General features: G+C 64.6%; 99 protein-coding genes and 4 tRNA genes (2 of these 103 running past the window's edge). 42 read left to right on the forward strand and 61 right to left on the reverse strand.

Annotated elements, in window-relative coordinates:
- Positions 1–747, forward strand: partial view of a type III PLP-dependent enzyme gene (locus Sj15T_RS04435; protein ID WP_013040050.1) — the 3' portion only. The gene continues 447 nt to the left of window position 1, outside the view; 747 of the gene's 1,194 nt are visible here — the last part of the coding sequence; its start codon lies beyond the left edge, outside the window; the stop codon is at positions 745–747.
- A gap of 74 nt (positions 748–821) precedes the next feature.
- On the opposite strand, the gene Sj15T_RS04440 is transcribed toward Sj15T_RS04435, so the two are convergent.
- The 7 genes from Sj15T_RS04440 to Sj15T_RS04470 are packed head-to-tail and all read right to left on the reverse strand — an operon-like array spanning position 822 to position 8,696.
- A complete protein-coding gene (locus Sj15T_RS04440) occupies positions 822–2,027 on the reverse strand; it encodes a class I SAM-dependent RNA methyltransferase (RefSeq protein WP_013040051.1) in 1,206 nt (401 codons plus the stop codon).
- Positions 2,024–3,418, reverse strand: coding sequence for an NAD(P)H-hydrate dehydratase (locus tag Sj15T_RS04445; protein ID WP_081440690.1), 1,395 nt, complete (start codon positions 3,416–3,418; stop codon positions 2,024–2,026). The genes Sj15T_RS04440 and Sj15T_RS04445 overlap by 4 nt, the downstream gene beginning before the upstream one ends.
- Positions 3,418–3,774, reverse strand: coding sequence for a hypothetical protein (locus Sj15T_RS04450; RefSeq protein ID WP_013040053.1), 357 nt, complete (start codon positions 3,772–3,774; stop codon positions 3,418–3,420). The genes Sj15T_RS04445 and Sj15T_RS04450 overlap by 1 nt, the downstream gene beginning before the upstream one ends.
- A gap of 16 nt (positions 3,775–3,790) precedes the next feature.
- Positions 3,791–4,507: an N-formylglutamate amidohydrolase gene (locus tag Sj15T_RS04455; RefSeq protein ID WP_013040054.1), complete on the reverse strand. Its 717-nt coding sequence runs from the start codon at positions 4,505–4,507 to the stop codon at positions 3,791–3,793.
- Complete coding sequence (locus Sj15T_RS04460; RefSeq protein WP_013040055.1) at positions 4,504–5,403, reverse strand: 4-(cytidine 5'-diphospho)-2-C-methyl-D-erythritol kinase; 900 nt, start codon at positions 5,401–5,403, stop codon at positions 4,504–4,506. The genes Sj15T_RS04455 and Sj15T_RS04460 overlap by 4 nt, the downstream gene beginning before the upstream one ends.
- Positions 5,390–7,012, reverse strand: a complete 1,623-nt coding sequence (locus Sj15T_RS04465; RefSeq protein WP_081440691.1) for a tetratricopeptide repeat protein — start codon at positions 7,010–7,012, stop codon at positions 5,390–5,392. The genes Sj15T_RS04460 and Sj15T_RS04465 overlap by 14 nt, the downstream gene beginning before the upstream one ends.
- Positions 7,013–7,043: 31 nt before the next feature.
- Positions 7,044–8,696 (reverse strand): electron transfer flavoprotein-ubiquinone oxidoreductase, encoded by a 1,653-nt coding sequence (locus Sj15T_RS04470; protein WP_013040057.1) that lies wholly within the window; start codon positions 8,694–8,696, stop codon positions 7,044–7,046.
- A 139-nt stretch (positions 8,697–8,835) separates the two neighbouring features.
- Between Sj15T_RS04470 and Sj15T_RS04475 the strand changes: the two genes are divergently transcribed.
- The 3 genes from Sj15T_RS04475 (at position 8,836) to moaB (ending at position 11,866) form a co-directional block, all read left to right on the forward strand.
- Positions 8,836–9,540 (forward strand): uracil-DNA glycosylase family protein, encoded by a 705-nt coding sequence (locus Sj15T_RS04475; protein ID WP_013040058.1) that lies wholly within the window; start codon positions 8,836–8,838, stop codon positions 9,538–9,540.
- Positions 9,541–9,650: 110 nt separating this feature from the next.
- A complete protein-coding gene (locus Sj15T_RS04480) occupies positions 9,651–11,339 on the forward strand; it encodes a lytic transglycosylase domain-containing protein (protein WP_253720704.1) in 1,689 nt (562 codons plus the stop codon).
- A complete protein-coding gene (gene moaB / locus Sj15T_RS04485; protein WP_013040060.1) occupies positions 11,339–11,866 on the forward strand; it encodes a molybdenum cofactor biosynthesis protein B in 528 nt (175 codons plus the stop codon). Before Sj15T_RS04480 ends, moaB begins: the two co-directional genes overlap by 1 nt.
- Before the next feature lie 22 nt (positions 11,867–11,888).
- Here moaB and Sj15T_RS04490 read toward each other — a convergent pair whose 3' ends face one another.
- A complete protein-coding gene (locus Sj15T_RS04490) occupies positions 11,889–12,398 on the reverse strand; it encodes a YbjN domain-containing protein (protein ID WP_013040061.1) in 510 nt (169 codons plus the stop codon).
- 81 nt (positions 12,399–12,479) lie between these two features.
- Between Sj15T_RS04490 and Sj15T_RS04495 the strand changes: the two genes are divergently transcribed.
- Entirely contained in the window at positions 12,480–13,547 is a 1,068-nt protein-coding gene (locus Sj15T_RS04495; protein WP_013040062.1) for a PA0069 family radical SAM protein, read from the forward strand.
- Between the two features lie 98 nt (positions 13,548–13,645).
- Here Sj15T_RS04495 and dnaE read toward each other — a convergent pair whose 3' ends face one another.
- Positions 13,646–17,182 (reverse strand): DNA polymerase III subunit alpha, encoded by a 3,537-nt coding sequence (gene dnaE / locus Sj15T_RS04500; RefSeq protein WP_013040063.1) that lies wholly within the window; start codon positions 17,180–17,182, stop codon positions 13,646–13,648.
- Between the two features lie 127 nt (positions 17,183–17,309).
- On the opposite strand from dnaE, the gene Sj15T_RS04505 reads away from it, so the two are divergent.
- On the forward strand, positions 17,310–19,118 hold the full coding sequence (locus tag Sj15T_RS04505) for a diguanylate cyclase (protein WP_013040064.1): 1,809 nt from the start codon (positions 17,310–17,312) through the stop codon (positions 19,116–19,118).
- On the opposite strand, the gene Sj15T_RS04510 is transcribed toward Sj15T_RS04505, so the two are convergent.
- Positions 19,104–19,793 carry an ABC transporter ATP-binding protein gene (locus tag Sj15T_RS04510; protein ID WP_013040065.1) on the reverse strand — a complete coding sequence of 230 codons (690 nt, stop codon included), beginning with the start codon at positions 19,791–19,793 and terminating at the stop codon, positions 19,104–19,106. The genes Sj15T_RS04505 and Sj15T_RS04510 overlap by 15 nt on opposite strands.
- Positions 19,786–21,036 carry a lipoprotein-releasing ABC transporter permease subunit gene (locus Sj15T_RS04515; protein ID WP_041385869.1) on the reverse strand — a complete coding sequence of 417 codons (1,251 nt, stop codon included), beginning with the start codon at positions 21,034–21,036 and terminating at the stop codon, positions 19,786–19,788. Before Sj15T_RS04515 ends, Sj15T_RS04510 begins: the two co-directional genes overlap by 8 nt.
- A 539-nt stretch (positions 21,037–21,575) precedes the next feature.
- Between Sj15T_RS04515 and Sj15T_RS04520 the strand changes: the two genes are divergently transcribed.
- The gene (locus tag Sj15T_RS04520; protein ID WP_007685769.1) at positions 21,576–22,040 is read left to right on the forward strand and encodes an Hsp20 family protein; all 465 of its coding nucleotides are present in this window, start codon (positions 21,576–21,578) and stop codon (positions 22,038–22,040) included.
- 54 nt (positions 22,041–22,094) lie between these two features.
- On the opposite strand, the gene Sj15T_RS04525 is transcribed toward Sj15T_RS04520, so the two are convergent.
- The 8 genes from Sj15T_RS04525 to ccmC form a co-directional block, all read right to left on the reverse strand.
- Positions 22,095–24,023, reverse strand: a complete 1,929-nt coding sequence (locus Sj15T_RS04525; RefSeq protein ID WP_007685768.1) for a potassium transporter Kup — start codon at positions 24,021–24,023, stop codon at positions 22,095–22,097.
- Between the two features lie 142 nt (positions 24,024–24,165).
- Positions 24,166–24,801 carry a cytochrome c biosynthesis protein gene (locus tag Sj15T_RS04530; RefSeq protein WP_013040069.1) on the reverse strand — a complete coding sequence of 212 codons (636 nt, stop codon included), beginning with the start codon at positions 24,799–24,801 and terminating at the stop codon, positions 24,166–24,168.
- A complete protein-coding gene (locus Sj15T_RS04535; RefSeq protein WP_007685764.1) occupies positions 24,798–25,208 on the reverse strand; it encodes a cytochrome c-type biogenesis protein in 411 nt (136 codons plus the stop codon). The genes Sj15T_RS04530 and Sj15T_RS04535 overlap by 4 nt, the downstream gene beginning before the upstream one ends.
- A complete protein-coding gene (locus tag Sj15T_RS04540; protein ID WP_013040070.1) occupies positions 25,205–25,732 on the reverse strand; it encodes a redoxin family protein in 528 nt (175 codons plus the stop codon). The genes Sj15T_RS04535 and Sj15T_RS04540 overlap by 4 nt, the downstream gene beginning before the upstream one ends.
- Positions 25,729–27,669: a heme lyase CcmF/NrfE family subunit gene (locus tag Sj15T_RS04545; RefSeq protein ID WP_013040071.1), complete on the reverse strand. Its 1,941-nt coding sequence runs from the start codon at positions 27,667–27,669 to the stop codon at positions 25,729–25,731. Before Sj15T_RS04545 ends, Sj15T_RS04540 begins: the two co-directional genes overlap by 4 nt.
- Positions 27,670–27,681: 12 nt before the next feature.
- A complete protein-coding gene (ccmE, locus tag Sj15T_RS04550) occupies positions 27,682–28,128 on the reverse strand; it encodes a cytochrome c maturation protein CcmE (RefSeq protein ID WP_013040072.1) in 447 nt (148 codons plus the stop codon).
- Complete coding sequence (locus Sj15T_RS04555) at positions 28,125–28,265, reverse strand: hypothetical protein (RefSeq protein ID WP_013040073.1); 141 nt, start codon at positions 28,263–28,265, stop codon at positions 28,125–28,127. The genes ccmE and Sj15T_RS04555 overlap by 4 nt, the downstream gene beginning before the upstream one ends.
- Positions 28,266–28,269: 4 nt before the next feature.
- Entirely contained in the window at positions 28,270–28,992 is a 723-nt protein-coding gene (gene ccmC / locus Sj15T_RS04560; RefSeq protein WP_013040074.1) for a heme ABC transporter permease CcmC, read from the reverse strand.
- Between the two features lie 200 nt (positions 28,993–29,192).
- On the opposite strand from ccmC, the gene purF reads away from it, so the two are divergent.
- Both purF and Sj15T_RS04570 read left to right on the forward strand, forming a co-directional pair.
- Positions 29,193–30,653: an amidophosphoribosyltransferase gene (gene purF, locus Sj15T_RS04565; RefSeq protein ID WP_007685751.1), complete on the forward strand. Its 1,461-nt coding sequence runs from the start codon at positions 29,193–29,195 to the stop codon at positions 30,651–30,653.
- A gap of 81 nt (positions 30,654–30,734) precedes the next feature.
- Positions 30,735–31,445, forward strand: coding sequence for an SDR family NAD(P)-dependent oxidoreductase (locus Sj15T_RS04570; RefSeq protein WP_013040077.1), 711 nt, complete (start codon positions 30,735–30,737; stop codon positions 31,443–31,445).
- Positions 31,446–31,668: 223 nt separating this feature from the next.
- On the opposite strand, the gene Sj15T_RS04575 is transcribed toward Sj15T_RS04570, so the two are convergent.
- On the reverse strand, positions 31,669–32,934 hold the full coding sequence (locus Sj15T_RS04575; RefSeq protein ID WP_013040078.1) for a cyclopropane-fatty-acyl-phospholipid synthase family protein: 1,266 nt from the start codon (positions 32,932–32,934) through the stop codon (positions 31,669–31,671).
- 4 nt (positions 32,935–32,938) lie between these two features.
- Entirely contained in the window at positions 32,939–34,345 is a 1,407-nt protein-coding gene (locus Sj15T_RS04580) for a deoxyribodipyrimidine photo-lyase (RefSeq protein WP_049775150.1), read from the reverse strand.
- 192 nt (positions 34,346–34,537) lie between these two features.
- Here Sj15T_RS04580 and Sj15T_RS04585 point away from each other — a divergent pair, with 192 nt between their 5' ends.
- The 9 genes from Sj15T_RS04585 (at position 34,538) to Sj15T_RS04625 (ending at position 44,572) form a co-directional block, all read left to right on the forward strand.
- Positions 34,538–35,023 (forward strand): RNA pyrophosphohydrolase, encoded by a 486-nt coding sequence (locus Sj15T_RS04585; protein WP_025771997.1) that lies wholly within the window; start codon positions 34,538–34,540, stop codon positions 35,021–35,023.
- A 44-nt stretch (positions 35,024–35,067) separates the two neighbouring features.
- Entirely contained in the window at positions 35,068–35,967 is a 900-nt protein-coding gene (locus Sj15T_RS04590) for a DUF481 domain-containing protein (RefSeq protein ID WP_007685746.1), read from the forward strand.
- A gap of 73 nt (positions 35,968–36,040) precedes the next feature.
- Positions 36,041–37,264 (forward strand): hydrolase, encoded by a 1,224-nt coding sequence (locus Sj15T_RS04595; protein WP_013040080.1) that lies wholly within the window; start codon positions 36,041–36,043, stop codon positions 37,262–37,264.
- Positions 37,261–38,280, forward strand: coding sequence for an arginine N-succinyltransferase (locus Sj15T_RS04600; RefSeq protein WP_013040081.1), 1,020 nt, complete (start codon positions 37,261–37,263; stop codon positions 38,278–38,280). The genes Sj15T_RS04595 and Sj15T_RS04600 overlap by 4 nt, the downstream gene beginning before the upstream one ends.
- Positions 38,277–39,536: an N-succinylarginine dihydrolase gene (locus tag Sj15T_RS04605; RefSeq protein WP_013040082.1), complete on the forward strand. Its 1,260-nt coding sequence runs from the start codon at positions 38,277–38,279 to the stop codon at positions 39,534–39,536. Before Sj15T_RS04600 ends, Sj15T_RS04605 begins: the two co-directional genes overlap by 4 nt.
- 25 nt (positions 39,537–39,561) lie before the next feature.
- Positions 39,562–39,786, forward strand: a complete 225-nt coding sequence (locus tag Sj15T_RS04610; RefSeq protein WP_013040083.1) for a hypothetical protein — start codon at positions 39,562–39,564, stop codon at positions 39,784–39,786.
- 46 nt (positions 39,787–39,832) lie between these two features.
- A complete protein-coding gene (locus tag Sj15T_RS04615; RefSeq protein ID WP_013040084.1) occupies positions 39,833–41,284 on the forward strand; it encodes a cobyric acid synthase in 1,452 nt (483 codons plus the stop codon).
- Positions 41,285–41,471: 187 nt separating this feature from the next.
- Entirely contained in the window at positions 41,472–43,193 is a 1,722-nt protein-coding gene (locus Sj15T_RS04620; protein ID WP_081440641.1) for a type I secretion system permease/ATPase, read from the forward strand.
- On the forward strand, positions 43,190–44,572 hold the full coding sequence (locus Sj15T_RS04625; protein ID WP_013040086.1) for an HlyD family type I secretion periplasmic adaptor subunit: 1,383 nt from the start codon (positions 43,190–43,192) through the stop codon (positions 44,570–44,572). The genes Sj15T_RS04620 and Sj15T_RS04625 overlap by 4 nt, the downstream gene beginning before the upstream one ends.
- 10 nt (positions 44,573–44,582) lie before the next feature.
- On the opposite strand, the gene pelF is transcribed toward Sj15T_RS04625, so the two are convergent.
- The 8 genes from pelF to Sj15T_RS04665 are packed head-to-tail and all read right to left on the reverse strand — an operon-like array spanning position 44,583 to position 57,818.
- Positions 44,583–46,076 (reverse strand): GT4 family glycosyltransferase PelF, encoded by a 1,494-nt coding sequence (pelF, locus tag Sj15T_RS04630; RefSeq protein ID WP_013040087.1) that lies wholly within the window; start codon positions 46,074–46,076, stop codon positions 44,583–44,585.
- Positions 46,073–47,044, reverse strand: a complete 972-nt coding sequence (locus Sj15T_RS04635; protein WP_013040088.1) for a hypothetical protein — start codon at positions 47,042–47,044, stop codon at positions 46,073–46,075. Before Sj15T_RS04635 ends, pelF begins: the two co-directional genes overlap by 4 nt.
- Positions 47,041–47,988, reverse strand: coding sequence for a hypothetical protein (locus tag Sj15T_RS04640; protein ID WP_013040089.1), 948 nt, complete (start codon positions 47,986–47,988; stop codon positions 47,041–47,043). Before Sj15T_RS04640 ends, Sj15T_RS04635 begins: the two co-directional genes overlap by 4 nt.
- Positions 47,988–49,505 carry a hypothetical protein gene (locus tag Sj15T_RS04645; protein WP_013040090.1) on the reverse strand — a complete coding sequence of 506 codons (1,518 nt, stop codon included), beginning with the start codon at positions 49,503–49,505 and terminating at the stop codon, positions 47,988–47,990. The genes Sj15T_RS04640 and Sj15T_RS04645 overlap by 1 nt, the downstream gene beginning before the upstream one ends.
- On the reverse strand, positions 49,502–51,241 hold the full coding sequence (locus tag Sj15T_RS04650) for a hypothetical protein (protein WP_013040091.1): 1,740 nt from the start codon (positions 51,239–51,241) through the stop codon (positions 49,502–49,504). The genes Sj15T_RS04645 and Sj15T_RS04650 overlap by 4 nt, the downstream gene beginning before the upstream one ends.
- Positions 51,238–52,101 carry an endo alpha-1,4 polygalactosaminidase gene (locus Sj15T_RS04655; protein WP_013040092.1) on the reverse strand — a complete coding sequence of 288 codons (864 nt, stop codon included), beginning with the start codon at positions 52,099–52,101 and terminating at the stop codon, positions 51,238–51,240. The genes Sj15T_RS04650 and Sj15T_RS04655 overlap by 4 nt, the downstream gene beginning before the upstream one ends.
- A complete protein-coding gene (gene pelG / locus Sj15T_RS04660; protein ID WP_013040093.1) occupies positions 52,098–53,507 on the reverse strand; it encodes an exopolysaccharide Pel transporter PelG in 1,410 nt (469 codons plus the stop codon). The genes Sj15T_RS04655 and pelG overlap by 4 nt, the downstream gene beginning before the upstream one ends.
- A gap of 15 nt (positions 53,508–53,522) precedes the next feature.
- A complete protein-coding gene (locus tag Sj15T_RS04665) occupies positions 53,523–57,818 on the reverse strand; it encodes a cadherin domain-containing protein (protein WP_013040094.1) in 4,296 nt (1,431 codons plus the stop codon).
- Positions 57,819–58,385: 567 nt separating this feature from the next.
- Between Sj15T_RS04665 and Sj15T_RS04670 the strand changes: the two genes are divergently transcribed.
- On the forward strand, positions 58,386–59,288 hold the full coding sequence (locus Sj15T_RS04670; protein ID WP_013040095.1) for an endo alpha-1,4 polygalactosaminidase: 903 nt from the start codon (positions 58,386–58,388) through the stop codon (positions 59,286–59,288).
- A gap of 28 nt (positions 59,289–59,316) precedes the next feature.
- Here the strand turns inward: Sj15T_RS04670 and Sj15T_RS04675 are convergent.
- Both Sj15T_RS04675 and Sj15T_RS04680 read right to left on the reverse strand, forming a co-directional pair.
- A tRNA-Arg gene (locus tag Sj15T_RS04675) sits at positions 59,317–59,393 on the reverse strand.
- 144 nt (positions 59,394–59,537) lie between these two features.
- Positions 59,538–59,614: transfer RNA gene (locus Sj15T_RS04680), tRNA-Arg, on the reverse strand.
- 139 nt (positions 59,615–59,753) lie between these two features.
- Between Sj15T_RS04680 and Sj15T_RS04685 the strand changes: the two genes are divergently transcribed.
- Positions 59,754–60,254, forward strand: coding sequence for a hypothetical protein (locus tag Sj15T_RS04685; protein ID WP_013040096.1), 501 nt, complete (start codon positions 59,754–59,756; stop codon positions 60,252–60,254).
- 37 nt (positions 60,255–60,291) lie between these two features.
- Here the strand turns inward: Sj15T_RS04685 and ppdK are convergent, their stop codons facing one another.
- The 3 genes from ppdK to Sj15T_RS04700 all read right to left on the reverse strand — a co-directional run bounded on the left by ppdK (position 60,292) and on the right by Sj15T_RS04700 (position 66,394).
- Positions 60,292–62,994, reverse strand: a complete 2,703-nt coding sequence (ppdK, locus tag Sj15T_RS04690) for a pyruvate, phosphate dikinase (RefSeq protein ID WP_013040097.1) — start codon at positions 62,992–62,994, stop codon at positions 60,292–60,294.
- Positions 62,995–63,136: 142 nt separating this feature from the next.
- A complete protein-coding gene (glyS, locus tag Sj15T_RS04695) occupies positions 63,137–65,413 on the reverse strand; it encodes a glycine--tRNA ligase subunit beta (protein WP_041386387.1) in 2,277 nt (758 codons plus the stop codon).
- 93 nt (positions 65,414–65,506) lie between these two features.
- The gene (locus tag Sj15T_RS04700) at positions 65,507–66,394 is read right to left on the reverse strand and encodes a glycine--tRNA ligase subunit alpha (protein ID WP_013040099.1); all 888 of its coding nucleotides are present in this window, start codon (positions 66,392–66,394) and stop codon (positions 65,507–65,509) included.
- Positions 66,395–66,569: 175 nt separating this feature from the next.
- Here Sj15T_RS04700 and Sj15T_RS04705 point away from each other — a divergent pair, with 175 nt between their 5' ends.
- From Sj15T_RS04705 to Sj15T_RS04750, 10 genes are all read left to right on the forward strand, one after another.
- Entirely contained in the window at positions 66,570–67,484 is a 915-nt protein-coding gene (locus Sj15T_RS04705; protein ID WP_013040100.1) for a TraB/GumN family protein, read from the forward strand.
- A 1-nt stretch (position 67,485) separates the two neighbouring features.
- Positions 67,486–68,370: a TraB/GumN family protein gene (locus Sj15T_RS04710; protein ID WP_013040101.1), complete on the forward strand. Its 885-nt coding sequence runs from the start codon at positions 67,486–67,488 to the stop codon at positions 68,368–68,370.
- A 122-nt stretch (positions 68,371–68,492) separates the two neighbouring features.
- On the forward strand, positions 68,493–69,107 hold the full coding sequence (locus Sj15T_RS04715) for a 50S ribosomal protein L25/general stress protein Ctc (RefSeq protein WP_007685708.1): 615 nt from the start codon (positions 68,493–68,495) through the stop codon (positions 69,105–69,107).
- Between the two features lie 143 nt (positions 69,108–69,250).
- On the forward strand, positions 69,251–69,820 hold the full coding sequence (gene pth, locus Sj15T_RS04720; protein ID WP_013040102.1) for an aminoacyl-tRNA hydrolase: 570 nt from the start codon (positions 69,251–69,253) through the stop codon (positions 69,818–69,820).
- Between the two features lie 336 nt (positions 69,821–70,156).
- Entirely contained in the window at positions 70,157–71,785 is a 1,629-nt protein-coding gene (locus Sj15T_RS04725) for an alpha-D-glucose phosphate-specific phosphoglucomutase (RefSeq protein ID WP_013040104.1), read from the forward strand.
- 202 nt (positions 71,786–71,987) lie between these two features.
- Entirely contained in the window at positions 71,988–72,665 is a 678-nt protein-coding gene (locus tag Sj15T_RS04730) for a DUF2490 domain-containing protein (protein WP_013040105.1), read from the forward strand.
- A gap of 77 nt (positions 72,666–72,742) precedes the next feature.
- A complete protein-coding gene (gene ychF, locus Sj15T_RS04735) occupies positions 72,743–73,843 on the forward strand; it encodes a redox-regulated ATPase YchF (protein ID WP_013040106.1) in 1,101 nt (366 codons plus the stop codon).
- Positions 73,844–73,849: 6 nt separating this feature from the next.
- Positions 73,850–74,374, forward strand: a complete 525-nt coding sequence (locus Sj15T_RS04740) for a DNA-deoxyinosine glycosylase (RefSeq protein WP_013040107.1) — start codon at positions 73,850–73,852, stop codon at positions 74,372–74,374.
- Positions 74,375–74,420: 46 nt separating this feature from the next.
- Complete coding sequence (locus Sj15T_RS04745; RefSeq protein WP_013040108.1) at positions 74,421–75,692, forward strand: ectonucleotide pyrophosphatase/phosphodiesterase; 1,272 nt, start codon at positions 74,421–74,423, stop codon at positions 75,690–75,692.
- 51 nt (positions 75,693–75,743) lie between these two features.
- On the forward strand, positions 75,744–76,208 hold the full coding sequence (locus Sj15T_RS04750) for a MaoC family dehydratase (RefSeq protein ID WP_013040109.1): 465 nt from the start codon (positions 75,744–75,746) through the stop codon (positions 76,206–76,208).
- A 2-nt stretch (positions 76,209–76,210) separates the two neighbouring features.
- Here Sj15T_RS04750 and Sj15T_RS04755 read toward each other — a convergent pair whose 3' ends face one another.
- Both Sj15T_RS04755 and mutL read right to left on the reverse strand, forming a co-directional pair.
- Positions 76,211–76,723: a hypothetical protein gene (locus Sj15T_RS04755; protein WP_013040110.1), complete on the reverse strand. Its 513-nt coding sequence runs from the start codon at positions 76,721–76,723 to the stop codon at positions 76,211–76,213.
- Positions 76,724–76,805: 82 nt separating this feature from the next.
- On the reverse strand, positions 76,806–78,578 hold the full coding sequence (gene mutL / locus Sj15T_RS04760) for a DNA mismatch repair endonuclease MutL (protein ID WP_013040111.1): 1,773 nt from the start codon (positions 78,576–78,578) through the stop codon (positions 76,806–76,808).
- Positions 78,579–78,726: 148 nt separating this feature from the next.
- On the opposite strand from mutL, the gene Sj15T_RS04765 reads away from it, so the two are divergent.
- The 7 genes from Sj15T_RS04765 (at position 78,727) to Sj15T_RS04795 (ending at position 85,085) form a co-directional block, all read left to right on the forward strand.
- Positions 78,727–79,773, forward strand: a complete 1,047-nt coding sequence (locus Sj15T_RS04765) for a rod shape-determining protein (RefSeq protein ID WP_007685698.1) — start codon at positions 78,727–78,729, stop codon at positions 79,771–79,773.
- Between the two features lie 12 nt (positions 79,774–79,785).
- The gene (gene mreC, locus Sj15T_RS04770; RefSeq protein WP_013040112.1) at positions 79,786–80,703 is read left to right on the forward strand and encodes a rod shape-determining protein MreC; all 918 of its coding nucleotides are present in this window, start codon (positions 79,786–79,788) and stop codon (positions 80,701–80,703) included.
- On the forward strand, positions 80,700–81,227 hold the full coding sequence (locus tag Sj15T_RS04775; protein ID WP_013040113.1) for a hypothetical protein: 528 nt from the start codon (positions 80,700–80,702) through the stop codon (positions 81,225–81,227). The genes mreC and Sj15T_RS04775 overlap by 4 nt, the downstream gene beginning before the upstream one ends.
- On the forward strand, positions 81,224–83,293 hold the full coding sequence (mrdA, locus tag Sj15T_RS04780; protein WP_013040114.1) for a penicillin-binding protein 2: 2,070 nt from the start codon (positions 81,224–81,226) through the stop codon (positions 83,291–83,293). Before Sj15T_RS04775 ends, mrdA begins: the two co-directional genes overlap by 4 nt.
- Positions 83,290–84,402, forward strand: coding sequence for a rod shape-determining protein RodA (rodA, locus tag Sj15T_RS04785; RefSeq protein WP_007685691.1), 1,113 nt, complete (start codon positions 83,290–83,292; stop codon positions 84,400–84,402). The genes mrdA and rodA overlap by 4 nt, the downstream gene beginning before the upstream one ends.
- A gap of 125 nt (positions 84,403–84,527) precedes the next feature.
- A tRNA-Lys gene (locus tag Sj15T_RS04790) sits at positions 84,528–84,603 on the forward strand.
- Positions 84,604–84,875: 272 nt separating this feature from the next.
- Positions 84,876–85,085 (forward strand): AlpA family phage regulatory protein, encoded by a 210-nt coding sequence (locus Sj15T_RS04795; protein ID WP_013040115.1) that lies wholly within the window; start codon positions 84,876–84,878, stop codon positions 85,083–85,085.
- Positions 85,086–85,623: 538 nt separating this feature from the next.
- Here Sj15T_RS04795 and Sj15T_RS04800 read toward each other — a convergent pair.
- The 10 genes from Sj15T_RS04800 to Sj15T_RS04845 all read right to left on the reverse strand — a co-directional run bounded on the left by Sj15T_RS04800 (position 85,624) and on the right by Sj15T_RS04845 (position 96,133).
- Positions 85,624–85,699: transfer RNA gene (locus Sj15T_RS04800), tRNA-Lys, on the reverse strand.
- A gap of 294 nt (positions 85,700–85,993) precedes the next feature.
- Positions 85,994–86,668 (reverse strand): lytic transglycosylase domain-containing protein, encoded by a 675-nt coding sequence (locus tag Sj15T_RS04805; protein ID WP_253720630.1) that lies wholly within the window; start codon positions 86,666–86,668, stop codon positions 85,994–85,996.
- A complete protein-coding gene (locus tag Sj15T_RS04810; RefSeq protein ID WP_013040118.1) occupies positions 86,665–87,201 on the reverse strand; it encodes a restriction endonuclease in 537 nt (178 codons plus the stop codon). The genes Sj15T_RS04805 and Sj15T_RS04810 overlap by 4 nt, the downstream gene beginning before the upstream one ends.
- A 14-nt stretch (positions 87,202–87,215) precedes the next feature.
- Positions 87,216–90,173 (reverse strand): MobF family relaxase, encoded by a 2,958-nt coding sequence (gene mobF, locus Sj15T_RS04815; protein WP_013040119.1) that lies wholly within the window; start codon positions 90,171–90,173, stop codon positions 87,216–87,218.
- Positions 90,170–92,239: a type IV secretion system DNA-binding domain-containing protein gene (locus Sj15T_RS04820; RefSeq protein ID WP_013040120.1), complete on the reverse strand. Its 2,070-nt coding sequence runs from the start codon at positions 92,237–92,239 to the stop codon at positions 90,170–90,172. Before Sj15T_RS04820 ends, mobF begins: the two co-directional genes overlap by 4 nt.
- The gene (locus Sj15T_RS04825) at positions 92,236–92,535 is read right to left on the reverse strand and encodes a CopG family transcriptional regulator (protein ID WP_013040121.1); all 300 of its coding nucleotides are present in this window, start codon (positions 92,533–92,535) and stop codon (positions 92,236–92,238) included. Before Sj15T_RS04825 ends, Sj15T_RS04820 begins: the two co-directional genes overlap by 4 nt.
- A 567-nt stretch (positions 92,536–93,102) precedes the next feature.
- Positions 93,103–93,324, reverse strand: a complete 222-nt coding sequence (locus tag Sj15T_RS04830; RefSeq protein ID WP_013040122.1) for a hypothetical protein — start codon at positions 93,322–93,324, stop codon at positions 93,103–93,105.
- Between the two features lie 364 nt (positions 93,325–93,688).
- Positions 93,689–94,327 (reverse strand): hypothetical protein, encoded by a 639-nt coding sequence (locus Sj15T_RS04835; protein WP_013040123.1) that lies wholly within the window; start codon positions 94,325–94,327, stop codon positions 93,689–93,691.
- A gap of 352 nt (positions 94,328–94,679) precedes the next feature.
- Positions 94,680–95,396: a hypothetical protein gene (locus tag Sj15T_RS04840; protein WP_253720631.1), complete on the reverse strand. Its 717-nt coding sequence runs from the start codon at positions 95,394–95,396 to the stop codon at positions 94,680–94,682.
- 401 nt (positions 95,397–95,797) lie between these two features.
- A complete protein-coding gene (locus tag Sj15T_RS04845) occupies positions 95,798–96,133 on the reverse strand; it encodes a hypothetical protein (RefSeq protein ID WP_013040126.1) in 336 nt (111 codons plus the stop codon).
- A 456-nt stretch (positions 96,134–96,589) separates the two neighbouring features.
- Here Sj15T_RS04845 and Sj15T_RS04850 point away from each other — a divergent pair, with 456 nt between their 5' ends.
- Entirely contained in the window at positions 96,590–96,826 is a 237-nt protein-coding gene (locus Sj15T_RS04850) for a hypothetical protein (protein WP_013040128.1), read from the forward strand.
- 211 nt (positions 96,827–97,037) lie between these two features.
- Here the strand turns inward: Sj15T_RS04850 and Sj15T_RS04855 are convergent, their stop codons facing one another.
- Positions 97,038–98,273 carry a DUF2493 domain-containing protein gene (locus Sj15T_RS04855; RefSeq protein WP_013040129.1) on the reverse strand — a complete coding sequence of 412 codons (1,236 nt, stop codon included), beginning with the start codon at positions 98,271–98,273 and terminating at the stop codon, positions 97,038–97,040.
- Between the two features lie 80 nt (positions 98,274–98,353).
- Positions 98,354–98,872, reverse strand: a complete 519-nt coding sequence (locus Sj15T_RS04860; RefSeq protein ID WP_013040130.1) for a DUF736 domain-containing protein — start codon at positions 98,870–98,872, stop codon at positions 98,354–98,356.
- 903 nt (positions 98,873–99,775) lie between these two features.
- Here Sj15T_RS04860 and Sj15T_RS04865 point away from each other — a divergent pair.
- The 4 genes from Sj15T_RS04865 to Sj15T_RS04880 all read left to right on the forward strand — a co-directional run bounded on the left by Sj15T_RS04865 (position 99,776) and on the right by Sj15T_RS04880 (position 102,024).
- Entirely contained in the window at positions 99,776–100,261 is a 486-nt protein-coding gene (locus tag Sj15T_RS04865; protein WP_013040133.1) for a hypothetical protein, read from the forward strand.
- A gap of 481 nt (positions 100,262–100,742) precedes the next feature.
- A protein-coding gene (locus tag Sj15T_RS04870; protein WP_253720632.1) for an IS630 family transposase occupies positions 100,743–101,683 on the forward strand; the annotation gives its coding sequence in 2 pieces (ribosomal slippage) (positions 100,743–101,088 and positions 101,088–101,683; 942 coding nt in all).
- Positions 101,680–101,814 (forward strand): hypothetical protein, encoded by a 135-nt coding sequence (locus Sj15T_RS04875; RefSeq protein ID WP_269076457.1) that lies wholly within the window; start codon positions 101,680–101,682, stop codon positions 101,812–101,814. Before Sj15T_RS04870 ends, Sj15T_RS04875 begins: the two co-directional genes overlap by 4 nt.
- 45 nt (positions 101,815–101,859) lie before the next feature.
- A complete protein-coding gene (locus tag Sj15T_RS04880; RefSeq protein WP_154651060.1) occupies positions 101,860–102,024 on the forward strand; it encodes a hypothetical protein in 165 nt (54 codons plus the stop codon).
- Positions 102,025–102,153: 129 nt separating this feature from the next.
- Here Sj15T_RS04880 and Sj15T_RS04885 read toward each other — a convergent pair whose 3' ends face one another.
- From Sj15T_RS04885 to Sj15T_RS04945, 13 genes are all read right to left on the reverse strand, one after another.
- Positions 102,154–102,453 carry a hypothetical protein gene (locus tag Sj15T_RS04885; protein ID WP_013040137.1) on the reverse strand — a complete coding sequence of 100 codons (300 nt, stop codon included), beginning with the start codon at positions 102,451–102,453 and terminating at the stop codon, positions 102,154–102,156.
- A 70-nt stretch (positions 102,454–102,523) separates the two neighbouring features.
- On the reverse strand, positions 102,524–103,399 hold the full coding sequence (locus tag Sj15T_RS04890; RefSeq protein WP_041385885.1) for a hypothetical protein: 876 nt from the start codon (positions 103,397–103,399) through the stop codon (positions 102,524–102,526).
- Between the two features lie 356 nt (positions 103,400–103,755).
- Positions 103,756–104,832 (reverse strand): hypothetical protein, encoded by a 1,077-nt coding sequence (locus Sj15T_RS04895; RefSeq protein ID WP_041386396.1) that lies wholly within the window; start codon positions 104,830–104,832, stop codon positions 103,756–103,758.
- A gap of 683 nt (positions 104,833–105,515) precedes the next feature.
- Positions 105,516–107,177 (reverse strand): ATP-binding protein, encoded by a 1,662-nt coding sequence (locus Sj15T_RS04900; RefSeq protein WP_013040142.1) that lies wholly within the window; start codon positions 107,175–107,177, stop codon positions 105,516–105,518.
- Between the two features lie 326 nt (positions 107,178–107,503).
- Positions 107,504–108,007: a hypothetical protein gene (locus Sj15T_RS04905; protein WP_013040143.1), complete on the reverse strand. Its 504-nt coding sequence runs from the start codon at positions 108,005–108,007 to the stop codon at positions 107,504–107,506.
- 71 nt (positions 108,008–108,078) lie between these two features.
- On the reverse strand, positions 108,079–108,300 hold the full coding sequence (locus Sj15T_RS04910; RefSeq protein ID WP_013040144.1) for a hypothetical protein: 222 nt from the start codon (positions 108,298–108,300) through the stop codon (positions 108,079–108,081).
- A 190-nt stretch (positions 108,301–108,490) separates the two neighbouring features.
- Entirely contained in the window at positions 108,491–108,802 is a 312-nt protein-coding gene (locus Sj15T_RS04915) for a hypothetical protein (RefSeq protein ID WP_013040145.1), read from the reverse strand.
- The gene (locus Sj15T_RS04920) at positions 108,799–109,176 is read right to left on the reverse strand and encodes a hypothetical protein (protein ID WP_013040146.1); all 378 of its coding nucleotides are present in this window, start codon (positions 109,174–109,176) and stop codon (positions 108,799–108,801) included. The genes Sj15T_RS04915 and Sj15T_RS04920 overlap by 4 nt, the downstream gene beginning before the upstream one ends.
- 149 nt (positions 109,177–109,325) lie before the next feature.
- Positions 109,326–110,153 (reverse strand): hypothetical protein, encoded by an 828-nt coding sequence (locus Sj15T_RS04925; RefSeq protein WP_013040147.1) that lies wholly within the window; start codon positions 110,151–110,153, stop codon positions 109,326–109,328.
- Positions 110,154–110,259: 106 nt separating this feature from the next.
- On the reverse strand, positions 110,260–111,018 hold the full coding sequence (locus Sj15T_RS04930) for a PRTRC system ThiF family protein (RefSeq protein WP_013040148.1): 759 nt from the start codon (positions 111,016–111,018) through the stop codon (positions 110,260–110,262).
- Positions 111,008–111,661 carry a PRTRC system protein A gene (locus Sj15T_RS04935; protein ID WP_013040149.1) on the reverse strand — a complete coding sequence of 218 codons (654 nt, stop codon included), beginning with the start codon at positions 111,659–111,661 and terminating at the stop codon, positions 111,008–111,010. Before Sj15T_RS04935 ends, Sj15T_RS04930 begins: the two co-directional genes overlap by 11 nt.
- Positions 111,662–111,663: 2 nt before the next feature.
- Positions 111,664–112,497: a PRTRC system protein B gene (locus Sj15T_RS04940; RefSeq protein WP_013040150.1), complete on the reverse strand. Its 834-nt coding sequence runs from the start codon at positions 112,495–112,497 to the stop codon at positions 111,664–111,666.
- A gap of 7 nt (positions 112,498–112,504) precedes the next feature.
- On the reverse strand, positions 112,505–113,407 hold the 3' portion of the coding sequence (locus Sj15T_RS04945; protein ID WP_253720633.1) for a hypothetical protein. Its footprint extends 132 nt past the window's final position; only the last 903 of its 1,035 coding nucleotides appear in the window; the start codon falls outside the window, past its right edge; its stop codon occupies positions 112,505–112,507.

Genomic DNA, 113,407 nt, shown 5'->3' on the forward strand with positions numbered 1-113,407 from the left:
CTCGCCTCCAAATTCGGCGCGGAACTGGGCGAAACCCGCGAACTGCTGATGGCCACCCGCCAGGCCGCCGACGCGCTGGGCATCTGCTTCCATGTCGGCAGCCAGGCCATGTCGCCCCAGGCCTATAGCGACGCCATAGAGCGCGTCCGCGCCGCGATCGTCGATGCGGCCGTCACAGTCGACATCATCGATGTCGGCGGCGGCTTTCCGTCCATCTATCCAGGCATGGAGCCGGTCGCGCTCGAAAATTATTTCGACGCGATCCACCGCGGTTTCGAAAGCCTGCCGATCAGCTATTCGGCTGAACTGTGGTGCGAGCCTGGCCGTGCCCTTTCCGCCGAATATAGCTCGGTCGTCGTGCGCGTCGAACGCCGTCGCGGCACCGAACTCTACATCAACGACGGCGCCTATGGCGCGCTGTTCGACGCAGCGCATATCGGTTGGCGCTTCCCCGTGGCCCTGCTGCGGGAGGAAGAGAGCGAGGCGGAACTGACCGGCTTCTCCTTCTATGGCCCCACCTGCGACGACATGGACCATATGGTCGGCCCCTTCATGCTGCCGGACGACGTGCAGGCGGGCGACTATATAGAGATCGGCATGCTGGGCGCCTATGGCGCTGCGATGCGCACCGGCTTCAACGGCTTCACGTCCGAAGCTGTCGTCGAAGTGGAGGATGAGCCTATGGCCAGCCTCTATGTCGACGCCGTCCCGGTCCGCCGTCGCGCCACTGTCATCAAGCTGGGGTAGAGGCTCAGGCCTCCCCCTGGGGAGAGGATGCAAGGCCCCTCGCCGCACTCCCCCGCGGCGGGGGGCTAATGCGCTCAGCGCCGGAAGATGCCGACCAGTTCCACATGGGTGGACCAGCGGAACTGCCCCACCGGCCGAACCCGCTCCAGCCTGTAGCCGCCAGCGACCAGATGCGCCGCGTCCCGGGCAAAGCTGGCAGGGTTGCAGGAGATATAGGCGATGACCGGCACGCGCGATGCGGCAAGCTGCATCACCTGTTCCTGCGCTCCGGCACGGGGCGGATCGATGACGATTCCCGCGAAACGATCGATCTCCGCGGGCGTCAGCGGCCGCCGGAACAGATCGCGATGATCCGCCGCCATGCGGCGCTGCGCGCGATTGGCAGCCGATTTGAGGGACAGGACCAGATCGCGCGCCGCCTCCGCCGCATAGACCGGCCGCCCTTGCCCCAAGGCCAGCGCGAATGTGCCGAGGCCGCAGAAAAGATCGGCAATGGCGCCCTGTGCCGGCATGGCCGCGCCTGCTTCCCGCACCAGCGCGGCTTCGCCGTCGGGCGTCACCTGAAGGAAGGCGAAGGGCGGAAAGGCGACCGGCACGCCGCCGAAGCTGACCGTGACCGGCTCCGGCTCCCAGCGGGTCTGCGGACCTTCGCCTTCGTCGATGGTCAGCCGAGCCAGCCCATGGTGCTGCGCGAAGGCCAGGAGCGCCTCATCGGCGGCAAGTCCTTCGATCCGCACGCCCTCCAGCAAAAGGTCCACGCCCTGGTCGGTCAGCGACATGCGAACATGCGCGGCGCGCTTTTCCGGCAGGACGAGGGCGCACAGGCTCCTCAGCGGCGCCACCAGCGCGAACAGCCGGGGATCGAGGATTTCGCACATAGTCAGGTCGACCAGCACATGGCTGCCCGACTCCGCAAAGCCGATGACGACCTTCCGGCCCTGCCGGATCGCCCGCAGCGATGCGCGTCGGCGGACCTTGGGCGGGGAGATATGGGGCGGCAGGAGCATGCCCGGCTCCACCCCCTGCCCCGCCAAGGCACCCGCGACGCGCGCCGTCACGAACTCCGCGTAGCTCGCATCGTCGACATGCTGCAACTCGCATCCGCCGCAGGTCGGGAAATGCGCGCATGGCGGGTGGGCATGATGCGGTCCCGGCAGGATGCCGCCGTCCGCAGCGATCCGGTCGCCGGGCGCGGCGAGCGGAACATGGCGGCCCTGGGCGGTCACGCCGTCGCCCTTGGCAGCGATGCGGACGATGATGTCGGTGTCGAGGTCGGTCACAGGCGGGAGGCGATAGCCGCTGGCAGCTCCACAAGCAAATCGTCCGCGATGAAAGCCGCGCCCGCCCGCCGGGCGGCCTCCGCGTGCAGCCACAGCGCCTCGCACGCCGCCCGAAATCCGTCGCCCGTGACGGCAAGCCGAGCAGCGACCAGTCCCGCGAGCACATCGCCCGTTCCCGCCGTCGAAAGCCAGGAAGAACCGGGAGGCGACAGGACGGCGCGTCCATCCGGCGCGGCGACGATGCTGTCGCTGCCCTTGTAGATCAACGTCGAGCGGGACCGTCTTGCCGCCTCCAGCGCCCGCTCCACCTTGCTGCCCGGCAGATTTCCGAACAGGCGGACGAATTCGCCTTCATGGGGGGTGAGGACAGCGCCCGGCGGAACGGCATTCAGCCCCTCCTCCGCCAGCAGGACCAGCGCATCGGCGTCCAGAACGAGCGGGTGCCCGGCCGCAAGCACCGCCGTCAACCGATCCGAAGCGCCCTTCCCGCGTCCCAGCCCCGGGCCGGCCAGAACCGCCCTGAACCGGCCATCATTCAGCCTATGCGCCACATCCTGCGCTGCATCGGTCCGCTCCGCGATAATGGCGCCCGGCCCTTCCTGGACCTGGCCCTGAACCAGGTGCCGGACCATGCCCGACCCTCCATGCGCGGCCGCCTGGCTTGCGAGCAGCCCGGCGCCGGCCATCTCGCCGCCGACCACGGCGACCAGTCCACGGCTATATTTATGCGCGGCCGGGCCTGGGCGATGCAGTTGCGGGGGAGCGAGCCGGTGCATCTTCGCATGGGACGTCTCGATGCCGATGTCGGCGCAGACCAGCCGCTGCCAGCATGTTGCGGCAGGCTGCAACATATGCGCCGGCTTGAGAGCGCCCAAGGCAATGCAGACGCCCATGCCGGGCACATCGGACAGCAGTTCGCCCGTGTCCGTCTGCACGCCGCTCGGCAGGTCCAGGGCATAGCTGAAGCTCGCCTGTTCGGCGAGGGCGCGCAGCTTCGTCGCGACCTCCGCGTCCAGTCCACGCGACAGGCCGGTGCCGAACAGAGCGTCCACGATCTGCGTCGCCGGCGCGGCGTCGAGGAAATTCTCGACCGGGCCGCCCCACGCCTCCCGCGCCTTCATGCTGGAGTCCGTCCGGCTTTTGCCCAGCGCCGCGACGCGCACGGCCACGCCCCGCGCCCGGAGCAGCCGCGCGATCACGAACCCGTCGCCGCCATTGTTGCCGGGGCCGCAAAGGACCAGCAGGTCGCGCTTCCCGCCTGCCCGCCAGACGATCTCCGCAGCGGCGGCTCCCGCCCGCTCCATCAGCATATATTCGGGAATGCCGGCGGCCATGACGGCCTGTTCCGCCTCCCGCATCTCGGCGCCGGTCAGGATCGCATGGCCGCGCATCATCTCTTCCCTTCGGACAAGCGGGCGGGAAAGCGATAGCGGTCCTGTCCGACGCTCAACTCGATTGCGCCCTTGCCGGCGACCAGAATGCTTGCCTCCTCCGCTCCGTCCGCCGGCGCGATCCCGCGCCCGTCATGGACTATCCGGAAGCGCCGAAAGCCACCGTCGGCATGGCGCACCGTCAACAGTTCCCCATCCCGTTCGACGGGGCAGTCCTCGCTCCATTCGGCGCCCGGGCCGATCGCGCAGGAGATCAGTTCCCTTCCCTTGCCGGCCAGCTCTCCAGCCCCCAACGAACCGCCGCATCCGGCCAGCGCCAGGCATGTGAGCAGGCTCATCAGGGCGCGCCGCCTCATCATTCCATCCCGCCCGTCATGCGAGCCGGCCGCGGCATTCGAGCACCACTGGAGCCAATATGTCGGCAAATCGCCTTTGCCCGTCCGCGTCACCGACCAGGTCCTGCCGCATCTCTATGCCCAGATAGGGAATGCCGTTCCCCTCTGCATGGCGGTTCATCGTGGCGTTCAGCACCTTGCCCGAATAGGGCAGTTGATCCCCCACCTTCAGCCCCGCCGCCTCCAGCATGGGAATGGCGATCCGCGCCGCCCTGTCGTCCCGGTTGTAGAGGACGCCGATGTCCCAGGGGCGCTTCTGGCCGGGATCGCTGGCGAGGCGGGGCGTGAAGCTGTGGACCGACAGGATGAACGGCGACGCCATGCGCTCCAGCAGCCGCGCGACATGATGATGATAGGGATGATGGAACCGCATCATCCGGTCGGCCAGGTCGGCATGGCGGTTGCCCGGAACGGCATGGCCGTCGCTCATCACGGGCAGCAGGCCGGGCGCATCCTCTTCCCGGTTGAGGTCGATGACGAGCCGCGAAACGCCGCCCAGCACGGCCGTGCAGCCCAATTGCCGCGCCAGCAGCGCGCTGACCTCCGCCACGCCGATGTCGACGGCGATATGATCGGCCAGCAACGCTGAGTCGATCCCAAGGTCGATGTCCGCCGGAACATGCGCCGAGGCATGATCGGCAATGATCAGGACATTGAGATCGCCGCCATCGATCTGGGTAAAGGCCTCGCTCATGCCGCCCTGATCCTCGTTTCCGCGACCCACCATCCGTTCCGAGCCGCACGCAAGGCTGCCGCCGCCTCCGCCATCTGCCGATCCGTATCGAACAGGGCGAAGCAGGTCGCGCCCGATCCCGACATGCGGGCAAGGCGCAATCCGGCGCAGGTCTTCAACGCCGCCAGCACATCGGCGATCACCGGGGCTGCGGCCATGGCGGGAGGTTCCAGATCGTTGCGCCCGTCGCTGATCAGCTGCTCCAGCCCCCCTGCCGCAAGCGGCCCCCGGTCGCGTCGATCCCACCCGCCGAAGACCTGCGCGGTCGACAGCGCCACGCCCGGATTGACGAGCAGGATCGGCATGGCGGACAGGCCCTCCATGGCCTGCGGCTGCAATATCTCGCCGCGTCCACGCACCATTTGCGGGATGCTGCCGATGCAGGCGGGAACGTCCGACCCCAATGACAAGGTGATGCGTTCCAGAAGCTGGGGCGCCACGGGCGCGTTCCAGAGCCGCATCAGCAACCGCAACGCCGCCGCGGCATCGGCGGAACCGCCGCCAATGCCCGAGGCGACGGGCAGGACCTTGGTCAGCCGCAGGTCGGCGCCGGGACTGTCCCCCAGATGGTCCTGCAATGCGCGGGCCGCCCTGATCACCAGATTGTCCGGCCCGCCATCCAGCAGAGGTCCGAACGGCCCGTCCATCTCCAGCCGGATTTCCCCATCCGCGCGGATGCGGCCCGTCAGCCTGTCGCCCAATTCGGTGAAGACGAACAGGCTTTCCAGCGCATGATAGCCGTCCGCCCGCCTTTCCCGGACATGGAGCGCCAGATTGATCTTGGCGAAGGCGGTTTCGACCAGTTCGCCCGCTTCCACCGGGCGGGCGGCGGCATGCTCCGCTTCAACGTGCGGCATATTCGGGCTTCATCCCCTCTCTCGCCTTGGCGGCCAGTCGTTGCGCCGTTTCTCCCTCGGCGAAGACGGCCGCGGCGCGCCAGGCATAGCGCGCCTCATATCGCCGCCCGGCAGCCCAGAGCGCATCGCCCAGATGCTCATTGATCGTCGCGTCGGAGGGCGCGCCGGCCGCTGCCCGCTCCAGCATCGGCACGGCGGCATCGATGTCCCCGGTCAAGAACTGCGCCCAACCGAGGGAATCGGTGATCGATGCGTCCTGCGGCTTCAGCGCGCTCGCCTTTTTCAGCAACTCCAGCGCCGCGTCCATATTCTGCCGCCGCTCGATCTGCGCATAGCCCAGATAATTGAGTATGGCGGGTTCGTCTGGGGCCAATCTCGCCGCCCGCTCCAGCACGGCGCGCGCCTCGTCCCATCGCGCGCCCTGTTCCAGCGCGCTGCCCTCGAACAACAGCAGCGCCCAGGGGACGGCATCGCCCGAATAGCTGGCCTGCGCCGTGCGGAAGGCGGATGCGGCAGCCCGGTAATCCTTCTCCTGCATCAGCAACTGGCCCAGGCGGACATGGCGCTCCGGCTCTGCATTGGGCACGGCGGCCAGGGTACGGGCAAGGACGATCGCCTCCTGCCGCTGTCCCGCCGCCGCCAACGCCTCGACCAATTCGGCCTGCGCCAGCGCGCCATGCCAGCCGGTGCCGGGAACCATGCGGGCCTCCTCGACGGCATAGGCCGCATAGCCGCCCCGGCCCAGCAAATCGGCGGCGACGATGCGGGGCGTGGCCCCGGCAGGATCGGCAAAGGCGGCGATGCGGGCCAGCCTGATGCCCAGCGACCCCGTGCTGCCGTCCGAGGATATGTCGGTGGCCAGCCGGGTAAGCAGCCGGGCGAAACCCTGTCCCGCCGTCAGCGCTCTGCCATGGAACGAAAGCGCCTTGCCCCGCGCAATGTCCTCGCGGGCCAGCGCGAAATTGGCGTGGGTTTCGGGCAGAAGCGCCAGCGCCTCCGCCCTGGCGCCCCGCGCCGCCAATTGTCCCGCGAAGATCAGCCGCAGTTCGTCCGCCTCCGCCGTCCGCAATGCAAGGGCGCGGTTGATCGCTGGCCGGGCGGCCTGAAGATCGCCGCCGCGAAGCGCCTGCAGCGCCAGATGCTCGTCAAGATAGCGCTTTGCGAGCGACGCGAAGCGGTCGGCGGGATCGATGACGGGCGCCGCATAGCGCCCCTCGCCCACCGAAATCCAACTGCGCATGATCGGCGCCAGAAAGGCGAAATTGCCCTCCGCCACCAGGCGATCGACGATCAGGCGGGCGCCTGCCCAATCCTTGCGGTTCAGCGCGTCCGCGATCTGGAGCAGCGTGCCGTCGCGGGGCAGCATGCCCTCCCCCTCCAGCACGGCGGCGGAGCGCAGCGCCAGCGCCATGTCGCCGCTGATCACCGCCTGGAAATAGGAGCGCCGGGCGACATCCAGGCTGCCGGGATCGCCCGCCAGCGCCTGCCGATAGCTGGTCAGCGCAAGGCCGGGAGCGCCGTCGTCATCGGCCAGGCGCCCCCGCATATAGGCATGCAATGCGCCGCCCGGGTCCACCGATGCGCCCGCCACGGCGGGCAGCGCCAGCAGGATCACAGCAAATGCCTGTTGAGGTAGACGCCTACATGTTCGGATAGTTCGGCCCTCCACCGCCTTCGGGCACGACCCAGTTGATGTTCTGGGTCGGATCCTTGATGTCGCACGTCTTGCAGTGGACGCAATTCTGCGCGTTGATCTGGAAGCGGGGTTCGCCCTCGTCCAGCCCGACCACTTCATAGACGCCCGCCGGACAATAGCGTTGCGCCGGCTCGTCATAAAGGGGGAGGTTGTAGGAAATCGGGATTTCCGGATTTTTGAGCTGGAGATGGACCGGCTGGTCCTCCTCATGGTTGGTGTTGCTGAGGAACACCGACGACAGCCGGTCGAAGCTGATCACGCCGTCGGGCTTGGGATAGTCGATCTTCCTCGACACGTCCTTGCGCCACAGCTTCTCCGCGTCGGGCTTGTGCTTCATCGTGAAGGGCAGGCCGATCTTCAGCGTGCGCATCCACATGTCGATGCCCGCCAGCACCGTGCCGATGCTGTTGCCGAACTTCGACAGCAGCGGCTCGGCATTCTTGACCAGTTGCAGCTCGGTCGCGATCCAGCTCGACCGCAGGTTCGCCTCATAATCGTCCAGCACGTCGCTCGACCGTTCGGCCTGGATCGCCGCGAAGGCGGATTCCGCCGCCAGCATGCCCGACTTCATCGCCGTATGCGTGCCCTTGATGCGGGGCACGTTGACGAAGCCCGCCGAACAGCCGATCAGCGCGCCGCCGGGGAAGGCCAGGGTCGGGATCGACTGCCAGCCGCCCTCGTTGATCGCCCGCGCGCCATAGGAAACGCGGCGGCCGCCCTCCAGATATTTGCGGATTTCCGGATGCTGCTTCCAGCGCTGGAACTCCTCGAACGGGTAGAGATAGGGGTTGCGATAGCCCAGCCCGACGACGAAGCCCAGCGCCACCTGCCCATTGGCCTGATGGTAGAGGAAGCCGCCGCCATAAGCGTCCGTCAGCGGCCACCCCTGGGTATGAATGACGAGGCCCGGCTTGTGCTTGGCGGGATCGATGTCCCACAATTCCTTCATGCCCAGGCCATAGACCTGCGGCTCGCTGTCGGCGTCGAGCGCGAACTGGCGCTTCAATATCTTGGTCAGATGGCCGCGCGCCCCCTCCGCAAAGAAGGTGTAGCGGGCATGCAGTTCCAGTCCCGGCTGATAGTCGGGCTTGCGATTGCCCTCCCGGTCGACGCCCATGTCGCCGGTCGCGACGCCCTTCACCGACCCGTCCTCATGGTAGAGGATTTCCGCCGCCGCGAAGCCGGGGAAGATTTCCACGCCCAACCCTTCGGCCTGTTCGGCCAGCCAGCGGCAGAGATTGCCAAGCGACCCGGTGTAGGTGCCCTTGTTGTGCATCCAGCCCGGCGTCATGATGTGCGGCATGCTGATCTTGCCGCCCTTGCTGAGGAACCAGTGCTGGTTGTCCGTCACCGGCACTTCCGCCATAGGGCAGCCCATGTCGCGCCATTGGGGGAGGAGCTCGTCCAGCGCCTTGGGGTCCACCACCGCGCCCGACAGGATATGGGCGCCGATTTCCGATCCCTTCTCCAGCACGCAAACCGACAATTCCCGCCCGGCCTCGTTCGCGAGCTGCTTCAGCCGGATGGCCGAAGACAGCCCCGCCGGCCCTCCGCCGACGATGACGATGTCATAGGGCATCGAATCCCGTTCGCTCATAATCCCTCCATTCCGTCGACGCCGTGGGTTTCCCTCCCGATCCGGTCGCCGCGCTACCCAAACGTTTTACCACTGAGGGCGATGAAGAAACTTGACCACGGCGTCAACCTCTGGCCCAAGACAATCAATGCGGGGATTAATGCGGGAAAATCTGGCGGACGCCGCCAATGCCTATATGGCGTGGTGGAGCCTGGCCGGCGTGGATTGCGCCATGGGGGAGGAGCCGACCAATTGGTTGCGTCCCCTTCAACAGTCGGCGCGGATACGCGCTGCCGTTCCCGAAGGCGGTCCCGCCCAGCCGAGGCCCCAGTCGCTCGAATCCTTCCTGACCTGGCTTGCGCAGGATGCCGCGCAGCCGGAACGGCGCTGGCCGGGCGCCGCGATCATGCCCGCCGGACCCGTCGACGCTCCGCTCATGGTCATCACCGACATGCCCGATCCGGCGGACATCGGGGCCGGAACGCTGCTCAGCGATCGCGCGGGACAGTTGTTCGACGCCATGTTGCGGGCGATCGGGCTCCAACGGCAGGACGTCCACCTCGCGTCCCTTTTCCTGTCCCGCCCGCCGGGCGCAATGGTGGAGGCGTCGGACCTGTCGGCGGCCGCGGCGCGCATGCGCACATATGTGATGCTTGCCGCCCCGCGAAGATTGCTGTTGCTGGGCGACCGGACGATCCGCACCCTGTTGCCCGCCACGGATTCAGGTTCACGGGTTTTTAACCATGACGGCGGCACCTTACCCGTCTTCGCCACATTTCACCCGCGTTTGCTGCTTGGCCAGCCCGCGGCAAAGGCGGAATGTTGGCATGTGCTGCAAGGTCTGATCGAGGAAATGGCTAAGTGATTCGCGCAACCACCCTTTCGTCCTGCGCGGCGGCGATGGCTTTCGCCGCGATCGCCGCTTCTCCGGCGAACGCCGACACGGCGGTTTCGGTTTCCGCGATTTCCAGTGACATGTCCTTATCGCCTCTCCGGTTGAATGACGCCGACAAGGGGCGGTACGGCGCCATATATGCGGCTTTGCGCGATCAGAAATGGATAGACGCGAAGGCGATGATCGGCGCGCTGGACGCGCAGGACGCTTTCCGCCCGGTCGCCCTGGCCGAACTTTACCTCGCCAGGAATTCGCCCCGGGTAGAGCTGTTCGATCTGCTCGACCTCATCGACAAGGCGCCGTGGCTGGACAAGGCGGATCAGCTTTCCCGGCTGGCGCAGAAGCGCGGCGCCACGATCCTGCCGGTCCTGCCCCAGGTGCAGAAGATGGTCTGGCTGGGCGGCGCGCCCCGCCGCGAATATGTCGCGGCGGTGAAGACCGATGCGCTGGCCCAGGCGCTGGTCGGCCAAATCCAGCCGTTCATCAAGAATGACGATCCGGCCGGCGCCGAAGCCTTGCTCGCCACGGGCGAGGCCGGGCTGACGCCGGAAGGCCTCACCGAAGTGCGGCAACGCGTCGCCTGGGCCTATTATATCGAGAGCGACGACGCCAATGCCCGGCGCATGGCGGCTAAGGCGCTTGAAAGCCGGAGCGGCGGCGATTGGGCGGTGCAGGCCCATTGGACGACCGGCCTTGCGGCTTGGCGCCAGAATGACTGCCGCGCCGCCGCCCCCGCTTTCGCCAATGTCGCGGCGCTGGCGGGCAACAGCGACATGCGGGCCGCCGGCGCCTATTGGTCGGCGCGCGCCTATATGGTGTGCGGAGAGCCGGAACGGGTCGAAAATCTGCTGAAGACCGCCGCTCGCTCGGAAGAGAGCTTCTATGGCCTGCTGGCGCGCGAAACGCTGGCCGTGCCGCTGGGCGGCGCGCCCTCCGCGCCGCGCTTCGGCGCAGCGGAATGGCAGCAGCTCAAGGACAGCCCGAATGTGCGGGCGGCGATCGCCCTGTCCGCCATCGGCGAAACGGCGCGGGCCGACCAGATTCTCCGCTATCAGGCGAAGATCGGCGGGACCGGCCAATATGATGCGCTGATCCGGCTGGCGGGTGCGCTCAGCCTGCCGGAAACGCAGCTCTGGCTCGCCCATAATGGTCCCGTGGGCAAGCAGCCGGGCAGTTTCGCCCGCTTCCCCGCTCCCGATTGGCGGCCGGACGGCGGATGGCGGGTCGACCCCGCGTTGATCTATGCCCATGCGCTCCAGGAATCGGGTTTCCGTCGGGATGTCGTGAGCAGCGCGGGCGCCAGGGGGTTGATGCAGGTGCTGCCCAGTACGGGCAACCTGATGGGACTTTCAGCCTCCGACCAATTGTTCGTGCCGTCCACCAATATGGAATATGGCCAGCGCTATTTGGAAAATCTGCGCGACATGGGCGCGACCGGAGGGCTGCTGCCCAAGGTGATGGCCGCCTATAATGCCGGGCCGATGCCGGTCGAGCGCTGGAACAGCGAAGTGAAGGACAATGGCGATCCGCTGCTGTTCATCGAATCCCTGCCCTATTACGAGACGCGCGCCTATGTGAACATCGTGATGCGCAATTATTGGATGTACCAGATCCAGGCAAAGGGCAGCGCGGAATCGCTGGCTGGAATGGCGCAGGGACTCTGGCCGACCTTCCCCGGAGCGAAGGGCACGCGCCTGGTGCGCCTGACGCCCAGGAAACCGATCGCCAGCGCCAGCATCGCCGCCAGCATCGCGGGCGGTTCCGACTGATGCCGATCGACGAAAGCCGGCCCTTCCTGCCGGTCCAGATCGCATTGCTGACGGTGTCGGACAGCCGCACGGCCGCCGACGACCGTTCGGGCGACATTCTGGCGGATCGCATCGCCGCCGCCGGTCATGTCCTGGCCGACCGACATATCGAGCGGGACGAACGATCGGCCATCGTTGCGCGCCTGCATGCCTGGATCGACGATCCGCAGGTCGATTGCATCATCACCACGGGCGGAACGGGCGTCACGGGGCGCGACGTCACGCCCGAAGCGCTGGCGCAGGTGCAGGACAAGGAGATTCCGGGCTTCGGGGAACTGTTCCGCTGGCTCAGCTACCAAGGCATCGGCACGTCCACCATCCAGTCGCGGGCGACCGCCTGCGTGGCGCGGGGCACCTATATCTTCGCGCTGCCCGGATCGACCGGCGCGGTGAAGGACGCTTGGGACGGCATCCTTGTCAGCCAACTCGACAATCGCTTCCGGCCCTGCAATTTCGTGGAACTCATGCCGCGCCTGACCGAGCGCTGAAACATCGCCACGCCTTGCGGCCTTATTTGGCCGGCGCGGGATTTTCCTTGAAGAATTTGCTCGCCTCACCCAGCATGACCGTCCACCAGTCGATCACATCCGCAAAATTCTTCTGGTTGAGCCCGCCCACCGTCGTCACGTCATAGGCGACCGCCAGCGATCCGTCGTCCCAGACGGACATCTGCGCGAACCTCTTGTCCTTGTTCCATTTATTGGCCAGTTCAGGCGTATTGCCGCCGTCATCCTCGAAGCTCACCTGAAATTGCAGCGAGCCGCAATGGAGCGTCTGTTCGCATTCGTAGAAGAAGATCGAATAATCATAGCCGCTCGCGGCGCTTTCGATCTTCGGATTGCCGGTTTGCTTGCTCTTGCTCAACAGCGCCTTGTATCCGGCGGCTTGGAGCGCCTTCACCACCGTCTGCGGATCGCTCGCGCATACCAACCCGGCGCCGCAGGCCTCCCTATCGGCGGTCAGGCCAGGCGTGGCCAGCGCCGCCATCCACAAGCTCGCCGCGACGATGATCTTCCGCATGATACCCCCTTTTCGACAGGTTTCAGATGAACCGGCGGATAGGGTCTTGTCAATATGTTCTCTCTATGTTCTAATTATGGGATGACGGCGGAGAAAGGCAGAGGCGCTACGGTCAACGGCGACAGCCGACGCTTCAACCTGCCTGAGCGGACGGCCGACGGCGATTGGCTGGATAATTTGGCCAACATAGACGGAGCACCGCCGAGACGGCGCACGGAGGTGACCGTCGAACGCCCCCGCACCATCATCAGCCGCAACAATTCCCCCGACATCGCCTTCAGCCAGTCGATCAATGCCTATCGGGGATGCGAACATGGCTGCATCTATTGCTTCGCGCGTCCCACCCACGCCTATCACGACCTGTCGCCGGGTCTCGATTTCGAAACCCGGCTGTTCGCCAAACCCGATGCGGCAGCGCTGCTCCGCAAGGAGCTTTCCAGAAAAGCCCATCTGGTAAGTCCGATCGCGATGGGCACCAACACCGATCCCTATCAACCGATCGAACGGGATTGGAAAATCACGCGGCAATGCCTTGAAATATTATGGGAATGCCGGCATCCAGTCTATATCACGACCAAGTCCCACCGCATAATGCGGGACATTGATCTGCTGACCCTGATGGCAGGGAAAAGGCTGGTCGCGGTGATGATTTCGGTGACGTCGCTGAATCCCGCCACGGCCCGGACGCTGGAACCGCGAGCGCCGCATCCGCTCCGCCGCGTGGAGGCGATCCGGGCATTGGCGCAGGCGGGCATACCCGTGGTCGCCAGCATATCGCCGATCATCCCCGCCATCACCGATCACGAAATAGAGGATATTGTCGCCTGCGTCGCGTCGGCCGGCGCGCTGGACGCCAGCTATATTCCCGTCCGCTTGCCGCATGAAGTCGCCCCGCTGTTTCGCGCCTGGCTGGAGGAACATCATCCCGACCGCGCGGCCAAGGTGATGGCGATCATTCGCGACATAAGGGGCGGTCGCGACAACGACCCCGACTTCGGCAGCCGGATGCGGGGACAGGGAGTGTGGGCCGACCTGATCCGCACCCGCTTCCAGAAGGCACGGAAACGGGCTGGATTCACCGGCGAACGAGTGACGTTGCGCACCGATCTGTTCCGAAGGCCGGAGGGTGACCAGATGAGCCTGTTCTAGGCCCATCCTGTTGCTTCAAATCCAGCTGCGGGAACTGGGTTCCTTCCTTCGCAGGAACAAGGGGGAGGACATGGCAGGCTCCCCGACCGGAGGAGGGCTTAGCCCGCCACCAGCCGCAAGCCGGAACGCCGGTTGCGGGCGCGATAGCCGTCCGCTTTGGCTTCCATCCGCTCGAACGACCCGATGCGCAGGCCCGCTATCGTCGCGATGCTGTCGACCTGATCCGCGCCGATCAGATAATCGTCGCCCAGGAACAAGCGCGCGGCTTTGCCGCCGCCCACCGGCGCCCGCAGGAAGACTTCGCTCCGCCCTCCCCTGGCGCTCGCCAGAATCTGCGCCAGCACTCCGATTGCGGCTGCATCGCTCACATCGACCACCAGTTCCATGCGGGAATTGTTGGCGAGTTGGCGGAAAGGCTCGATCCCCCGAATCGTCACCCGCGGCGTTTCCTCGCCCGGCAGCCGGTCCAGTTCCACCATCAGCAGCGCGCAATCACCCTCCCGCGCCATATCCTCGATAGCCCTGCAGGCATCCTCATCGAAGCAGCTCGCCTGAAACTGACCGCTGCTGTCGGAGAATGTGGCGGCGGCATAGCGCGCCCCCCGCCTGGTTTCGCGCCAGCGCACATCCTCGACCATGGCGGCCATCACGCCATTGGCCCGGCCGCCTTCCGCCACGGGTTCCGCGCATATCGCGCCATAGCTCTTTGCGCCCCGCGCCTCCGCCAGATGCCGGTAGCGATCCACCGGATGGGCGGAGAAATAGAAGCCGAAAGCCTCCTTTTCCTGCGCCATGCGGTCCGCCGTCGACCAGGTCTGGTGCGGCGGGACGCGCACATCGGCATGCGGCGTTTCGACATCGCCGAACAGGCCGCCCTGTCCGCTTTCCCGCGCCTCCGCGGCGCTGGAAGCTACGCTGAGGATCGTTTCCGCGGCCGCATGGACTCCGGCCCGGTCGGGATGCACGCCGTCAAAGGCGCCCGCCGCCGCCAGGCTTTCCAACTGCCGCCGGTTGAGCAGGCGCGGTTCGATCCGGTCGGCGAAATCGTCCAGCGACTTGAACGACCCGCCAGCCTCCCGCTCGGCCACAAGCTGTTCCATCGCCTTCTCGCCCACGCCTTTCAGCCCGCCCAGCGCATAGCGCACGGCAAAGCCCAGGCGCGGATCGTCGCCTTCGCAATCGACCGCTTCGACCGAGAAGTCCGCGAGGCTGCGGTTGATGTCCGGCGCCAGGCAGGTCAGCCCCATGCGCCGCATATCGTCCACGAACACCGTCAGCTTGTCGGTCAGGTGGATGTCGAAAGCCATGGACGCGGCGTAGAATTCCGCCGGATAATGCGCCTTCAGCCAGGCGGTCTGATAGGCGAGCAGCGCATAGGCGGCGGCGTGCGACTTGTTGAAGCCATAGCCCGCGAACTTGTCGATCAAGTCGAACAGTTCGTTCGCCTTGGCCGCCGCGATGTCGCTTTTCGCGCACCCTTCGACGAAGCGGGCGCGCTGCGCGTCCATCTCCGCCTTGATCTTCTTGCCCATGGCGCGCCGCAGGAGGTCGGCGTCGCCCAGCGAATAGCCCGCCAATATCTGGGCCGCCTGCATCACCTGTTCCTGATAGACGAAGATGCCGTAGGTTTCTTCCAGGATCGGTTTCAGCAATATGTGAGGATATTCAATCTCTTCCTGCCCGTTCTTGCGACGGCCGAACATCGGGATATTGTCCATCGGACCCGGCCGGTAGAGCGACACCAGCGCGATGATGTCCCCGAAATTGGTTGGACGCACGGCGGCCAGCGTCTTGCGCATGCCCTCCGATTCCAACTGGAACACGCCGACCGTGTCGCCGCGCTGGAGCAGTTCGTAGACCGCCGGATCGTCCCAGCCGAGCGAATTGAGGTCGATCTCCACGCCCCGTCCGGCCAGCAGTTGCACCGCCTTCTGCAACACCGACAATGTCTTGAGGCCAAGGAAGTCGAACTTCACCAGTCCCGCGCCCTCGACATATTTCATGTCGAACTGAGTCACCGGCATGTCCGAACGGGGATCGCGATAGAGCGGCACCAGTTGCGACAGCGGCCTGTCCCCGATCACTACGCCCGCCGCATGGGTGGAACTGTGGCGCGGAAAGCCCTCCAGCTTCATCGCATAGTCGATCAGCCGCTTGACCTGCGCGTCATTGTCATATTCCGCCCTGAACTCCGCGACGCCGTTCAGCGAGCGTTCCAGCGTCCATGGATCGGTCGGATGGTTGGGCACCAGCTTGGCCAGGCGGTCGACCTGGCCATAGCTCATCTGCAGCACCCGGCCCGTGTCCTTCAGCACGGCCCGCGCCTTCAGCTTTCCGAAGGTGATGATCTGCGCCACATGGTCCGCGCCATATTTCTGCTGGACGTAGCGGATCACCTCCCCCCGCCGCGTTTCGCAGAAGTCGATGTCGAAATCCGGCATGGAGACGCGTTCCGGGTTCAGGAAGCGTTCGAACAGCAGCCCCAGTTGCAGCGGATCGAGATCGGTGATGGTCAGCGCCCAGGCGACGACCGATCCCGCGCCCGAACCGCGGCCCGGCCCCACCGGAATATCCTTATCCTTCGCCCATTTGATGAAATCGGCGACGATCAGGAAATAGCCCGGAAAGCCCATCTGGATGATGATGTCGGTTTCAAATTTCAGCCGCTCGAAATAGGGCTTGCGCGCTTCCTCGTCGGCGATGCCGGCCTTGGCCAGCCGCGCCTCCAGCCCTGCCGTCGCCTGCTCGCGCAGCATCTTCGCCTCGCCCTCTATGTCGCCGGCCAGGCTGGGCAGGATGGGCTTGCGCTTGGGGGCGGCGACGGCGCAGCGCTGCGCGACCACCAGCGTGTTGGCGAGCGCTTCGGGCAGATCGTCGAACAGCCGCTTCATTTCCGCCGCCGGCTTCATCCAGGCGTCGGGCGAACTGGTCCGCCGGTCGGGCGTCTCGACATAGGCGCTGTCGGCGATGCAGAGCATCACGTCATGCGCCTCGTGAAAATGCGGCTCGGCAAAACAGGTCGGGTTGGTCGCCACCAGCGGCAGGTCGCGGGCATAGGCCAGGTCGAGAAGTTCCGGTTCCGCCTTCCCTTCGATCGGGTCGAAGCGGCGGCAGATTTCGATATAGAGCCGGCCGGGGAACAACGCTTCCAGCCGCTTGGCATAGGCAAGCGCCGCTGCCGGCTGATCCTCGGCAAAGAGCCGTGCCAGAGCGCCCTCTCCCCCGGCGGTCAGGGCGATCAGGCCGTCGGTCCGCCCCTCCAGCATGTCGAGGCTGATATGCGGCACTTCTTCGACCGGGCGGTCGAGATGCGCCATCGACACCAGCGCGCAGAGATTGTCGTAGCCGGCGGCATCCTGCGCATAGAGGGCGATCCAGTCATGCACGGGCGCCGCATTGGCCGGCCGGTCCGGCCGCGAAACGCCGACCATCGCGCCGATGATCGGCTGCACCCCCTCCCCCTTGCAGGCGTCGGAAAAGGCCATGGAGCCGTACAGGCCGTTGCGGTCGGTGATGGCCGCGGCGGGAAAGCCCAGGGCCTTGGCCTGCTTCGCGATCTTCTTGGGGTCTATCGCCCCTTCCAGCATGGTGAAGGATGAAAAGACGCGAAGGGGGACGAAACCGGCATGAGGCATGTCCTCATCTAGGCATTGCCGCCGATTCGACGCCAGCCCCCGCTTGCAGAAAGTCGTGGGTAAAATCGCGCCGGCACGGGCCGATGGTTAACATATCGCCAATAATTGGGCGCTAGGCTGGGCGATCATGCGACTGTCCACCATTACCAACTACGCCTATGGCGCCACCGTAGCCCTCACTCTGGCTTCAGGGGCGGTCATGCTGATGGCCTCCGGCGCCGAGGAGAAGGAGCGGGCCGCCGTCGAGCAGCGCGCCGTGTTCGACCAGATGACCGCCGCGCTGGTGGAAGATGCATATCGGCTGACCGAACAGGCGCGCGCCTATGTGATCACGGGCGATCCGTCGCATATCATCGCCTATCGCCGGGAAAAGGCGGCGCTCCGCTCGGTAGAGCAGCGCATCACCCACCTCCGCGACCGGGGGGCCAGCATCAGCGAACTCGCGGCGTTGCAGCAGGGGCTGCATTGGGCCGATGCGCTGACCGACGAACAGGAAGCCGCCATCGACGCCGCCGGAAAGGGGGATCGGGAAACGGCGCGCGCCATAGTGTTCGGCGACGAATATGGCCGGGAACTCGATCGCGTTTCGGCCCAGATCGGCAAGTTCCAGTATATGCTGGACCAGCGGACGGAAAACACCGTTCGCCAGGCAACCGAAGCGGCCCGGCTGTGGCGGCTGATGTCGGAAATCATGATGGGCGCGACCGCCCTGCTGTTCCTGTGCGTGCTCTACTTCATCCTGAAGCAGCGCATATTGCGCCCGGTGGTGCGGCTGAGCGATGTCGTGACGCGCCTGGCCGCGCAGGATTATGCCGTGGTGCCGCCGGATTTCCCGCAGGTGGACGAGATCGGCGACATGGCGCAGGCCATCCGCATCTTCCGGGAAAACGGCCTGGAAAGGCAGAGGCTGGAGCAGGAACGCGATGCGGACCGGATCACGCGCGACCAGCTTTCCCGCATGACCCAGCGCTTGCAGGGATGCGACAGCACCGGCGGCCTTGTCGAGGTCGTCCGGCGCTTCGCGCCTGAGATCGCCCCGGGCTTTGCCGGGCGGCTCTACATCCACGACACGCGCCGCAACATGATGGTGCAGGCCTGCGACTGGCTGTCGCCCCGGCAATCGGGCGAGGAATTTCCGCCGACCGCCTGCTGGGCGTTGCGGCGCGGACAGATTCACAAGCCGGCCGGGGATCTGGTCGACATACCCTGCGAGCATCTGGCCGAAGGCGCGGAGGTCCGCACCATCTGCATACCGCTGACGGCGCAGGGGGAGAGCATCGGCCTGCTCTATGTCGAACAGCCTGAGGACCGGACCGCCGACCAGATCGGCCGCACCGAGAAATATCTGGAGATGCTGGCGGAGAATATCGGCCTTGCGCTCGCCAATCTGCGGCTGCGCGATGCGTTGCAGCAGATGGCGATGGCCGATCCGCTGACCGGCCTGGCCAACCGGCGCCGCTTCGACGCGGTGTTCAAGGAACTGGTGGTCCGTGCCGAAAGCGCCCTGACGCCGCTGGCCTGCCTGATGGTGGACATCGACCATTTCAAGCGGTTCAACGACACCCATGGCCATGATGCGGGCGACGCCGTGTTGCGCGCTGTTGGCGGCGTGCTGGACGACGCGTTGCGGGAAAAGGATTGCGCCTTCCGCCTGGGCGGGGAGGAGTTCGTGCTGCTGATGCCGGGCTTCGCGCAGGATCAGGCCATCGACCGCGCCATCCAGGTGCAGCAGAAATTGCAGGAACTGCGCGTCGAGCATCGCGGCGAGGAACTGGGGCCGATCACCGCCTCCTTCGGCCTGGCCGTCTTCCCCGATCATGGCAAGGCGGAAACCCTGGTCCGCACGGCGGATGCCGCGCTGCTTCGGGCGAAGAATCAGGGGCGCAACCAGATCGTCATTGCGACGGTCCGGGATGCGGCGTCACATCCCGCCTGAACTTTCCTCCAGCAGCCCTTCGTGAAGGCGGACGACCCTGTCCATCTTCTCAGCCAGTCTTTCATTGTGCGTCGCGACCAGCGCAGCGGAGCCTTCCTCCCGCACCAGCCGCAGGAATTCGGCCAGAACCACATCGGCGGTCCGCTCGTCCAGATTGCCGGTGGGCTCGTCCGCCAGGACGAGGGCGGGCCGATTGGCCAGCGCCCGCGCCACGGCAACGCGCTGCTGTTCGCCGCCGGAAAGCTGGCTTGGCCGATGTTCCAGCCGATGGCCAAGCCCCAATGACCCCAGCAGGGATTCGGCGCGGGCACGGGCCGTCGACATCTCCGCATCGCGGATCACCTGCGGCAGGACGACATTCTCCACCGCGTTGAAGTCCGGGAGCAGATGATGGAACTGATAGACGAAGCCCAGCGCATCCCTGCGCAGCCGCGTCCGCCCGTCATTGTCGAGCTTCGCCGCTTCCTCGCCCGCGATGCGGATCGATCCGTCGAAGCCGCCCTCCAAAAGGCCGACCGCCTGGAGCAGCGTCGATTTTCCCGATCCCGATGGGCCGAGCAGCGCCACGATCTCGCCCTGAGCCACCGACAGGTCGACGCCGCGCAACACCTCTATGGTGACGCCGCCCTGGGTGAAGCTGCGCCTGAGGCCTGCGACCTTCAATATCTCATTCATAGCGCAGCACCTGCACGGGATCGGTATTGGCGGCCTTGAACGCGGGATAGAGCGTCGCCAGGAAGCTGAAGACCAGCGCCATCAGGCAGATGATGGCGATCTCCACCGGATCGGGCTTGGCCGGCAATTCGGTGAGGAAGCGGATAGAGGGATCCCAGAGATTCTGGCCGGTCAGGAACTGGATCGCGTTCACCACGCTCTGGCGGAAGAACAGGAAGGTGAAACCCAGCACCATGCCCGCCGCCATGCCCAGCGATCCTATCGTAACGCCCACGGTCATGAAGATCTTGACCAGCCCGGCGCGACTCGCCCCCATGGTCCGCAGGATCGCGATGTCGCGCGTCTTGGCGCGTACCAGCATGATGAGCGAGGAGAGGATGTTGAACACCGCCACCAGCACGATGATCGACAGCACCACGAACATGGCCACCCGTTCCACCGCCAGCGCTTCGAACAGCGACGCATTCATCTGCCGCCAGTCGGTGACGATCGCGCGTCCCGCGACCTTGCCGGCCAGCGGTTCCAATATGGCGGAGACCTGATCGGCGTTGATGGTCTCCACCTCTATCATGCTGACGACGTCGCCCAGCAGCAGCAGGGTCTGGGCGTCCTCCACCGGCATGACGACGAAGGCCTTGTCATAATCGTAGATGCCGACCTCGAAAATGGCCGCCACCTGATAGGAAACCTGTCGCGGCACCGTGCCGAAGGGCGTAGAGCGGCCCGCCGGATTGATGATGGTAAGGCTGTCGCCCAACTGGATGCCCAGATTTTCCGCCAGCCGCGACCCGATCGCCACCTTGCCGCCATTGGGCGTCAGCGCGCCCAGGTTGCCCGCCACGACCTTCGCCTTCAGCGTCGCATTGTTGCGGATGTCGTTCACGGTCATGCCGCGCACCAGCACCGCTTCCACCCGGCCCTGAAAGCTGCCGAGCAAGGGCTGCTCGATCAGCGGCGTGGCGCTGGTCACGCCGGGCGTCGCCTTGGCCTCCTTCAACACCGCCTTCCAGTCGGGCAGGCGGCCGCCATAGCCCTGGACGACGGCATGACCGTTCAGGCCCACGATCTTGTCGAACAGTTCGGCGCGAAAGCCGTTCATGACGCTCATCACGATGATCAGCGCCGCCACGCCCAGCATCACGGCGACCAGGCTGATGCCGGCGACGAGGAAGATGAATCCCTCCCCCTTGCCGGGCAGCAGGTAACGCCTGGCGATCATGCGTTCGTATCGGGACAGAATCATGACGGCGCGAATGGCCTCTCGATGGGAACAGGCAGCCCGTCTAGCATGCTATCGACCGACGGCAAGCATTGCCGGATTGTTGCAGCGGAGCCACAGCCTCGCGGGGAAAATCACATGTCCCGGAAATAGCCCGTGACAGCGGCCTGCTCTATACATAGCACAGGCGACGAAGCACAGGTAAATGGCCGTGGTTCAGGGATACTGCATCCCGCTTTGAGCTTAGGGGGCTGAGAAGCGGTCGAGGCAGGCCAAGGGGGAGACGAGCAATCGTCCATTAGTACCCGGGTCGTGGAAGCACGGCCCGGGTACTTTTCTTTTCAGGGTCTGTCGATCATCCGTCGGGACGTTCCAAAGCGGATGAACGCGGCTCGGCATGGCCTTCCCCGCACATCGAAAATCCCGTCGGCAGACCACTTGAAACCCTCCTCCATCGAACCATATCAAACCCGTCCAGCCGCCAGATGGGGTTGGACATGGTACCGCCGGATGCCTTGTTTCGGGTCCGGCATGTTCATTTTGCTCTTTGGGAGATTATGACAATGCGTGGTTTTGACCTTACCCCCTATCGCCGCTCGACCGTGGGCTTCGACCGTCTGTTCGACCTGATCGAAAACAATGCGCGGTTGCAGCAAGGCGACAATTACCCTCCGTTCAACATCGAACGGATTTCCGAAGATCGCTATCGCGTCACCCTGGCCGTCGCGGGCTTCCGCACGGACGAGATCGACATCACGGCCCAGCAGAACCTGCTCCAGGTCACCGGGCGCAAGGAAGAATCGCAGGGCGGCGACCGCTCTCGCTTCCTGCATGTCGGCATCGCCAACCGCAGCTTCGAGCGCCGTTTCGAACTCGCCGATTTCGTGCGGGTCGAAAAGGCCGATCTAGCTGACGGCCTGCTGACGATCGAACTGGTGCGCGAGGTTCCGGAGGCGATGAAGCCGAAGAAGATCGCGATCAACGGCGGTCAGCTCGTCGAGATCAATGCCGATCGCGACGCGGCCTGATCCGCTTGCATCGAAAATGGGGCGCGGCAGTTCTGCCGCGCCTTTTTTCGTGGGTCAGATCTCGACCTGGCTGCCCAGTTCGACCACGCGGTTGGTCGGCAGCCGGAAGAATTCCATCGCGCTTTCCGCGTTGCGCAGCATCCAGGCAAAAATCTTCTCGCGCCATAGCGGCATCCCCGGCTTGGCCGACGGCAGCAGCGTCTGCCGGGCAAGGAAGAAGCTGGTGTCCATCATCCTGAACGCCTGACCGCAGCCGGTGACGTTCTTGAGCGCGGCGGGAACGTCCGGCTCCTGCATGAAGCCATATTGCAGGACGAGCCGGAAGAATCCGCGGCCCAGATCCTCCAGCTTGCAACGCCCGTCATCTTCCACCACGGGAACGTCCTTGATCTTGACGGTCAACAGGATGACGCGCTCATGCAGCACCTTGTTGTGCTTGAGATTATGCAGCAGCGCATGGGGAACGCCATCGGGAGTGGAGGTCATGAAGACCGCCGTGCCGGGCACGCGGACTGCGCTGTTCGCGGCAGAGGCGACGAAGACGGGAATCGGCATGGCCGCTTCGCGCAGCCGGTCCTGAACCAGCCGGCGCCCGCGCGACCAGGTGGTGAGGAGCGTGAAGATCACGAAACCGATCAGCAGCGGGAACCAGCCGCCGTCGGGCACCTTCGTGAAATTGGCGGCCAGATAGGCGCCGTCCACCAGGAACAGCACCGACAATAGCGGCGCCGAATAATACCAGCGCCATTTCCACAGCCGGTAGAGCAGCACCGTCAGCAGCACATTGTCGATGAACATCGCGCCGGTGACGGCGATGCCATAGGCGGCGGTGAGGTTCGAGGATGTCTGGAACACCAGCACCAGCAGGATCACCATGACCATCAGCCCCCAGTTGATGAGGGGGATGTAGATCTGGCCGGCCGTCGACGCGCTGGTATGCGCGATCCGCAGGCGGGGCATGAAACCGAGCTGGATCGCCTGTTGCGTGACGGAAAAAGCGCCGGAGATCACCGCCTGGCTGGCGATGATCGCGGCCAGCGTCGCCAGGCCCACCAGCGGCAATTGCGCCCATTGCGGCGCCAGATAGTAAAAGGGGCTGTGAAGGGCGGCGGCGCCCTCCCGAAACAGTAGAGCGCCCTGCCCCATATAGTTCATCATCAACGCGGGCAGGACGAAGGCCAGCCAGGACACGCGGATCGGGCTGCGCCCGAAATGCCCCATATCGGCATAGAGCGCTTCCGCGCCCGTCACCGCCAGCACCACCGCGCCCAGGGCGAGGAAGGCGGGCAGCGGGTCGGTGACGAAGAACATGACCGCCCAATAGGGGTTGAAGGCGTGCAGGATGCCCGGCGTCTTGACGATGCTGATGATGCCCAGAACCGCGATGGTCAGGAAATAGAACAGCATGATCGGGCCGAACAGCGACGCGACCCGGTTCGTCCCCAATCCCTGTATCCAGAACAGGCCGAGCAGGATGAGGACCGCCGCCGGCAGGATCAGGGGTGCAAGGCTGCTGTTGTAGACGGCTAGCCCCTCGACCGCCGACAGCACCGAAACGGCGGGCGTGATCATCGAGTCGCCGTAGAAAAGGGACGTCGCGAACACGCCGAGCAGGACGATGCCGCGCGACCATCGCTGCGTCTTGGTCTGGCCGTTGATCAGGGCGAGCAGGGCCAGGCTGCCTCCCTCCCCCTTGTTGTCGGCGCGCATGATGACCGTGACATATTTCAGCGTCACCACCAGCATCATCGACCAGAACATCAGGCTGATGACGCCCAATATATGGTCGGGGTCGAGTTCCAGATGGTGGTGCCCGGCGAAGGTTTCGCGGAACGCGTAGAGCGGGCTGGTGCCGATGTCGCCGAAGACGATGCCGATCGCGCCGACGACCAGCTTCACCGTCGCCTTCTGTCCGGCATGGCCGTGATCATGGACGCCTTCGTCATCGGCGCGCGCGGCGCCGCCGGTGATCTCGTCAGCCATGAAGAAAATGCCGAATTGTCATGATCTTTGGACACCCGAACGGGGAAGCGGCCCGTCTTGTCATTCCATAAGCCCCCGCAAACCGCCGCGCCCTATCACGGCTCCAGGGTGGTGGCAATGATGGTGCTGCGGCTTCGACGGCCTATCGGCCTTCAGCCCCGAGCATGGCGTCGATACGCGCAATATTGGCTTCGAGTTCCTTCTTGACCTCGCTTCCTTCGGGGGCGCTGGCCGCCAGCGGCGCCCAGAGGGCGCGGGCCTCCTTGAGCTGCCCCGCGCGGGCGAGCGCCAGCCCGTAGAAATAGCGCGGCGCCGGACCTTCGGGATCGATGGCCATCGACCGGCGATAGGCGAAATCGGCGGCGGGAGACAGCACGCCGCCCGCATGCGCGACCAGCGCATTGCCGAAGCCGAGCCACAGATTGGGATCGTCGGGCGTCTTGCGAAGGCCTGAAAGCAGGACGTTCGCCGCCTCCTTCGTCTTCCCCTGTCGGCCCAGGCCGTCCGACAGCATCAGCCACTGGCCCGCCTGGCCATAGCGTTCGGCAAGGCCCCGGCGCTGTTCGGCCAGTTTCTCGTCGAACGCCGCGCCGCCCTTGTCCGCAGCCTGCCGGGGCGAGCCGGCCAGTCCGGGCCGGCCCTGCCAGGCATAGCCGGCCAGGCCCAGCAACAGCGCGGCGGCGGTGATTTCCCAGGCCGACCTCGGCACCCGGCCGACAAGGACAAGCGCCATGCTCACCAGGACCAGCAAGCCGCCGGCGATGATCCAGCCGGTCATGCCCGCCTCCTCCGCTTGATCCGTCCGCGCAGCAGCAGCAGGCCCAACCCCAGCAGGATCAGCGGCGCGGCCCAGAGCGGCCAGAGGATCGGTTCGGCGGTCGGTTCATAGCTGACCCAATCGCCATAGCGCTCGATCAACCAGGCGCGGATATGCTCAGGCTCCTCCCCCGCCATGATGCGCTCGCGAATCTGGGATCGCATGTCGCCGGCCATGCTGGCATTGCTGTCGGCGATCGACTGGCTCTGGCAGGTGAGGCAGCGGATCGTTTCCATCAGCGCGCGCGCCTTCTTCTCCAGCGCCGGGTCCGCTATCTGGCGGTCGGCATAGGGCGCAGGCGGCAAAGCGGATTGCGCAAGGACGGGCGCGCTCAGCGCCAGCGCCAGCAGAGCGACCAACATCCTCATTGCGCTTTCCTCAGCCGGTCGAGGATCATCGGCACGTCATCCTCGCGAATGTCGCCCACATGCTGATAGGCGATGCGGCCCTTTCCATCGATGATGAAGCTTTCCGGCACGCCCGAAGAACCCATGGCGATCTGCACCTCGCTCCGCGCATCCAGGCCGATGCGGGAATAGGGATTGCCGTATCGCTGGAGGAAGGCGTCGACGTCGGGCCGGGCATCGCGGATGGCGATGGCGTCGATCTCCACCCCGGCCTGCTTGAGCGCCAGCAATTGCGGCGCCTCCGCCGCGCAGGGCACGCACCAGCTTGCGAAGATGTTGAGCAGGCGCGGCTTGCCGGTCGCCAGTTGCGAGCTTGCCAGCGGCGGCCGGTCGCTCGCGGCGGCGGGCAGGGCGAAGGCGGGCAGCGGCTTGCCGACCAGCTTCGAACTGATGATCCGGTCGTCCGGGCGCAGCAGCCCGCTCGCGAACAGCCCGAAAAAGCCGAGGAACAGCGCCAAAGGCAGCCAGATCAGCATCTTCCTCATGCAGCGGCCTCCAAGGCCCTGCGCGCCCGCCATTTGAGCAGCCATCCGCGCCGTTCGCGCCCGACCAGCGCCAGCGCGCCGCCCAGGGCGATCAGGAAGCCGCCCAGCCAGATCAGCGTCACAAAGGGCTTCCACCAGATGCGGAGCTGCCATCGGCCTTCATCCGCTTCCTGCCCCAGCACCACGTAAAGCTGGCCGTTCCAGCGCGTCAGCAGGGCGGCCTCCGTCGTCGTGGTCGGCGGAGAAGCGAAGAAGCGCGACTGCGGATGGATCAGGACCGGCTCGCCGCCATCCCGGCTGGCTTCCATGTCGGCCTGGAGCGCGGTCCAGTTATCGCCCGCCATCGGCAGGATCTGCTTGAATCGAAGCGTCCAGCCCGCCGTCTCCATCGTGTCGCCGGGGCGGGCGGCCACCAGCTTCTCCACCGTGAAGGCCGAATCGCAGGCCATGCCCGCCAGGCTGACCGCGCAGCCCAGATGGGCGATCACCATGCCCCAGGTGAAGAGGGGCGTCCGGCGCAGGTTGCGCTTCCAGAGGGGCGCCACGCTCCCCACCGCGACCGCCAGGGCGATCACCAGCCCAAGGAAGGGCAATATGCCGATCCGTCCCCAGGCCAATGCCGCCAGGGCAAGAAAGACCAATCCCGCCACGACCGCCGGGACAGCCACGCGCCGGGCCACCTCCCGCATCCGGTCGCGCCGCCAGCGGGTGAGCGGCCCCAGGACCATGACGATCATCAATGCCAGCGCAATGGGTCCGGCGATGCGGTCGAAATAAGGGGCGCCTACCGACACCTTGTGCCCGAACGCTTCGGTCAACAGCGGATAGAGCGTGCCGATCAGCACCAGGCCCAATATCACGGACAGCAGCAGGTTGTTGACGACCAGCATGGTTTCCCGGCTGACCAGTTCGAACGGCGCGCCTTCGCGGACCGCGCCCACCCGCCAGCCGAACAGCGCCAGCGCCCCGCCGATATAGATGCCGAGCAACGCCAGGATGAAGGTTCCTCGCTCCGGATCGACGGCAAAGGCATGGACGCTGGTCAGGATGCCCGACCGGACGAGGAAAGTGCCGACCATCGACATGGAGAAGGCGACCACCGCCAGCATCACCGTCCAGGCGCGTAGGGCGTCGCGGGTCGCCAGCACCGTCACGCTGTGCAGCAGCGCCGTCGCCGCCAGCCAGGGCATGAGCGAGGCGTTTTCCACCGGATCCCAGAACCACCAGCCGCCCCAGCCCAGTTCATAATAGGCCCAATAGCTGCCCGCCGTGATGCCGAGCGTCAGCAATATCCACGCCCCCAATACCCAGGGCCGCATGGCGCGGGCAAAGGCCGCGTCGACCTGCCGGGTCAGCAGCGCGCCCACGGCAAAGGAAAAGGCGACGGACAGGCCGACATAGCCGAGGTAAAGCGTCGGCGGGTGGAAGGCGAGACCGGGATCCTGCAACAGCGGGTTAAGCCCCTGCCCGTCCGCCGCCGGAGGATCGATCCGCGCAAAGGGGTTGGAAGCGAAAAGCAGGAAGGCATAGAAGCCGAGGCTGATCGCCGCCTGCCCCCCAAGGGTCGCCATATGCGTCTCGCGCCGCAAGGCCCTTTCGAACAGGGCGACGGCGGTCCCCGCCACGCCCATGACGGTGACCCAAAGCAACATCGACCCCTCATGATTGCCCCAGGTTCCGGCGAATTTGTAGAGCCAGGGCTTCATGGAGTGGCTGTTGGCGGCGACCAGCAGGACCGACATGTCGGATCGCAGGAACAGCGCGATCAGCAGCGCGAAGGCCGCCGCCGTCAGCACCCCTTGCGCCACCGCGACAGGCCGCACGGCGCCGAGCAGTTCGCTCTTGCCCCCCGCCAGCCCAATCGCCGCCAAGGCCAATTGAAGTAACGCCAGCGACGCGGCGAGCCATAATGCGGCCAAGCCCGCTTCAGCGATCATGCGCGCCCCGCTTCACCGATCGGCCTTCATCTTGCGGCTTTTCTCGTCATATTGCATGCCCTCCAACTCGCGCGGCATGTAGCGCTCGTCATGCTTGGCCAGCAAATTGGTCGCCTGGAAGGTGCCCGCGGCGTCGAAGGCCCCCTCCGCGACGACGCCGGAGCCTTCGCGGAACAGGTCGGGCGTGATGCCCTTGAAGTTCGCCGGAACGGTCGCCTTGCCGTCGGTGACGTCGAAACGGACCGTGACGCCGTCGTCGGCGCGCTTCAGGCTGCCCTTGACCACCATGCCGCCCAGCCGGATCGCCTTGCCCGGCTCGACGCCCTTGGCCTTCACGTCATTGGGCGCGTAGAAATAAGCCGCCTCGTCCTTCAGCGCGGACGCGGCCAGCAATCCCGCGCCGATCAGCGCGGCCAGGGCCGCCACGGCCAGGATCAGCCTTTGATGCTTCGCCTTCATGCCCGATCCGCCGATGTCGCGTCCGCCGATGCCCTGCTTTCAGCGCTGCGCATCGCGCGCCAACTGAACAGGCTGATGAGGCCGGTGCCCAGGAAGGTCAGCGCATAGGCGCCGATGACGAAAGCCCACTGGTTCATGTCCTCACCCCCGCGCCAGCCTTTGCATGCGCGCTTCGATCTTGTTCCGCGCTAATATGGCGCGCATGCGCATCAGCACGATCGCGGCGAAAAGCAAGGTAAATCCGACCAGCGTGAAACCCAGCGGCCAAAGCAGCGCCGCATCGATGCTCGACCCGCGCAGCGTGATGCTGGGCCCCTGATGCAGGCTGTTCCACCACAGGACGGAGCGGTTGATGATCGGGATGTTGATCGCGCCGACCAGCCCGAAAATGGCGGTCACGGGGCTGACCCCGCCATTACCCTGGCGCGCGCTGGCATTGGCGAGCGCGATGTAGCCCAGATAGAGGAAGAACAGGACCAGCATGGATGTCATGCGCCCGTCCCATTCCCACCAGGTTCCCCAGGTCGGGCGTCCCCAGATCGATCCGGTGATGAGGCAGATCGCCGTGAAGAAAGCGCCGGGCATGGCGACGGCCCGTCCCGCGACGGCGGCCAGCGGATGGCGCCAGACAAGCTGCATGAGGGCGGCCAGGGCGATGCCGGTCCATCCCCCCATGCCCAGCCAGGCGGCGGGCACGTGGATGTAGAGGATGCGCACCGTATCGCCCTGAAGATAATCCGCCGGCGTCACGAACAGGCCGCAGCCCGCGCCGGCGAGCAGCAGGATCAACCCCGGCCAGAACAACCAGGCGGTCAACGGCCGGGCAAATTTGAGGAAGCGTGCGGGATTGGCGAAACGATGCATGAGAAGAGGCTATTAGCCTTCCCAATGGCTCAAGGCCAGTAGGCCTTTTTCCCAATTTGGTCGCCGGAAAACAGCGGCTGGTCAGCGCCATGTCCCTTTTTTGTGACGGGCAGGCGACAAATCTTCCCCGAGGCACTATATGCGCGCAAAAGCCGCCCCGTTGGGTGCGGACAGGATCGGCAGTGGACCATCAAAAACCCATGTTTACGACCAACCCGTTCGACGACGACAAACTGCGTGAGGAATGCGGCATTTTCGGCGTCTTCAACGCTGAAACCGCCTCCGCCATGGTGGCCCTTGGCCTTCACGCGCTCCAGCATCGCGGCCAGGAAGCCGCGGGCATCACCAGTTGGGACGGCCATGACTTCCACACCCACCGGGCGATGGGACATGTGGCCGGGAATTTCGACCGCGACGAGGTGATTCGGGGCCTTCCCGGCACCGCCGCCTGCGGCCATGTCCGCTATTCCACCACGGGCGAGACATCGCTGCGCAATGTCCAGCCGCTTTATGCGGAACTGAGTTCGGGCGGTTTCGCCGTCGCGCATAACGGCAACATCTCCAACGCGATGAAGCTGCGCCGGGAACTGATCCGCCGCGGTTCCATCTTCCAGTCGACGTCGGACACCGAAGTCATCATCCACCTGGTCGCCACGTCCACCTACCGCACCCTGCTCGACAAGTTCATCGACGCGCTGAAGCAGGTCGAGGGCGCCTATTCGCTGATCGTCATGACGCCCGAAGGCATGGTCGCCTGCCGCGATCCGCTGGGCATCCGGCCGCTGGTGATGGGCAAGCTGGGCGATTCGATCATCTTCGCGTCGGAAACCGTCGCCTTCGACGTGGTCGGCGCGGAACATGTTCGTTCGATAGAGCCGGGCGAACTGGTCATCGTCACCCATGACGGCGAAGTGCGCAGCCACCGCCCCTTCGGCGAGACGCACGCCCGCCCCTGCATCTTCGAACATGTCTATTTCAGCCGTCCCGATTCGGTGGTCGACGGCTCCAGCGTCTATTCGGTGCGCAAGGCCATCGGCGCGCAACTCGCCATCGAAAACCCGGTCGAGGCGGACTTCGTCATTCCCGTGCCCGACAGCGGCGTTCCGGCAGCCATCGGCTATGCCCAGCAATCGGGCATTCCCTTCGAACTGGGCATCATCCGCTCGCACTATATCGGCCGCACCTTCATCCAGCCGGGCGACAAGGTCCGCCATCTGGGGGTGAAGCTGAAGCATAACGCCAATCGCGCCCTGATAGAGGGCAAGCGCATCGTCCTGATCGACGATTCCATCGTCCGCGGCACGACTTCCCTCAAGATCGTGCAGATGATGCGCGAAGCGGGCGCCAAGGAAGTGCATATGCGCATCGCCAGCCCGCCGACCCGGCATAGCTGCTTCTACGGCGTCGACACGCCGGAACGGACCAAGCTGCTGGCGCATCGGCTGGACATTGGCGGGATGCAGGACTTCATCCATGCCGACAGCCTGTCCTTCATCTCCATCGACGGCCTGTACAAGGCGTTGGGAGAGGCGAAGCGGGCCGACATCCGGCCGCAATATTGCGACGCCTGCTTCACCGGCGACTACCCCACCACGCTGACCGACCAGGACGAAGCGGTGGTGCAGAACCAGCTCGAACTGCTGGCCGAGCGGGTGGTCTGAACGCCTTTCCTGTTGCCAGTCGGACGGCCCGACGCCTTGCGGCCTCGGGCTCGTTCCTTCCTGACCCCATGAGGGATATTCATGTCGACTGAACCTCTTTCCGGTAAGCTCGCCCTCGTCACCGGAGCGAGCCGCGGCATCGGCGCCGCCACGGCGGAAGCGCTGGCGGCCGCTGGCGCCCATGTCATCCTGACCGCCCGCACCACCGGCGGGCTGGAAGAAGTGGAGGATCGCATTCATGAGGCTGGCGGCCATGCGACTATCGCGCCGCTGGACCTGATCGACGGCGAAAGCATCGGGCGGCTGGCCCATGCCATTTCGGGCCGCTGGCAGGCGCTGGACATATTGGTGCTGAACGCGGCGACGCTGGGCAGCCTGGCCTCGGTTCCGGCCATCGACGCCAAGGAATTCGCCCGGTTGCTGACGCTCAACGTGGCCGCGCCGCAGGCTCTGATCGCCGCGTTCGACGGCATGCTGCGGGCGAGCGGCGATGCGCGGGTGGTGGCGATCACCTCCTCGGTCGGCGCGCAGCCGCGGGCTTATTGGGGCGCTTATGGCGCTTCCAAGGCGGCGCTGGAAACGCTGGTCGGCGCCTATGGCGAGGAAGTGAAGAACATCTCCGCCATCCGCACCCATATCGTCGATCCCGGCGCGACGCGCACCGCCATGCGCGCGCGGGCCTTTCCGGGGGAAGACCCGGCGACGCTCAAGGAGCCGGCTGTCGTGGGCCGGGCGATCCTCGATCTGGTGATTGCCGACACGCCTGACGGATACCGGGCGCGAATCGATTAGAGGCCAAGCCTTGGACAGGACTGGAGTTGGCCATCCAAGCATTCCCCTCCCGTAAACGGGAGGGGTTAGGGGTGGGCGCGAGCGGAGCGAGCTTCTGACTTGGCCGTTGCAAAACAACGCTGATGTCGCGCCAGCCCACCCCCTAACCCCCTCCCGCTTGCGGGAGGGGGGATGTCCGCTAACCACCCGCTGCGGCCACTGGCCAAACCGAATTCCTCCTGCGCTAAGCCGGCTTCACCAGCGTAACCTGCGCCACATCAATCGTGCCGCCGCGAAACCCGCCTTCGCAATACATCAGATAATAGCGCCAGAGATCGACGAAATGTTGATCGAAACCGGCTGGCAGCAATCCTTTGTCGACCACCCGGTCGAAGCGCTCCCGCCAACGCCGCAGCGTTTCGGCATAGTGCAGGCCGAAGCGGCGCACATCGCGCCATTCCAGGCCCCTCGCTTCGGCTAGCGCCCGAAAGCGGCTTTCCGAAATCAGCATGCCTCCGGGGAAGATATAGGTCTGGATGAAATCCGTCCCCTGGGCATAGCCTTCGAAGATGGCGTCATCGATCAATATATATTGGATCGCCGCCCGCCCGCCCGGTTTGAGCAGGCGCTCGATCGCCTCGACATAGGCCGGCCAGTAGCGTTCTCCCACCGCCTCCACCATCTCCACGCTGGCGATGGCGTCATATTGCCCCTGGGCGTCGCGATAATCCTGCAGGATTATGTTCGCGCCCGATCCCAGCCGGTCACGGGCGTAATGCGCCTGCTCGACCGAGAGGGTCAGCCCGTCATAGCGTATCGGGCAGCGGGCCATCGCCTGTTCGGCCAATCCGCCCCAGCCGCAGCCGATCTCCAGCAGCGAATCGCCCTCGCCAAGGTCGAGCCGGTCGAGAATGGCGTCGACCTTCCGCTGCTGCGCCCGCTCCAGGCTTTCGATCCGGTCGTCGGGGTCGCGGAACAGGCCGCTGGAATAATGCATGCCCTTGTCGAGCCATAGTTGATAGAAATCATTTCCCAGATCGTAATGATAGGCGATGTTGCGCCGCGAACCGCTGCGGCTGTTGCGGCGCGCCCAATGGATCGCCCGGCCGATCCAGCGCGTCGGGCCGTGCGGCCGGGCGACATTGCCCAGGCTGGCGGCATTGGCCATGAAGAGGGCGAACAGCGGAACCGGATCGGGACTGGTCCACTCCCCCCGCGCCCAGGCCCGATACCAGCCCGCCGATCCCCCCGCGATCAACCGAAGCAGCGCCCGCCAGCGCAGCAGATGAACCTCGCATTCCGGCCCCGCCGCCCGACCGCCCAGCAAGCGGCGCCCGCCATCCGGCAGGATGGCGAGCAAAGACCCTCGCTCCAGTCCCAGGTCGATGCGGTCGAGCAATATATGGAACTGCCGGGCGGCGACGCGATCCGGCCAGCCGCGATTGGGGCGATCCAGCGGCCGCCTGACCGGCACTGCCGCCCGGCCGCGACGGGGTTCAATGACGTTCATGCCGTCATCCTGCCCGATGGTTTATCGCGCCGCAATCATGGCTTATCCGGCGCCACGCGGCGAGAGCCCGTTCCCGACCTTCCCGATGGTCGATGCACTTGGCCGGATAATCGGCCGGGCGCGCGTCGTGCGCTTCGGGGTCGTGGATGACGTCGTCGTTCAGATGCGCCAGTTCCGGCACCCATTTCCGGATATAGTCGGCGGCCTCGAACTTTTCCGACTGGGTCAGGGGCGCCATGATCCGCGAGAAGATATTGGCATCCACGCCGCTGCCCGCGACCCATTGCCAGTTGACGCTGTTATTGGCGTAGCTCGCATCGACCAGCGTATCCCAGAACCAGCGCGCCCCATGCCGCCAATCGATCAGCAGATGCTTGATCAGGAAGCTGGCCGCGATCATGCGCACCCGATTGTGCATCCAGCCCGTCGTCCAGAGCTGCCGCATGCCGGCATCGACGATGGGATAGCCCGTGCGCCCGGTCTTCCACGCCGTGAAATCGACCCCTGCCTCGCGAAGGTCGCGCCAGGGCATGGCGTCGAAGGCCGGCCGCGCATTTTCCGATCCATAGGCAGGCATGGCCCATATCTGCGTATGGGCATAGTCGCGCCAGATCAGTTCCTTGAGGAAGGTCGTCGCGTTGCCGGGCGCTCCGGCGACCTGGCGCCAGACCTGGGCCGGGGAAACCTCCCCGAAATGAAGGTGCGGCGACAGGCGAGAGCTTCCCTCCCGCGACGGCAGGTTCCTGGCCCTGTCATAGTCGGCCGCCTCGTCCAGAAAGGCGGCGACGTTGGCCCGAGCCCCCGCCTCCCCCGGAGTCCAGTCGCGGGAAAAGGCCGCCGCCCAATCCGGCGCGGTCGGCAAAAGCCCCCACCGATCCAGCGAATCGCCCTTCGGCCATTGCCCCGGCGCGTCGATGCGCGAAGGGGCGCGGACCGGCTCGGCCGGCGGCATATGATCCATAACGGCGCGGGCGAAGGGCGTGTAGATCCTATAGCTGTTTCCTCCGCCCGTCCGCACCGCGCCGGGCGGCAGCAACAACGCGCCGTCATGCAGGCAAAGGTCCAGCCTCTTGCCAAGCGCCTTTTCCGCATTGCGCCACCAGGGTTCGTAATGATGCAGCGCGTGAACGCGCCTCGCGCCCGTTTCCTCGGCGATCTGGACGATCTGGTCGACGCAGTTTCCCTGCCTCAGCACCAGGCGCGATCCCTTCTTCCGAAGATCGTCGTCCAGGCTCCTGAGGCTGTGGTGCAGCCACCAGCGCGAGGCCCCGCCCATCTTCCATTGGCGCGGCGCCTGATCGTCCAGCACATAGAGGGGGATCACCGGCCCTTCCTGCACGGCGGCGCCCAGCGCGGCCTGATCGGCAAGGCGCAGATCCTGGCGAAACCAGAGGAGTACGGGGTCCGACATGCGACCGGGCATGCCATGGGCCGACCGATGTTCCAAGTCCCCGCCCATTTGAAGCGATGCGGAGCACAAATCGCCGCGTCCGGATTTTTCCGCCATGGACGCGCGGCTCCGCGCCGCTTATTCTTGCACTGCACAAAGCGACGAGCCGGTAGCCTCCGGCCGGCTTGTCGGGATTAACGACCAGGGACTATGATGGCGTCGATGCCGAATGATTCAGAACTCGCCTACCGGCCATGCGTGGGCATCATGCTCGTCAACATGGAGGGCAAGGTTTTCGTCGGCCAGCGGATCGACAATGCGGTCGAAGCCTGGCAGATGCCGCAGGGGGGCATTGACGACGGCGAAGACATGAAGGCCGCCGCCCTGCGCGAACTGAACGAGGAAACCGGCATCCTTCGCGAGCATGTGGAGATCATCGCCAAGGCGCGGGAAGAGCATTTCTACGACCTGCCGCCGGAACTGATCGGCAAGCTGTGGGGCGGCAAATATCGCGGCCAGCGGCAATATTGGTTCCTCGCGCGCTTTCTGGGGGCGGACGAGGACATCGACATCCAGACCACGCACCCGGAATTCCGCGAATGGAAATGGACCGATCCGGAAAGCCTGCCTGACCTGATCGTGCCGTTCAAGCGCAAGCTGTATCGGGATATTCTCCAGGAATTCAGGGATTTGATCTGAAAACAAGGGTTAAAATCGACCGCCATGCCGGTATGAGAAGGCGCATGCGTTACTGGCTGGCCCTTGTTTCCTTCTTCCTCTCCACCCCGGCGCTTGCCGATTATCCCGTGCTCCTGCCGCCATCGGTGCGCGAAATGCTGGAAGCGGCCATCGCCAACGGCAATGAGACCGAGATCGCGACCGTCGCCAAGATCGCCAAGCAGACCAATCCCGGGTCCGCCGACGAGATCCAGCGCATGGTCAACAGTTGGAAGGAACGGACCAGGACCACGCGGGAAACCGTGATCCGCGAAGCGCGCTTCACGGAATTGTGGACCGGCAAGATCGAAGCCGGCGGGTTCCGCTCCACCGGCTCGACCAGCGAAATCGGCATCAGCGCCAGCGCCGCGGTCAAGCGCAGCGGCATCCAATGGTCGCACAAGCTGGCCGCCAGCGTCGATTACCGGCGCGCCAACGGCGTGACCTCGCGCGAGCGCTACACCGCCAGCTATGAGCCGCGCTACGAATTCGATCCCAGGGGCTTCGCCTATGGGCTGACGCAGTTCGAGCGGGATACGTCGATCGGCTATGACGCGCGCTACACCGCCTCGGCCGGCATCGGTTACAAGCTGATCGTCAGCGATCCGGTCGACCTCTCGCTGGATGCCGGTCCTTCGATCCGCCATGCCGAATATGTGACCGGCGAGCAGGAGACCAAATTGGGCGCCCGCGCGTCCATGGACCTTGCCTGGCGGCTGACCCCCGCGCTGACCTTCAGGCAAACCGCCTCCGGCTATGCGGAAAGCGACGTCTATACGCTGAATTCGTTGACCTCGCTGGTGACGAAGGTGGGGACGCGCTGGTCGGCGGCCTTTTCCTACAATGTGCAGTATGAATCGGAAACGCTGCTGTCGGCACGCGACTCCGACACGATGAGCCGCCTGACCCTCACCTATGATTTCTAGGCCGTAAGCTCATAATGGCGACTTTAGGAGCCGGGGGTGGAGGCGCGCCTTCCGCTCTGATAGGGTCGCCAGAATGAGAGGCATTTCGTCGTTCGAACGGAGCGTCATGGAAAGCGCCGCAGACGCGCCCATGCTCGCCCAGACTGAAAAATGGGCGGCGGTGAACAGCGGGTCGCGCAATCTTCCCGGTCTTGCCGCCATGGCCGCCATGCTTGCGGACGCCTTTGCCGGCCTGCCGGGCGCGATGTCCCTTGTCGATCCCGCGCCGGTCAAGACGGTCCGGCCGGACGGGCGTCTGGCAATGGTCGCGCATGGCAGCCACCTGCGCCTATCGGTCAGGCCGGAGGCTCCGGTGCAGATCCTGCTCACCGGCCATATGGATACGGTCTTCCCGGCCGACCACGGCTTTCAGGCGCTGCGATGGATCGATCCGGCAACGCTGAACGGACCGGGCGTCGCGGACATGAAGGGCGGGCTGGCCGTCATGCTGGCGGCCCTGCGCGCCCTGGAAACCGCACCGAACGCAAGGCGGCTGGGCTATGACGTCATCATCAACAGCGATGAGGAGGTCGGCAGCCCCTCCTCCGCGGCGCTGTTCAGGCAAGTCGCGACGGGCAAGATCGCGGCCTTCACCTATGAACCGGCGCTGCCCGACGGCACGCTGGCGGGCGCCCGCGCCGGCAGCGGCAATTTCGCCGTCATCGTCACCGGACGGAGCGCGCATGCCGGGCGCAATCCGCAGGACGGCCGCAACGCGCTGCTGGCGGCGGCGGACCTCGCGCTGCGGCTGAAGGCGGCGAGCGGCGGCGGCTTTTCCTGCAATCCTTCGCGGATCGAGGGCGGCGGCCCCAATAATGTCGTGCCGGATCACGCCGTCCTCCACGTCAATTTCCGCCCGAAGACCCCCGCCGACGAGCAGGCGGCGGACGAACTGCTGAAGGACGCCATGGCGCGGGTCGCGCAGGAGCATGAGGTGACGCTCCACCGGCATGGCGGCTTCGGCCGCCCGCCCAAGCCGATGGATGCGCGGGCGGAAGCGTTGTTCGGGTTCGTGCGGCAATGCGGCGCGGATCTGGGCCTTTCCATCGCCTGGCGGGATACCGGCGGGGTGTGCGACGGCAACAACATCGCGGCCTGCGGCGTGCCCGTGGTCGACACAATGGGCGTGCGCGGCGGCAATATCCACAGCGATCTGGAATATCTGGTCGTCGACAGCCTGGCCGAACGGGCGCAATTGTCGGCCCTGGCGCTGCTCCGCATGGCCGAAGGGCGTTTCACGAAGGGGATGAAGGCGTGAGTTTCTTCATGCGCACCGCGCGCGCCGGCGATTTGCAGACCCTTTATGAAATGGCGAAGCTGACCGGGGGCGGGTTCACCAACCTGCCGCCGGACCGGAAGTCGCTGGCCGCCAAGCTGGAGCGGACGGAGCAGGCGCTGGCCCGGCAAGGCGAAGGGGTCGAGGACGAACTGATCGTCATGGTGCTGGAAAACGCCCAGACGGGTCAGGTTCGCGGCACCTGCCAGATTTTCAGCAAGGTCGGGCAAAACTGGCCCTTCTATTCCTATCGGCTGGGCGTTCTCACCCAGCATAGCCGGGAGCTTTCGCGCACCTTCCGGGCGGAGATGCTCTCGCTGGTCACCGATCTGGAGGGGTCGACGGAAGTCGGCGGCCTGTTCCTGCATCCCCGCGAGCGCGCGGAGGGGCTGGGCCTGCTGCTGGCGCGCAGCCGCTATCTCTACATCCGCAACCATCGCGCCCGCTTCGGGGAGCGGATTATCGCGGAACTGCGCGGCGTGATCGACGAGGCGGGCGGTTCCCCCTTCTGGGACGGCCTTGCCGGACGCTTCTTCGGCATGAGCTTTCAGGAAGCGGACGAGTTCAATGCGGTGAACGGCAACCAGTTCATCGCCGACCTGATGCCCAAGACGCCGATCTACACCGCCATGCTGACCGACAGCGCCCGCAGCGTCATCGGCATGCCCCATCCCAATGGCCGCGCCGCGATGCGCATGCTGGAGACGGAGGGCTTCACCAATCCCGGCTATGTCGACATATTCGACGGCGGCCCGACGATGGTGGGGCAGATCGATGCGCTGCGCACCATCGCCCATGCGTCCGACGCGGTGCTGACCGCCGTGCACGAGAAGGGCGGAGACAAGATGCTGGTGACCACCGGGCGGCTCGCCGATTTCCGCTGCACCTATGCCTTTGCGATCGAGCGGGAGGATGGCGGCGTCTCGCTCGACCGGGCCTCGGCGCAATTACTGGGGCTGGAGCCGGGACAGACATTCACCATGGCGGAACGGGCATGACCGCGAGGGAGATCAATTTCGACGGCCTGATCGGCCCCAGCCACAATTATGCGGGCCTCAGCCTGGGCAATCTAGCGTCGGCGCGCAATGCGGGCGCCATATCCAATCCCAGGGCGGCAGCGTTGCAGGGGATCGAGAAGATGCGGTCCAACCTGCGCCTGGGACTGGCGCAGGGGCTGTTCCTGCCCCAATGGCGGCCCGACGGCACGTGGCTGGCGGCGCTCGGCACCGATGTCGGCAATGCGGAGGCGCATATCCGCGCGGCGGCCATGTCGGCCTCCTCCATGTGGGCGGCCAATGCAGCGACCGTCTCGCCCGCGCCCGACACGGCGGACAGGCGCACGCATCTGACGGTCGCCAATCTCGTCACCATGGCGCATCGCAGCCATGAATGGCCGCAGACGCTCGCCCAATTGCGCCTCGCCTTTTCCGACCGCACCGCCTTTGCCGTGCATGGCCCCATTCCCGCCCCCTTTGGCGATGAGGGCGCGGCCAATCATATGCGCCTGTGCGATCATCATGGCGAGGCGGGCGTCGAGGTGTTCGTCTACGGCCAGTCGGGCGGCCCCTTCCCCGCCCGCCAGCATGTCGAGGCGAGCAAGGCCGTCGCCCGGCTGCACCGGCTTGACCCGGATCGCACGCTGTTCGTCATGCAGTCGGAGGAAGCGATCGCAGCAGGCGCCTTCCACAATGACGTGGTCGCCGTCGCCAATGAGCGCGTGCTTTTCACCCATGAACAGGCCTTTGCCGACAAGGAGCGCTTCTACGCCGATCTGCGCGCCAGGCTGCCGTCGGTGGAGATCGTCGAGGTTCCCGCCAGCGCCATCAGCCTGTCCGACGCGATCCGCAGCTATATCTTCAACGCCCAGCTCGTGACCTTGCCGGATGGCATTATGGCGCTGGTCCTGCCGACAGAGGCGCGGGACATGCCCGACATATGGTCGTGGCTGGAAAAGATGGTCGCGGGCAACGGCCCGATCCGGAAGCTGGTTCCGGTCGATGTGCGCCAGTCCATGGCCAATGGCGGCGGTCCCGCCTGCCTGCGGCTGCGCGTGGTGGCCGATCCGGCCAATATCGATCCGCGCTTCCTGGTTGACGAGGCGAAGCTGGACGGCATTGCCGACATCGTCCGAAATTATTGGCCCGAAGCCATAGCGCCGGACGATCTGGCCGACACCCGTCTGATCGCCCGCATCGAACAATCATGGTTAACGCTTGTTGACCATTTGCAGCTTTCGGGCGATTTGATTCCCTGACGGCAGTCAAGCCGGATGGGACTCGATGGAACGGATCAGGCGCCTCTTCACCATCAAGACGAAGTTCGAGGCGTTTTTGGTGATCTACGCCCTGGCGCTTGGCGCGACCGAGCGCGGCATCGTCTACATGCACCAATATCCCGGCACCGGCGGCCATTTGCTGGCGCTGGTCTGCACGGGCAGCGTCTTCATCGCGGGCGGCATGATCCTGGACGCCGTGGAGATGCGGCGCAGCGCCTTCAACTTCTAAGCCGATAACACTTGTGTCGGCCCGGCGCGCCATGCAGGAGCGCGTCATGGCTGCCATCATGCTTCAGGGAACGGGATCGGACGTAGGCAAATCCCTGCTGGTGGCCGGGATTTGCCGCGCCCTGGTCCGCCGGGGATATAGCGTCCGCCCGTTCAAGCCGCAGAATATGTCCAACAATGCCGCCGTCACCGCCGACGGCGGAGAGATCGGGCGGGCGCAGGCGCTGCAGGCGATTGCGGCGGGCGTCGAGCCGCATACGGACATGAACCCTGTCCTGCTGAAGCCGCAGGCCGACCGCACGTCGCAGCTTGTCGTCCATGGCCAGGTGCGGGGCAAGCTCGGCAGCAGCAATTTCCGCTCGGCGCGGGGCGAATTGCTGGAGGCGGTGCTGGCCAGCTACCGCCGGTTGCAGGGCCAATGCGACATCGTGGTGGTGGAGGGCGCGGGATCGCCGGCCGAGGTCAATCTGCGGGCAGGCGACATCGCCAATATGGGCTTTGCGCGGGCCGCCGGCGTGCCGGTGATATTGGTGGGCGACATCGACCGGGGCGGCGTGATCGCGGCCGTCGCCGGGACGAAGGCGGTGATCGACCCGGCCGACGCGGCGATGATCCAGGGCTTCCTGATCAACAAGTTCCGGGGCGATCCCGCCCTGTTCGAGGACGGCTATCGCCATATCGAGCGATTGACGGGCTGGAGGGGCTTTGGCGTGATCCCCTGGCTCGGTCAGGCCAGCCGCCTGCCCAGCGAGGATGCCGTGGTGCTGGAACGCAGGCGGGGCGGCCCGGGCGAAAAGCTGCTGATCGCCTGCCCCATCCTGCCCCGGATCGCCAATTTCGACGATCTGGACCCGCTGAAGCTGGAGCCGGGAGTGGAGGTCATGATGGTGCCGCCGGGCCAGCCCATTCCCGCGGAGGCCGCGCTCATCATCCTGCCGGGTTCCAAGGCGACCATCGCGGACCTGCAGGCGCTGCGCGATCAGGGATGGGACATCGACATTCGCGCCCATCACCGGCGCGGGCGGCCGATATTGGGCATATGCGGCGGATACCAGATGCTGGGCCGCAGGATAGACGATCCAGACGGGATGGAGGGGCCGCCGGGCGGTGTCGAGGGGCTTGGCCTGCTGGATGTCGAAACACGGCTGACATCGGCCAAGACGTTGGAAAGGACCGGCGGAACGGCGTTTGGACAGCCCTTTTCGGGCTATGAAATGCATGTCGGCCGGACGGACGGTCCGGACTGCTCGCGCCCCTTCGCATTGTTGGAGGGCGGCCGTCCGGATGGCGCATCGAGCAGGGACGGCATGGTGATGGGAACCTATGTCCACGGCCTGTTCGCCAGCACCACGCTGCGCGCCGCCCTTCTGGCGCGGCTGGGGCATGAAGCGACGTCGGGCGACTATCAGGCTTCGGTGGATGACGCGCTGGACCAGATCGCGATGCAATTGGAGGATCATGTCGACATGGATGGGCTGATCCGGATCGCCGCTGCCTGACGCGGCTGGGCCGGGCCGACAAGCGGCGCCGTCGGACGGGCGTATGCGCACCTCTATGCTGTTGGTTATATTTACCGAAAATCAGCGGGATAGTATAAGAAAACGCAGGACATAGCGCTGATGGCATAGCGCGACATGGGGCGGGGCGGAACTTATGTTGCGTGACCTTCACAAACCATCCGCTCCGATGAAGGCTGCCCTGTCATCATGCAGGCGCCACTTTCTTTCTTCCTTGATATTCAGCGCATTGATGAACGTCCTTTATATCGGACCCGTTCTCTACATGCTGCAAATCTATGATCGCGTCGTGACGGGACAGGGCAGGCTTACCCTGTTCTTCCTGACCGTCATCATCATTTTCGCGATCGGCACGCTCGCGCTGCTGGAGCAGGTGCGATCCCGCCTGCTGGTGCGGGCCAGCATCCGCTTCGACCGGCAGCTTTCGGGACTGCTGCTCGACACGGCGCTGAGCGGACGGGGTTCGACGGGCGAAGCGATGAACAAGCAGATCCTGCGGGAATTCGACGCCCTGCGCCAGGCGTTGACCGGGCCGACCATCCTCTCGATCTTCGATTTTCCCTGGAGCCCCATCTATGTCCTCGTCTGCTTCCTGATCCACCCGGCCATTGCGGCCATGGCGGTGGTCGGCGGGGGCGCGCTCCTCTTCATCGCGCTCTGCAACGAACGGCGGACGAACGCGCCGCTCAAGCAGGCCAATGACGCCGCGAACAAGGCCTATGTCAGCCAGGAACAGACCATCGCAGGCGCGGAGGTGATCCGCGCCCTGGGCATGCGCAATGCGCTGGTGCGGCGTCACCTGCTCGAACGCAGGACGATGCTGAACCTTCAGGCCGGCGCGAGCTTCGCGGGCGGCCATTATGTCGCCATCAGCAAGTTCATCCGTCTCGCCCTGCAATCGCTGGCGCTGGGGCTGGGCGCGTGGCTGGCGATCAACAACCAGATTTCGGCGGGCGCGATCTTCGCCTCCTCCTTCCTCGTCGGCCGGGCGCTCGCGCCGATCGACCAGTTGCTGGGCGCGTGGCGCAGCGTCGTCCACGCGCGGGCGAGCTATGGGACGCTCAACGACCTGCTGGCCGCGAGGGACGCGGACATCGCCCTCACCCGGCTGCCCGCGCCTAAAGGCCATATCGCGGTCGAGCATCTGACCTGTTTCAATCCGGGCCAGGAAAGGCCGGTCCTCGCCGACGTCAACTTCACGGTGGAGCCGGGCGAAGTCATCGCCATCGTCGGACCCAGCGGCGCGGGCAAATCCACGCTGCTGCGCATGCTGTCCGGCGCGGCGCGGCCGTTGCGCGGATCGATCCGCTATGACGGCGCGGACATGCAGGACTGGGATTCGGAACGGCTGGCGGGCTTCGTCGGCTATCTGCCGCAAGACACCTCGCTGTTCGCGGGGACCATCAAGGAGAATATCGCCCGTTTCGGCAATTACCTGTCGGACGAGGAGGAAGCGATCGACGATGCCGTCATCGAAGCCGCCCGGCTGAGCGGCGCGCATGACATGATCCAGCAGCTGCCGGGCGGATATAATCTGACGCTCGATTGGGGGGGGCGCGGCCTTTCCGCCGGGCAGGCGCAGCGCGTTGGCCTGGCGCGGGCGCTCTATGGCGGGCCGCCGCTGGTCTTCCTGGACGAGCCCAACGCGCATCTCGACGCGGAGGGAGAGGTGCGGCTGGTCGCAACCCTGGCCGACCTCAAGAAGAGGAACGCGTCCGTCATCATCGTCGCCCATCGCATGGGGATATTGGGCGTGGTCGACAAGATCATGGTGATGCGCGACGGAAGGGTGGAAGCCTTTGGCGGGCGCGACGACGTGCTGGGCCGGCTGAAGGCGATCCGCTCGGAAGAACGGCCCGCTCCCCAGACGGCGGAGGGGCAGGCGCCATGAAGGACATTCAGATCAGGGACGCGACCGGAGCGGTCGAGCTTCACTATCCCGCCAGCTGCGGCCCGGAGATCATCGACGACCGTCCTGAGCGCGACATGCGTGCCGGCACGATCGTCGCTGTGCTGTTCTTCGTCCTGTTCCTCGGCTGGGCGGCCTTTGCGCGCCTCGACGCGGCCGCCTATGCGCCGGGGCGGCTCACCGTGGCGGGCCAGCGGCAGTCGGTGCAGCATCGCGACGGCGGCGTGGTGGGCGCGATCTTCGTCAAGGAAGGCCAGCATGTCGGCCAGGGCCAGCCGCTGATGGAATTGGCCGACGCCGAGGTGCGGGCGCAGGCGCGAATGTATGGCGCGCAATATATCGAGCTGAAGGCGCAGCGGGCAAGGCTGATAGCCGAGCAATCGGGCGCGAGCCATGTCGAATGGCCTGCCGAATTCGATGCCCTTGAGGGGCAGGAACAGGATGATGCGCGGGAAGCGATCCGCCTGCAACAGACCCAGTTCGATGCGCGGTCCTCCGTGCTGGCGGCGCAGACCGGCGTGCTGCGCGAGCAGGCCAATCAGGTGCAGCAGACGACGCGCGGCTATCGTTCGCAGCTGGCGGCCTCTTCGGAACAGGCCCGGCTGATCGGGGAGGAGCTGGAGAGCCTGCGCGGCGTGGCGGAAAAAGGGTTCGTCTCCAAATCCCGGATCAGGGCCCTGGAACGCGCCAGGGCCGACCTTCATGGGCAGGAAGGCCAATTTTCCGCCAGCATCGCCCGGTCCGGCGCCGAAGCGGGCGAAAATCGGCTGAAGGCGCTGGAAGCGGAAAAGGCCTATAGGGAACGGGCCGCGTCGGAACTGCGCGACGTCGAATTCTCGCTCAACGAAGTGCTGCCCAAATATCGGGCCGCCAAGGATCAGCTTGCCCGGCTGCAAATCCGGGCGCCTGCCGCCGGCACCATCGTCGGCCTCAACGTCTTCACCGTGGGCGGCGTCATCGCCGCCGGGCAGAAGCTGATGGACATCGTCCCCGACCGGGCGGGCCTGGTCATAGAGGCGCGGATTTCGCCCGAGGACATTGACGACCTGAAGGTGGGGCAGCGGGCGCAGATCAAGTTCAGCAGCCTGCATGAGCGCGACCTGCCGATCATGGACGGGCGGATCAGCCGGCTGTCGGCGGACAGCTTCCAGGACGAGAAGACAGGCATGTCCTTCTACACCGCGGAGATGATCGTGCCGCCAAGGGAACTGGCCAGGATCAGGGACGTGAGGGGCGAGGATTTCAGCCTGAAGGCGGGCATGCCGGTGCAGCTTCTGGTGCCGCTGCGGCGGCGGACGGCGCTGCAATATGCGCTGGAGCCGCTGACCCAGTCGCTCTGGCTGTCCTTCAGGGAGCATTGACCCCAAGCGGTCATTGCAGTTCGGAAAAGCGGACCCGCGCTCCGAGCGCCTCATATATCCGGCGATATTCGGCGATGATGGCGCCGCGATCATAATCCCGCACAACGCGCTCGCGTAGCGCTTCGCCCATGGCGCGGCGCAGGGAGGGCGATCTCAGCAGGTGCTGGATCGCCGCGGCCGTCCCTTCCGGATTGACCAGTTCGGTGACGATGCCGCCCGGCCGGTCGACCGCGGGCGTCCGTCCCTCTATCATTTCCCGGCAACTGCCGACATCGGGGGCGACCACCGGCACGCCGCACGCGCCCCCTTCCAATATGACGAGCGGCTGCGCTTCCGACAGGCTGGTGAGGACGATCAGGTCGATCCGGGGCAGCCATTGCGCGACATCGACCCGCCCGGCGAACTGCACCGCATTGCCGATGCCCAGTTCGGCGACCAGCGCTTCGCAATCGGCGGCATAGTCGGGGTCCTCGTCCAGCGGACCCAATATGGCGAAGCGGACTTCCGGCATGTCCGCCAGGACCAGCGCGGCCGCCCTGATGAAGGTCTTGATGTCCTTGATCGGCACGACCCGGCCGATCAGCGCCACCAGCGGCCGGGCGGGATCGCAGGCTCGCTCCATCGATGCGAAGCGCTCCGCATCGATGCCGTTGGGAATGACGCGCAACCGTTCCTGACGGGCGCCCAGGCGGCGCTGCGTCTGGTTGTTGGCGCCGTAAAGCGCGATGATCGGGTCGCACGCGTCATAGCAGGCGCGCGTATAGGTCTGGAAGACCGCCAGCCACAGGTCGCGCAGGTCATGCCCTTCCCGGTCCAGCGTCAGCCCGGTTTCGATCTGGTCCCCGATCCAGTCGGCCATCATGATCTCTATCTGCCGTTCCAGCATGTAGATGCCATGTTCGGTGATGAAGGCGGGATGGCCGGTCTCATGCGCGGCCCGCGCAGCCAGCAGGCCCGCAAAGCCGGTGGAGATGGTGTGATAGACCCGCGCCTTCGGCAAGGGCGCGAGCAGCATCTTGAGCAGCCCGCCCAGAAGCACCCGCATCGCCCAGAAGAAATGATGGAAGGAGGCCGAGCGGAAAGCCGTGTCGTAATAATGGGTGAAGAGGTCGAATATCTCCGGATTGGAGAGGAGATCGCCCGCGCCGGGCGCCGGCCTCAATCCCTCCAGCGCCTTCCCCAGACGGATCAGGTCGTCCCTGCCGCCCGTCGACAGGAAGGCGAGCAGCAGGCGGCCGATCCGCTTCATCTGCGACGCCGGATAGCGGCGCGGCAGGCAGGGTTCGATCAGCAGCGGGATTTCCACCACCTCGACGACATTGGACGGCGGCGCCATGCGCCAGGGTTGCGCGCCATTGCCCGCCTTTATGGCGACGAGGGAAAATCGCAGATCGGGCATGGCGAGGATCAGATCCTGAAGCCAACTGGAAACGCCGCCGACGACGAACGGATAGGCGCCTTCGACGATCAGGCATATGTCGCTTTCCTGCCCGTCGGACATCATGTCGCCGGCTCCGCACCGGCCAGGGGCGCGGACCGCGCCTGGCCCGGCTGATGGCGTTCCATGGCGCGCCTCAACTGGGCGCGCGCCGCCTGCAAGGCGCGGCGCCTTATGTCCCCGCCTTTCAGCAGGCCGGCAATCTCCTCCAGCTTCCGGTTGGCCTCCTGACAGAGCCGAAGCCGCTGCCCCTGGGGGAGCAACTGGTTGAAGCAGCCATGATCGGCCAGCAGCATGGCAAGGGCATAGCGATCGTCGAGATGCTGGGAGGGCGCGATCCTCGCCTGCAATTCGCCGCGCTGCTGCGCCAGATTGTAGCTGACCTGCGCGGCGGCGGCGGCGGCAAGCGCCCGGATGGTCTGATCCTCGTCGGACAGGGCCATGACGATCAGGGGGGACAGTCGCGGCTCGAAGGAGATCACCGCGGTTTCCAGCGCCCGATAGCGCGCCTGGAGATTGCCGTAGCGGAGCATGGTGGCGAGCGAGCCGATCTCGTCGCTTTCCGGATAGCGCACGCGATCGTCGAGTATCCGGCCCAACCGCTCGACCGGGGACATTTCGCCGACCTTCCGCCGCTTGCCGGTGCGGACATTCCGATAGGCGATCTGCCTCTTCCGGCCTGATCTCCGGGCGAGCGGCGCCAGCATCAGGCAGCCCAGCATGCCCGCCGGCCCGATGGCTGCCCCGACCGGCAGGGCAAAGCGCTGAAGCACGCCCAGAGCGGGTTTCGATCTGACTGAATCCGATTGCCGCTCTGGATTCCTTGCCTTCCGCGATTTCTTGATCAGCGGTCGGCTCCGATCGCTTGGAAATCGCTCTGGCCCCGCGAGCCGCTTCATCGCGACCAGCAGGGCGGCGCAGGAGAGCGCGAGATGGACGGGCGCGAACCAGTAGCCGCTCCCCTGCCCCATCCACAGCGCGCCAAGGAGCAGAAGCAGGTCGACGGCCGAAAACAGGATGAGCAGGACGATCAAGCCACCTTTCCTTCAGGCACCAGCCATTTCGCCGCAGATGCCTGTTCGCGGCCGAACAGCGCCGGGGATTGGCCCAGCAGGTCCGCGACCTGCAGCAGTTGCGCGACATAGGCCTCCGTGATCCTGATTCCGACGGCGCTGTGGACAAGGATGATGGCTGCCAGTCCTTCATCCGTCCCCGCGACCGGCACGGCCAGAATGCCGCTCTCCGACAACAGCGGACAGTCGGCGGCGCGATCCGCCCGCAACGGCCGGGGCGTGGCCAGCATCGCCTGCGCCATCGAAGAGCGCGACAGGTCCGGGGGCTGGCCCATGGCCGCCCTGCCGCCGAAGCGCGCCGTCACCTGCGCGCCGCGCACGTCGTAGAAGGTGAAATCCTCCGTCTGCGCGGCGAGCGCGATCAGGCGGGCGAGCGCATCGGCCTGACTTTCCGGATCGGCTTTCGAAAAGGCCAGCCCGGCCGCCATGGCCTGGACGATCGTGCGCTGCTCGGTCGCGATCCGGACCTGGAGCTTGCGGTTGGTGTCGGTGAGCCGGGCGATGATTTCCGCCAGCTTCTTCCAGTTGCGGTCCATCGCCTGATGCTGCCGCTCCTGGTCCGCCAGGCGGTTCCTGCGGCTGGCCGTCACCTCCCCGGTCACCAGGGCCGTCACCATCCACAGCATCGGCTGGATGGAAAGGCGCAATTGCTGCTCGATATGGTCGGTCGCGCCCGACCACAGGTTCGACCAGTGGAACCAGATGGCGGAGGAGATGGCGGCCGCGGCCAGTCCCGATCCGGTGCCATAGGTCGTCGCCATGACCAGCACCGGCAGCCAATAGGGATTGGGGTTCAGATCGGAAAAGGCGTCGCCCTTCATCAATCCCTGGTCGACCGCCACCAGCGCGGCGAAGAGGAGCAGCATTTCCGCGCATTGCAGCAGCATGGGCCGCTTCTTCAGCATCAGTGCCTCCCGAGATAGCGAGTGAGCGCCACGCGCAGATAAAGTTGGCGGCCTGAAATGCCCGGTCGGCTGATCGAGCTGATCCCGCCGCTCGCCTGGAGGCGCCAGCCGTCGCTCAGCCGCCCCGTGGCGCTGACGTTCGCCGTGGGTCCGTCGGTCTTGCCCTTTCGGTCGAAGGTCCAGCCCGCCGCGCCGCTGATCTGCCAACGGGTCCAGGACATGCCGGACGACAGTTGGAAGCTGTGATTTTCCCTGTCGCTGAGGGGGATATAGGCAAGGCCATTGGGCCGCAGCGTCCTGCGGCCGACATATTCCGCATCCAGCCGGTAGCTCACCGCCAGCGACGGCGATCCGCGGCGGAGCAGGTAATCGAGGCCGCCCGCCACGGTGACGCTGCGCGTCCGGACGCCGCCGCCGGTCAATCCATAGCCGTTCCAGCCGCCATCCGCCTGCACCGCCAGTTCGGGCGTCAGGCGGATCGTCCCGCCGATCCCTGCGCGGCTGATATGCCCGCCGAAGGTCGACTGTTCCGGCGTGGCGAGGTCCGGCAGGCGATAGGCGAGGACCAACCTCCCCTGCCTTTCGGGCGGCCCGGCGAACAGCCGGAGGCCCGCGCCCGCGACCTTTTCGTCCAATTGGGCACTGCCCTGAAGCTCGATCCGGGACACCGCGCCCAGATTGACGGTCGCGAACAGATCCCCCACGGTCGAGCGGGACGTGCGATTGGCCAGGATGCCGTTGGCGCCATAGACGGTATCCGCTTCCGAGCGGAACCAGCGGATGCCCGCGCCTAAAGAGAGGCGGCTGTCCAACGGCACCACGGCGTTGAGGCCCGCCTCCCCCTGCCAGAAGACCTTGCCGCCGCGCGCCGTCACCGCCGCCGCGACATTGCCGCCCGATTCCGCCAGCGCCTGCCGGGCAAAGGGGTCGTCCGCGGCGAGGTTGCGATAGCGCGCCGCGCCAAGGGCCAGCGCACCCTCCGCAACCTCCATGTCGCCCAGCAGGCGCTGTATGCGCCTGTCGCCCGGATATGCCGCCGCCAGCGGGGCAAGCCGCCGCCGCGCCAGGCCGGGATAGCCGGCGGCGGCATCCGCCTGCGCCCGGGCGATGGCAAGTTCGACGTCCAAATCCGCCCTTTGCGGTTCGCCTGCGATGGCCGGGGCAGGCGTCGCCTCTCCATCGGGCAGGAAACGGACATGCAGCACGCGCTTGTCCGCCACCGCCTCCAGCTTCCGCCCCGCAGCGGCGCGCAGAACCAGGCTGTCGTCATTCCAGCGCAGATCCGCCAGGTCGGGACCGGCGGCAGCGGCGAAATCCTTGAGCGCTGCATCGGCAATCGGGCGGTCGAACCGGACGACCAGTTCATAGCCGCTGTCTTCCAGTTCGATATGCACGTCCCCGCTCCATTGCAGGTCGACCGTCCTTGCGTCCGACGCCGTCACGTCGGTGTCGGGCGGCAATGCCGCGATCATGAGCGGCGGCGGACCCATCAGCAGCAAGGCGGCCAGCGGCGTCATGGCCGCAGCACCTTGCGCGCGCGCCCCGGATCGCCCGCCGCTATGAGCAGGCGGGCCAGCATGATGTCGAGCTTGCGGTCGGCGGGCGCGGCGCGGCGCAGCGCTTCGACAATGGCCGTTGCCTCCGCCGTCCGACCAAGCCGACCCAGCAGTTCCGCCCGTTCCACCGAAAGCGGCGGCGCGAGGGCCAGCGATCTTTCGATCCAGGGGCGAGCCCCGGCTTCCCCCTTCAGCTTCGCCTGCGCATCGGCCATCAGGCTCAACGCCACCCTGTCGTCGGGGCGTTCGCGAAGATAGACCTGCAACTGGCCGGCGGCCTCTCGCGCATCGCCCCTGTTCCAGCCGTCCCAGGCGAGGCGAAGGCGATCCGACGGCTCAGCCGCGCCATTGGCGATACGGGCGTTCGCAAGCGCCAGATCGTAATAAGCCGCCCGCTCCGGCGGAACGCGGGCAGCGGCCGCCGCCTTCAACTGCACGGCGGAAAGGGGGCGGCCGTCGAGCAGCCGGTCGAGCGCCCGCGCAGCCGCCGCCCTGTCGCGTGCCGCATTGGCCAGTGCGATGCGCTGAACCAGAATGTCGTTGCTGTCCGCACTCCCGGCCGCCTCCAGAAAGGCCAGCGCCTCCGCAGGCCGCGCGCGTTCGACATAGGGCTGCACCCAGGTCGGATCGGCCGATGCCCGCGCCTTCAGCCAGGCCAAGTCCTGCGCGACAGGGCGCGGCCCCATCAGGTACAGCATGCGCGCAGCGGAAACGGCGTCGTTCCCGGCCGCCGATTGCTGCCGAAGCAAGGCGATGGAATCCGATCGGAAGCCCCTTTCCAGCAGGCGTTGCGCGATGGCGGGACGGTCTGCTCCTGGCTCGGCCGCCCGATCAAGCAACCATCGCCGCACCGCATCCCCGTTTCCGGACGCCATGACGATGCTTTCGCGGGCCGCGTCGCGCCCCGTCGGCAGCATGGCGGCATAGCGGAGCGCCGAACGGATGTCGCCGGACCGCTGCGCCAGGGTCATGGCGAGCCAGGGGTTCCGCTCCCGCCAGCGCGGCGTCCCGGACCGATCGATCCGGGCAATGAGGTCATAGCGTCCTGCCGCATTCGCCCAGGATGCCAGATCGAGCGACCGGGCGGGGTCAAGCGGCGCCATGGCGCCATGTTCCGCCGCCAGGATCAGCAGGTCCGGCTGGCCGAGCGCATAGCTGGCCTCGACCAGATCTTTCGCCGGGGCGGTTCCGGGGTTCATCGCCGCCGCCCGCGCCAGGTCGGCCGCGCCCTGCGCATCCCCGACCTTGCGATGCAGGTCGAAGCGCAGGCGCCAATGGGCCGGGGCAGCGCGGTCCGGCCGGCCTTCCAGGAAGGCGAGCGCGACCTCCGGACGTCCGCCCGCCATGATGTCATAGGTCAGCCGCGCACTCGAAACCGGCGCGCCGCCCCGCGCCAGGGCGTCCGAAAGCCGTCCCAGAACCTTTGCGTCGGCCGTCGCCACGGAAGCGTTCAACAGCCGTTGGAGGTCGGGAGGAGAAAGGCTTTTCCCTTGCGCGAAGCGCTGCATCAGAATGGCCGTGCCCGGTGGAGGCAAGGGCATGGCGACCGGCGGCGGCGCGAATGTCGCCCGTCGGATCGCATCGGCGATCTGCCAGTGGCTGGGCATCAGCAGCACCGCGGCGGCGATCAGCAGCCCGCCCCCCGCAATCGGTCCGACGAACGCCATGTTCGGATTGCGCAGCGCTTCGATCTTCATGACGGGGGTTCCGCTATGAGCCGGTCGAGGGCCAGGGTGGACACATAGGGCTGGAATCCGGCGGCGCGTTCCCGCGCATAGAGGCTGGCGACAGTGGCCGTGTCCCGCATATCCCAATAATCGAGCGTGGCGAGCCCCAGGCGGGGATTGATCCGCCTGGCCGCGAACAGATGGTTCGCCTGCCACTGCCAGTCTTCGGCGGAGGTCATCTCATAGCGCCCCTCCGCGAAGTTCCAGCGCGACGCCATGGCCTCCGCCAGCACGATGTCGATCCGACCGGCAACCTGCGGCAGCAGGGCATAGCCCCGGTTCATCATGATCGCCATGTCGGGGAAGCGCGCGCGAATGGCCTGCACCAGCCGCGCGGCGCCGGCCACCATGCCCTTGTTCCGCTCGGCATCCTGCCGCTCCAACGCCTCCGCATTGTCCAGCGTGTCCATGAAGATGCCGTCATAGCCCTTGCGCAATATGGCGGGGATCAGGCGTTCGATCACCAGGCCGGTCCAGGCGGGATCGCGCAGGTCGACGAGCCGCGCCTTCGGCCAGTTCGGATTGGCCTGTCGCAGCGCGCCCGCCTTTTCCAGTTCGGTGATGAAGGGGCGACCGGCATGGACCTCCCCCAGGCTGATATAGCCCAGCAACCGGCTGCCGGGACCGCGCAGCGGGGCGAGCGGGCGGGCGAAGTCCGGCTCCAGCACCAGAAGGCCGAAACGGCGGGCCACGGCGGGGTCGGTCGCCTCGCCATAATCCACGCCCCAGCCATCGGCCGCGCCGATTTCGGGCAGTGCGCGGGCCGAAAGGCCGAACACCATCAGCGACAGCGCCAGCAGATCGCGGCGGCGGAAGGGAAGGACGCTCATGGCCAGAACCTCGCCCACAGGCCGCTATTGCCGACCACCGCCGGATTATTGCCGACGAAGAGCAGATAGGTGAGCCTGCCCGTCGCCTCCGCCACCAGCGCGACGGCCAGCGAGGCCGCCGTGACCGCGCCCGCCAGATAGCCGAAGCCGAAGCCGGCGAAGCCGCTGTCGCGAAACAGCAGCGTGCCCGCCGCGCTCGCCAGCAGGAAGCTGCCCCAGACCGCCACGATCCGGCCGGCAAGGTCGTAATAGGAGAGGATGATGCTCATCTGGATCGCGACGAGGTGGAAGACCACGCCAACCGCCGTCAGCCGGAAACCGAATATGCCGCGCGCGTTCATGTCCAGCAGGCGGATGATCTCCGGCGCCAGAACCCAGCAGAAGCCGGCGAGGATCGCCTGCTCCACCATCAGCAGCCGCAGGTCCAGCCGGATCGTCCGGCCGACCTTCCGCCGCGCCTTTTCGATCCGGCGGCGATTGGCGGTGCCCATGCAATGGCCCATCAGCGCCGTGAAGGCGCGGTCGAACCGCGTCTCCGTCGTCACCAGGATCAGCGTCAGGCCGGGGATCATCGTGAGCAGGCCGAGGAAGCTGGCCTGGTCGTTGACCGGATTGACGCGCAGCGCCCCCACGGCTTGGACGCTGCCCGGCGCCCACCAGAGCAGCCATTTGTCGATCCAGATCGCCAGCGCATTGGCCAGCCCCGCCGCGCCCAGCGCCAGCACGCCGGGCGTCCGGCCGATCCAGTCCGTCCGCCAGTCGGGGCTGTTGGGAAAATCATCCCGTATCGCGGCGATCAGCAGCGCCAGCGTCACGGTCAGGCCCGCCGCGATGGATGCAAGGACAGCGGCCGGCGCGGTCGGCCGGAACAGCACCAGGCACAGGGTCACCATCGCGATGCCGCAAAAATAGGCCAGGAAGATCGGCCGATGCCGCCATGTCGCGTGCAGGAAGGGGCTGGCGATCCAGATTTGCGAGAACAGCGTCAGAATGGCGGTCGCGAGCAGGAACAGGTCCGGCCGCAATCTTCCGGCCAGGCCGAACAGCAGACCGCCGGCGATCTGCGAGGCCAGCGTCGCCCACACCAGCGCCGCGAGCAGGATGGCGGGGATGGCGTCGCGCTCCCCCAGATAGAAGCGATCCGACGCCATACGGGTCGCGATCATCGCCAATGGCGCCGTGATCACCGTCGATACGCCGAAGGCATAGACCAGGCTGGTCTGGATGATCGCATGATCGGCGGGAGCCATGGCGGACCGCGTCCACCCCTGTAGCAGGAAGACCGCGAGGGCGGTCATCAGCCACGGCCCGGAACTGACCACGGCCCCGTGAAAGGCGGCGTTGGCGATCCCGCCCAATCCCTCTTCCCGGGCTATCCGGTCCAATCTGAAGCCGATGCCAGCCATTCTCCGGCCCCGTCGCTAAAGCAGGAAATCGCTCGCGGTCAGGTTGTGCACCCCGATCAGCCTGATCGCGAAATCCACCGTCGCCGGATTATTGTCGACATTCGCCTCGACAAAGCTGTCCGTACCGTTGGAATAGACATGGAGCTGGCCCGCCCCTGAAAAGGCTGCATTGCCGATGAAGCTGAAGGCCTGGTTTCCCGACAGCGCGGAGAGGGCGTCGATCCCGGACAGGTCGATCCGGTCGATCCCCTGCTGGAAATCCATGATCCGGTCCATGACCGCAAGCGTGCTGTTGCCCGTCGCATTGTAGATGAACAGGTCGGCATCGGCGCCGCCCGTCAATATGTCCGCGCCCGCTCCTCCCGTGATGCGGTCGGCGCCCGCGCCGCCATCGATATTGTCATTGCCGCCCGCGCCGTTCAGCGTATCGGACCCGCCATTGCCGATCAGCGTGTCGTTGCCGCCCGCGCCCCTCAGCGTGTCTTCCTCCCCCTGACCGATGAGCGTCGAACCGCCGCTGGCCGCCGTCAGCGACAGGCCGGAGACATTGTTGACGACGACCGTCAGGTTCTGGAAATCCTGAGCCCCCAGGCTGTCCGTCGCCAGCACCTGGACCTGATAGCGATTGTCCAGGTTGGAATCGGCCGGCGCCTCGAAATCCGGGGCGCTCTTGAAGGTGAGGACGCCGCTCTGAGGATCGATGGAAAAGAGCGCGCCGTCCACGGCCGATCCCAGCGAATAGGTGATTGACTGACCCAGGTTGACGTCCGTCGCCGTGACCTTCGTCACGGCCGTGCCGTTTTCGGCCATGCGGATGGTGGCGGATGCGCCGCCGCCGTTGGAGATGATGATCGGCGGGGCGTTGAGGATGGTCACGGTGACGGCGATGGCCTGCTCGTCATGGAGCGTTCCGTCCGACGCGCGGACGATGACGTCATAGACATTGTCCCTGCCCGCGTCCGTCGGCAGCAGATAATTGGGCGTGCTCACGAAGTTGAGCTGCCCTGTGGAAGCGTTGATCGTGAACTTGCCAGCATCCACGCCGCCCGCGATGGAATAGGCCAGCGTCGTGTTGGCATCAGGATCGACAGCCGTAACCTTCATCACAGTCCGCGTGCCGCTGGAAACCGAGATGGCAGCCGTGTCGCCGCCGCCGCCGGAGGTGATCACCGGCGCCTGCTCGTTCACATTGGTGACGGTGACGTTGATGACCTGATCGTCGAACAGCGCGCCGTCGGACACTCGCACGGTCAGGCTGTAGACATTGTTTCCGTTCGCATCGCCCGGCAGGTCGTAATTGGGCGGGCTGAGGAACGCGAGCGCGCCGGTCGAAGGATCGATCGAGAACAGCGCGCGATCCGGGCCGCCGACGATCGAATAGGCTAGCATCGTGCCCGCATCGGGATCGATCGCGGTCACGGTCGTCACGCCCGTCAGGTTTTCGGCGACGGAGACGGCCGCCGAAGCCCCGCCGCCGTTTGAGGTGATGACCGGCGCTTCGTTCACATTGGTGATCGTGACCGCGATCGCCTGATCGTCGTACAGCGTGCCGTCGGATGCGCGGACGATGACGTCATAGACATTGTCCGTCCCGACATCGCCGGCCGCTTCGAAATTCGGCGCGCTGAGGAAGGTCAGCGCTCCCGTCGCGCCGTCGATCCTGAATTTCGCGGCGTCCGCTCCGCCGGAGATGGAATAGCCGATCACCGTCCCCACGTCCGCATCGGTCGCGACAACGGTTGTCACGGCCGTGCCGTTCTCCCCCATGGAAAGCGTCGCCGTGGGGCCGCCGCCATTGGAGACGATCACCGGCGGATTCTTATATTCCAGCATGACGTTGTGCAGGCCATAGCCGCCCAGGTCGACCGTCACGATCTCCCCGACCTGGCTATATCCCGCCGCCCCGGTGACGACGATCCCGTCCGTGCCCGGATTGGCGATGTCGATGACGACCTTCCCCTCTCCCTGGATCGAAAAGGCGAGGTTATGGCCGTCGCCGGCGACGCTCAGCAGCACGGCCCGCATCGGCAGGTCGGTGATGTGCGTCACATCGTCCGCCGCTGCTCCCAGAGTGATCTTGAAGGTGCCCCCGCTCTGGGGCAGGAAGACGCTGTCGCTGTCATAGGCATACCAGCCGGTCACATTCTGGATGACCAGCGCGCCCTGGCGCTCGACATCCAGCGACAGGTTGCCGACATTGGCGCCGCCGACGCTGGCGGTGATGCTGTTGCCCGCCACGGTCGTGGTGATCGTGGCGTTCTTCACCGCCGTCATGCGCGCCGCTAGGTCATCCAGCGTGACGAATTCCATGTTCGCCGCCACCGCATGCTGAATCCAGCTTGTGAACAGTGAAATATCATAGGGGCTGTCCACCGTCGGGCTGCCCGACAGGAAATCCGCCGCGCCATAATCGTGCCAGGGCCAGACGATGACGGGCATCCCCGCATTGGCGACCAGCTTGTCGAATTCGCCGATCCAGAGCGCGGTCGCTTCGGCCACGGTCTTCTGCTGAAATTCGATGAAGGTGTAGTCGAAGGATGTGTTGGGCGCGAAATAGATCTTGCTCTGGTCGGCGGGCGTCAGATAGCCGAAGGCGTTGGGATAGCCCGCGCCCTGCGCCGCATAGCCGCCGGTCAGATAATCCGACACATATTTCATGATCTCCTGCGATACCGGAAGGGATTCCGGCGCTCCCGGCACGGCGGCGCCGGTGATCTGGAACGGCTGGTTGAGATAGGCGCTGATCTGCTGGTTCAGGATCGCGATGCTGTCCTGGAATTCAGTCTGGATCTGCTGCGCGTTGAGCAGGTTGGTATTGTCCGGGTGGGTCAGGCTGTGCGTCCCCAGTTCGTTGCCGAGGTCGAGGAGCGCCTTGTAATAGGGCAGCGACACCGCCCAGTCGGTCCCGGTGCCGTTGGTCCCGTTGCCGACATTCAGGTAGAAGCTGCCAACGAAATTATAGTCCGCCTTCCATTGCGTCAGGATGGGCAGCAGCTTGTCGTAGATGCCCGGCGTGCTGCCGGGAGGGTCGACGTCCTCCAGCTCCTGGCTCTGGTCCATGTCGACGCGGGCGGCGACGACGCCGGATTCGCGCGACAAATGCAGGCCGACCGACAGGCCGGTGCCGTTGGCCGCATAGCTGATCGCCTGTTGCAGCATGTTGGCGTCGGCCATCACGCCTTCGCTGGAGAAGAGGACGTTGCGCGCCGCGCCGGTCTGCGTCGCGAGGGCGGCGGCATAGGCCGATCCGCCGTTTATGGTTTCGGTGGCGATCTGGTGCCCGGTGCCGCTGACGCTGGCGAAGGCGTTCCAGCCGACGCCGCTATAGCTGTTTACCTGCTGCCCGTTGGCATAATGGTCGAGGACGAGGCCGGTCGGGTCCGTCGCGGTCACCACCACATCGCCGGTGCCGCCGGTGACGCGGGTGGCGTCGAACAGCAGCTTCATCTGGGCATAGGGATCGCCCGGCAGCGGATCGCCGCCGATAGCGCCGCCCGGCACATGCGGCTGGTTCGTCATGAACTCGCCCGCCGTGATCAGGCCGATGCCCAGTTGCTTGCTGGCCATTTCCAGCGTGTGGGAAATCGCCTCCACCTTGTCGACGGGGACGTTGCGGAAGGAGGGGAAGACCAGCGCGTCGTAATGGGACAGCTTGTTGAGATCGGTAAGGTCGGCCTCCGTCAATATGTCGAAGGGGATGCCGGCCTGGATCGCCTGCGCCTGGACCGACATGAAAAGCTGCGAATAGGCGGTCGGGCTGAAATAGGCGTCGGCGGTCGTCTGGGAGAAGACGATGCCGATCCGCATGTCCGGGGCCTGGGTCGCGGTCGTCTGGTTGAAGACCGTGAACGGGGCGGACTGATAGTTGGACGGCATGAAGCTGTTGGACAGGTTGTTGATGTCGTAATAGCTGTACATCGCCGCCGGATTGCCCACCGCCGAGGTCGGCAGGCGGAATTCGACCGTGGTGCGGTCCGCCGACCAGGCCGCCTGCAGGCCGCCCAGCACCAGCGTCTCGCCCGCCGCGCCGCTATAGAGGTTCACCGTTCCGTCGGCCGCGAAATTGACATTATATTCCGCGCCGCCCGCGAAGCCGAATATCTGGTAGCCGGTGGACGTCTTGCCGTCCGTGTTCAGCCAGACGGTGGTGTCCGCGCCTATGGCAACGGGCGCGGTCAGGGCGAAGACGAAGGCGTCATTGTCAAGCGTCGCATAGACCTGGTAGCCGGGGGCGCTGTTGTCGTCGATCCGGTCGGTCGCGAACCAGTCATCCAAAGAGCCGTCGATGGTGACGCTGTGGCCATAGGTCATGGCAAACCCCTAAACTTATGAATGTCGAAATCATTTCACAGGTTTGCGACCCAATATCTTTTGGTTTTCGTCAATAAAAACCGGACGCGCATGCACAACGGACAATAGAGCGCAACGCTCATGCCCGGCATCGAAGACAAAAATATGCCGTTCTGGGTTTCCCAGCCATTATCCGCGTCGATGAGGCTGCGTCAGGGTATAAAAATCATCTTCTGATATGCCCGCTGCGGTTCCCAAGGCCGGCGATCCGCTCAGGGCTACAGTCACACCACGCATCCATCTGGGGCGACTCGGTTTTTTGAAGTTTTACCCATGGTTAATTTGCGGTCAGGCATGTTTCAATGTCAACTTCAATGAACAAATATCGGCATAAAAAATTTCCGATATGGCCAAATAGTCTATCAATTAAGGATGTATACTAGTTAAGTATAGCGGATGGATTATACCCACCGCTATATCCCGGCATTGCTCATTTTACTTTATAAGACCTCCCGCCTCGACCGCCCGTCCCGCCGGGTGGCGGTTTACTGATTCAGGATCGACGTTCCGCAAGAAGGGACCGTGATTGTGTTTCGGGCACGCGAAAAGCTATCCTCTATCGGCCTTATCGCCGCCGCCACGCTGATGCTGGCCGGGTGCGGAGGCGGTGGAGATGACGGCACGCCGACCCCCGCCCCGACGCCGGCTCCAACGCCCTCGCCCAGCCCCTCCCCCACGCCCGCCCCGGCCCCTGCAACGCTTTTCAGTTGGGACTGGATATTGCAGAACCAGGGCCTGCCCGCGACGCCGCCCGCCGTCGCCTATCTCGATGTCGACGGGTTCGACACGGCTGCCGCTTATGTGGCGCTGGCCAAATCCCGCGGAACCAGGACGATCTGCTATCTCGATGTCGGATCGGCGGAAAGCAACCGGCCAGACTATGCCAGCCTCTCGGCCATATCGGGACTATTGGGCAACAGCTATCCCGGCTTCGCGGGCGAGCGTTACATCGACATTCGCCGCTATCCCGAATTCATCCAGATCATGGACGATCGGCTGCGCATGTGCCGGGACAAGGGTTTCGACCATGTCGAATTCGACGTGATGGACGCGTTCGAGGATGGCGCCGCGACGACAGGGTTCGACCTGACGGAACAGGACATGATCGCCTATGTGACCGCCCTCTCCGCCCGGGCGCGCGGCTATGGGCTGAAGCCGGTGCAGAAGAACGCCGGCGGTTCGTCCGCGAAGCTCGTGCCGCTGTTCGACGCCATATTGTTCGAAGGATGCGTGCTGGGCGATTTCTGCGCCGACAGCGCGCCCTATGTCGCGGCGGGCAAGCCCGCGTTCAACGCCGAATATCCGGAGGAATGGCCAGCCGGAACCTTCGACCGGGCAAGGACGTGCAGCATATCCGCCAACGCTGCCGTCTCCACGATCATCACCGTCGTGGATCTGGACAGGCCCGCCCTGGACCGATGCGTTCCTTAAGGCTGGTTTTGCAGCGATTTAAGGGAAATGGCGCACCCGGAACGATTCGAACGTCCGACCCTCAGATTCGTAGTCTGATGCTCTATCCAGCTGAGCTACGGGTGCGTGGTGGAGGGGCAGATAGAAGGGGGCGGGCAGTCTGGCAACCCCTAAACTGGACTATCCTTATTTAAAAACCGCCGCCGGTCGCATCCCTCGGACAAGCGACTTCGCGCCCATGCGAGGACATGAAAACGGGACTGTGGGAAATGGCGCACCCGGAACGATTCGAACGTCCGACCCTCAGATTCGTAGTCTGATGCTCTATCCAGCTGAGCTACGGGTGCGTTGGAGTGGCGCAGATAGAAGCGCCCAGGCTTTTGAGCAAGCCCTTTTTGCACTTTTTTGCCGGCCAGCTCCTTGGAAGGCGTCGAACCGCAACCTTGTTTCGCCCTGGTCGTTCGATGGGCAGGAAAGGATGCTGAGATGACCTTCACACCAAATGAAATCGCGCTGTTGGTGATCGCGCTGCTGATCGGGCTGCTTCTGGGCCTCATTTTAAGCGGGCGCGGCAAATATAAGCGCTATTGGCGTGACGAGCAGCTTGCCCACGCCCATGCGGTCAAGGATCGGGACGCGCGCCTGGCCGACGCGCGGGAGCGGATCGCCGAACTGGAGCGTCACTCGGTTCCGCCACGGCCCGCCGCCATGCACGGCCCTGCCGGAAGCACGCATGAGCGGGACGATTTCAGCCGCATCCGGGGCATCACTCCGCAGGATGAGATCGCGCTTAACCAGGCGGGCTATCATCGCTACGACCAGATCGCGGCGATCGGCGCCGAGCAGGAGGCAGCGCTGGAAACGCAACTTGGCCTGCGTCGTGGCGTGATTTCGCGGGAGGAATGGCGGGAGCAGGCTCGCCTGCTGGATGCCCGCCAGGACCAGGAGCATGCACGGCTCTACGAGCATCGCACCACGCAAGCCTGAAAAGAAAGGGGCGGGATGATCTCCCGCCCCTGTCCTGTCATTTCCGGTTCGCCAGCGCCGCCTGAGCCGCGGCAAGGCGAGCGATCGGCACCCGATAGGGCGATGCCGATACATAATCGAGGCCCGTCTTCTCGCAAAAGGCGATGGACGCCGGGTCGCCGCCATGCTCCCCGCAAATGCCGAGCTTGATGCCGCTCCGCGTAGCGCGGCCGCGTTCGGCGGCCAGTTCGATCAGTTCGCCGACGCCCTCCACATCGATGCTGACGAACGGGTCGCGGGCGAAGATGCCCTTGTCCACATATTGCGTCAGGAAGCGCCCGGCGTCATCGCGGCTGATGCCGATGGTCGTCTGCGTCAGGTCGTTGGTGCCGAAGGAGAAGAATTCGCCGACTTCGGCGATCTCGCCTGCCTTCAATGCGGCGCGGGGCAGTTCGATCATGGTGCCGACCAGATAGTCGACCGAAGCGCCCTGCTCCTCGAACACCTGCTTGGCCACGCTGTCGACGATGGCCTTCATCAGTTCCAGCTCCTTCTTCGTGGCGACGAGCGGGATCATGATTTCGGGGATCGGCGCTTCGCCGCTGCGCTGCTTGATGATCAGCGCGGCCTCGAAGATGGCGCGAGCCTGCATTTCGTAGATTTCGGGGTAGGTGACGCCCAGGCGGCAACCGCGATGGCCCAGCATCGGGTTGAATTCATGCAGTTCGGCGGCGCGGCGCTTCAACGCCTCCACGCCGACGCCCGCTGCCCTGGCCACTTCCTCGAACTCCGCTTCGCCATGGGGCAGGAATTCGTGCAGCGGCGGGTCGAGCAGGCGGATGGTGACGGGCAGGCCCGCCATCACCATGAAAATCTGCGCGAAATCGTCCCGCTGTTCCGGCAGCAGCTTGTCGAGCGCCACGCGGCGGCCCTTTTCGCTGTCGGCCAGGATCATCTCCCGCACGGCGGTGATGCGGGCCGCGTCGAAGAACATATGTTCGGTGCGGCACAGGCCCACGCCTTCCGCGCCGAAATCGCGGGCAGTCTGGCAGTCGAGCGGGGTTTCGGCGTTGGCGCGGACCTTCAGGCGGCGGACCTTGTCGGCCCAGGCCATCAGGATGCCGAAGTCGCCCGCCAGTTCGGGCTGCACAGTCGGGACTTCGCCCGCCATCACTTCGCCGGTCGAACCGTCGATGGTGAGGATGTCGCCTTCCTTCAACGTGCGGCCTTCGATGCGCAGCGTCTTGGCGGCATTGTCGATGGACAGGCTGCCCGCGCCGGAGACGCAGGGGCGGCCCATGCCGCGCGCCACCACGGCGGCGTGGCTGGTCATGCCGCCGCGCGCGGTCAGGATGCCCTTGGCCGCATGCATGCCGTGAATGTCTTCAGGGCTGGTTTCGACGCGGACGAGGATGACGGAGTCGCCCAGTTCGTTGCGGCGCTCCGCGGTGTCGGCATCGAACACGATGGCGCCCGAAGCCGCGCCCGGCGAGGCGGGCAGGCCCTTGGTCAGCACGTCGCGGGGCGCCTTGGGATCGAGGGTCGGGTGCAGAAGCTGGTCGAGCGCGGCGGGATCGACGCGGGCGACGGCCTCTTCCTCCGTGATCAGGCCCTCATTCGCCATGTCGACCGCGATTTTCAGCGCGGCCTTGGCGGTGCGCTTGCCGGAGCGGGTCTGGAGCATCCAGAGCTTGCCCTGCTGCACCGTGAATTCGATGTCCTGCATGTCGCGATAATGGGTTTCGAGGATCTGGAACACCCGCGCCAGTTCGGCATAGGTTTCCGGCATCGCCTCTTCCATCGACAGCGGCTTGGCCCCTGCCCGCTCGCGCGCGGCCCTGGTCAGATATTGCGGCGTGCGGATGCCCGCCACCACATCCTCGCCCTGGGCGTTGATCAGATATTCGCCATAATAGGCGTTCTCGCCGGTGGCGGGGTCGCGGGTGAAGGCGACGCCAGTGGCCGAGGTGTCGCCCATATTGCCGAACACCATCGCCTGCACGTTGACGGCGGTGCCCCAATCGTGCGGGATCGAGTTGAGGCGGCGATAGACCTTGGCGCGGTCGGCCTGCCAGCTACCGAAGACGGCGCTGATCGCGCCCCAAAGCTGGTCGTTCACATCCTGCGGGAAGGGCTTGTTCCAAAGCTTTGAAACCAGGCCTTTATATTCGGTAACGAGCGCCTTCCAGTCGGCGGCGGTCATTTCCGTGTCGAGCGTGTAGCCCTGGTCTTCCTTGGCGATCTCCAGCGCTTCCTCGAACGCGCCATGGTCGAGTTCCAGCACCACGTCCGAATACATCTGGATGAAGCGGCGATAGCTGTCCCAGGCGAAACGCTCGTCGCCCGAAGCGGCGGCGAGGCCGATCACGGTTTCATCGTTGAGGCCGAGGTTCAGGACCGTGTCCATCATGCCGGGCATGGAAATGCGCGCGCCGGAGCGGACGGAGACCAGCAGCGGGTCGGCCTTGTCGCCGAACTTCTTGCCGGTGACGCCCTCGATATGGGCGATGCCGTTCGCGACTTCCGCCTTCAGGCTTTCGGGATAGACGCCGCCATCGGTATAATAGCGGGTGCACATCTCCGTCGTGATGGTGAAACCGGGGGGCACGGGCAGGCCGATGGCGGCCATGCCGTCCAGATTGGCGCCCTTGCCGCCCAGGAGATTCTTGTCGCCCTTGCCGCCGTCATCGACGCCGCCGCCGAAACGATAGACATAACGGGTCGCGGTCGTGCTCATGCTGGCCTCTTCCATTGTCAACATAATAGCGGCTCTCCTGCTGATTGCCGTGTATTGTGCGATGCAACAAAACTTTAACAACAGGCGGGCGACAAACGCACCCGCTTTTACGATGATTGATGTCCTATTTCACTGATTTTCCCGATTGCGCGCTTATCTGTCTTTATTATCCGGCAATTTTCGAGAAATCGGCCACCGCATGGACCGCCTTGCGCACCCGCGAGAGCAGCGCCAGGCGGGCGGAGCGCTTGGTTTCATCGGCGTCGTTGACGGTGACGCTTTCGAAAAAGGCGTCGATGGGGGCGCGCAATGTTGCAAGCGCGGCCATGGCGCCTTCGAAATCCTCCGCAGCTACGGCGGCGGTGGCGCGGGGTTCGGCAGCGTCCAGGGCAGCGATGAGGGCGGCTTCGGCGGGTTCGGGGGTGTAGGTAAGCTGGGTCGCCTCCGCGGTTTCGACTCCTTCTTTTTTCAAGATGTTGGCGGCGCGCTTGTAGCCGGCGAGAAGGTTCGTGCCGTCGTCCGTGGCGACGAAGGATTGAAGCGCCTTCACGCGGGCCAGCAGGCGAACCAGATCGTCCTCACCGCCGAGCGCAAACACCGCGTCGATCAGGTCGTGACGGACGCCAGCTTCCTTTTGCTGGACCTTGAGACGGTCGGCTAGGAATGGCAGCACGTCCGGAGCGGATTTCATCACGGCCTCATGCACATCCGCAGCATATCTGATTAGCGGCGCCAGTTCCTGACTATAATGCCTTGACCCGCCGTCATCATTCATCCGGGAGATCGAACCATCTTCGTTGCGCGTTAACGGCCGACCCGCCAACCAATCTTGATACACATCGTGTGCAAAGGAACTGTATCCAGTATCCTCAAGGCCTCGGCTGGCGATCTGTTTGGCCAAGAGGGCGAGATATTGAGGTCCGATCTTTGAGAAAGGCAGCCGGATTTCCGATTGCCCGATCAGCGAGAGAATACCTAAACCCGCCCTGCGGAGCGCAAACGGATCTTTCGAACCAGTCGGCTTTTCATCAATGGCAAAAAAAGCAAGGATGTTGTCTAATTTATCAGCTAGGGAAACTACAACTGTAGCAGGCGCGGTTGGCACTTCATCGCTTTGGCCGATCGGCTTGTAGTGATCCCGAATAGCATCAGCGACAGCGCCTGAAAGACCTTCTGCGCGAGCATAATATCCGCCCATAACGCCTTGAAGTTCTGGAAATTCGCCAACCATTTCAGTTACAAGATCAGCCTTTGCGAGACGACTGGCAGACAAGGCTGCGTTGAAAAGCTCTGTCTCCGGTTGCTGGCCTTCTTTGTTGGATTGAACAATCCCCTCTTCCACCAGCCAGCGGGCCAGTTTGGCGACGCGCTCCACCTTGTCGGCGACGGTGCCGAGCTTTTCGTGGAAGGTGATGCGTTCCAGCTTCTTCGCATGGTCTTCCAGCTTCGTCTTGCGGTCCTGTTCCCAGAAGAAGCGGGCGTCGGACAGGCGGGCGGCGAGAACCTTGCGATTGCCCGCGACGATGGCCGCGCCGCCGTCCTTCGCCTCTATATTGGCGGTGCAGATGAAGGCGGGGGCGAGCTTGCCGCTTGCATCGCGCAGGACAAAATATTTCTGGTTGATGCGGAGGGTTAGCTGGATGACTTCAGGCGGCACCTCAAGAAAAGCCGGGTCGAAATCGCCCAGCAGCGGCACCGGCCATTCCGTCAGGCCCGCATTTTCCGCGACGAGGCCCTTGTCCTCGATCACCGTATAGCCATGGGCGGCGGCGGCTTCGGCGGCCTTTGCCTCGATGATCGACTGGCGTTCCCGGTGGCTGACGATCACATGGCAGGCGCGCAGCTTTTCGGCATAGTCGTGCGCGCCGCCGATGGTGATTTCGCCCGGATGGTGGAAGCGGTGGCCGAGCGTGGCGTAGCCCGACTTGATGCCTTCGATTTCGATGTCGACCAGTTCTTCGCCCAGGATCGCGACGATCCCCTGCAACGGGCGGACCCAGCGGAGGCTTTCCGTGGTCTGGGATGCCTTGCCCCAGCGCATCGACTTGGGCCAGGGGAAGGCGCGGATGACGGCGGGGACGGCTTCGGCCAGAACCTGCGCAGAGGCGCGGCCGGGCTTGTTGACCGTGGCGAACCAGACGCCGTCGCGGTCTTCCAGTTGGTCTTGCGTCAGGCCGGTCTTGCGGAGGAAGCCTTCCAGCGCCTGCGCGGGCGCCGAGGTGCGCGGGCCTTTATGCTCCTCGCTGACGGCGGCGGTTTCCAGCGGCAGGTTGCGGGCGATCAGCGCCAGGCGGCGGGGCGTGACGAAGCTGTCGATGCTTTCGGGTTTCAGGCCGGACTTCGCCAGTTCCTCGGTGAAGAGGCGGGCGAGGTCTTCGGAAGCCTTCAATTGCATCCGGGCCGGGATTTCTTCGCAGCGGAGTTCGAGGAGGAAATCAGTCATGAGCCGGAACCGCATTCTTAGAAGAAGTGGAGGGCTTCGACAGGCTCAGCCCGAACGGGGATAGGGTAAGCCATAAGGAGGGCGAAAGATGCATCACGCGGCCCACCCGTTCACTTCCATCCACTTTTCGCAGGCGCCCTTGGCGAGGTCGCGGACGCGGCCGATATAGCTGGCGCGTTCCTGCACCGAGATGACGCCGCGCGCCTGGAGCAAGTTGAAGACATGGCTGGCCTTGATCGCCTGGTCATAGGCGGCGAGCGGGACGCCTGCCTCCAGCGAGGCCTTGCACTCGGCTTCGGCGTCCCTGAACCAGCGGAACAGCTTTTCGGTGTCGGCAATCTCGAAATTCCATTTCGACATCTGCCGCTCATTTTCCAGGAAGACGTCGCCATAGGTGACGCCTCCCCTCCCATCTACGCCATCGTTGAATTTCAGGTCATAGACGCTGTCGACGCCCTGGATATACATGGCGAGGCGTTCCAGGCCATAGGTCAGTTCGCCCGCGACGGGCTTGCAGTCGAAGCCGCCCATCTGCTGGAAATAGGTGAACTGGGTGACTTCCATGCCGTCGCACCAGACTTCCCAGCCAAGGCCCCAGGCGCCGAGCGTCGGGCTTTCCCAGTCATCCTCGACGAAGCGGATGTCATGGACCAGCGGGTCGATGCCGATCTCCGCCAGCGAACCCAGATAGAGTTCCTGGAGGTTCGCCGGGGACGGCTTCATGATCACCTGATATTGGTAATAATGCTGGAGGCGATTGGGGTTTTCGCCATAGCGGCCGTCGGTCGGGCGGCGGCTGGGCTGCACATAGGCGGCGTTCCAGGCATCGGGGCCAAGGCTGCGCAAGGTGGTCGCCGGGTGGAAGGTGCCCGCGCCCACCTCCATGTCATAGGGTTGCAGGATCACGCAGCCCTGCCGTCCCCAATAGGCATGCAGGGTCAGGATCAGATCCTGGAAGGAAAGCGCTTTGCTTGTCGCCACCGATGGTCCCCAGAAATCACGGCTTTAAAAATGACGGTCGATTGCGGCGCGCCTTGGCGCAGCGAGGGCGCATGGTCAAGGAAAAGAGGGCGCATTTGACCGTAAATCCGCTTGCCCTGGCGGTCGGTGGCCCGCATGGAAGAGAAAACCTTTAAGGAAACGGACCGCAATTCAGATGAGATGGCCCTCTTTCCGCTGGCTGGCCCCCGCCATGATGCTGCTTGGCGGCTGCGCGCTGGAGCAGCCCGCCTCAGCCCGCGATGCGGCGGTGCGTTCCGCCTATGTGACGCCCGCCTTGTGGGAAGTGAAGGATGCGGACACCACCATCTATCTGTTCGGCACCGTCCATGTGATGAAGCCGGGGGTCGACTGGTTCAAGGGCGGGGTCAGGGCGGCCTTCGAGCAGTCGGACGAACTGGTGCTGGAGATCGTCGAGCCGGAAGATCCCAATGGGCTGGCGTCCACCATGACGGGCGCGGCGCTAGCGCGGGACGGCGTGAAGCTGTCGGACCGGCTGGGCGCGGACGACCGCGCCAAATATCAGGATGCGATGAGCGCGAACGGGCTTCCGTGGCAGGCGTTCGAGATGTTCAATCCCTGGATGGCCGGCATGGCGCTGTCGGTGAAGCCCCTGGAGGCGCTGGGATACAAATCGGATCTGGGCGCGGAGAAGGTGCTGACCGCCGCGGCCAGGGCTTCGGGCAAGAAGGTCGGCGCGCTGGAGACGGTGGAGCAGCAGCTAGGCTATTTCGCGGGCCTGCCGATGGAGCAGCAGGTGAAGTTCCTGACCGCGACCATCGAGGGCCTGCCGGACATGGACGGGCAGTTCGCCAGCCTGGTCGCGCACTGGCAGGGCGGGGAACCGGACAAGCTGGCGGCGGAGATGAACGAGTCGCTGGAGGCGACGCCCGAACTGGCCCAGGTGCTGCTGATCCAGCGCAACGCCAATTGGGCGAAGTGGATCAGGCAGCGGCTCGAAAGGCCGGGCACGCTGTTCATCGCCGTGGGCGCCGGGCATCTGGCGGGCAAGGGCAGCGTGCAGGACCAGTTGAAGGCGATGGGCGTCGCTTCGACACGGGTGAAGCAATAGGATGATCCGCATCCTGGCGCGCTGGCTGGGGCTGGCCGCCCTATGCCTGATTGTCGCTTGCGGAGAGAAGCCCCCTGCCCCGCCGCCCGGTGGAGGACCCGCGCTCTGGCGGGTGGAGGGAAAAGGCATGGACGGATGGCTGTTCGGCACCATCCATGTGCTGCCGGACGGCGTGGCGTGGCGGACCGGGCCGATCGGGGACGCCATCGGGCAGGCGGACCGGCTGGTGCTGGAATCGGCCGAGATACAGGATCAGGCCGGGACTTTGGCGCAGTTCGAGAGGATGGGGCGCAGTGTGGGGCTGGCTTCGCTGGAGACGCGCGTTCCGGCAGGGGACAAGGCCGCGCTGGAGGAGATCGTCGAGAATGGCGGCGCCAATACGCAAACTCTCTCCGCTTATGAGGATTGGGCGGCGGCGATGCTGCTTTCGGCGGCGGCGCAGCAGGCCCTGCATGTCAGCCAGGATCATGGCGTCGAACCGGCGCTGATCGCCGCATTCGAAAAGGCAGGCAAGCCCATAAGCGGGCTGGAAACGGTGGAGCGGCAGTTCCGCGCCTTCGACACGCTGCCCGCGGATGCGCAGCGGCGGCTGCTGGTCGATACGGTGCGGGAGGCGAAGGAGATGCGGCGGCTTTACGACCGCATCCTCGCCGCCTGGATCAGGGGCGATGTCGCCACCCTGGCGCAGGAAGACAGGCTGGGCGAGGCGCCCGATCCGGTGGTGGAGCAGGCGGTGCTGGTGGAGCGGAACCGCGACTGGGTGAAGTCGGTGGGGGCGCTCAAGGGACGCCCCCTCATCGCCGTGGGCGCGGGGCATCTGGCGGGCAAGGACAATCTGATCGACCTGCTGCGGGCCGGGGGGTACAGGGTGACGCGGGTGCAATAGCGCCCATCCCGCTTCCCGCCCCTTGCTTTCCCGCCCCTTTCTGCTATTGGGCCGCGGTCCCGGCATGGTCATCCCTGGAGGCGTGGCGGGCGCTTACATCAATTTGCTTTTGGAGACACGCAATGAGCGAGCAGCTTACGCTGTCGGCAGAGGCACGCGATCGGGCAGGCAAGGGAGCCTCCCGCGCTCTCCGCCGCGAGGGCCGCGTACCCGCCGTCATCTATGGTAACAATGAAGAACCGCAGTCGATCCATGTCGAGGAAAAGCTCCTCAACAAGCTGCTCGGCACCGGCCATTTCTTCAATTCGGTCGTCTTCGTCGAAGTGGGCGGAAAGAAGGTCCGCACCCTCGCCAAGGATGTGGCTTTCCACCCCGTGACCGACCGTCCGCTGCACGCCGACTTCCTGCGCGTTTCGGAACATGCCACCGTCCATGTCAACGTGCCTGTGATCTTCAAGAATGAAGACGCCTCGCCGGGCCTGAAGAAGGGCGGCGTGCTCAACATCGTCGCGCATGAGATCGAACTGATCGTCGATGCGGCCGAGATTCCGGACGATGTCGTCATCGACTTGGCCGGGCTGGACGTCGGCGATTCGATCCACATCGGCGCCGTGAAGCTGCCCAAGGGCGCCAAGGCCGCCCATGACGAGACCGACTTCACCGTCGCGACCATCGTCGCCCCTTCGGCCCTGAAGAGTGCCGAAGGCGACAACGAGACCCCGGCTCAGGGCGAATAAGCCCTTAGCCTGGCTGGCCCTTTTATCGGTTCGCTCAACCCCCGTTCGGGCTGAGCTTGTCGAAGCCCCGCTCTTTTCGAAGAAGCAGGGTCGTTCGACAGGCTCAGGGCGAACGGGGGTTTGCTTATCGGGAGTTTGACGCGATGCAGATCTGGGTGGGCCTGGGCAATCCCGGAACCCAATATGCGATGAACCGGCATAATGTCGGCTTCATGGCGGTCGACCTGATCGCGGACATGCATCGCTTCCCTCCGCCGAAGAAGCAGTTTCAGGGCTGGGTGCAGGAAGGGCGGATCGGGACGGAGAAGATCGTCCTGCTGAAGCCCGCGACCTTCATGAACGAAAGCGGCCGCTCGGTGGGGGAAGCGATGCGCTTCTACAAGCTCGCGCCGCAGGACGTGACGGTCTTTCACGACGAACTCGACCTTGCGCCGATGAAGGTCAAGGTGAAGCGCGGCGGCGGCAATGCGGGGCATAACGGCCTTCGTTCGACCGATGCGCATATCGGGGCGGAGTTTCGCCGGGTGAGGATCGGCATCGGCCATCCGGGGCACAAGGACCGGGTGCACGGCTATGTGCTGGGCAATTATCACAAGAGCGAGATGAACGCGCTGGCCGACATGCTGGGCGCGATCGGAGCGGAGGCGGAATGGCTCGCCAGGGGAGACGACGCGCGGTTCATGAACGAGGTGGCCCTGCGGCTCGCGGATTAGGGCCGACGCAGCGGTTCAGGGCGTGTTGGAATTGACCAGGGGGACATTAAGCGCACCATGCTGCTGCGCAGGCAGGAGCCCAGTCCCCCATCTGCATGTCATCGTGTCGCCTGAACCAGCTTCTCATGCGCCTTCGCGGGAACACGGCATATTCCTCCCGGTTCCATTCCACGCGTTCCAGGGTCATCAGCGTTTCCGGGCATGCGCCTGCCGGCAAGGCGGGAATGCGCGTCCGTCCGCCCTGCGCTCGCGGTGAAATGGCCAGGGTGGATTGCGGACCGTCGCAGTCGCACGCCATAAAGCAGGCCTGACTTTCCACTTTCCAAGGGGATCCGGGTGATACAGACCGTCGCGACAAAGCCTTTCAACGACCAGAAGCCGGGCACGTCCGGCCTCCGCAAGAAGGTGCGGGTCTTCCAGCAGCCCCATTATGCGGAAAATTTCGTCCAGTCGGTGTTCGACAGCCTGGAAGGGTTCGAGGGCGAGACGCTGGTGGTCGGCGGCGATGGTCGCTATCTCAACCGGGATGTCATCCAGATCGTCTTGAAGATGGCGGCGGCCAACGGCTTCGGCCGGGTGCTGGTGGGGCGCGGGGGCATCCTCTCCACCCCCGCCGCATCGCACCTGATCCGTTCGTCGGGCGCCTTTGGCGGGCTGGTGCTGTCGGCCAGCCACAATCCGGGCGGGCCGGACGAGGATTTCGGGATCAAATATAATGTCTCGAACGGCGGCCCGGCGCCGGAAAAGGTGACGGACGCCATTCATGCGCGGACCCTCTCCATCGACAGCTATCGCATATTGGAAGCGGGCGATGTCGACATCGACGCGCTGGGCAGCACAACCCTGGGCGGCATGACCGTAGAGGTGGTCGATCCCGTCGCGGGCTATGCCGAACTGATGGAGACGCTGTTCGACTTCGGCGCGATCCGGGCGATGATCGCGGACGGCTTCACCCTCTCCTTCGATTCGATGAGCGCCGTGACAGGCCCCTATGCGGTCGAGATTTTCGAGAAGCGGCTCGGCGCGCCTGCGGGCACCGTGCGCAACGCCACCCCCCTGCCCGACTTCGGCCATCATCACCCCGATCCCAATCTGGTTCACGCCAGGGAACTGTACGACCGGATGATGGCGCCGGACGCGCCGGATTTCGGCGCGGCTTCGGATGGCGATGGCGACCGCAACCTGATCATCGGGCGACATTGTTACGTCACGCCTTCGGATTCGCTGGCGGTGCTGGCGGCCAATGCGCATCTGGCGCCGGGCTATGCGGCGGGCCTCAAGGGCATTGCGCGGTCGATGCCGACCAGCGGCGCGGCCGATCGCGTGGCGGAGAAGCTGGGCATTCCGCTGCATGAGACGCCGACGGGATGGAAATTCTTTGGCAATCTGCTGGACGCCGGCATGGCCACCATCTGCGGCGAGGAAAGCGCGGGCACGGGTTCCGACCATGTGCGGGAGAAGGACGGCATCTGGGCGGTGCTGCTGTGGCTCAACATCCTGGCCGTCCGGCGGCAGAGCGTCGCGCAGGTCATGGCCGAACATTGGGCCACCTATGGCCGCAACTATTATGCGCGGCATGATTATGAGGGGATTGCCAAGGACAGGGCCGATGCGCTGATGGCGGCGCTGCGAGGCGGGCTGGAGGCGCTGCCGGGCACCACGAACAGCGGCGGCGCGGTGAAGGCCGCCGACGATTTCGCCTATAGCGATCCAACAGACCAGTCCGTCAGCCGCAACCAGGGCGTGCGCGTGCTGTTCGAGGACGGGTCGCGGGTGGTGTTCCGCCTTTCGGGGACGGGCACGGAGGGGGCGACCCTGCGCGTCTATATCGAGCGCTATGTGGCCAAGGACGGCGATCTGGGGCTGGAGACGGGCGAAGCGCTTGCGCCGCTGGTCAAGGCTGCGCAGGAAATGGCGGATATTACCGGCTTTACCGGAATGGATCGGCCGAGCGTGATTACTTGAGGCCGGTTGCCAATGCTTACCATGCGGAAATGGACCGGAAATAAGGGCGCGCTAAAGGGCGGGCGATTGACCGACGCCCTTCGCGCTCCCGCGAAGGCAGGAGCCCAGTCCGGCCATTTGGAAGACGAATAACCGTCTGAACTGGGCCCTGCCTTAGCAGGAGCACATGATCAAGAGCGGCGCGCTTTTTTAAGAGGACGTGATGCGTCGCCTGTTCGCTATTCTCTTCTGTGCGCTGATCGCCATCGCCGCCCCCGCCCACGCCCGGACCACGGAGGATGAGCAGTTCTGGCTGAACCTTACCGCCATGGGGCCGGTGTCCGGCGATCTCGTCTATTTCGCGGAGATCCAGCCGCGCATCGGGGACGGGGTGTCGCGGGCCGATCAGACCATCCTGCGCGGCGGCCTGGGCTGGAAGCTGTCCTCCAGCGTCACCGTCTACCAAGGCTATGCCCATGTCGCGCTGCCGGTCAAGGATGGGCGCGACGTGAATGAGGAGCGCAGCTTCCAGCAAGCCAATTGGGCCATCGGCAAGCCGTGGGGCGGCGAGCTTTCCTCGCGCACGCGACTGGAGCAGCGCTGGCGTTCCGACGGCGACGACCTGGGCTGGCGCCTGCGGGAGATGCTGCGCTACGAAAAGCCGTTGGGCGGCAAGGCGGTGAGCGCGCTGATCTATGGCGAGGGCTTCGTGGCGCTCAACAGCACCGATTGGGGCGCGAAGGGCGGGTTCGACCAGTTGCGCAGCTTCATCGGGGCGGAGATCGGGCTGGGCGGCGCGTCGGCGGCGGAAATCGGCTATCTCAACCAGTGGATCGACCAGCGCGGCGGCAATGCGCGCGTCAACCATGTCGCCTCCGTCACGCTCTTCTTCCGTCATTGAGACCGCACGGACTCTGGCCAAGCCGCCGGGAAAGCGCTATCGGCGCGGCCAATCGGATTTGACGTGAAGGCAGTATCATGGGTTTTCGTTGCGGTATCGTCGGGCTTCCCAATGTGGGCAAGTCCACCCTCTTCAATGCGCTGACGGAAACGCAGGCGGCGCAGGCGGCGAACTATCCCTTCTGCACCATCGAACCCAATGTCGGGCAGGTCGCCGTGCCCGACCAGCGCCTTCAGACCATCGCCAAGATCGGCGGTTCGGCCAAGATCATCGAAACGCAGCTTGCCTTCGTCGACATAGCCGGCCTGGTGCGCGGCGCGTCCAAGGGCGAAGGCCTGGGCAACCAGTTCCTGGCGAACATCCGCGAAGTGGACGCCATCGTCCATGTGCTGCGCTGCTTCGAGGATGACGACATCACCCATGTCGAGGGCAAGGTGGACCCCATTGCCGACGCGGAGACGGTCGAGACCGAGCTGATGCTGGCGGACCTCGAATCCCTGGAAAAGCGCGTGCCGAACTTCGCCAAGAAGGCGGCGCAGGGCGACAAGGAGGCGAAGGCCGCCGCGTCCGTGCTCGGCAAGGCGCTGGACCTGCTGCGCGAGGGCAAGCCGGCGCGGCTGACCCGGCCGGGCGACGACGAGGAGGAGCGCATCTTCCGCCAGGCGCAATTGCTGACGGCAAAGCCCATCCTCTATGTCTGCAATGTCGAGGAGGAAAGCGCGGCGGAGGGCAACGCCCATTCGGCCCGCGTGTTCGAAAAGGCGGCGGCGGAGGGCGCGAAGGCGGTGATCGTTTCGGCCGCTATCGAAGCCGAACTCATCACCATGCCGGTCGAGGAGCGGGCGGAATATCTGGAGGCTCTGGGGCTGGAGGAAGCGGGCCTCGCCCGCATCATCCGCGCCGGATACGAGTTGCTGGGCCTCATCACCTTCTTCACCGTGGGACCGAAGGAGGCGCGCGCCTGGACCGTGGCCAAGGGTTCGAAGGCGCCCCAGGCGGCGGGCGCAATCCATACCGATTTCGAAAAGGGCTTCATCCGGGCGGAAACCATGGCCTATGCCGATTATGTCCAATATAATGGAGAGGCCGGGGCCAAGGAAGCAGGCAAGTGGCGTTCCGAAGGCAAGGAATATGTGACGCAGGATGGCGACATCATGCTGTTCCGGTTCAACGTCTGAGGGCTGATGCTGCGGCCGGGACAGATGCCCGCGCGACGCAAGGCCGCCTTTCCTCCCAGCGTCGATGAAGGGACGCGGCTGCTGATTCTGGGCAGCCTGCCGGGTGACGCGTCGATCAGGCAGGGCGAATATTATGCGCATCGCGGCAACGCCTTCTGGGCGCTGATGAGCGATGTCCTGGGCGAGGATCTGCGCGTCCGGCCCTATGCGATGCGGTTGAAGCGGCTGAAGGCGAGGGCCGTGGGCCTGTGGGACGTGATCGAGAGCGCGGATCGGGAAGGCAGCCTGGACAGCGCGATCCGCGGCGCGGAGTTGCGCGACCTGTCGGCCTTCGTGGATCGGCTTCCCGCGCTGGAGGCGGTGGCCTTCAATGGCAAGACGGCGGCTTTGCACGGGCGAAGGCAGATCGGACTGCGACCGGGCCTGACGCTGATCGACCTTCCCTCCTCCAGCGGCGCTTTCGCCAGCATGTCGCGGGAGGCGAAACGGAGCGCCTGGATGGCAATGGCGCCCTATGTCGGCGGGGAATAGGCCGCTCGTCACTTTACCGTCATGGTCGGTCTGCTAAGGCAGGCGCATGTTTTTCCGTCGCTTTTCCTTCGTGGGCCTTCTCCTTCTGGTGCTTGGCGGCTGCGCGCGATCGGACGAGCGGCCGGCGTTCACTTCCGCACTGGCCGAGCAACGGGAGCCGGTCACGATATTGGTATCCATCGACGGTTTTCGCCCGGACTATCTGAAACGGGGCGTGACGCCCCATCTGTCCGGGCTGGCCGCCGCCGGGGTCGAAGCGTCGATGCGCCCTTCCTTCCCGACCAAGACCTTCCCCAATCATTGGGCCATCGTGACCGGAGCCCGTCCCGACCGCAGCGGCATCGTCGCGAACAGGATGGAGGATGGAGCCAGACCCGGCGAAACCTTCACCATGGCGACCGACGACCCCTTCTGGTGGAACGAGGCCGAGCCGATCTGGGTGACGGCGGAAAAAGCGGGGGTGCGGACCGGCACATTGTTCTGGCCGGGATCGAATGTCGCCTGGGGCGGGAGGGAAGCGGCGGAGTGGCCGCGCAGGATCAGCGGCGGCACGCGGCCCAGCGACTGGGCGCAGTTCAACCAGGCCATTTCCGGAACGCAGCGGGTGAATGGCGTGCTGGACCTGCTGCGGCGGCCGGCGGCGATCCGCCCGCGCTTCCTGACGCTCTATTTCGACGCGGTGGACATGGCGGGCCATGCCGCCGGGCCGGACGCGGCGGAAACGACACGGGCGGTGGCGCAGGTCGATGGCGAGATCGGCCTGCTGGTCGAGGGGCTGAGGGCGATGAAGCAGCCGGCGAACCTCATCATCCTGTCCGACCACGGCATGGCGGAGAAATCGAGCGAGCGGGTGATAGCGCTGGACCAGGTGGCAAGCCCGGCCGATTACCGCATTGCAGAGAGCGGCCCCTATGCCAGCCTGGCCGCGCAGCCGGGGCGTGAGGCGGCGCTGGAATCCGCGCTGCTCAAACCCCACCCCCATATGCAATGCTGGCGGAAGGGCGCCATTCCGACCCGCTTCCATTATGGCGCGCACAGGCGCATCCTGCCCTATTTCTGCCTTGCCGAAACCGGCTGGCTCATCCAGCCCAGCGCCCCCGCCAGGCCGTTCTTCGGCGGCGATCATGGCTGGGACGACCGGGCTGCGGAGATGCAGGCGCTGTTCATAGCGAACGGCCCAGCCTTCGACACGGGATTTCAGCCTCCAGCGGACTTGGCAAATGTTGATGTCTATCCATTGCTGGCGCGGCTGCTGGGTGTCCCTCCTTTGCCCGGCGACGGCGATCCGGCCATGCTGGCGGGGTTGGTCAAGCGTTGACGTTTTCGTAAACGGAAACTAGGTTCCTGCTCATTGGAAGAAGGAACGGCTATGAGCGAGGTCATCTATTTCGAAGACATGGCGGTGGGAAACGGGATCGAGTTCGGCCCGCTCACCATCGGCCGGGAGGAAATCATCGCCTTCGCCCGCGAATTCGACCCCCAGCCCTTCCACCTTTCGGACGAGGGAGCGGCGGCCACTCATTTCGGCACGCTTTCCTCCAGCGGCTGGCATACCACGGCCCTGTCGATGAAGATGATGCTCGCGGCTTGGGAGACAAGGCCTGGCCCTCGCCCGGCGGCCCTGGGGGCCATTGGCGTGGATGAACTGCGCTGGCTCAATCCGGTGCATGCCGGGGATACGCTGCGTGGGACGTCGAAGGTGATCGAGAAGAAGGTATCCCGCAGCAGGCCCGAAATGGGCATCGTCAAGTCGCAGGTCATCATGTGGAACCAGCACGACGAAAAGGTGCTGTCGATGGTCCCCATCGTGATGTTCCGGACGCGACCGGCCTGAATTCAGCGCGGCAGCGGCTGGTTGGCGCGGGCGTCGGCCGCCATGATCCGGATCGAGGGATTGATCGCTCCGGCAATTTGTATGGCATGAAGGCCGGGCGGCAGGTCGAACCAGACGATCTTCCGGATGCCGGAGCAGCGCGGGCCATGTTCATGGGCTGCGGAGGCCAGGGCGGTGGCGCCGGTGGCGGCATCCACCCAGGCGGCGGCGGACAGCGCTATGCCGATGCGCGCCGCATCCTTGACAGCCAGGGTGAAGAGGCCGGCATGGCTTTTGGGGACGGACCTGCCGGGCGGAACGGCGAACTGGACCTGCGGAGCCGGGCGCAGCGTTGCGGTGACGGGCTTGCCAAGAATGATGCGGGGCGCGGAGGAAAGGGTGGCGCCCGCCATGACGGAGCCGCTTTGGGTCCAGCTTGTCCAGGGTTCGGCCAGGGGTGGCGCGCTGGCGCACGGGTCGGGAGCGGCCACGGCGCCTGAGGGAAGGAAGGCGAGCAGGAAAAGGAGCCGCTTCATCGATGCCCTCCTTGAGCAAGGGTGAGCGGAAAGCCGGTCCCCGCTTTTCGGCGCGATGCTCCGAACGGCCAAGCGCGTCATCCTATTTCCTTCCGAACAGCTTTTCTATGTCGCCATGGCCCAGCTTCACCCAGGTGGGGCGGCCGTGGTTGCATTGGCCGCTGCGGGGGGTGATCTCCATTTCGCGGAGCAGGGCGTTCATTTCCGCGACGCTCAATATCCGGCCGGCGCGGACGGAACCGTGGCAGGCCATGGTCGCGGCCACCAGGTCCAGGCGCTCCTTCAGGGAAAGCGCGCTGTCATAGGCGGCGAGGTCGTCGGCCAGATCGGACACCAATCCCTGCACGTCGCCCTGCCCCAGCATCGCCGGGGTTGCGCGGACCAGCATGGCGGCGGGGCCGAAGCGTTCCAGTTCCAGCCCGAAATCCTTGAGTTCCGCGATCCGCGCTTCGAGGCGATCGCAGGCGGGTTCGTCCAGTTCGACCACTTCGGGAAGGAGCAGCGCCTGGGCCGCGATCCCCTGCCCTTCCATGGCGCGGCGCATCCTCTCCAGCGTCAGCCGTTCATGGGCGGCATGCTGGTCGACGATGACGAGGCCGTCCTCCGCCTCCGCGACGATATAGGTGCGGGCGACCTGGCCCCTGGCGACGCCCAGCGGGAAGCTGGTTCCCTCAGGAGCGGGCGCGGCGGCGGGTTCGGCGCGGGCCTGGGGCGGGGGCGTGAGGAAGGCGGGGCGGCGGTCGGCCATCGAATGGGTGGGAACAGGCGCGCCCGCGGCTTCGAAGATCGGCATGGCGCCGATGGGCGTGGGGGAGACGGGTTCGGACCGCCATGCCGAGAGACCGGCAGGGTCGGCATGCTGGACGGCGCGAAAACCCTCCGCCTCCAGGGCGCGGCGCAGGCCGGACACGATCATGCCCCGGATCAGCGCAGGATCGCGGAAGCGCACTTCGGTCTTGGCGGGGTGGACATTGACGTCGACCTCCAGCGGCGGGACGTCCAGGAACAGGGCGACGACCGGATGCCGGTCCCGCGCCAGCATGTCGGCATAGGCGCCGCGCACCGCGCCGACCAGCAGCCGGTCGCGTACCGGGCGGCCGTTCACGAACAGGAACTGATGATCGCCCACGCCGCGATGATAGGTGGGGAGCGAGGCCACGCCGGACAGGCGCACCCCTTCCCGCTCCAGCGCGACGATGACGTGATTGTCCGCCAGCGCCCGGTCGGTCAGCGCGGCGACGCGGTCCTCCCGCGCTTCGCCCGCCTGCACGCCCAACACCCGGCGGCCGTCATGTTCCATGCTGAAGGCGATGGCGGGATGCGCCATGGCAAGGCGGCGGACGACGTCGAGGCAGGCGGCATATTCCGCCTTGGCCGAGCGCAGGAATTTGCGGCGGGCGGGGACTTTCCCGAACAGTTGCTCCACTATCACCCGCGTGCCGGGCGGCAGGGCGGCGGGGCCTTCGCTGACCGTCACGCCATTGTCGACGGTGCGGTTCCAGCCGTCGCTTCCCGCCGGGCGGCTATCGATGGAAAGGCGCGCCACGCTGGCGATGGAGGGCAAGGCTTCGCCCCGGAAGCCGAGAGTGGCGACATTTTCGATGGCGTCGTCGGGCAGTTTGGAGGTGGCGTGGCGTTCCAGCGCCAGCGCGATTTCCGATGAATCCATGCCGCAGCCGTCGTCGCTGACTTCGATCCGGTCGAGGCCCCCGTTGGAAATGCGGATGGCGATCCGGCGCGATCCGGCATCCACCGCATTTTCAACGATTTCCTTGAGCGCGCTGGCGGGCCTTTCGACCACTTCGCCCGCGGCGATGCGATTGACCAGATGTTCGGGCAGACGGCGTATTGACATTGATTAGTGACTAGCCCAAGCGAGCGCTTTCCGCGAGACACAAGCCTCAAGAAAATTTTCGGTTGACCCAGGGGCGGGTGGAACGTGGGGCGAACTTTCCGACTGTCCCGGTTCGCTTCGCCGGGGGGTGGGCTGAACAGGAACAGGCATGTCGATCTTCTCGCGACTTTTCAAACTCTCCTCCCAGGACATGGCCATCGACCTCGGCACGGCGAACACCGTGGTCTATGTGCGGGGGCGCGGCATCGTGCTCAACGAACCTTCGGTGGTGGCGGTCGAGACGCTGAACGGCGTGAAGCGGGTGAAGGCGGTCGGCGACGACGCCAAGCTGATGATGGGCAAGACGCCCGATTCGATCGAAGCCATCCGGCCGCTGCGCGACGGCGTGATCGCGGACATCGACGTCGCGGAGCAGATGATCAAGCATTTCATCACCAAGGTGCATGGCGGCAAGTCGCGGCCCTGGCGTTTCCCGGAAATCGTGATCTGCGTGCCTTCGGGGTCGACCAGCGTGGAGCGCCGCGCGATTCGCGATGCGGCAAGCAATGCGGGCGCTTCGCAGGTCTTCCTGATCGAGGAGCCGATGGCCGCCGCCATCGGCGCGGACATGCCGGTGACGGAACCGATCGGGTCGATGGTGGTCGACATCGGCGGCGGCACGACCGAGGTCGCGGTGCTTTCGCTGCGCGGGCTGGCCTATACCACTTCGGTGCGCGTGGGTGGGGACAAGATGGACGAAGCCATCGTTTCCTTCGTGCGCCGTCATCATAATCTGCTGATCGGCGAAGCGACCGCCGAGCGGATCAAGAAGCAGTTCGGCGTCGCCCAGCCGCCCGAAGACGGCGTGGGCGAGACGATCCACATCAAGGGCCGCGACCTGGTGAACGGCGTGCCCAAGGAAATCTCCATCAACCAGGGCCAGATCGCCGACGCGCTGGCGGAGCCGATCAGCACCATCGTGGAGGGCGTTCGCATCGCGCTGGAGAATACCGCGCCGGAACTGGCGGCGGACATTGTCGACCAGGGCATCGTCCTGACCGGCGGCGGCGCGCTGCTGAAGGGGCTGGATGACGAGCTGCGCGACGAGACCGGCCTGCCCGTCACCATCGCCGAAGATCCGCTGACCTGCGTCGCCATCGGCACCGGCCGGGCGATGGAAGACCCGATATTCCGGGGCGTTCTCCAGACCGCTTAAGGGGGCAAGTGGATGGCGCGGCCACCCAGCCGACGTCCCGGACACAACCGGAAGGCGCAATATAGCCTCTTCGCCAGCTATGTGGTGGCGATGACGGGCGCCGCCGTCGGCCTGCTTCTGGTGGTTGTCGCCATTTTCGATCCGACCGGATTCGCCGCGATCCGCATCGCGACGGCGGAAATCACGCGCCCGGCCTCCGTCACGATGAAGAATATGGTGAGCGGGGTCGCCTCCATCGACGAGGTGCTGGCCAGCTATTGGCGCGCCGGGTCGCAGAATGTGGCGCTGCGGCGGCAGGTAGAGGCCGACCGCAACCGCATCATAGAGGCGAAGGCGGTGGCGCAGGAAAATCTGCGCCTGAAGAAGCTGCTCAAGCTGGTCGAGGATGACGGCAGCGAATTGCTGACGGCGCGGCTGATCGCCTCCTCCTCCACCAGCACGCGACGGCTGGCGCGGCTGAACGCGGGACGCTGGCAGGGGGTGCGGCCGGGCATGCCGGTGCGCGCTCCGGAAGGGCTGATCGGGCGCATCCATACGACCACGCCCAATACCGCGGAGGTGCTGCTGCTGACCGACACCAGCAATATCGTGCCGGTGCGGCGGGCCAATGACAGCGTGCCCGCTATTTCGACGGGCCTTGGCGACGGCACGCTGGAGATCCGCGCTCTGGCGGCGGGGCGCAATCCGTTCAAGCCTGGCGACCTGCTCGTCACCTCCGGCGTCGGCGGGGTCTATCAGCCCAATATTCCCGTGGCGGTGATCGTGCGCATCGCGGGCGAAATCGCCTATGGCGTGTCGCTGGCCAACCCGTCCAGGGTCGATGCGGTGGTGGTGGAACGCTCCTTCGAAGAGGCCGTGACCCGGCCGGAGGGCAATGGCCAACTCGCTCCGGTCGAACCGGATGCCGCGCAGAATTCGGCCACGCCATGATCGATCCCCATTTGCAGCATGTGCCGCGCCTTGGCCGTCATCCTTCGCGATTTCGGCTGGCGGGAACGCCGGTCATCACGGTGATGCTGGGATCGCTGGCGACGACGCTGCCGGTGATCGCGCAATCGCCGGTGATGCCGCCCTTCGGCCTGCTGCTGCTGCTGTCCTGGCGGCTGCTGCGCCCGGAATTGTGGCGCACCTGGATCGGCGTGCCGCTCGGCCTGTTCGACGACATCGCCAGCGGCCAGCCCATCGGTTCGGCCATGTGCCTGTGGACCATCACGCTGATCGGCATCGACGCCGTCGAACATCGCATGGTCTGGCGCAGCTATCGGCAGGACTGGTTAATCGCGACCTTCGCGATTATCTTCTGCATTGCCGGCGGCGTCTTCTTCGCGCGGATCACCGGCGGAGGAGACATCAAGCTGCTGTTGGTCGCGCCGCAAATGGTCTGGACGGTCCTGCTCTTTCCCTTCGTCGTCCGGCAATGCGCCCGGATCGACCGCTGGCGCGTGATGGCATGAAGCTGCCCCTGCTCAAGAAGAAGACCGTCACCGAAGCATCCCTGTCCTTCACCTTCACGCGCCGGGCAATGGTGGTGGGCGGGTTGCAGGGGGCGATCGGGGCGCTGCTGGTCGGGCGGATGGGCTGGATCAGCGTGGCGGAGAATGAGAAATACAACCTCCTGTCGGAAAGCAATCGGGTCAATCTGACGCTGATTCCGCCGCGGCGGGGGTGGATCATCGACCGCAACGGGCGGCCGCTGGCGAACAACCGCACCGATTTCCGCGTCGACCTGATCCCGGAGCGGGTGACGGATGCGGAAAATACCATCCGCAGCCTGGCCCATCTGCTGGCGCTGGGCGATGACGAGGTGGAGCGGATCAGGGAGGAGCTGGACAAGTCGGCGGGATTTCGCCCGGTGCAGGTGGCGGAGAAGCTGACCTACGACCAATTTGCGGCGGTGAGCGTGCGGCTGCCCGACCTGCCGGGCGTGGCGCCCAGCCAGGGCTTTTCGCGCAACTATCCCGCCGGGGCGACGGTCGGGCATCTGCTGGGCTATGTCGGCGCGGCGTCGGCCAAGGATTATGAGGAGCGGAAAGACCCGCTGCTGATCACGCCCGGCTTCAAGGTCGGCAAGGACGGGCTGGAGCGGTCCTTCGACAGGGAACTTACCGGCAAGCCGGGCGCGAAGCGCGTGGAGGTGACGGCGCGGGGCAAGATCGTGCGGGAACTCACCACCCGGCCCGACACGCCGGGCAATGCGATCAAGCTGACCATCGACGCGGGCCTTCAGGAATATGCCGGGCGGCGGCTGGCGACGCAGAGCGGGTCGGTGGTGGTGATCGACTGCCATAATGGCGATGTGCTGACCATGGCGTCGATGCCCAGTTTCGATCCCAACAGCTTTTCCGACGGCATCAGTCATCTGGAATGGGACATGCTGTCGAAGGACGACCATGTGCCGTTGCGCAACAAGACGTTGCAGGGGCTTTACCCGCCGGGTTCGACGGTGAAGCCGATGGTGGCGCTCGCCCTGCTGGAGGCGGGCGTATCGCCGATGGAGACGGTGAGCTGCGCGGGCGCGATCCGGGTCGGCAATACGCTGTTCCACTGCCACAAGCGGCGCGGCCATGGCTCGCTCAACATGCGCGGCGCCATCGCGCAGAGTTGCGACATCTATTTCTACCAGATGGCGCAGCGGATCGGCATGGATCGCATCGCCAGCATGGCCCGGCGCGTGGGCATGGGACAGAAATTCGCCCTGCCCTTCCCCAGCCAGAGTTTCGGCACGGTGCCGGACCCGGCGTGGAAGCTGAAGAAATACAACCAGAAATGGCAGGTCTACGACACGGTCAACGCGACCATTGGTCAGGGCTATATGCTCATCAACCCGTTGCAGATGGCGGTGATGGCGGCGCGGCTGGCGACTGGCCGGCAGTTGATGCCCAACTTCATCTTCGGCGCGCAGCGACCCGCGCCTGCATCCGTGGGCGTGAATGAGGAGCATCTGGTGACCATCCGCGACGCCATGAGCGCGGTGGTGAACGGCGGCGGCACGGGCGGCGCGGCGCGCATCCCGCTGCCCGGCGTGATGATGGCGGGCAAGACCGGCACGGCGCAGGTTCGCCGCATCACCATGGCGGAGCGCGGCGGCGGCGTGCGCAGCAACGCATCCCTGCCCTTCAAGCTGCGCGACCACGCGCTGTTCCAGGGTTTCGCGCCGTTCGACAATCCGCGCTATGCCATTGCCTGCATCATTGAGCATGGCGGCCACGTGAACCGGATCGAGGACGCGCCGATGATCGCGGCGGACACCATGACCTATCTGTTCGACCAGGCCAAGGCGATGGAGAAGCTGGAGACCATCGAAAAGGACTGGGGCGGCCCGCCCGCCGAACGGATGGCGCGGCAGATGGCGGCCTACAGGCTGGCAAAGGCCATAGAGAAGGGTGAAGTCCCGCCGCCCGAAGCCGCCAATGCGATGAACGCGGCCGAGGGCAATAGCGCGACCGCGGCGACCGCCGCCGCCACGGCGCCGGCTCCGGAAGCGGATGACGCCCCTCCTCCGGCGGACAGCGCGCCATGAGCATCGTCCCAGAGCCCCTGACCCAATTCCCCTGGCGCGTGCTGGGCATATTGCTCGCCATCGCCGGCTTCGGGACATTGGTGCTCTACAGCGCGGCGGGAGGCAGCATCACGCCCTGGGCGATCAACCAGGCCGTTCGCTTCGCCATATTTTCGGGCATGGCCCTGGTGCTGAGCAGGATACCGCTGGAAACCTTCGCCCGCTTCGCCTTCCCGGCCTATGGCGTCGTGCTGACAGCCCTGTTCCTGGTCGAACTGATCGGCGGGGTGGCGGGAGGCAGCCAGCGATGGATCAACCTGGGCTTCATGCAATTGCAGCCCTCCGAATTCATGAAGCCGGTAATCGTGCTCGCCGTGGCGCGCTTCTACGCGCTGCTGCCCGTGGGCGAGATCAGGCGCTGGAACGCCATCTGGCCCGCGCTGGTGCTGATCGGCGTGCCCTGGGCGCTGGTGCTGGTGCAACCCGACCTCGGCACCGCGACCATGATCGCGGCGGGCGGGGTGACGGTGATGTTCCTCGCCGGCCTGCCGCTGCGGCTGTTCGTGGGGTCGGGTCTGACGCTGGCCGCCATCGTCCCCATCGCCTTCAGCTTCCTGCACGATTACCAGAAGAACCGCGTCCTCATCTTCCTCGACCCTGAAAGCGATCCGCTGGGCGCTGGCTATCACATCAGCCAGTCGAAGATCGCCATCGGATCCGGAGGAATTTTCGGCAAGGGCTTCCTCAAGGGCACGCAGAGCCATCTGGATTATCTGCCGGAGGGGCATACCGACTTCGTTTTCGCCACCATGGCGGAGGAATGGGGTCTGATGGGCGGCGTGCTGCTGATCGGCGCCTTCATGCTGCTGTTCCGCTGGGGGATCGGCGTATCGCTCCGCGCGCAGGACAAATATGCGCGGCTGGTGGCGGCGGGGCTGACCACGACGATCTTCTTCTATGTCGCGATCAACCTGATGATGGTGATGGGCCTGGCGCCCGTGGTGGGCATTCCCCTGCCCTTCATGTCCTATGGCGGATCGTCGATGCTGACGGTGATGCTGTGCGTCGGCATCATCATGGCCATCGAACGATCGGGCCGGCGGCGCAGCCGTCCGGGAAGCTGGGGATGAAAGGGCGCTTGCCCGCAAAAATTTGCCGGCGGGCGCGATTTCCTGTTTGCAAAGTCCGATGCGACTGCTAACAGCCCGCCCACGCCAAGGCGACGGCCCATTGGGAACAAGCCGAAAGCGGATGTGGACGCATAGCTCAGTTGGTAGAGCAGCTGACTCTTAATCAGCGGGTCCTTGGTTCGAGCCCAAGTGCGTCCACCACCTTCTCCTTATCTTTCAATAAGTTAGGTCGCCATCGAACAGATGGTGATGCGACTGGAGCGGCGAGAAACGTCTCCATGGCAACGCTATGGCAACATTTCGCTGAGCTTTGGCGCGCTCATTTGAGACGGATTTGGACAATTCGTGCTGGTCCGTTGGGTAGACCGGGGCTCTGGCGGGATGGCCAAATTTGGGGTCAAGTCTCTTGTCTCCCATGCGTGACGCGAGCTATAAAATGGCGTGGCGGACAGACCGATCGAGGATCGGTTTGCATGGTTACGCTTGATGACAGGTTTCTTCGGATCAATGGCGTCGTCGAAAAGACCGGACGGTCGCGCGCTGCCATTTACCGGATGATCGCAGACGGCACCTTTCCGAGGCAGGAACGCATCGGCGTGCGCGCGGTGGGATGGCGGATGTCGGCAGTAGCCAAGTGGATGGAAGCGCCATTGGAATATCGGCAGGACAATATGGGGAAATGAATGAGACGCTTCGTTCCCCAACTGCGGCAAAATTCCTTGCCAGAAATGGCGCGCCCGATGGCAACAAGGTAGCCGCCTTTATTGACCGGGTCTCCCCATGTTGAACGCGGTCGGCGTCACCGTCGCTGAGAGCCCGGGCTGCCGTATAAGCCAGAAGACGTTATCCGCCCGATTTGAGTTCGGCCCCTTGGTCACCCAGCCAGAGCGAATGGTGGTGGCCATGGCAAAGCTCCGGGCGCGTGGAAGGGGATGGCTGAAGAAGGCGGGCTGCGCCGTTTGATTTAGTACGTTGTCCATACGTGCCGCCGGAGAAGCGGATTTGCTCGCCGCATAGCGGTTTGGAAACCGTGCAAAGACGGTTGGTAGGGGCGCCCCCTCTATACGGATATCCGAAATAGATCGAAGCCTCAGCGATGCTCATGCCCTGGATCATGGCACGGATTTCAGGTTGGTTGCCCGCTTGGTCTGTTTGCGGCTCGGCGCGGGTGGGAAGCGCATTTTTGTGGCGGAATTCGGTGCTGCCGGCGACCAAATGGCTTGGTGGACGAGCTGGGACTCGAACCCAGAACCAATCGATTAAGAGTCGATTGCTCTACCAATTGAGCTACTCGTCCGACAGGTGCCCTGTAGAAGGGCGGGCGCGCGAAGGCAACGCGATTTTCTCCGAGCCGGACACGCAAGCATGAGCGCCAAGCTGCTCGTTGTGCGCTCCTAACCGGCGGAGGCATGGTCAACGTCCGCAATATCGACATGGATTCGAGGCTCCCGATCTGGACGCGTTTTCCCGCTTGCTGGAGACCGCTCGGCAGCATGGCAATACCCCCCTGATGATAGTTGCCGCCACGCTCATCGGAGCGGCGGGAGACTGGGTATCGAGAGGCCTGCAGGCACGAAATCGCGATCAAGGCTCATTCGTCTAGCCGCGATCGTGCTGCTGTCCCGACCGTTCCAAATCCCAGCATCCTGCCGCCGTGCCCATTCGCTGTGTACGCGTAAGACTGCGGTTGCTCCGTCGACCGCGGTTGCCTGATTAAGTCCGACAGACGGCTCGCGAAAATATCGGGACCGAAGCGGCGCACCATATGGGCAGCGACGCTCGCACTATACCGCCGCTGCCGCCACCCGGTCGGGCTGTGATAGACACCCACCGCGCTCCAATAATCCCGAGTTACGACCAAGCCCGACAGGAAGATCCAGCGGGCAGCATTGACGTTGAAGCAGGCGTCGTGGGTCAGCCACCATCGGACGTGCACGGCCGACCGACTTGTTGCCGCCGCCAGCTTCGCGACCCACCAGCTGTTGACCTGAAGGGGACCGAGATCATGCGAGCCATTGGTGTTTCGTATCTCAGCGCCGACCCATCCCCCTTCCTGATCCCGCAAGCCCCAAAGCGTCTTTTCAAGCCATGGTCTGCCCTCAGCGGCAGCGCGGATACACCGCGCCACTTCACGTTCATTCATCGAACGCGTGGCCGGGCTAGCGAAAGCCACAGAGACATTGCACAGCATGACCGCGGAGGACAGGATCGCCGATTGGCGACACAGCCGCATAAATTTGCGTGTAGCCCGTTTCCAGCCGCTCATATGCCAACTCCCTTGAGCACGAGCTGTCCGCCGGTGAGGAGGGCAAGCAGCCGTTCACCCGAGATAAGCTCGAGGTGCTGATGACGATCGAGAAGTCCGCGGCTCAGTCCCCCTGTCCGTCCGGTGTGGATAAAGAGTCCAGGCATCCCGCGCCGTCTGCAGAGCAACGCGAACGCTTCCACATGCTCAGGCCGGATGGAGCTGGCGTAGCGCTCGGCCTGGATCAGCCAGGTCTGGCCGCCAATCGCCACCTGTCCATCGACGCCGCCGTCGCCCGTATAACGATGGTTGCGGACCACCTTGTGGCCTCGCATCGCGAAGCTCTCGAGAAGCAGTTCCTCGAAGGCGAGCGCATCCATGGCCCGCAACCGCGCGTAGATGCGCCCCGGCGGCTGCGAGCGGTCGGGGCCGTGAAGTGCAACGCACATGATCCTTGCCTGACGCCGCCGCCAGCGATGACGCAGGGGAATATGCGTGGCACGCGCGATCAGTGCAGCGACGATCAACAGCAGGGTCAATATGGCAAGCAACATGGTCGGATGTCCTGTCAGCGTTCTGGACCTTGGGATGGTTCAGGTTGTTGGCTGGGCGCCGGAGAGGCCCGATCCTCACGGGCCTCCCGCGCGTCGTGCGGATCGGTCGCTCCGCCTCGATCGAGCACGGACTGCAGAAAGCGATCGAGCACCTCGGCGATGCTTCTGGCTCCGCCCGCAAGGCGGTCGGCCAAGCTGCCGTTCGATTGACCGCGGCGATCAAGCTGGCGCTCGAGCTGGGAGTCGCGTCGTTCCTGCCTCGCCTTCTCCTGCTCCTCGCGCGTCTGACGCAAGTGATCCGGATGGCGTTCGGAAAACTGGCTGTGCTTGTCGCGATCAAGCCGCCCAAGCCCTTCTAGGGACGAGGTCTTTTCTCCGGACCGCTGCGCAAGCCGCTGAGCGAGCCGCTTCACATCCTCGGTCCAGAGCTTTACGCCATATTGGGCGCGCGTAATGGCGGTGTAGTAGTTCTGTCCGTTGACGAGGCCGGAGTTGACAGGCGCCAGCACGTAGACGCGATCGTAGGTTTTCGACTGGGCGGAATATACCGTTTCGGAGTAGCCATGATCCCAGGTCTTATGGACCGATAGATCGACCTGTTGCGCGCGATCGTCACGGTCCCACCGGATGGTCGCGATCGGCCCATCCAGCTTCTCGACAGTTCCGCGTTCCGCGTTCTTGAGCTGCAGATCCTTGTTCGCCAGCCGCCACTGGACGCGGTCTCCCTCCGCCAGGTCGCGCTCATCCCGATTGAACACGTTGACCTGGCGCGCCGAACCAAGTCGAGGATCCCAGCGGATGATGCGTCCGTTTTCATCGACGAGCCGGACGATCTGGCGACCGTTGGCATCGCGCCCGAGCCCGATGACGCGGTATTCCGTCTCGCGCGCGATCCCCGCGCCGGCGATGTCCCGACCGAAGGTCACGACCTGCCCGCCAGAGTAGAAGCGAGCGTTGCGCTTTTCCTCGTCGGTCATGCCGGACGCGGTCAGGACTGAGAGCCTCGTATCTTCGGCCGCGACGACCCCTTCCCTTTTCAGGACCTCCCGGATCTGCGTGTTGACGATCAGCCGGGTAGCATTGTCCAGCACGAGGATGTTGGTATTGGCGCGGTTCTCGGGCTTGAGCCGCGTCCATTCGTCGACAAGCGCCTTGGCGAGCTTGTCGGCGCTCTCGCCGCTCACGACCTTGTCCAGGCTGGCGAGAGACGCGGCATAGTCGCCGGCACGCGCCTGCGCGACCGCCGCCTTCATCACCTTGGTTTCCTGACGGATCGCCTCGGTGAGCTGGGCGGTCGGCATTCCCAGTTTCTGGAGAAGCCAGAAAGCCTTCCCCTGCTCGATGGCGCCGGTCTGCTTATTGTCCCCGAGCAGGAGTACCCGAGCCCCTGTCGCGCGACTGATCTCGAGTACGCGAAGAGCCTGCCGATTGCCGAGTTGGCCTGCCTCATCGACGACGAGGACGTGCCTATCGGTGATCCCGAATCCGCCGCCGGCGAGCAGGCTGGCGACAGTCCGTGATTCGATATTGGCCTTCCGACCGAGATCGGCGGCGGCCGATGATGTTGGCGCGAGAGCGAGTAAGATCGTGCCGGATTCGGTCGCCTCCGCGAGCGTCCTCACCAGGGTCGATTTGCCCGAGCCGGCAACGCCATGAATACCAGCCACGCGATCGCGCGACGTGGCAACATCGACCAGAGCCTGTTCCTGAGCCGGCTTAAGGCCTGCACTCTCGAGAGCGAGGAGGAGCCGATCGGATGAGGTGATCGGCCGGGCATCATCCAACGACAGCGCCAGATGCTGCGTGAGTGCAAGCTCGAGCCGGGCGGTCCTTCGCGTGGTCCGCCCACGCGTGAGGATCTGGTCCCCGGTAGGTGCGCGTGTGGCAAGCAGCTTGCGGCGCTCTTCATGCATTTCGAGCTGTGGCAACAAATCCGAAGCGCGCACATCGCCGACATGGCTGGCGAGGCCCAACCTAAGAATCCGGCCGCGGTTGTTGACGGCTTCGCGGGTCTCCGCCTGGCGTATGCCGAAGAGAGCGGCTCTCCCAATCGTCACCGGATCGACCTCCGGCGGGCGCTCCTTCTCCTCGGCCCTGGCGGCGACCGATTCGAGAAATTGCCGGAAGGGCTGCGATCGATCCGTCCATTGCCGGTTCAGGTCGTCGAGGCCGATTTTTACCTTGGGGCCGCGCGTAGCATAGAAGGACCGCTGTCGCTCGGCCTGGCCAGAAAATCCATTTTCCTTCGCGTGCTCGTTGATCTGTTCGCCGCGCCGGGAGAATCCCAGGAGGAGTTCCTTCGGGAAATGGGCCAGTTCCCACAGCCCCGTGCGGGGATCAAACTCGATCTCATGTCCTTGCTCGATGACGTCGCGGGCCAGATCGTTTCGGTAGATCTGCCCGGCCACCATCTGCTCCGCGAACATGGCACGGGTTTCGAGGCTGGCCATAGAGGCGCCATCCTCGCGATTGGTCATGTTCATGATGACGGCGTGCGTGTGGAGATGGGGGTCCTGCTCGCGGGACGCGTGCTCGGTGAACCGGGCGACTACGAACCGTCCCGTCGTCTCGTGGATGATTTCGCCATCCACTCGCCTGCGGAGAGTCGCGTGCTCCTCGAGATAGTTCAGCGCGGAGGTCACCGCCCGTTCGTGCGCGGCCAGGATGCGCTCGTCGCCCATGACAAGGGCCATGATCGAGATCGACTTGGGGGCGTTTACCGCGAAATCCCAACCCGGGTGATGCTCGATCTCGCCGTTTTGGCGATGACGACCGAGTTGTTGATCGCCGACCTTGCCGGCGAGCAGCTCCTTGAACATCTGGGGGTCGACCTTGCCCTCGAGACCGAGTTCCGCGGCGATCTTGCCGCCCCATTCGGAATGCTCCTCGGCGCCCTTGGTGTAATAGTCGCCTACCGTATAGTAGCGGGCGATATTGGCGGGCTTGCCGTGCAAGCGGACGGGATTGATCATGCCGGCCTCGCCGGCTCACGAGGCCCGTTGGCCTGACCGTGCTGGACGAGATCGGATTTGATGTCGCCCTGGCGGGCGGCGAGGATATCCCAGGCGACGCTGACCGGGACCGGCATCTCGCCCTCCCCGGCCGAGAGTATGGCATCGATCTGCTCTTCCTCGTCGACGGGGACGCTGGGCGTGAACAGGTCCGGCTGGTTGTCCGCTGGTTCAGGCGCTTTCCGCTCCGCCCGCGGCTTCTCCTGCGGCGGCATATTCGCCGGTTTCTGCTCGCGCTCCATCTGGTCGCGGACCCGCGCTTCGGCATGGGCCAACCGGACGAGCTTGCTGGCCTGGGAAAGACGAATTGGGGGAGCCGTGCGCTCGACGAAAGCTTCAGCCAAAGAAGCGACATCATTGTATCGGTCGTCGAACCGGACGACGGGCAAGTTGCGACCGAAGCGGAGGAAGCCGGACAGGTTGGGCAGATTGGTGACCTCGGTATGCATGACCAACGGCCGGGTCACCTGCATACGCGAGAGGTTCACGCCGTCGCGCATATCGTTGACGCCGTAGGACATGCCCTCGTTGGCCTCGACCTGCTCGACCTGGCCAAGATTTTCCGAAACATGCTTAGCGGTGGGGGAGTCATTGGCGCGGAGAGCCACCCAAGTTGAGCAGTAGCCGGTGATCGCGGCGGCATCCTGGATGCCGTAGGTCGCCTCCAGTTGCGGATAGGACTGGAACCCCAATATGCCGCAGCCGCCATATTTGCGGGCGCGGGCGAGGAAGTCAGACAGTGATGGCAACTTCTGGAGCGTGGGCAGCTCGTCGACCACACAATAGAGTCGCCGGTCGCGGTCGGGAACGAGGCTCATGATCGCCGAGATGGCGATGTCGAGCCAAACCGTGATCAGGGGTCTGAGCGAAGGAAGCTGGTCCGCCTTCACGGTAATGAACAGCCAGCTGCCGTCCGCCCCCGTCTCCACCCAATCGCGGATCGAGAAGCCATCCTCGGTGTCGTCGAGATAGGCGAAGCTGCGCATCACCGATGCGAGTTCGGCCTGGATGCCAGCCGACGTCCGCTCGCCTTCGGTGGAGATAAAGGCGGCCGCATCGGTTCCCGCCGCGAAGGCTGCGAGATCCCTGAGCTTGGAGCGCAGCAGCCGATCAAGCAGGACGGAAACGAAGGTATGCTTCTGCTTGGCGAGCTTGCGCATGACGGCGACCAGCGTGCCCCGCGCGGCCTTTGCCCAGAAGGGATCGCCGGTCTTGTCGGGGATCGTCGACTCCGCGATCTGGTCGTAATGATAATCGCGGGGGACATCGACCCAGGGGGACCAGCGCGCGGTCCGCTGGTCGAGCGGATTGAGCAGCGTGTCGATTTCGGGGCGGTAGAATTTTTCGACGAAGGTACCGGCGGTGTCATAGACGATGGCGCGCTTTCCCGACTTGCGGATGCCGTCGAGCATCTTGATGATGAGGTTGGTCTTGCCCGTGCCAGGCGCCCCGCACAGGAGAATATGTTCGGGCTCGAACGCCTCCGGGACAGTGACTCCCCCGATGGTGAGCACCCCCTTTTTCTGCCAGCGTAGCGCCCGCTTCACCTGCCGGAAGGTGCCGAACCGCGCGCCGCGTAGATACTGATTGGAGCCCAGTCCCTTCCCTGTCCGGGTGAAGTAGAACCAGGCCCAGGCGAGCGCGCCGAGCGCGAAGACGCCGGACACCAGAGCACCGTGGATGAGGTAGAGTTCGAAGCTGTGCAGGGTCTTCTTGGCGAGGTCTGATTCCATCAGCCAGTCGGCCGACGTCCAGTATTGTTTTCCGGTCGGCGTCTTGAACAGGACGGGGTCGTTGGTGCCAGCCGCGGCGTCGACCTTGAAGCTGGCCTCGACCAGCTTCATCAGGACGAAGCGTTCATACTCGCTGGACTTCTCGAGCGCGTACCAGATGATCCCCATCACCCAGATCACCAGCCCCGCGATCATGGTCTGGAAGAAGACCTGGGTGGTCATCCGGACATTGTGCACGATGGCCTGGCCACCCCGAGTCCAGGAACCCAGCGTGTCGTTGCGGAAGATGCTCACCGGGCACCGTCCTGGCCGAGCAGGCCCCGCTGGAGGAGCATGTCGCGGGCGTCGGCTTTGGCCTGTTCGAGGGCCTTGGGCGACTGCTGGCCCGTCGCGGTGGCGACGATGGAGAGTATCTGGATGCAGGTCGCCAGGATCTCGTCCTGGGAGGAATAGATGTAGCGGCCACCGGGATCGGCGGCCTGCTGAAGGACCGATCGGACGAACGTCGAGAAAGAGAGATCGGCACCCGTGGCGCGCCTGTTCAGGCGCTCATAAAGGGTGTCGTCGATCCGAACGCTGATACGAACCACGTCGATGCTCCACTTGGGAGCTCGACCGGTATGTCTTGAAGCGGAGCCAACTTACGCGAAATTGCGCCGCGCTTCAACGATTTAGTCGTGTCGGACGTGTCCGACAAAAAAAGCTGCGCAATATCAGCAGGTTCAAAGCCATCAGAACGATGCGGGATGACATGTCGGACAAAGCGTGTGACCGCTGTCCGACATGTCTGACGCACTTAACTCAATGATTTCACACGGCAATATCCGCGCAGCACCCGTGCGTGGGGTGCATTACAAACGCCAAGGGCGTGCGTCCTCCCCTGCGCAGCGACAGCGTCGCTGCGAAGCCTCGTGCCGGGCGGCGCGGGGTTTCTCCGTGAGGGGACTGGCAACTTCGACATAAGTGACCCTTTTTGGAATGAGATGAGGGAACGAACCCCCTCACCAATTGCCCCAGTCCATCGTCGGTTCTGGCGGCAGCAGCCTGAGGGCACCCTCGATGGGTGCCCTCAGGCTTTTGATCGTCGGCCTCGATTGATGCTGGTGTGTCGGGACAAAGAAAAGGGGAGGAGCGCCTGCGCGCCCCTCCCGTCTGGCTCAGAGTTCGTCGAGTATTCTGCCCGGCACGCTGTGCACGATGCGATCGATGAGCGTCATCGGCAGCGCGCCGTAATCGCCCTCGTCGATGGTGATGTAACCGGCCTCATCGTCCGCCACGACATGCTGGTCGAAGTAGCTGTGAAGCGCGCGGCGTTCGGCATTCGCGATGGCTGCGAAGAAAGCGGCGTTGTCGGCGGCGGCGTTCGTGATCATCTGCATCGTATGCTCCTGTCCGTCTTGAATGACAGGAGCCGCGCGGTCGGGCGTCCGAGGCCGGGTCAAGGATCGCGAAGCGACCGCGCAGCGGCGGTGGGGGTCACGATTTTCTTTGGCGGCCACTGGCGTTGCAGGGGAGGCGCCGCGCTTGATCCGCCGAAGAAAATGGTGGGGCCCCGCCGTCCTTGATGCGGTCTCGGACGTCTGGCAGGATGATGAGACTGTGAGAGTTTTCCCTCTCGTCGGGAGACCAGGGCAAGGCGTAGCGGCGTGCGGACCGAAGGGTCCGCGCGGCACGCGAGCGAGCCGGGACCTAATGCCAGCGAAAGAGAAAAGGGACCGAGCGCGAGGCCCGGTCCCGGTCGCGTCAGGGATGGCGGCCGCAGTGGCAGTAATGCTCATCGATGCCGGTTAGGGAGCAGTAGCCCGGACCGAAGTCGGGATATAACTCGTCCTCGTCCTCGGTGTAGCCGTGATAGACGGCGATCATGAACGCATAGCGCCGGAGCTGCGGGTCAAGGTCGTCGATGAGGCGTGCGCAGTCGGCGCTGAAACGGCGGGCATAGAGTTCGTAGGTTGCGCCAGCGGTCGCCCGCATCTCCGCTTTGGCAAGCCGGTCCGTCTCCGCTCGGAATTGTTCGAGGGCGAGGAATTGCGGTGTGTCGCTAGCGCGAGATGCGGCGGCGAGTGCGACGGGTTGGCGCTGGATCACCAGACGATATGCCGGGCTATCGTCGGCGCGGGCCCGAAGTATGGTATAGCCGTTCGTTCGGGTGACCTGGCGAGCGATCCGACCGGTTATTTGGTGTAGCCGCTCGTATTCGACTCTGAAGAAATCTCGTTCGTCGCGGGTTCTTGCGACGCCGATGGCGCGGCTGCAAAGTGCAGCAAGCGTAAGGTGCTTTTCGAGGAGACGAATGAGCCGGAAGCCGGTGGCTTGCGCCCTCCAATAGTCCGGTTCGTGCGATGCGACGATGCGAGTGATACTGGGTTGCTTGTAGGTCATAAGAGCCTCCATTATGAAGCGCTCCTCATCTCCATCAGATGAGGATGGACCCATCGGGACGCGGTGTTGAGGCGGTCAGGGACGGCGTAGCCGTCGCGAAGCGGGCAGCGGGGGAGCCGATTTTGTTGTCGCGGAGCGGAGCGAAGCGGCGGCAAAATTGGGGGGACCGCTGATCCTTGACGGCCGAGGGACACCCAGCGTCATACTTTGGCGATGAAGCCTCGTCTGATGCCGAGATGTGAGAGTGTATTGGCTTTGCCCCCGAACCCCTTCAGGGCGTTCGGGGTTAACAGCAAAGCACCGCTGATCGGAGCAAGCGGGCGGCTCGCGCAATCCGGTCCGGGGAGGCCGATCAGCGCGGCCTGATCCAGTCTCGCGCCGGCATCCAGCCGAGAATGTCGTTCCCGCTGTCGGAGACAGGCTCGCCGGCAATATCGCGCCATGGTTCGTTCGGCCGGTGATCAGGCAGGTAGCGGGCCGTCAGCAACTCGAAGGTCGCATGGGCATAGACGCTCCTGCGGATAGCGAGCACCGGGCTCTCGTCGTGCGGCAGCTTTTTCAATACCGGGATGAAATCCGCCGGGATGGGGAAGAGGTGGCTGTCGATTGCGACCCGGGCGAGCCGTTGGCGTAGTGGGTCGGCCTCTCCATCAGGGACATGGGTGTCGAGGTCATAGTCGATAGCCTCGGGGTCCCCGCCCTCAATGGTGGGGAGCAGACTGCATTCGGCCGACCACGCCTCGCTGCCGGGATTGAGTGTCTCGACGCGGGGGTTGAGGATCAGGGGGCCGGTCATCAACCCGAGCCGGTCGGCGAAACCAGTGGAGATATCGCCCGAAAGGAGACGGGGACGGCCGGGATTGCTCACCGATGCGACGAACGCGACAAACCACCAGTTGTCGCGGTGGTGGATGACGATGCCGCGACCGCTTAAGCCGTCGGAATGGTCGGAAGTAGGGGCGATCATCGTGCGATCCTTACTGAGGGAATTAGAAAGGCCTGATTCGTCGATAGTCGAAGCGGGGATCGTGGTGAAAGACTTGGGAGAGTTGTTGCAGGGATTGTTCATGTAAGCCTCCATTGTTTGCGCTCCTTATCTCCATCAGATGAGGATGGACCGATCGGGACGCGGTGTTGAGGCGGTCAGGGACGGCGTAGCCGCCGCGAAGCGGGCAGCGGGGGAGCCGATTTTGTTGTCGCGGAGCGTAGCGGAGCGGCGGCAAAATTGGGGGGACCGCTGATCCTTGACGGCCGATGGACACCCAGCGTCATGCTTTGGCGATGAAGCGCAGTCTGATGCCGAGATGTGAGAGCGTAACGCTTTGCCCCCGAACCCCTTCAGGGCGTTCGGGGTTAACAGCAAAGCTCCGCTGATCGGAGCGAAGCGGGCGGCCCTCGCAATCCGGTCCGGGATGGCTGATGCGCGCAGTCTAATCCCCTTATGCGGCGGGGATTAGGGCATCCGACCGACTATGCTTCGGGCGGCGGGACAGTCTCGATATAGTGCGCCTGAAAGTCCCATGAGTGCGGTAAGCCGTGTCGGTCGGTCCAGTCGTGCTGTTCCCACTGCCCAACCAGCCGGACGGTCGTCCCCGTGAAGAGATATTGCCAAAGGAGGCGGCGTTTCTTCGCGTTGAGCGGTTTCAGCCAGTAGCCAACCGTGAAAACGCGATCTTCGTCTCCGATACAATGCAGGATCGCGAGGTTTTCGCCACTGTCCCCGGTGCGCAATATGACATCGTGGGTAAGTCGCGCGAAGATGGTTGTTTCAGGAGCCTCCTTGGCGAGGTTTTTAGAGTCGATCATGTTGGTTATCCTTAGTGGGAAGGAATGGCTGGCACCAGCCTGCCGCTCCTTGATCGGTTGCCGCCAACGACGTTGGCCGTCGGCGCTCCGCATCTCCATCAGATGAGGATGGGATCATCGGGACGCGGTGTTGAGGCGGTCAGGGACGGTGAAGCCGCCGCGAAGCGGGCAGCGGGGGAACCGATTTTGTTGTCGCGGAGCGGCGGCAAAATTGGGGGAGACCGCTGATCCTTGACGGCCGAGGGACACCCAGCGTCACACTTTGGCGATGAAGCTTCGTCTGATGCCGAGATGTGAGAGCATCTTGCTTTGCCCCCGAGCCTGCAAGGGACCGGGGTTAACAGCAAAGCTCCGCTTTGTTGGTGGACGCCCGCTATCCATGTCTAGGGCTTGCAAGGGACGCATCGTTGAGCGATGTCATGGACTGGCGGGCAGACCATCGCAAGGAAGATGGAAATGCCGAAGATGACTGAACGCGAAAAGCTGGCCGATCTGGTCGAGCGTCAGAAGCGGATGGATACGGAAATAGAGGCGACGCGGCAAAAGCTGCGCGAACGTTACGCCCGGATCGTGGGTGAACTACCCGTCGAGGGATTGAGCGAGCGTGAGTTTCGCGACGTTCTGGGACAGGTGGTTCGGGTCGGAGGTGCCGCCGCATTTGCAGCGCTCAAGCCCCTGCCCAACCAAGCTTGAAGGCCCCATATTCGTTTCATCCATAGCGGAAAGGGGAGCGACGTTGTCGGGCCGCAGGCCCCGGCAAAAGGAGCGGCGTGGGGGAAACAGATCGGGTTTCCCCCACCCGACGCGACGGCACGGCAAATGCCCGACGGGGAGGGTTCCCCGCCGGTTCCGGTGTCTGTATTGGCTCGCCTGCTATGGCCCGCCCCGAAGGACGGGCCGTGGCTTAGGCGGCGATGCGAGCCTTGCGCTCTCGCTTGGCGGCGCGGATCGCTTCGATCCCCTCGGTGTCGGGTTGCTGGCGATCGACACGGAAAGCGTGGGTCGGGATGCCCGCATCCTTGAGCAGATCGAGCAGGTTCGCCTGTATGCCGGAGCCTTGGCATATCAGCGCCTCAACCGGGCGAAGGCTGACAAGACGCTCGTTGCGGACGAACCCGGCGCGGCGGCCAAGGCGGCTTTCAGGGGTGAAGGCGACAAGCGGGACGCCTGCCTCTGCGGCCCATGCGGCGGCGATGGCGTCGGCTCCCTTCCGCTGTGCCGTGGTCACAAGGGTCATGTGCGGCACGCGGGTTTTGATCTGGTCGAGCTTGTCCCAGATCATCCGCCAGTCGTGCCATTCCTGCCCGCCCGAAAAGACGACGATGGGGCCTTGCGGCTTGTAGCGTTCGCGGGCAGCAAGGGCGCGTTCGCGCAGGAAGTCGGCGGCTGCGATCTGGCTGGCGGTGGTAACGCTGGATGCTCTGGAACCGCGCGCGGCGCTCCACGGGAAGCCTGTTTCCGCCCGATAGACGGCGGCAGCATAATCGCGCATCACCTCGATGGCGGCGCGCTGTTCGGCAACCGTGCGGCAACGGGCCTGCAATTCCTCGACATTGCTGTTCCACACTTCGCCCGCTTCGGGATCGCGGATCATCTCGCCCAGCTTGAAGGCTAGGCTATCCTCGATGCCCGCCAGCTTCTGCGCTTCGTGGTGGAAGCTGTTGACGAACCCCCATGCGAGCGGCTGGGCGGTGGCTTCCATCCTCGTATCCCGGAAAAGGTCGAAAATGGTTGCGATGATCGCGCCGCACTCCTGTTGCGCCTGCATCGGGTGCGGCATGTCGAGTTCTTCGGGGTCGCGCGCGCCTTCGATGATCGCGAGCGGCTGGACGTCGCCGAACGCGGCTTCGATTTCCGGGATCGCGGTTTCCGCGGCATAGAGTTCGGCAAGCTCCCGGTCGCGCGGGCTCATGGCGTCCGGTTCGAGGTCGTCGTCGTCATCGCCGGGCGGGATCGGAGTCAGCTTGCAATCGAAGCGCTCTTCGATCTTGCCCAAAACGGACTGAAACTCATCACCTTCGATGATCTCTTTATAGGCTGCATCAAACTTGCCCGGTGTAGGCTCGGTGGCATCCTGCCCGATAGCTTGGGCCATATCGGCAAAGTTGCTATAGCGGCGCGAGGTCGTTTCCTTGCTCATGGTCTCATCACCTAGATTGGGTTTCGGCTCAGGGTCGGGGGAGCGCGGCTAACGCTTCCCCCGCCCGTCGAATGGTCGGGTTAGAACGGGATTTCGTCGTCGATCTTCCCGCGCTCGGTCAGGTTGCCGCTATCGTCGGCGTTCCCCTCGAAGTTGTCGGCCTTGCGGCTGCGACGCGCGCGGCGGGGGGTAGGATCGTCGCCGGTCTGGGGCTGGCCGAACGGATCGCCGCTGCTATCCTCGTTCCCGCCTTCGGCGTCGTTGAAGCCATCATCCTGACGCTTGCGGCGACGGTTCCAAGCGACATTGAAGCCGTCCTGACCATCCCCGAAAAGTGCGATCGGCAGGGGTGCGAGGAAGCTCGGATCGTCAACCTGCCCCTGATAGAAGACCTCGCCGGTCGCGTTGGTGATGCCTTCCCAAAGCGCGCCGATCTGCACCCATCCGTTGCCGGGGGTGCGCGCCATGACTTCATAGGCGGGCGCGCGTTCGTGGTTGCTCTGAACGGGTTTGAGGCCAAGGCGGGGAAGATGCAGGCTAGCGGTAGAAATAGAACCGTAAAGCGTGCCGTCCTTTGGCTTGAAATGACCGATCTGCATGACAATTACTCCAAGATGCCGGGTTTATTACCCTGTCTTTAGGGACCATTCCCCTCCGACATCTTCTTTTTACTCTCTCTACTCTTGTTGTTATAGGTCATTGATTTCTTGACATATTTCCATCGTACCTGGTGAGTCCGAGCAGATACTTCCGCGAAGCGGATCAAATACAGAGACGCATTGACCGCGCCTGCGGGCAATTCTTCAGATCAACCGCGTCGTGGAGCGAAGCGCGCCCTCGATCCCATCGCACCCGGAGCCGTCCTCGCAGGGTCCCAAGGGCTGCGCGGATTTCTTGTCGCCAAGAAGCACGGGAGGGGGGATGTTAGCGCAGCTAGGCAAAATGGGGCCGGCGCTGCTCTTGAAACAAACCAAACGCCGCCGGCCCCATTTTGCCTAGCGAAGCTTCCTCCCGACGCAATTCTTGGGGACGAAAATCCGTGTGGCACGCCAGGGACACTGGGAGGCGGCGAAAGGGACGATGGGATCGTGGGCTCCAAAGACGCTATCGCGCGCCAGCGCGATTCCTTAGGCGAAGCCTGCCTGGCGATGCGGGTTTCGCAGGGGTGACGTCAGGGGAACTGGATGTCTTTGCCGCACGCGCCGCGGAAGGGATCGTCACCTTCAGGATGGGACCGCGGAACGCGGGCCCAGTCGGAGCGAGCGCAGCTTGCGGAGATAGAGCCCGGTCCCGGCTCGCCGGGATCCGCCCCCCCTTTTCTTCTCGCCTTCACCCACTTCCCCGCCCCGCCCGACGTGTCGATCCTTACCAATCCGCGCCATGTTCTTGCTGACCACCACGTCGGACAAGCAAAACCTTCCCCCTCGTCGAGGAGCAGATCGCTTGCACAATCCTTCCCGTCGTGATCTTGTCGGTCAAACGGAAGCTGATCGGAACAGACCATGACGGACATGAGCATGAAGGCTCTGCTGGAGCCTTACGACATCAACCTGCCACTGCGCGATGCGTTGGAGGATTCGACGCTCTCGCCCGATCGCCGGGCGCTGGCAGCCGTCGCCTTCCGTCAGGAACCGAATGACTCGCTCTACAGCGCGGTGGAAGTGCTGGAGGCGTTTCAGGCGTTGGAAGCGGACATCGAAGCGCAGCTGCCGACGGATGCGTCCAGTGAAGGCGAGGCCCGGATACGGCATATCCTCGAAGGGGAAGGCGACGACTATCAGCGGCGCCTCTATTACATCCTGTCGGAGCGGCCGGTGAGCCAAGCCATTCGGGACCTAGAATGGTTGACCGACCTGCTCTATGGGCGGGCGCGGATGGTGCGGACGCTCCGCGAAGCGGGGGTCGATCTGCCGCGTTTTCCCGGAGTGGACCGCGGCGCCGACGACGATTCGACGGGGCCGATCGGTTGCCGACCCTTCGGGTGCTGACCTTGGTGGCAATAAAAAAGGGCCTCCTGGCGCGTGCCGGGAGGCCCTTTCTTGTGCGGTTATCCATCGCGGAGGGAGCCGCACGCGGCGGGTGATCGCTCCCCATGGGGAGCCGCTAAAGCGAAATTATTGCTTCCCATTACCAGTCGATCCAGAGTGCCAGCACCATCGCGATCCTGCTCGGGATGGGCTCCGTAGTGCTTGATCCCTTCAGTGCTCCGGTTCGATCCAGGGTCACCGCCCTCGTCCGTCGAGGTCGGGCGGCAGCAACCGGCCCTTGTTGACTTCGGCCCAGCGCGTGCTGCCGTCGAACCACCCCAGCACGCCCCCGGTACGCAATATGGTCATCGCCTCGCCTTGCTCGTAGGCAGTGGCCGTACCGGCATTAGAGCGGTTTTCGACCGTTCTGAATCGGGATGGGATTCCCTTCGGGCGCAATTTCTGATTCAGCATCCCGTGCTGGTGAAGGAGGCCGGTATGGATGGCTCTTTCGATGGATTTGCGCACTCGGCTTTTGGCAGCGGTGGATAGCGGATCGAGTTGCCGTGCTGCGGCGGATCGGTTCGGTGTAGCACCATCAACGGCGGTTCGCTGGCGAGCACAGCAGCGTGAGACGGGTGACATTACCCCAAAGCCCCGCAGCGGGGATATGCGCTCGCGGCGAATGGAAGAGCGGGCAGCGGACATTCTGGCCATTTGGGAGGAGCGCAGGGACATCACCCTCGAAGAACTGCGTTTGGCGCTGGTGGACAAGGGCATGGCCGTTTCCGTGGCCGGGCTACATCGCTTTTTTGTTCGCCGTGGACTGACGCGCAAAAAAAGACAGGCCATGCGATAGAGCAGGATCGACCCGACATCCTGAAGCAGCGCCAGGACTGGTTCGAGGGTCAACTCGATCTCGAACCGGAGCGCCTGGTCTTCATCGACGAAACCTGGACCGCGACCAATATGACCCGCAGCCACGGTCGCAGCCCTAAAGGCGAGCGACTGCGGATGGGCTTCCCGCACGGCCACCGCAAGACCACCACCTTGGTCGCCGGTTTGCGCATGACCGGCATGATCGCGCCCATGGTACTCGATGGGCCGATCAACGGCGACTGGTTCGAAGCCTACGTCGCGCAGGTTCTCGTCCCGGAACTGCGGCCCGGCGACGTCGTCATCATGGACAACCTGTCGAGCCACAAGCGCGCATCGGTGCTGCTGCTCATCGAGGCCGCCGGCGCCACACTGCGCTTTCTCCCGCCCTATAGCCCGGACTTCAACCCGATCGAGAAAGCGTTCTCCCGCCTCAAGGCGATGCTCCGTAAAGCGGGCGAGCGTACCGTCAGTGGCCTGTGGAGCTTGATCGGCAAACTTGTAGATTTCTTCCAGCCCCAGGAATGCGCCAACTACTTCAGATCATGTGGCTACGAGCCAGAATGATCGAAAAACGCTCTAGCGGGGCGCAGGGCAAGCCCACCTTCGCCCTGTCCGGTCGGATCATGCCGTGCGATTCCCTCGTCGATGATGACGAAGCTGCCGAACTCGATCCGTTCGCCGGCGGTAGCGTTTAGCGTGTCACGCATGGGCGAAACATCAGAAGGATCTGCCAGTCAAACATGTTTGCGAACCTGTCATTTGAGATCAGGAAAATCGGGATCGAGCTGATAGGAACCGCCTTTGCCGGCAACGGCTATGGGCCATTCGCGCAAAGCCTTGCGATAGATAACCCATCGGGTCTTGCCTTGGAGAAGCAGCTGTGTGGCTCGCGCGATATACCGTAGTCTCCACATGGCATCGTTCCTTCCTGGGTTCGGGCCCGATGCAGGAAATCGATGCTACGCATCTCCAACGACGGCCGACAGTGACGACAGGTTCCGGATATTAACGGGCGAACGTCGATTTTTGCTTATCTATTCGGCAAGATTTGTCAGGCGCACGACATAATGAGGCGTAGCCGCGCCATGCGCGCCGAGATGCTCCCGGCAAATATGGACGATTTGATTCCAGATAGCCTCGGGCATGTCGGAGTCGGCTCCCTCACCGGAAAGGTTGGGGTCCACCAGGACGATCACATCCGACCATTCGTCGACAGGTCCGGATGTCCACCATGTGAATTTCGGCGTCCCGCTTGTGAGCCACTGCTGAAAGGCAGGATCGGCGAAGAACCAGGGCGCGTTAATCACGAGGCCGCGGCACGGTTGAACGTCCATGGCAAGTTCCTTTCGGCGTCAGAGCGAATGCAGTCTCGCGAGCATCAAATTGAATGAAGGGATCGACACCTCAGGCAGCGAGTCGGTCGATCCCTTCGTTGAAGCGGTCGATCCATTGGCGCATGGTCGGCCGCTCCTCGATCGGGATATCGGCTGCGACATCCTGAAAGCGCACCAGGTCCAGCGGCGCGGTCGCGATGATCCGGTCGATCTCGGCGGAGTCGAGGAGCCGTCGCGTGCGGATGAACTCCGTCATCGACCCGGGGCGGGTTTTGGTCGATCGACGCCACAGGCCCTCCACGGTATGAAGCCGGGGCGCGGCGCGGGCTTCGACCAGCACGATCAGCCGCAAGCACCAACGTGGCAGCGTCTCGACCTCCGAGGACTTTTGGGCCGCGCAGACCCAACACGCGCTCTTAATTGGCACGGGCAGACCTTCCTCGCGGATGCGCTGGGCACAGCGTTGGCGGTCCCAGTTCCAGGAACGGAGCGGATACTGGTAATCGTAAAGGGGGTCCTCGACAGTCACCGCGTGGGCGTAGCGCCGCGTGTCGGCCGGCGACGCATCATAGCCAATATATTTGATAACGCGTTGGCCGCGCTCCCAGGCTGCCAAGGCAGGCGGCCAAGACTTGACCCATTTGTTCTGAGGCTCTACCTTCCACTTAAGGGAGCAAGTCGAATGTCCGAGGCTTATAGAAGGCAGAGTAGCATTCGTTAAAATATTTTCGAGCAGCGAGTAATATGGCGGCCAATTTTTGAATCTCTTGGGTACATATCGCACAATATGATGTTCGATACAATGTCTATCCATCCACCTTTGAATGATAGGGAGATAATTATAAGTTTCCTCGCGCTCTGTTCCAGTATCCGCTGTTAAAACTACTGTGGGCGGGGTTCCTTGTGCTACAAGCTCGATCAACAGCGCGGTGCTGTCGATACCCATGCCCCAGGCGAGAACCGATGGCGGTGCCGGCGGAGCCGCATCTTGCAGAAATACCGGCAAAGAGCAGGGCGTTCCCGGGTCGCCATTCACTGAGGTCGCGTAGCCCCTGACGGGTACTTGGCTGATACGCCCACAGGTTTTTCGGCGTCGGAGGCCAGTGAGAAAAGATCGGGTTGGACCTCGGATCGCACGTGTCTTGAGATGATTTTGGCCAAGGGAGGACTCCCAATAGGCGCGCGAGCATCGGTGCGATGCGTTCCGTCAGCAAGGATGGCGCGCTCAGGCGAAGGGAACTTGCGTGGACAAGGGCTCCCGTTTGCACGGAGAGCCACGGCAATGCCCTGAAGGAAGGAGTATCAGTTCAGCTGTGCGGCAAGGGCATGAGCATCAGCCTCACAGGGCGCCGCGCCGATCCACACTGTGCTACCGTCGGAGCGTCCGGCGTAAAGGCCGAACAGTTCCGGGGCGACACCAAGCGTCTCGGCGGGTTTTCGTGCGTAATCGCTTTGCACCAGTCCAGTGATGTGGACTTGACCGTTCCAATCATGTGGCAACGGGAGGAGGGCGCTAAAGGGTCGAGGCCGGGGGATGTCGTCGGACCAACCGGGAGAGTGATTTTCGAGAAAGTTCGTCACCGCTTTAAAGGCACCGGTTCGATCATTGTGGATCGCGGTCAATATCGGGCGGCTGGCAAGCAAAGGTTCGGCGAGGGCATTTATATAGGCCCTGAATGTGGCGGTTTCCCGTATGCTCGGTCTGGTTCCGGCTAGGGCCTCCTGAAGCTCGAAGAGGGAGGCATGGGCATGGCCCAGCGACGTTCCCGTCGTAAGGTCGGGCCGATCGAAGAGGATTTCGAAACGTGCGCCGGCTTGCGTGGTGCAGCTGCGCTCGAACATCGTCACGGACAAGGCGTCCCAGGCCGGCCGCGATCCCGCGTTCGGATCGGCATAGAAGTCTGGCTCGTGGCCTGACAGTCGGTCGAGCGTGTCTATGCGGAGCTGAGCAGGGTTGCTCCCGCTGGAATCGGGTTCGAGGTCCCTTTCGAGGAGCGACGATAGCTCACATGAGAAGATCGCAACGTGCCGCGGGCCGGCGGCAGGATCGTGGGGGAAGATGCCTCGCCGCTGGACAAGTCGATCGATTTGCGAGGCATCCTGCTCATCGGCCGGTTCCTCGAACATATCAGCGGCAATGGCGTGCCAGATGGCAGGTGCAAAGGTCGCGTACGGGACCACATGGCGGGCAACCATGCAATCATCCTCGGCTTCCATATATTCGACCCAAAACGCGCCTTCGCTGAGCGCATCGTTGTCCGGCTGGTAGGCAAGTTTGCGGCCGATCATCAGCTCGTTGCTGGACAGGGCGATGAGGTTGGCGGTGCGTGGTAAATCGGCGACACTAAGGGCGGTAGCCTCAAAGAGTTTCGTGGGCATGATAACGGCTCCCCATGAAGCGAAGGACGATCCCTTCGATCCTCCCGCCGACCCCTCCCCCTTCCCTCCCTGCATGCCGGAGGCGAACGCTCCGATGTGATAGGGAGCGTCAGTGCTCAGGACCTGTCCGATGGCCGTGAGCGCGTTGCGCGTGAAGGTTCCGTCAGTGCAGCGGATATCAGGATCGCGCGCCGTGTGGCGTGGGCTCTTGCTATCGCGAGAGCACCCTGGCGGGTGGTGGCCTGTCCTAGCCATTCGCCACAGAAGCGCGCGACATGGCGGGGCGTCGCGTAGCCGCAATATTCGTGGGTGATGCTATAGCGACGGTCGCGCAGAGGTTGAGTGACCTGCATGGCCTGTCTCCGGGAGATTGTCGGACGTTTTCCGACCGGTTTTGGGCTGGTCTCAAGCGACCCTTGCGAGGACGTCCGAAGGGTCGCGCGGACGCTCGGTAGTGACGCGATAGGGCTGGAGCGGATTACCCGTACGGATGATGAAATGATCGGCGCTGCTTGCGGCGCGAGCGGCCAAGGCGACAGAATACGCGGCGTCGAATGATATCAGACGCGCCCGAAGCGGTGAAAGCTGGGTCATAGGGGATTCCTGGAGAGGGCGCGCTATGCGTGCCGATGCCATATATGGTCCCACCGGGCTCGATGCGCGCGGCGGCGGCGAGTACCCCATCATGGCGAAGGTGGCGTATTCTCGATGTAGGCGAGCGTGATCTCGTTGCGGCTGACGGTGATGGAGACCGTACGTTGCTCGGGAATCATCCAGCGGTGGTTCCGCAGAATATCCTCGAGTTGGAGAAGAATGGCCTTGTCCTCACCGAGCAGCAGTTCGGCGGCGACCTGGCGCGCTTCCGAAACGAAATATGCGCGCTGCGTTTCGTAACTGTCGGCGGCCTTATCGTCGGAAGGACAAAATGCTGCATCTTCAAGAAGGCTCGTCAGTGCCGCGACGTCGAATCTTGCCTGCGGGCCAAGGATGATGGTCGGGTCACTCAGATCATCGCAACCATAGGGCTCCTTCATGATGAGGATACCTGCCGCTATCGGTGAAACCGCTCGGGCGTCGGCAAAAACCGGTTCGAGCAGGATCGCGTCGGCGCTTCCGCTGGGCTCGCCAATAAAGCGATCGGTCTCGCTGTGTTGGAAGATCGTGTCGCCGCGGCGAACGGTGAAGGAGAAGTCGATGATGCGCGGAAGCTCATCATACCAATCATATCCCGCGAAGCGAGGTTCGGCGTCGACAAGCCTTCCACCCAGGATGGAACCGTCCCCAATCGCGCGGGAGGCCGATTGGGCAAGGTCGGGTTCCAGTTCATCGATGACGATCATTGGTTCGCAGCGGAGGGGCGAACCCCGATGACGGCTGCGATAGTCTGCTACAGGGGGAATCCATATATTGAGCGAGGAATCCGCTGCAGGCAGTGAGATGTCGAGATTGGCCGCACGCAGCCAGTCCTCATGGCTCAAGCGATGGGAAGATTCGGCCGCGATTGCCCGGAAGATCGCAGCTTGGCACGCGGTCTTCAGCGCGTCGAGCGAAGCGGTCTGTATTACGTCCTTGCGGGCAGGAAGAACAAGCTGAAGGGGGGAAATCGGCCCAACATCGTAGAGGACAGTCCATCTCGCACCATCGACCTCAGAGAGATGTGGCAGTGTCGCACGGACGGTGAGGCCATGGAAATTGATTGTGGGCTCGCCTGATAGATGCCGGTGGCGATTGCGATAGACACCGATGCGGCCGCTCTCCCACTGTTCGATAAAATGCGCGTCAGCAAGCCAGTCGGCGCGATCGAGTTCGGTCCCCTGCCAAAAGACGCGCAGCGGGTAATAGCGGGCGACCTGCTCGACGACTCGCTCGAAGCCTCGGCTTTCCCAGGCCTCGGGCATGTCGATGTGGATCTCGGTGCCATTGGAGTGATCGAAGGGTTCGATGGCAATCGGTCTTTGATGCGACCATGCGTCGCCGTCGATGATCACGCGCCAACCGCTCTTCGCGCTATGCGAGTAGGAGCGATATTCGACGCGAAGGCCTGCCAGGCTGAAGACGCCCATTCCCGCCGGATCCTCGGCCTGCGCGATTTTATCGCCCCAACCTGAGTGACCAAGCGCGAGCAGGGCCGCGGGATCGTCTATGCCGATGCCGTCGTCGCGAATTGTAAGGACAGGGTGCCCTGCACGGTTCAGCAGATCGATATCGACGCAGCTCGCACCAGCTCGACGCGAATTTTGAAGAATTTCTGCGATGGCGTCTTCCGGGCCTCCACTATAGAATCTGCTGACGCGGCTGAGGGCGTCCTGGCTGATGCAGGGGGTGATGGAGCTGGGTAACGACATACGGGGACTCCTTGTTGACCCGAGACTTCGATCGTCCGGCTTCACTCGTCCCAGCCCCCTCCCTCTTCACCATGGGCGGTCTGGAGAGTTTCATGGAAGTGGAAGGTTCGGAAAGGTGGCGGATTGCCTAGGCCGCCCCACGGTAGCGGAGGTCTGAGGCGCAGGTCGGCTTGATCGCCCGGCATAGGTTTGCGCGGCGGATTGCTCGACTGGCGGTGCGCAGGCGGCGTGGCGCGGACGATTCGCGGTGCTTTACCGCATGGCAGCGATCGGGACATGCCGACCAGACCGGATCGGCGTGAGTAGTAAAATGCGAAACCCTGTGGCTATCCGTGACCGGCGGTGCCTGCCACTGGCGGGACCACGACGACTTCGACGCCATCACCGAACGCGGCAACGAATGATATTACCACGGATTGGAGCGCTGCTTGGCTCGGGAGCGTTTCGGTTGTGTAGGCACCTCGGGCAAGCATCTCCGGATCGGTGCCGGCCATAGCGGCAAAGGCACGCGGCCAATGGCAAAGGAGCATCCACGGCCAGCCATTGGTGGGCGGAGCATATTCAATGAATGTGATCGCACTCGCATCCCGCTGGCTCGGTCGCCTATCGAGGAGGTCGGGCGGTCGCAAGGCGGGGCGATCTTCGTTGAGGAAGGCCCCGAATTCGGCAAGCTCGTCATCTGTTTCGACGATCACGGGGTAATAGCGTCCAAGCGCCAGTCCAGCTCCGGCGAAAGCGGGCGGTATATCGATTACGAGCAGCGCGGGTGCTGTGATCAACGGCATGGAATAGAGGCGCCGGCGCGCGGCGAGTTCGTCAGAAAGGCGCATGTCGGACATCCTGTTAAGGTCGCTGGAGAGGCAATATGATGATGATCACGGCAGCGATGGCGAGAGAGGTGCTATTCCTCGATCCTGATCTCGTCCGTGCCGAAATCCGTCAGATCCTGGGGATCCATTCTGACTTGAATATAGTCCCTTGCACCGGCAACTTCCCAATCGCCCAGAGAGGCCTTGGCTAATGCGATAGCCTGTCCGGCGGCGATCTCCTCATTGGGGGCATCGACCGTGATACGGCGGTTGACCCATGTTCGCGCCACAACCTGTACTTCGATTTGAGGCATGGTGATTATCCCTTGGTGTCGCTGTGCGGTGCGCCGGCCCAATGAAATCCCGGCTAATCTCGCATGGCGTGCCGTGTCACGGCGCGGCCGACCGGGCGTGCGGTATGAATGCACGGTCGCCAGAACACACTTGTCCCGCCATTCCGGCACGTACGAATCCTGTTCAATCTGGAACCGCGCCGATGCTCGGTCATTCGTAGGTCGGGCGGCTTTCGGGAAAGCAGGGCGGCGGCCAGGCGTCGAAAATATGGGCCTCGTAGCGTCCAGTGCTCAGGACGCTGTGGAGCGGACGGGCATGGTCGCCAATATTCCAGTCGCGATCGAGTAGAATCTGGATCTCGGAGGCCTTGTCACGCGCCCGCCCGAAATCTTCGCCCGGAATAGTTACACCGAGGGAGACAAGGTCGGGCTCGGTGCACAGGTCTCCGGAATCATAGTACCAGGAGCCCTCCTCGGGGCCTCCGAAAAGGCGCTGGACGAAATAGACGGCTATGCTCTTCATGACACGTCTCTCGGCTCGAGAAGGATGACCGCAATTGAGGGTTTGTCGTCGATTCCACTCTTTCGGCTGTCAAAGACATGGCGGCCACCAAGTCCAATGGTCAGCATGTTGAAGGTTGGTGAGCGGCCGCCATTGGCGTTTGGAATGGTCGTTCCGGAATCATGATATTGGATGTCGACGAAACTGGGTGCCGAGCCGCGACTATATTCACCGAAGAAGAAGGTGATGCGGCGACCGTCGGAAGTTTTCGCGCTGATCGTGAAGTTGCCGTCTGGAATATCGATCGGCAACGTAGGCACATCGTTGAAGCGGGCAAAGCCGATATGTTCTGCGTCGGTGGCGGTCATGATTGGTAGAGTCGTGATGTCGGCCATCGGAATCTCCCAGGGCGAATGAATACCGGCAACCCTTGAACCGGCTTGAACACATCCCCTCTCCGCCTCTTCTCGATGGGAGAATTTGGGCGTTTCATGGAGTGTTGGTGATATAGCGACGTGAAAGGACTTGGTGGTCGGGATAGGCCTCAGCCGAAAAGGGCGAGTTCGGGATGCGGCAGCGCGCGTATCGTCGGATAGGCTCTGCGGGGGAGCGTGCGACCTAGCACGCGCGCTTTGCGGCTGAGTTCAAAGCAGTAAGTAAAGAGGCCAGGTCGGCGGGCTCGCAACAAGATGCGTTCGCGCGAGAGGCGGTCAAGCCAGTCCGATGGCTCTTCATTGTGAAATGGACGCAGTGCCCCGAGGCGGACCAACTGATCGATTGCGCCTGACGCGCCTCGTTCGCCGAGCCGAATTTTCGAAAGGGTGCGCCCAGAGATGGAAACGGGACCGATCCGGTAAACCGTCCGTGGCCGGCCGGCCCCACGGTGGGCTGCTGAGAGAGCTTGATAAATTTGCCCGACGTGTCCGGCGGACGGGTCGGAATAGGAAACTACAGCCTCGATTTCCGGCTTTTCGGTTCGCAGTAAGCGGAAGGCTCTCGCGAGTGTCCAGCTTTCACCATTGCCTGCGATTTCATCCAATAGAAGGAAGCGCGCAAGCGTCGTGCCGGCGGCCGGATCGCTAAGGCCCGTGTGACGGGTGATGACCGCGTTTGTGGAGGGGACAGCAAAGACCGCGACACCTGCTAGCTGGCTGGTGCCTCCACGTCCGGGACCAAATAACCCGGCGGAAAAGATCGCCGCCGGAAAATTGGGAAGATAGTGATGCGTGGCAATGAAATGTCGCGCCATCCGCGAGCTAACGCCGTCGACGGCGTAGCGGCTGGTGTCTATGACGCTTTGGTTGTCGACATATAGGGCGCGTCGTTCGCGCCACCGTTGACTGCGAGTGGTGAGCATGATGGCGATCTCCATTGGATCACCATTTTCCTTCCCTCTTTTCTCTCTCGGATCGGCGGAACCAAGGAATGTCGGTCATCGGGTTGGAAGCCTATATTCCGCGATTGGCGTGTGCGTTGCTTTAGCCGCCGCACGGCAGCGGGATCGGAACTGCTTGGCCGCCGGCAAGGTTGAGGAATCCGCCAGCATGACCGATGGAGCCGCGTCCCAGAAGATCGAACAGCAGTGCCAACGCGTGGCTCGCCAGGACCCGGTTGACGAACAGGGATTGGCGTTCGAGCGCCTCGGCAACCGAGCAGGACGGCGCGTCGTCATCGGCCAGACTTTCGTCGGCCAGCTCCGGAAAGGCCTCGAGCACGGTTGGAAGTCGTCCGGGTTGCCCGTCGGACGCGCGCGGACAACCGATCAGATATTGCCCGTCGCTGGCACGGTTTCCGAGATCCATCCAGTAAGTGGGGGTCGCCTTGGCATTACTCGCGATCGCTGTGCCAAGCGCACGCCGGGCGGAGGCGGTATCGACGCAGCTGATCAGGATATCGATGCCTTCGAGCCCGATCGCGGCTGGTGCGCGGCCCTGGACGGCCTTCCAGCGGAGCCCATGTGCGAGGTTGATCCGTTCCGTCAGCGTGCGCGCCTTCGAGCTGCCAAGATCGCACCGATAGAACGGCTGGCGGCCTAGATTCGCTTCGGTGACGATATCGTCATCGACCACGGTAACGTCGAGCGAGCGCGAGGAAATAGCGCGCAGCGTCGTGTCGAGCGAGGCAAGGCCCATCAGCATCTGGCCGCCGTTTCCGCCGCAGCCAGCCAGCAGGATGCGGATCGGACGATTGTTGAGGGCGGCGGGGAGATAGTGGCGCTCCTTGCTGTCAGGCTGCATGGGACTCTCCTGCAAATGGGCTGCGCGGCAGGGGCAGGAACATCCCGCAGGCGCAAAGGCGGGATTCCATCATCGGACCGTCGGGCTGGTCCAACCGGCCGAACACGAGCGACATCTTGGTCGCATGAGCATCGTCCGCATCATCGGTCGCGCTGAAAAATGCGAAGCCACGACCATGGCTGTGGATGTCGCAGATCAGGTGCCAATCGGGCGGCAAGACCGGGTTACGGTATACGAGGCGCGAAGGCGTCGCCTCGTCGATGTCGGGCAGGTTCACCGCGAACACCCCGGTCTTCTCGTTCCAGAGCACGAAGGCCGCTGCCTCGTTGGGGAGTGCGGCGCGGAAGTGGTCGAGGATCTCGTTTAGATGTTCGCACGGGATGAGACCGCAGCGCAGGTCGGCCTTGGGCGCGCCGACGCTGCCATAAGGAAGATAGGCGGCGATCGGCGGCGTGACGGGCACGTCGAGCGCGAGCCAGGGCCGCCGCAGGATGAGCATGACGCCGTCAGATCCAACGGCAAGACCGTGGCCCGAACGGGCGCTGCGAAGTGCATCAAGGGCCGGTGATTTCCCAAGCGGTGGGACCGGATGGCAGGGCACGGCGGCGAGTACCGCGGCCGCGGTCGGGTCATTGGTGAGCATCGTCACAGCCTTGAACCAGAAATGAGCTTGCCGACCGTCGTCGTGCTGGCTGCTGCCGTTACCTTCGGGTGCCGGACTTGACGTCTGTTGGCTGCGCCAAAGGGTTTGAGACGGCTGACCGGAAAGCGGGTCGCCCGGCGCGCGGCAAGATCATCCCAGAGCCGGATGAGGCCGCCTTTTCCGCTGATGGTCAGGTCTTGCCTGAGGTTGGGGTGCGTCGACCAGGAGTCGAAGACCGCGGCCTCATATTCCGTGATGGACGCGATGCTGAGCGCTTTCGGCGTCGGGATGTTACCCCAGCAAAGTTGCCCATCGACGAAGACGTTAAGGATCGGCGAGTGCAAAACTGGCGTGTCGGCGGTTGGGCGTTCATTTCTCGGAAGAGAATAGACACCAAGGCCCGACCGGGTGGCGATGAACAGATGGGCGGGATAGGGGACCGGCACGGTCGTTCTTGCGGAGAGGACGCGTAGGCCCGCGGGAGGAGCCGACAGGGCGAAATAGGCCGGACGCACCTGTTCTGGCACCCACCAGGCGAGTATGTCGGGATGGACGACCAAAACATTGTCCGGCAGGATCTCGGGTATGACGGTGCGCCCGAGCGCCTCGGTCCATTGACGCAGATGCGCGTGCGACAGCGGGACACCCGCGGCGATCGTCGGTTGGGCTTCGTCATCCAGTTTGACCGCATGAATGCTGGCAAACGCCGGCGCATCATCGCGAGCTGCGCTATAAGGCTTGAGATTGCGGGGTGCTTCGTGCCGGTAAAGCAATATGGCGGCGGTCAGGACCAGGCCGCCGCCGCTGGCTTCGAAGTGGGTGCTATGGTCGGACATGAGAGCCTCAAGGGTTGGTTGGATCCAGCTGGATCAGGTCCTGGGCGGCCAGCAGAAATTGCGCTCCCACCCGCAATGACGCGAACCAATCGTCGATCCGATCAGGACCTGGCAGCGGGTAGATGCCGGCAATGTCCATGAAGCCCATTTCCATGCCATGGCGTGCGACGTCGTCGAGTTCGCGTGCGAACTGTTCGAAGGGTACGAGCGTTAGCGGCGGCAGCGGCGCGCATTCCTTGATGCCGGGGACATATTCCTCAGCAATATGAAAATCGAAGTGCCACGCATTTCGCTTGGACGGGAGGCGCTTCAAGGCGGTGTGCGCCTCGCGCAGCGTCTTCAGCTTCTGGCGGAGGAAGACCGGGAGACGCGCCGGTCGCGTGGCATTCGCCGCGATCATCCAGTCGGGTCGGCGGGCATTCATCTCCGATGGCAGCGTCATCTCATCGAGATGTTCGGCGTCCGCGCCATGATAGTTGATCAGGATCCGACGGGCGGCTTCGTCGTCGGTTTCGCCCTCCCAATAATACATCGCGACCTCGTCGAAGAGGTCGTCGTAGCCAAAGATGGGCAAGGCCCGGGTCAAGGTTTCTTCGAGCACCCTGTAGGCGGCGGCGCGCCAGGGAATGGGGGCATCGCTGGTCTCGATCCACCCGAGATCGAGCTGCCCCAGATTGTCGCAGATGATAGCAATCGCAGGAGGTCCATCCTCCTCGCTGTGCAAGACCATGATCCGCAGGTCAGTCACTTCAACGGGATTCAGTATCTCTAGCACCGCAGCATCGAAAACCCGCTCGACATGCCGGCGAGCAGCTACGCGTGTGTAGGCGCCCGCCGCCACTTCCCGTGTGGCGGCCCAGCGGCCGATCAGCTTGTGATGCGGCGCCAGAGGGGCGTCGAAGATGGTGGG

This window comes from Sphingobium sp. TA15 (assembly GCF_037101235.1).
Taxonomy (GTDB): domain Bacteria; phylum Pseudomonadota; class Alphaproteobacteria; order Sphingomonadales; family Sphingomonadaceae; genus Sphingobium; species Sphingobium indicum.

Bases quoted from the DNA above. Each gene is read 5' to 3' on its own strand.
- Sj15T_RS04445 (WP_081440690.1), bottom strand. From the start codon at position 3,418: ATGCGCGGCCATGCGATCCTGACCGGCGCCGAGATGCGGGAGGCGGAA.
- Sj15T_RS04450 (WP_013040053.1), bottom strand. From the start codon at position 3,774: ATGAGGCGGCGCGCCCTGATGAGCCTGCTCACATGCCTGGCGCTGGCC.
- Sj15T_RS04455 (WP_013040054.1), bottom strand. From the start codon at position 4,507: ATGAGCGAGGCCTTTACCCAGATCGATGGCGGCGATCTCAATGTCCTG.
- Sj15T_RS04460 (WP_013040055.1), bottom strand. From the start codon at position 5,403: ATGCCGCACGTTGAAGCGGAGCATGCCGCCGCCCGCCCGGTGGAAGCG.
- Sj15T_RS04470 (WP_013040057.1), bottom strand. From the start codon at position 8,696: ATGAGCGAACGGGATTCGATGCCCTATGACATCGTCATCGTCGGCGGA.
- Sj15T_RS04475 (WP_013040058.1), top strand. From the start codon at position 8,836: ATGCGGGAAAATCTGGCGGACGCCGCCAATGCCTATATGGCGTGGTGG.
- Sj15T_RS04480 (WP_253720704.1), top strand. From the start codon at position 9,651: ATGTCCTTATCGCCTCTCCGGTTGAATGACGCCGACAAGGGGCGGTAC.
- moaB (WP_013040060.1), top strand. From the start codon at position 11,339: ATGCCGATCGACGAAAGCCGGCCCTTCCTGCCGGTCCAGATCGCATTG.
- Sj15T_RS04490 (WP_013040061.1), bottom strand. From the start codon at position 12,398: ATGCGGAAGATCATCGTCGCGGCGAGCTTGTGGATGGCGGCGCTGGCC.
- Sj15T_RS04495 (WP_013040062.1), top strand. From the start codon at position 12,480: ATGACGGCGGAGAAAGGCAGAGGCGCTACGGTCAACGGCGACAGCCGA.
- dnaE (WP_013040063.1), bottom strand. From the start codon at position 17,182: ATGCCTCATGCCGGTTTCGTCCCCCTTCGCGTCTTTTCATCCTTCACC.
- Sj15T_RS04505 (WP_013040064.1), top strand. From the start codon at position 17,310: ATGCGACTGTCCACCATTACCAACTACGCCTATGGCGCCACCGTAGCC.
- Sj15T_RS04510 (WP_013040065.1), bottom strand. From the start codon at position 19,793: ATGAATGAGATATTGAAGGTCGCAGGCCTCAGGCGCAGCTTCACCCAG.
- Sj15T_RS04515 (WP_041385869.1), bottom strand. From the start codon at position 21,036: ATGATTCTGTCCCGATACGAACGCATGATCGCCAGGCGTTACCTGCTG.
- Sj15T_RS04520 (WP_007685769.1), top strand. From the start codon at position 21,576: ATGCGTGGTTTTGACCTTACCCCCTATCGCCGCTCGACCGTGGGCTTC.
- Sj15T_RS04525 (WP_007685768.1), bottom strand. From the start codon at position 24,023: ATGGCTGACGAGATCACCGGCGGCGCCGCGCGCGCCGATGACGAAGGC.
- Sj15T_RS04530 (WP_013040069.1), bottom strand. From the start codon at position 24,801: ATGACCGGCTGGATCATCGCCGGCGGCTTGCTGGTCCTGGTGAGCATG.
- Sj15T_RS04535 (WP_007685764.1), bottom strand. From the start codon at position 25,208: ATGAGGATGTTGGTCGCTCTGCTGGCGCTGGCGCTGAGCGCGCCCGTC.
- Sj15T_RS04540 (WP_013040070.1), bottom strand. From the start codon at position 25,732: ATGAGGAAGATGCTGATCTGGCTGCCTTTGGCGCTGTTCCTCGGCTTT.
- Sj15T_RS04545 (WP_013040071.1), bottom strand. From the start codon at position 27,669: ATGATCGCTGAAGCGGGCTTGGCCGCATTATGGCTCGCCGCGTCGCTG.
- ccmE (WP_013040072.1), bottom strand. From the start codon at position 28,128: ATGAAGGCGAAGCATCAAAGGCTGATCCTGGCCGTGGCGGCCCTGGCC.
- Sj15T_RS04555 (WP_013040073.1), bottom strand. From the start codon at position 28,265: ATGAACCAGTGGGCTTTCGTCATCGGCGCCTATGCGCTGACCTTCCTG.
- ccmC (WP_013040074.1), bottom strand. From the start codon at position 28,992: ATGCATCGTTTCGCCAATCCCGCACGCTTCCTCAAATTTGCCCGGCCG.
- purF (WP_007685751.1), top strand. From the start codon at position 29,193: ATGTTTACGACCAACCCGTTCGACGACGACAAACTGCGTGAGGAATGC.
- Sj15T_RS04570 (WP_013040077.1), top strand. From the start codon at position 30,735: ATGTCGACTGAACCTCTTTCCGGTAAGCTCGCCCTCGTCACCGGAGCG.
- Sj15T_RS04575 (WP_013040078.1), bottom strand. From the start codon at position 32,934: ATGAACGTCATTGAACCCCGTCGCGGCCGGGCGGCAGTGCCGGTCAGG.
- Sj15T_RS04580 (WP_049775150.1), bottom strand. From the start codon at position 34,345: ATGTCGGACCCCGTACTCCTCTGGTTTCGCCAGGATCTGCGCCTTGCC.
- Sj15T_RS04585 (WP_025771997.1), top strand. From the start codon at position 34,538: ATGGCGTCGATGCCGAATGATTCAGAACTCGCCTACCGGCCATGCGTG.
- Sj15T_RS04590 (WP_007685746.1), top strand. From the start codon at position 35,068: ATGCGTTACTGGCTGGCCCTTGTTTCCTTCTTCCTCTCCACCCCGGCG.
- Sj15T_RS04595 (WP_013040080.1), top strand. From the start codon at position 36,041: ATGAGAGGCATTTCGTCGTTCGAACGGAGCGTCATGGAAAGCGCCGCA.
- Sj15T_RS04605 (WP_013040082.1), top strand. From the start codon at position 38,277: ATGACCGCGAGGGAGATCAATTTCGACGGCCTGATCGGCCCCAGCCAC.
- Sj15T_RS04610 (WP_013040083.1), top strand. From the start codon at position 39,562: ATGGAACGGATCAGGCGCCTCTTCACCATCAAGACGAAGTTCGAGGCG.
- Sj15T_RS04615 (WP_013040084.1), top strand. From the start codon at position 39,833: ATGGCTGCCATCATGCTTCAGGGAACGGGATCGGACGTAGGCAAATCC.
- Sj15T_RS04620 (WP_081440641.1), top strand. From the start codon at position 41,472: ATGAAGGCTGCCCTGTCATCATGCAGGCGCCACTTTCTTTCTTCCTTG.
- Sj15T_RS04625 (WP_013040086.1), top strand. From the start codon at position 43,190: ATGAAGGACATTCAGATCAGGGACGCGACCGGAGCGGTCGAGCTTCAC.
- pelF (WP_013040087.1), bottom strand. From the start codon at position 46,076: ATGATGTCCGACGGGCAGGAAAGCGACATATGCCTGATCGTCGAAGGC.
- Sj15T_RS04640 (WP_013040089.1), bottom strand. From the start codon at position 47,988: ATGCTGAAGAAGCGGCCCATGCTGCTGCAATGCGCGGAAATGCTGCTC.
- Sj15T_RS04645 (WP_013040090.1), bottom strand. From the start codon at position 49,505: ATGACGCCGCTGGCCGCCTTGCTGCTGATGGGTCCGCCGCCGCTCATG.
- Sj15T_RS04650 (WP_013040091.1), bottom strand. From the start codon at position 51,241: ATGAAGATCGAAGCGCTGCGCAATCCGAACATGGCGTTCGTCGGACCG.
- Sj15T_RS04655 (WP_013040092.1), bottom strand. From the start codon at position 52,101: ATGAGCGTCCTTCCCTTCCGCCGCCGCGATCTGCTGGCGCTGTCGCTG.
- pelG (WP_013040093.1), bottom strand. From the start codon at position 53,507: ATGGCTGGCATCGGCTTCAGATTGGACCGGATAGCCCGGGAAGAGGGA.
- Sj15T_RS04665 (WP_013040094.1), bottom strand. From the start codon at position 57,818: ATGACCTATGGCCACAGCGTCACCATCGACGGCTCTTTGGATGACTGG.
- Sj15T_RS04685 (WP_013040096.1), top strand. From the start codon at position 59,754: ATGACCTTCACACCAAATGAAATCGCGCTGTTGGTGATCGCGCTGCTG.
- ppdK (WP_013040097.1), bottom strand. From the start codon at position 62,994: ATGTTGACAATGGAAGAGGCCAGCATGAGCACGACCGCGACCCGTTAT.
- glyS (WP_041386387.1), bottom strand. From the start codon at position 65,413: ATGACTGATTTCCTCCTCGAACTCCGCTGCGAAGAAATCCCGGCCCGG.
- Sj15T_RS04705 (WP_013040100.1), top strand. From the start codon at position 66,570: ATGAGATGGCCCTCTTTCCGCTGGCTGGCCCCCGCCATGATGCTGCTT.
- Sj15T_RS04710 (WP_013040101.1), top strand. From the start codon at position 67,486: ATGATCCGCATCCTGGCGCGCTGGCTGGGGCTGGCCGCCCTATGCCTG.
- Sj15T_RS04715 (WP_007685708.1), top strand. From the start codon at position 68,493: ATGAGCGAGCAGCTTACGCTGTCGGCAGAGGCACGCGATCGGGCAGGC.
- pth (WP_013040102.1), top strand. From the start codon at position 69,251: ATGCAGATCTGGGTGGGCCTGGGCAATCCCGGAACCCAATATGCGATG.
- Sj15T_RS04730 (WP_013040105.1), top strand. From the start codon at position 71,988: ATGCGTCGCCTGTTCGCTATTCTCTTCTGTGCGCTGATCGCCATCGCC.
- ychF (WP_013040106.1), top strand. From the start codon at position 72,743: ATGGGTTTTCGTTGCGGTATCGTCGGGCTTCCCAATGTGGGCAAGTCC.
- Sj15T_RS04740 (WP_013040107.1), top strand. From the start codon at position 73,850: ATGCTGCGGCCGGGACAGATGCCCGCGCGACGCAAGGCCGCCTTTCCT.
- Sj15T_RS04745 (WP_013040108.1), top strand. From the start codon at position 74,421: ATGTTTTTCCGTCGCTTTTCCTTCGTGGGCCTTCTCCTTCTGGTGCTT.
- Sj15T_RS04750 (WP_013040109.1), top strand. From the start codon at position 75,744: ATGAGCGAGGTCATCTATTTCGAAGACATGGCGGTGGGAAACGGGATC.
- Sj15T_RS04755 (WP_013040110.1), bottom strand. From the start codon at position 76,723: ATGAAGCGGCTCCTTTTCCTGCTCGCCTTCCTTCCCTCAGGCGCCGTG.
- mutL (WP_013040111.1), bottom strand. From the start codon at position 78,578: ATGTCAATACGCCGTCTGCCCGAACATCTGGTCAATCGCATCGCCGCG.
- Sj15T_RS04765 (WP_007685698.1), top strand. From the start codon at position 78,727: ATGTCGATCTTCTCGCGACTTTTCAAACTCTCCTCCCAGGACATGGCC.
- mreC (WP_013040112.1), top strand. From the start codon at position 79,786: ATGGCGCGGCCACCCAGCCGACGTCCCGGACACAACCGGAAGGCGCAA.
- Sj15T_RS04775 (WP_013040113.1), top strand. From the start codon at position 80,700: ATGATCGATCCCCATTTGCAGCATGTGCCGCGCCTTGGCCGTCATCCT.
- mrdA (WP_013040114.1), top strand. From the start codon at position 81,224: ATGAAGCTGCCCCTGCTCAAGAAGAAGACCGTCACCGAAGCATCCCTG.
- rodA (WP_007685691.1), top strand. From the start codon at position 83,290: ATGAGCATCGTCCCAGAGCCCCTGACCCAATTCCCCTGGCGCGTGCTG.
- Sj15T_RS04795 (WP_013040115.1), top strand. From the start codon at position 84,876: ATGGTTACGCTTGATGACAGGTTTCTTCGGATCAATGGCGTCGTCGAA.
- Sj15T_RS04805 (WP_253720630.1), bottom strand. From the start codon at position 86,668: ATGAGCGGCTGGAAACGGGCTACACGCAAATTTATGCGGCTGTGTCGC.
- Sj15T_RS04810 (WP_013040118.1), bottom strand. From the start codon at position 87,201: ATGTTGCTTGCCATATTGACCCTGCTGTTGATCGTCGCTGCACTGATC.
- mobF (WP_013040119.1), bottom strand. From the start codon at position 90,173: ATGATCAATCCCGTCCGCTTGCACGGCAAGCCCGCCAATATCGCCCGC.
- Sj15T_RS04830 (WP_013040122.1), bottom strand. From the start codon at position 93,324: ATGCAGATGATCACGAACGCCGCCGCCGACAACGCCGCTTTCTTCGCA.
- Sj15T_RS04835 (WP_013040123.1), bottom strand. From the start codon at position 94,327: ATGACCTACAAGCAACCCAGTATCACTCGCATCGTCGCATCGCACGAA.
- Sj15T_RS04840 (WP_253720631.1), bottom strand. From the start codon at position 95,396: ATGAACAATCCCTGCAACAACTCTCCCAAGTCTTTCACCACGATCCCC.
- Sj15T_RS04845 (WP_013040126.1), bottom strand. From the start codon at position 96,133: ATGATCGACTCTAAAAACCTCGCCAAGGAGGCTCCTGAAACAACCATC.
- Sj15T_RS04850 (WP_013040128.1), top strand. From the start codon at position 96,590: ATGCCGAAGATGACTGAACGCGAAAAGCTGGCCGATCTGGTCGAGCGT.
- Sj15T_RS04855 (WP_013040129.1), bottom strand. From the start codon at position 98,273: ATGAGCAAGGAAACGACCTCGCGCCGCTATAGCAACTTTGCCGATATG.
- Sj15T_RS04860 (WP_013040130.1), bottom strand. From the start codon at position 98,872: ATGCAGATCGGTCATTTCAAGCCAAAGGACGGCACGCTTTACGGTTCT.
- Sj15T_RS04865 (WP_013040133.1), top strand. From the start codon at position 99,776: ATGACGGACATGAGCATGAAGGCTCTGCTGGAGCCTTACGACATCAAC.
- Sj15T_RS04875 (WP_269076457.1), top strand. From the start codon at position 101,680: ATGATCGAAAAACGCTCTAGCGGGGCGCAGGGCAAGCCCACCTTCGCC.
- Sj15T_RS04880 (WP_154651060.1), top strand. From the start codon at position 101,860: ATGTTTGCGAACCTGTCATTTGAGATCAGGAAAATCGGGATCGAGCTG.
- Sj15T_RS04885 (WP_013040137.1), bottom strand. From the start codon at position 102,453: ATGGACGTTCAACCGTGCCGCGGCCTCGTGATTAACGCGCCCTGGTTC.
- Sj15T_RS04890 (WP_041385885.1), bottom strand. From the start codon at position 103,399: ATGGGTATCGACAGCACCGCGCTGTTGATCGAGCTTGTAGCACAAGGA.
- Sj15T_RS04895 (WP_041386396.1), bottom strand. From the start codon at position 104,832: ATGCCCACGAAACTCTTTGAGGCTACCGCCCTTAGTGTCGCCGATTTA.
- Sj15T_RS04900 (WP_013040142.1), bottom strand. From the start codon at position 107,177: ATGTCGTTACCCAGCTCCATCACCCCCTGCATCAGCCAGGACGCCCTC.
- Sj15T_RS04905 (WP_013040143.1), bottom strand. From the start codon at position 108,007: ATGCGCCTTTCTGACGAACTCGCCGCGCGCCGGCGCCTCTATTCCATG.
- Sj15T_RS04910 (WP_013040144.1), bottom strand. From the start codon at position 108,300: ATGCCTCAAATCGAAGTACAGGTTGTGGCGCGAACATGGGTCAACCGC.
- Sj15T_RS04915 (WP_013040145.1), bottom strand. From the start codon at position 108,802: ATGAAGAGCATAGCCGTCTATTTCGTCCAGCGCCTTTTCGGAGGCCCC.
- Sj15T_RS04920 (WP_013040146.1), bottom strand. From the start codon at position 109,176: ATGGCCGACATCACGACTCTACCAATCATGACCGCCACCGACGCAGAA.
- Sj15T_RS04925 (WP_013040147.1), bottom strand. From the start codon at position 110,153: ATGGAGATCGCCATCATGCTCACCACTCGCAGTCAACGGTGGCGCGAA.
- Sj15T_RS04930 (WP_013040148.1), bottom strand. From the start codon at position 111,018: ATGCAGCCTGACAGCAAGGAGCGCCACTATCTCCCCGCCGCCCTCAAC.
- Sj15T_RS04935 (WP_013040149.1), bottom strand. From the start codon at position 111,661: ATGCTCACCAATGACCCGACCGCGGCCGCGGTACTCGCCGCCGTGCCC.
- Sj15T_RS04940 (WP_013040150.1), bottom strand. From the start codon at position 112,497: ATGTCCGACCATAGCACCCACTTCGAAGCCAGCGGCGGCGGCCTGGTC.